Below are 115343 nucleotides of genomic sequence, written 5' to 3' on the forward strand. Positions count from 1 at the left end.
GGGTCGAAGCGGAAGCCGACGCCTCGGATGGTCGTGATGTAGCGCGGCTGCATGGCGTCGTCGCCGAGCTTCTTGCGCAGGACCGAGATGTGCATGTCAAGGGTCTTGGTCGAGCCGTACCAGGCGGTCTCCCAGACCTCGCGCATGAGCTGCTCGCGAGAGATGACCTTGCCCTGGTTGCGGGCGAGCACGCGCAGCAGCTCGTACTCCTTGGCGGTCAGCTGGATCTCCTCGCCGTGGAGGAAGACCCGCCGCGACTCGCTGTCGACGCGGACGTCGACGTCGCCGGTGACCGGCGCCTCGGGGATGCCGCGACGCAGCAGCGCACGCGCCCGGGCCAGGAGCTCGGCGAGCCGGAACGGCTTGGTGACGTAGTCGTCGGCGCCGGCGTCGAGCCCGACGACCGTGTCGACCTCGTCGGCGCGCGCCGTGAGCACGAGCACCGGCACGGTGAAGCCTTCACCGCGCAGGCGCCGGCACACCTCGAGACCGTCCATCGTGGGGAGGCCGAGGTCGAGGACGACAAGGTCGGGGTTGTCACGAGCGGCCTCGAGAGCCTCGCGACCGTCGGCCCGTACGTCGACGTCGTAGCCCTCACGTCGCAGGGCCCGGGCGAGGGGCTCGGAGATCGCCGGGTCGTCCTCGGCGAGCAGCACGCGGGTCATGCGGCGATGGTAGTGGTGGGAGGGGCTTTCCCGCGTGGTGGGCGGGTCTCAGGCGTGGTGGGCGGGTCTCAGGCGTGGTGGTCCCACGGACGCGCACGCCGCGCACCCGTCGAGCGGGCCAGCTCGAAGGGCGTCACGGCCCCGATGCCCCGCAGGTGCCGGGGACGCTGCTCGATCATCGCGAAGCCCGACAGGGCGCCGAGCGCACGGGCCACCTCGTCGTCGACGAACACCCTCCCCGGGGGTGTCACGGCGGTGAGGCGGCTGGCGCGGTTGACCGTCGTGCCGAAGACGTCGCCGAGGCGGCTGATGACCTTGCCGAAGGCCATGCCCACCCGCACGTCGGGCAGCAGCGGGTCCTCGGCCATCGAGTCGACGAGGTCGAGCCCAATCGCGGCAGCTGCGTCGGCCTCCACGTGCACGAAGAGGACCTCGTCACCCACCGTCTTGATGACCCGTCCGCCGTGGGTCGTCACGACGTCGCTCGCGAGCTCCTCGAAGCGCTGCACCAGCGTGCCGAGCTGTCGCTCCGTCATCCGGCGCACGAGGGAGGTGAAGGACACGAGGTCGGCGAACCCCACGACGCGCAGCGGCGCGCTCGGGTCGTGGTCGGTGTCGCGGGCGTCCTCGAGCATGCGGGTGATCGCCGAGGTGAGGTGGCGGCGCCAGACGTAGACCATGAGGGGCTCGAGCTGGTCGACGAGGTCGGCGAGCTGGGTCGCGGCGGCCTCGGCGACGCTGCGCTCGGGCACGGCGCGGGCGTCCTTCTCACCGATCTCGGCCTCCTGGTCCGCGGGAGTGAGGTACTCGGCGACGAGCTGGGTCTGCCACACGGCGAGCCGGTCGGACGTGCGCGCGAACGCCCGGGCCATCGACAGCGCGAGGTCCTCGTCGAGGTCGTTGTCGCGCACGAGGTCCGAGACGCGGATGAGGGCGCCGAGGTCGGCCTCGGTGAACATGACCTCCTCGTCGTCGACGATCTGGAAGCCGAGGGCGTGCCAGAGCTTGCGCGCCGACTGCACCGACACCGAGGCCTCACGGCTGATCTCGCGGCGGCCCATGGTCGCGCGGCGGCCGAGGAGGCGCTCCTCGATCTCTGCCTCGAGGTCGCGGGAGGGCTCAGGCACGTGCAACCTCCTGGATCTTCGCGGGACTCACCGGACGTGGACGACGTCGCCAGCGGCCACGGCACGGGTGCCGGACTCCGTCGTCAGGGACAGTCTGCCGTCTGCGTCGACGTCGGTGGCCAGCCCGGTCAGTTCCGACCCCGGCAGGTGCACCCGGACCTCGCGGCCCACGGTGGCGCAGGCGGCGACGTAGGCCGCGCGCACGGCATACGGATCCGCATCGAGGTTGCCCAAAAGCGTTGCGAGAGAACGCAGGTATGCCGTGAGCACGGCTTCTCGGCTCACTCCCGGTGCGCCGGCGAGACGGAGGGACGTGGCCGTGTCGACGGGGAGGTCGGCCCGCTCCTGGTCGATGTTGACGCCGGCGCCGACGACGACGCCGGCGGGGGTGAGCTCGGCGAGGATGCCGGCGACCTTGCGGTCGCCGTCGGCGGGGACGAGCAGGTCGTTGGGCCACTTGAGGGCGACCTCCACCCCGCTCGTCGAGGTGATGGCATCGCGCAGGGCGAGACCGACGACGAGGGGCACCCACCCGAGCGGGGCGCGCGCGGGGCGCGGCACAAGGACGCTCGCCGCGATGCTCGCCCCCGGTGTCGTCGTCCACGCCCGGTCGAGCCGGCCCCTCCCCTGCCGCTGCTCCTCGGCGGTGACGACCCGCCACGGGCGCGGGTCGCGGGCGAGCTCGGCGTTGGTCGACCCGACGCTGTCGTGGACTTCGACGGGAAGCCATGGCGGTCCCGGTGTGATGAGGGACGCATCCATGGGGCGGGAGGCAGCAGGTGGGGTCACGGGGTCAAGGCTAGAGTCGCACCCATGGCGCAGACCGACACCCAGCCCACCGGCGGAACCGACGTTCCCGCCGCGGACACGGGCATCGACATCCACACCACCGCCGGCAAGCTCGCCGACCTCAAGCGGCGCGTCGGCGAGGTCGCCCACGCCGGCTCCGAGCGGGCCGTCGAGAAGCAGCACGCACGCGGCAAGAAGACCGCCCGCGAGCGCCTCGCGATGCTCCTCGATGAGGGCTCGTTCGTCGAGATGGACAAGTACGCCCGGCACCGCTCGGTCGCCTTCGGCCAGGACGCGAACCGGCCCTACGGCGACGGCGTCGTCACCGGCTACGGCACCGTCGACGGCCGGACCGTCGCGGTGTTCGCGCAGGACTTCACCGTCTTCGGCGGGTCGCTCGGTGAGGTCTTCGGCGAGAAGATCACCAAGGTCATGGACTTCGCGATGAAGGTCGGCTGCCCGGTCGTCGGGCTCAACGACTCCGGTGGCGCCCGCATCCAGGAGGGCGTCGTCTCGCTCGGCCTCTACGGCGAGATCTTCCGGCGCAACGTCCACGCGTCCGGGGTCATCCCGCAGATCTCGCTCATCATGGGCCCGTGCGCCGGTGGCGCGGTCTACTCACCGGCCGTCACGGACTTCACGGTCATGGTCGACCAGACCTCCCACATGTTCATCACCGGTCCCGACGTCATCAAGACCGTCACCGGCGAGGACGTCGGCTTCGAGGAGCTCGGCGGCGCCCGCACCCACAACTCCAAGTCCGGTGTCGCGCACTACATGGGCACCGACGAGGAGGACGCGGTCGAGTACGTCAAGGCGCTGCTGTCCTACCTGCCCTCGAACAACATGGAGGAGCCGCCGGCGTTCGGTGACGAGGAGCTCTCGCTCGAGGTCACCGACGAGGACCGCTTCCTCGACACGATCATCCCGGACAGCCCCAACCAGCCCTACGACATGCACCAGGTCATCGAGGCCGTGGTCGACGACGGCGAGTTCCTCGAGGTGTCACCGCTGTTCGCGCCGAACCTCGTCATCGGGTTCGGCCGGATCGAGGGCCGCTCGGTCGGTGTCGTCGCCAACAACCCGATGCAGTTCGCCGGGACCCTCGACATCGACGCCTCCGAGAAGGCCGCCCGCTTCGTGCGGACCTGCGACGCGTTCAACGTCCCGATCCTCACCTTCGTCGACGTGCCGGGCTTCCTCCCGGGCACCGACCAGGAGTGGGACGGCATCATCCGCCGGGGCGCCAAGCTCATCTACGCCTATGCCGAGGCGACGGTCCCGCTCGTCACGGTCATCACCCGCAAGGCCTACGGCGGCGCCTACGACGTCATGGGGTCCAAGCACCTCGGCGCCGACATCAACCTCGCCTGGCCGACGGCGCAGATCGCGGTCATGGGCGCGCAGGGCGCGGTCAACATCCTCTACCGCAAGCAGCTCGCCGCTGCCGCCGAGCAGGGCGACGACGTCGACGCGGCCCGCCAGAAGTTCATCACCGAGTACGAGGACACCCTCGCCAACCCCTACGTCGCCGCCGAGCGCGGCTACATCGACACCGTCATCACGCCGTCGAACACGCGGATGAACGTCACCAAGGCACTGCGGGCGCTGCGCACCAAGCGCGAGACCCTTCCGCCCAAGAAGCACGGAAACATTCCCCTATGACCTCTGACGCACAGGACACGACAGTCAATCCTCCAGCGGCGCAGTCGATCGAGGTCATCGGCGACGCCACTCCTGAGCAGGTCGCCGCGCTCGTCGCCGTCCTGTCGGCCGCCTCGGGGGGAGCCGGCACGGAGGCCGCGCCACGGCATACGTCGCAGTGGTCGGCACCGGCACGGCTCGTCCGACGCACGCCCACCCCCGGCCCCCACGTCTGGCGCCACTCCCTGCGCCCCTGACCGACCCCGGCACCTACCCCGGCCCTGCCCCGACAACTTTCGACCAATAGGTCACGAACTGTCGGGACACCACCCGACCCTGCCCCGACAACTTTCGACCAATAGGTCACGAACTGTCGGGGCTGTGGATATCTCGCCGGCCGTTTTGCGGAGCCGGGACAGACTCGCGTATGCCGTCCGCCGACTTCGACCCGACGCAGCCCTTCTCAGGTGAGGAGGCGTGCGAGGCCGGTCTGAGGCGTGCCCTGCGCGATGGCAGGTTCCGTCGGATCTTCCACGGCATGTACATCGACGCACGCATCCCGGACACGGTCGTCGTGCGATCCCGGGCGGCGCTGCGCCTGGCACCAGAAGGTGGCGTCCTGAGCCATTGGACGGCGGCCCGACTCTGGGGCGGGGTGGTCCCGGAGCACGCCAACACCCATGTCTCCTTCACGCGGGACGTCCGCTTCCGCGTCGAGGGCATCAAGCACCACCGGTTTCGCCATCGACTTCACATCGTCCGACGTCATGGTCTGCAGGTGACCGGCCCCGAGCAGACCTTCGTCCACCTCGCCCGTCACCTCAACCTCCTCGACCTGGTCGCACTGGGCGACAGCCTCGTGCGCAAGGCGGTGACCACGCCGGCAGGACTTCTCGCCTACGCCCAAGGATGGGAGGGGCAGTGCCGCCGCGAGGCCGTCGCCGCGGCCAGGCTCGTTCGTGACCATGTCGACTCCGTGCCCGAGACCAAGCTGCGTCTCCTCCTGGTGCTCGCGGGACTGCCCGAACCTGAGGTCGACATCAGGATCCACGACGCCGACGGCACCGTCGTCTTCCGAATCGACCTCGGATACCGCGCTGCCAAGCTGGCGTTCGAGTACGACGGACGCTGGCATGACGAAGACGAGCAGCCGGCCATGGACGAGAGCCGGCGCCAGTACTTGAGCATCGAGGAGGGGTGGAGGTTCGAGATCTTCGTCGCCAAGGACGTCTTCGAGACGCCCGAGGCGACCATCGAGCGAGCGGCCGCAGCCCTCGAGGCCGTCGGCGTTCGCATCGATCGGCCGCTGAGCGACGCCTGGCGACCACACTTCCGGTGCCCTACAGCGCAGGCTGCCTGACGGCATACCCTGCCTGTCATGGCAGCACGGGTCCTCTCGGTCAACCTCGGTGAAGCGCGCACCGGCATCCTCAAGAGCCGGCGGACCGGCATCGACAAGCGACCCGTCGACACGATCCACGTCACCGATCCCGGCCCCAAGGGAGTCGGGGGCAGCGGTGTCGAGGGCGATGCCGTCGTCAACACCAAGCACCACGGCGGGACCACACAGGCCGTGTATGCCGTGGCGCGCGAGGAGCTCGACTGGTGGGCGATGGACACGGGCAAGGAGCTCGGTCCCGGCGCCTTCGGCGAGAACGTGACGACCACGGGCTTCGACGTCGACGCAGCCGTCATCGGTGAACAGTGGCGCATCGGTGGCTCGGTCGTCCTCTCGGTGACCGCGCCGCGTGTCCCGTGCGCGACCTTCGCCGCGCATATGCAGGTCCCCGGCTGGGTCAAGGCCTTCACGAGGCGCGGTCGGACCGGCGCCTATCTCGCCGTCCTCCAGCCGGGCACGGTCCGCCCGGACGACACCATCGAGGTGACGTGGCGACCGGGGCACGGCATCACGGTGCCGATGGTCTTCCGCGCCTGGATGGGTGACCGCGACCTGGCGCGCGCCATCGTGGACTCCGGTGCGCTGCTGCCTCAGGAGCACGAGGAGCTGGAAGCCAAGCTGGCGAAGTGGGAAGGCGCCGAGTCGCGCACTTCGTGACGATTGGTCGAAAGATGCACCGCGGTGTTGGCTCCGTCCGGGCATTTCGTGACCAATTGGTCGAAAGATGCACCGCGGCGGTGCCACCGCCCGGGCATTTCGTGACCAATTGGTCGATGGTGGGGCGGGGCGGGCGGGGTGGGTAGCGTGCATCGGGTGACCGACACCGCCACCGACATGACGACCTCCGCCCCCACCACCTCGCCCGCGACGACGCCCCGCACGCCGACCGCCGTCGACGCCATCGCCGAGCGCCACTTCGACGCCGTGATGGAGAGCAGCCCGATCGAGGCGACCTACCTCGGCGTCGACGTGCGCCAGGGCGAGCTCGACGACTTCTCCCCCGCCGGCTACCGCGCCCGCGCCGACCTCGCCCGCGCCACGCTCGCCCGCCTCGAGACCGCAGAACCCGTCGACGACATCGACCGCGTCACCATTGCGGCGATGCGCGAGCGTCTCGAGCTGGACGTCGACATCCACGAGGCCGGGCTCGACCGGTGCGACGTCAACGTCATCGCCTCCCCGATGCAGTCGGTGCGCGACGTCTTCGACCTCATGCCGACCGACACCGAGGAGCAGTGGGCGACCGTCGCACGGCGCCTGGGTGCACTCCCCCGCGCCCTCGAGCAGTGGCGGGGCTCGCTGCTCGAGTCCGTCGACGCGGACCCGACGCGTATCTCGGCCCGTCGCCAGGTCGCGGCGTGCATGGTCCAGTGCGACGACCTCGTCGGCGACGCGGGCTTCTTCGCGACCTTCACCGGTGGGGCCCGGACCCGGGACGGGCAGCCCCTGCCCGAGGCACTCGCCGCCGACCTCGACGCCGCCGGGCGCCGTGCCGCCGACGCCTACGCCGACCTCAAGGCCTTCCTCGGCGAGCGGATCCTGCCGCGCGCCCGGGCCGAGGACGCTGTGGGCCGCGAGCACTACCAGCTGGCGAGCCGCCACTTCCTCGGCGCGAGCGTGGATCTCGAGGAGACCTACGCCTGGGGCCAGGCGGAGACCGACCGCCTCGACGCCGAGATGCGCCGCACCGCCGACCGCATCCTGCCCGGCGCGACGGTCAAGGAGGCGATGGCGCATCTCGGCGAGGACCCGGCCTACCGCCTCCAGGGCACCGACGAGCTCCGGCGGTGGATGCAGACCAAGGCCGACGAGGTCATGGACCTGCTCGACGGCACGCACTTCGACATCCCCGGACCGGTCCGCACCATCGAGTGCCGGATCGCGCCGACGCACACCGGCGGCATCTACTACACCGGCCCGAGCGAGGACTTCAGCCGTCCCGGCCGCATGTGGTGGTCGGTGCCCAGGGGCGTCGAGACGTTCGGGACGTGGGCCGAGCTGAGCACCGTCTACCACGAGGGCGTCCCGGGCCACCACCTCCAGGTCGCGCAGACGACCTACCGCGCGGAGCTGCTCAACCGCTGGCGCCGGATGCTCTGCTGGGTGAGCGGCCACGGCGAGGGCTGGGCCCTCTACGCCGAGCGCCTCATGGTCGAGCTCGGCTTCATGGAGGACCCGGGCAACTACCTCGGCTTCCTCGACGCCCAGTCGCTGCGCGCCGCCCGCGTCGTCCTCGACATCGGCATCCACTGCGGCTTCGAGGCACCGGCGGAGGTCGGTGGCGGCGCGTGGACCTACGACAAGGCGTGGCAGTACCTCAGCGCCCACGCCAACAACGACGAGGCCTCGCTGCGCTTCGAGCTCGACCGCTACCTCGGCTGGCCGGGCCAGGCCCCGAGCTACAAGATCGGCGAGCGGATCTGGATGCAGCTGCGCGACGAAACCGCTGCGGCAGAGGGCAACTCGTTCGACCCCAAGGCCTTCCACCGGCGCGCCCTCGACGTCGGGTCGGTCGGTCTCGACGTGCTCGTCGAGGCCCTGCGTCGCTGAGGCCGCTCTCCCACAGGCAAGGACAGAGGTATGCCGTCCGCTCACGTGAGCGGACGGCATACCTCGTCGTGCGAGCTGCGCTGTCAGACAGGCGCGCTCACCAGATCGCCCAGCACCCACTCACCTGGGGGAGCCCGGCGAAGCGCGCCTCGAAGAACGCGTAGCTCTCGCTCGACGACGGTGCCACACCACCGACGTGCAGCGGCACGACGTTGGTCGACAGACGCACGTTGGCACCCTTGGCGCACCAGTCCTTGGCTAGCTGTCGGCCCACCGCGTAGGGGATGACGTCGTCGAGGCCGGAGTGCGAGATCAGGACCGGCACGGTGGGCTTGATCCGGCCGATACGGCTGTCGGCGACGATCGACGCGAACGGCTCCTCGGCGAGGTAGGTCGTGAGCGGCCGCCCGTCCTTGGTCAGGGTGCTCGACTGCTGGAACGCCGCCGAGGCGAGGTCGAAGACGCAGTGGTTCTCGGTCGCCGCCGCGACGGCTTTGCCCTGGTCGTTGAGGATGTCGAGGATGTCGACCCCGTAGCCGGCCGAGAGCCCGAGCAGCGCGAAGTTGAGGAACTCCGCGTAGAGGCTGCCGTCGAGGTTGGCGGCGACCTTGGTGAGGTCGGCGGGTGGAGCGCCGGCAAGCGCTCCCTTGACCCGGAGCTCCGGTGCATAGGTCGGCGCGAGCTCGGCCGCCGCGGCGGTGGCTCCCCCGCCCTGCGAGTAGCCGTAGAGACCGACGGGGGTCGTGGCGGTGAGCGACGTGCCGGGCCGTCGGATCGCGGCCCTCGCGATGTCGAGCACCGCGCGGGCCTGCGCGACGCGGTTGACGTACGTGTGCGTGCCCGGGGTTCCGAGCCCCTGGTAGTCGGTGAGCGCCACGGCGTAGCCGCGCACGAGGTAGCCCTTGAGCAGGTAGTGCTCGTACTCGGTGAGCGTCTCGGTCATCTGCCGCGACGGGGCGCAGCGGTCACCCATGCCCTGCGTACCGACGGCGTAGCTGATGAGCGGGCGCGCGCCGACGCCGATCCATGGCGCCTTCGGCTCGAAGACGGTGCCGGTCACCGCGATCGGACGGTCGAGCCGGTCCTTCGACGCGTACATCACCCGGGTCGCGGTGAGGCTGAGGTCGGACAGGCCGAGGGGGTCGATGAAGAACGTTGCGGGCTCGGTGCGGATCACCGTGCCCGGCGTGGCCGGTATGGCTGCCGGCGGCTCGTAGAACGCCGGTCGGGCCGGCTCCGGGGTGCTCGTGACCGTCGTGGCACCGGCAGTGCCGGGGACGGAGTCGGGGCCGGCCGAGGCCGGGGCGGCGACAGCGGCCAGGAGGCCTAGGGCGGCGATCGGGACGAGAGCCCGACGGAACATGCGTGACGTCATTGTCAGCCTTTGTTCGAGGTGGCGAGCCACTGCTACGCGGTGGGCCGAACCTACCGAGGAGTAACAGGGGTCGCAAGAGATGTCGGCTCGGAGGCCCCCTCGTCCCGCGCCGTGACTGGACGACAATGTGGCGGTGACCCTTGCCCTCACCCTCGTCGCCATCGCCGTGACGGTCATCGTCGTCGCGCGCCTGTGCGCCCCGCTCGGCCTGCCCTCCCCGATCGCGCTCCTGCTCGTCGGTCTCGTCGCGTCGGTTCTGCCGTTCGTGCCCGACGTCTCTCTCGACCCCGACGTCGTCCTCCTCGGCCTGCTCCCACCCCTGCTGTATGCCGCAGCGCGCGGGACCTCCCTCGTCGACATCCGCGCCAACCGGCGAGCGATCCTCGGGCTGTCCGTCGGGCTCGTCCTCTTCACGACGTTCGGGGTGGCGCTCGTCGCGTGGTGGCTGCTGCCGATCCCGTTCGCCGTGGCGGTCGCCCTCGGTGCCATCGTCGCGCCTCCGGACGCGGTCGCGGCCACCGCAGTCGCACGCGGGATCGGGCTGCCCCGCCGTGTCACGACGATCCTCGAGGGCGAGTCGCTGCTCAACGACGCCACGGCCCTGGTGACCCTGCGCACCGCGATCGCGGCTGCCGGCCTGGCCACCTCGCATCACGGCTTCGCGTCGCACGGCGAGGTCACGGTGGGCTCGGTGGCCCGCGACTTCGGGCTCGCCGTCGTCGGCGGCGTCGGGGTGGGCTGGGTCGTCTTCGTCCTCATCGGGCTGCTCCGCAAGCAGCTCACCGAGGCGGCCTCGGACACGGCCCTGTCCTTCGCCGCGCCGTTCCTGTCCTACCTGCCCGCCGAGCTCCTCGGGGCCAGCGGGGTCCTCGCCGTCGTCACGACCGGGCTCCTCCTCGCCCACAAGGCGCCCGTCCTCCAGTCGGCGGCGTCGCGGCTGAGCGAACGGGTCAACTGGGCGAGCATCACCTTCCTCCTCGAGAACGCGGTCTTCCTCCTCATCGGCCTCCAGCTCTCCCGCCTCGTCAGGGATGTGCAGGCGAGCGAGATCTCGCTCGAGCGGGCCACCACCGTGGGACTCGTCGTCCTCGTCGCGGTCCTCGTCCTGCGGCCCGTGTGGCTGTTCCCGTTCACGTGGCTCGTCGGTCGGCTCGGGTCCGCCGAACGTGCTCCCCTTGACGTGCCGAGCACGACGGTCACGTCGTGGGCGGGGATGCGCGGCGTCGTCACGCTGGCCGCCGCCCTCACCCTGCCCGAGTCGACCGACCACCGGCCCGCGCTGGTGCTCATCGCGCTCATCGTCACCATCGGGACGCTCGCCCTCCAGTCGTCCACGCTCCCGATGCTTGCTCGCGCCCTCGACGTGCGCGGACCCGACCCGCGCGAGGACGCCCTGCAGGAGGCCACGGTCCTGCGGGCGACGACCGGCGCGGGGCTGCGGGCCCTCGATGCCTTGCCGGAGCTGGACCCCGGCGTCGCGCAGGACCTCCGCGGCAGTGCCGAGCTGCGCGTCAACCGGATCTGGGAGCGCCTCGGCACCCTCGGGCCGCGCGACGAGGAGACCCCGAGCGAGGCGCGGCGTCGACTGCGTACCGTCATGCTCGAGGCCGAGCGGGTCGAGCTGCTCCGGATCCGCGACGAGGACGACGTCGACCACGAGATCCTGTCCGGGGTGATGAACCAGCTCGACGCCGAGGAGGCCGCCCTCACCTGGACGACGGCGAAGGCCGCCCGGCTGCGCGACGCCGACCTGCGCGCCCCCGACCAGGTGGCCACGGCCTGCGAGCACCTCGAGTCCGAGCCGGACTGTGCCGTCCCGTCGACCTCCGAGGGGTGCGTGGACTGCCTGGCCGAGGGCATGACCTGGGTCCACCTGCGCATCTGCACGCGTTGCGGCAACGTCGGTTGCTGCGACTCGTCACCGGGCCAGCACGCCAGCAAGCACTTCGGGGCTTCTCGTCACCCCGTCATGCGCTCGCTCGAGCCGGGTGAGGCGTGGCGCTGGTGCTTCGTCGACGGGGCCCTCGGCTGAGTCAGCCGGCGCGGCGGGAGCGGTTGCCGAAGATGTCCATGAGGTCCTCGAAGACGGAGTCGTCCGAGGGTGACGGGCTCGACGACGAGGTCGGCCTCGGTGTCGGCCGCGCCGGGCCGGGCCGCGACGGCGACGAGGTCGACTCCGGCGTGGACGTCGCGGTGCGGGTGGCGGACCGCGACGGCGCCGTCGTGCGTGTGGCGGCTGGGTCATCGCTCGGAGCCGAGCTCGGGCTCGTCCTCGCACTGGGCGAGGCCGGGGGCGTCGTGGCCGGGGCCTGCGTCGGCATCGCACCGGACGACGGGCCGAGCGTCGCCGCGGAACCGTCTGGTGCCGTCACGTCAGCGCCTGCCTGCGGGCCGTCGCCGACCGCCTGGGCGGAGCCGCTCCCTCCGTCGACGAGGGCCTCCTTGACCTCTGCCGCCCCTCCCACGGCGACGAGGGCGACACCGAGCACGATGAGCCTTCGAGTCGTCGCGAGACCGTGCGACCGGTCTCGTCGTGTCATCGAGTGCATGCACACTTCCTGTTCGTCGTTCGGACATGACCTCGCGGTCCGGCCCCGCAAACCCGCGACACCTTACGGTGTGGGCGTGCGATCACAGCCTGCTCCCCCGACCCACCTCGTCCTCGCCTCGGCCTCGCCGGCACGCCTGGCGACCCTCCGCGCGGCGGGTATCGAGCCCGACGTCCACGTCAGTGACGTCGACGAGGACGCGGCTCTCGCCGCCGCCGAGGCAGTCCACGGAACCCTGTCGCCGGCGGACGTCGCGCTGCTCCTCGCGAGGGCCAAGGCCGAGGCCGTCGCCCGTGCTCGTCATGACTCCGATGACGCGGGAACCCTTGTCCTGGGCTGCGATTCGGTCCTCGAGCTCGACGGCGAGGTCCACGGGAAGCCGGCCGATGCGACCGAGGCGACCGACCGATGGCGGCGCATGCGTGGCCGCTCCGGCGTCCTGCACACCGGCCACTGGGTGGTCGACGACCGCGATCCCGACGACGGCGGCACGCGAGGCAGCCTCGGCGCGACCGCCTCGACCACCGTGCACTTCGCCCAGCTCGACGACGAGGAGATCGCCGCGTACGTCGCGACCGGTGAGCCGCTGCACGTCGCCGGGGCCTTCACCCTCGACGGGCTCGGGGCGCCGTACGTTCGGGCGATCGAGGGCGATCCCTCCAACGTCGTCGGGGTCTCGCTCCCGCTGCTGCGCGAGCTCTTGGCCGACCTCGACGTCGCCTGGCACGACCTGCGGGGCGACTGACGCGGGTATGCCGTGGCGCACGTCGTGCGCCACGGCATACCTGCGTCTGTGCTCAGCGAGCAGCAGCGACAGCCGCCTGGGCGTCGACGATGCCGTAGCCGTAGAGCGGGCTGAACTGGCCACGCAGGCCCACGACGGGCGTGCGCGCGGTGGTCAGGATCGCCTCCTCGGTCTGGTCGACCGTGCGGCCCTGGGCAAGGAGCAGCGCGGCCACACCGGCGACGTGCGGAGTCGCCATCGAGGTGCCGGCGAAGGCGTCGTAGCCGGCCACACCGCAGGAGCTCGTGACCTCGGTGGGGACGGTCGACCACACGTCGTCGTCGCAGGCGCCGAAGGCGAAGCCGCCCGGGGCGGAGACGACCTTGAGGTCGGGCTTGACCGGGAGCTCCGAGAACGCCGAGTGCACCTCGTTCTTGTCGGTGGAGCCCACGCAGATCCCGGTGCTCGAGAAGCCGGGGCTCGTGCAGGCGATGGTGGAGGTGTTGCCGGCGGCGATGACCGAGACTGCGCCCTTGGTGCGGGCGTAGTCGATGGCGTCCTCGATCGCGGTGTCTAGGCCGGTGATCGACAGGACCTGCGTGCCGGGCAGCGAGCCGAGCGAGAGGTTGATGACGTCGGCGCCGTGGTCGGCGGACCACCGGATGCCGGCGGCGATGTCGTCGGTCGTACCGGACCCGTCCTCGAGGACCTTGATCGGCATGATGCTGGCGTCCGGGGCGACGCCCGCGACGCCGGTCGCGTTGTTCGTGATCGCGGCCGCGATGCCGGACACGTGGGTGCCGTGGGAGTCCACGTCCTGGCCGACGCCGTCGGTGCCCTTCCAGTTGCCGTCGCTGCAGACCGTCACCTTGGCGCCACAACCGACGAACGTCGCGCCGGGTACGAGCTTGGCCGCGAGGTCGGGGTGCGCCAGGTCGACGCCGGTGTCGACGACGGCGATGGTCGTGCCGGCGCCTCGGGTGGTCGGCCATGCCTGCTCGGCACGCACCTGGGTGAGGCCCCACTGCTTGGCGCGCAGCGGGTCGTTGGTGGCGGCATGGGCAGGGGTTGCCGTGGCGGCGAGTGCGGTGAGTCCGAGGACACCCGCCAGGGCGGTGGTGCGGCGGAGTGCGCGCATCAGGGGAACCTTTCGCTGGGATCAGCCCCGACACGAGGCCTGACCCGCAAGAGGTTACCCAGAGAAACCATCGCTGTGCGCCGCAGCGTGACCCGAACAACGCCGCCTCGTGTGCCTGAGCGCGACCTCTGGGGCGCGCTCAGGCACACGAGGCCATGTTTCAGACGGGGGGTATGCCGCGTCGCTTGGTCGCGAAGGAGCGGTCCCGGTGCGCGGCGTAGCGGAGCCGGTGGACGAGCTCGTCGCGCAGGACCTCGGGCTCGACGACGTGGTCGATGACGAGGTCGGCGGCGAGGCGCTCGAGGTCGACGTCCTCCTCGTACTCGGCCCGCCGCGCCGCGACGAAGGCGTCGCGTGCCTCCGCGCCCTCGGCCGCCTCGACCTCGGCGATCTTGTTGGCGTAGACGGCGTTGACCGCGGCCTCGGGGCCCATGACCGCGATCCGCGCGGTGGGCAGGGCGATGGTCGCGTCCGGGCCGAACCCGGGTCCACCCATGGCGTAGAGCCCGGCGCCGTAGGCCTTGCGGACGACGACGCAGAACTGCGGCACCGTGGCCGAGGAGACGGCCGAGACCATCTTGGCGCCGTGGCGGATGATGCCGCCGCGCTCGACCTCGGAGCCGATCATGAAGCCGGGGACGTCGGCGAGGTAGATGAGCGGGATCGAGTAGGCGTCGCACAGCCAGATGAAGCGGGCGGCCTTGTCGGCGCTGTCGGTGAAGAGCACGCCGCCCTTGACCATCGAGTTGTTGGCGACGATGCCGACGGTCTCGCCGTCCATCCGGCCGAGACCGATGACGAGCTCGGCGGCGAAGAGGGCCTTGATCTCGAAGAAGCTGTCGTCGTCGACGAGCCCGTCGATGACGTCGTGCACGTCGAACGGCTGGCTCTCGCGCTCGGGGACCGACGCCCTGGTGAGGGGCGCGGTCGGCGCCTCCGCGGCATACGAGGGCAGGGGTGAGCGCCAGTTCTGCGGCATGTAGGAGAAGTAGAGCTTGGCGAGCTCGATCGCCTCGGTGTCGTCGTGGGCGAGGATGTCGCCGACTCCCGAGACGGTGCAGTGCATGCGCGCGCCGCCCATCTCCTCGAGCGAAACCTTCTCTCCCACAACCATCTCGGCCATGCGGGGGCTGCCGAGATACATGCTGGCGTTGCCCTCGACCATGATGAGGAGGTCGGTGAAGCTCGGGATGTAGGCACCACCGGCGGCCGAAGGCCCGAAGAGGCAGCAGATCTGCGGGACCTTGCCCGAGAGCGCCACCTGGTTGTGGAAGATCCGGCCCGCGCCGCGTCGACCCGGGAACATCTCGACCTGGTCGGTGATGCGGGCGCCGGCAGAGTCGACGAACCAGAAGACCGGCAGCTCCTCGCGCAGCGCCATCTCGGTGGCGCGCACGATCTTCTCGACCGTCCGCGCGCCCCAGGATCCGGCCTTGACCGTCGGGTCGTTGGCGATGACGATCACGGGCCGGCCGTCGACCGTGCCACGGCCGGTGACGACGCCGTCGGCGGGCAGGCCCGGCGCGAGCGCGTTGGCGTAGCGGCCGTCCTCGACGAAGCTGCCCTCGTCGACGAGCAGGGCGATCCGGTCGCGGACGTAGAGCTTGCCCTGCGCGGCGAGCTTGGCCGCGGCCTTCTCCGGCGCCGACGCCGACGCGGCGTGGGCCGCCTCGAGGCGGGCCCGGACGTCGGCGACGCGAGGGTCGCTGGACGGGGACGAGGAGTCGCTCACCGGCATACCCTCACTCTCTCAGTCGGGTCCGCGATCAGGAGGTCGGCAGACCGAGGTGACGCGCGATGACCATGCGCTGGACCTCGCTGGTGCCCTCGCCGATCTCGAGGATCTTGGCGTCGCGGTAGAAGCGGGCGACGGGGTACTCCTCCATGAAGCCGTTGCCACCGAAGACCTGCGTGGCGATGCGGGTCGCGCTGACCGCGGCCTCGCTCGTGTAGAGCTTGGCGATCGCGGCGGCCTTCTTGACCTCGGCGACCGAACGACGGCCGGCGTCGTGCTCGTCCTTGAGCCAGGCAGCCTTGTAGGTGAGGACCCGGCTCGTCTCGGCCATGACGGCGAGGTCGGCGAGCTGGAACGAGATGCCCTGGTTGACCGCGATCGGCTTGCCGAAGGCGGTGCGCGACGAGGCGTATGCCGTGCTCTCCTCGAGCATGCGCTCGATGAGTCCCAGCGCGAGGGCGGAGATGGCGATGCGGCCGTCGTCGAGGGTTTTGAGGAACTGCTTGAAGCCGCTCCCCTGCTCGCCGAGGAGGTTGGTCGCCGGGACGCGGCAGCCGGCAAAGCTGAGGCCGTGGGTGTCGGAGATGTGCCAGCCGAGCTTGTGGTAGGGCTCCTCGACGGTGAATCCCGGTGTGCCAGAGGGGATCATGATCGCGCTGATCTCGGGGCGGCCCTTGTCGTCGGTGCCGGTGCGGGCGGTGACGGTGACGACCGAGGTGATGTCGGTACCGGAGTTGGTGATGAAGGCTTTGGCGCCGTCGACGACCCACTCGTCGCCGTCGCGGACCGCCTTGGTGCGGGTGGCTCCGGCGTCGGAGCCGGCGTCGGGCTCGGTGAGGCCGAAGCCGGCGAGCGCGCGTCCGGCAACGAGGTCGGGGAGCCAGCGCTGCTTCTGCTCGTCCGTGCCGTAGGTGAGGATCGGGTTGATGCCGAGGCCGACGCCGGCGCTCAGGGTGATGCCGATGGACTGGTCGACGCGACCGAGCTCCTCGATGGCGACACAGAGGCTCGTGAAGGCGCCACCCTCCTCCGGGTCCAGGCTGCCGCCGAACTCCTCGGGGACGACGAGGCCGAACAGGCCGAGGTCACCCATCTTCGGGACTAGGTCGGTCGGGAAGTGCGAGTCGCGGTCCCACTGGGCCACGTGCGGCTCGACCTCGCGCTGGGCGAAGTCGCGCACGACCTTGCGGAAGTCCTCGTGGTCCTGGCTGAGCTCGAACATCGGTGTCCTCTCACGGGCGCGCGCAGGACTGGGTTGCAGCCCCGCGGCATACCGGCTCTTGTTCTTGACGTTGACGTCAACGTAAAGCAATACTGCGGCTCGTGGCAACCCGAGCCGGTGAGGACGAGACCTGGACGATCCGCGAGATCGCCGAGGAGTTCGAGGTGACCCACCGGACCGTCCGCCACTACGAGGAGCTGGGCCTCATCACGCCCGAGCGCCGCGGCACGACCCGGATCTACCACCGCCGCGACCGGACCCGTCTGGGGCTCATCCTGCGTGGCAAGCGGCTCGGCTTCCCGCTCGAGGAGATCCGCACGATCATCGACCTCTACGACGCCCCTCGAGGTCGGCGCAGCCAGCTCGAGTACGTCCTGGCCCAGATCGACGAGCGACGGGCCGACCTCGAGCAGCGACGCCGCGACCTGGACGACGCCTTGACCGAGCTCGGTCGCTTCGAGGACCGTTGTCGCGAGGACCTGTCCACCATCGCGCGCTGAGCGCGACCCAGCCCACAAGGAGACTCCCCATGGACCGCTCGGACGAACCGTCCGCCTTCGCCTGGATCATGTCGGGGACGGTGGCCGTCGTGGTCGCCGGTGGGCTGGGCAAGTTCCTGCTCGACCGGCGGCATGCTCGTGCCGCCGCCGAGGCGCGGGAGGCTCGGGAGTCCGCCGAGGCGGCCGAGCGGGAGGCGGAGCAGGCCGAGTCGGAGGGCCACCCGAGCTGACACGCGGCGAGGCCGGCACCCAAGTGGGGTGCCGGCCTCGCCGGTTGGGGACCGAGCCGGAGCTCCCAGAGGGGAGGGAGCCCCGACCCGGCCGTGGTGACGGGAGTGGGCCGGAGCCCACCCCGCGTCAGTCGTGGATCGTCATCACGGGTCGGTGATGACGACGGTGCAGGTGTACGTGCCGACGAGCAGGTCGTTGGCCGTGAGCGTCTTCGTCACACCCGCGTCACCCGGGAGCACACCGTCGACTGCAGTGCCTGCGGCACCACCACCGGTCTTGGTGCACGAGATCGAGTCCGCGAACGTGTAGTTCGTCTGCGGGTCGACCGCGACCGAGAGGTTGGTCAATGGTGCGTTGAGGAAGTCACCGATGGTGGCCGAGGTCGTGCCCAGGTTCACCGTGACCGTCCGGAACGTCGGAGCGGCGGGAGTGCCGGCGACCGGGGCGGTCTGCACCCATCCGGTCTTCGCACTCTCGACGACCGAGTAGGTGCCGGGGGCGACTCCCGTGAAGGAGTACGTTCCGTCGGCGGCCGACGTCTGAGCCGTCCCGACCTGCGTGCCCGCGCTACCGGTGTTACCCGTGTAGAGCTTGAACTCGAAGCCGGCGATACCGTTGTCACCAGGGGTGTCCTTGACCCCGTCGGCGTCGGCGTCCTTGTACTTCGTGCCCGAGAGGGTCGCGAGCGGGAACGCCGTCGTGTTCGCCTTGGCGCACGTCAGACCGATGCCGGACGTGTCCGTGAAGCCGGCCATCGTCTCGTCGTCCTCGACCGCGATGGTGCCGGAGGGGGCGGTCGGGCTGGCCTGGTACTCGTACGACCAGTCGATGGTGTCGCCCAGCTTGAGCGTGTTGACGAGGGTGTACGTCCGTGTCGTCGGCGCCGCGGCCGGGGCGGTCATGTTGACCGTGGTCGACGGACCGTTGTCATCCGGGTCGTTGATCGCGTACGTCAGTGCCAGTGCAGCACCGGAGGGGACGCCGGTGACCTCGAACGACTTGTCGATGAAGCAGGCGTTGCCGAAGTCGACGGTCGCGCCGGCCACGGTCTGGGTGAGGTCGTACTTCACGGGGTAGGCACCCACGTCACCGGGACTGGTGGTGAACGGGTCGGAGGCCCAGTACTCGCTGGCATTGACGATGCTGCCGTCGGCGAGCTTGATCTTCCCGGTCTCGTAGACGTCATAGGCGCCGGTTTGCACGTCGCTGAACGAGAGCGATCCGTTCTCGTCGGTGTAGCCGGTGAAGAGCGGCGTGGCCGTGGCTGGGTTCGCTCCATCGGCGAAGACCTTGAACTCCCAACCCTCGAGGAAGGGCTCGTCGGCCTGCTTCGTGCCGTTGGCGTTCTTGTCGAAGTACTTCAGGAGGTTCATCGGGCCACAGGTGGCAGCCTCGATCTCCACGAAGTCGTAGAGCGCAGCGGTCGTCGACGTCGAGGCGCGAGAGTTCGCGATCGAGGTGGCGAAGCACGGCGCCGGCCGGTTGAGACCCTCGTAGATGGCAGTCACGTCGAGGAAGCCCTCGATGAACGTGTTCTTCTGCAGCACGGCGTCGACGGACTTGTCGACCTTCTGCGGGGACCACCATGGCGAGACGATCGTCCCACCGCTGTTGGTGATGATGCAGAACTTGTTGGCGTAGTTGATGTTGTTCGGGTCGCACTCCGCCTGGGTCTGATTGAACGTGGGCGTGTTGGGCAGACCGCCGTCCCACGCATACCCCTGCGCGGTCCCGACGTTGCCGCCGCTGTCGTAGGCGACGACGGCGAGAAGGTCACCGTCGACGTGGTTGCCCGTGAAGGGGACGTTGCCGCCTCCACTGGTCTCGCACGCGACGTTCTCGTCCTGGAGCAACCAGATGCCGACGTTGTTCGTGCCGTTGTCGTCGTCCTTCTCCAGTCCGAAGAAGAAGACGGTGTGGTCGTCGGTGGCACTGTTGCTGTCGTGGTCGACGCGAGCCGCGTAGCCGTAGGCATTGACCCAGTCGCCCTTGTCCGTGGCGTTCTGCGCCTTCTTGCACTGCCAACCTGGGTTGATGTCCAGGGTGTCCTTGGAGCCGGTGGCGAAGTAGGAGAGGTCACCGTTGACGTAGGCGCCTGCGGCCGTCGTCCGGAAGTCCCGCGTGAAGTCGGGGTCGAGGATCGACGAGGGCAGGCCGGTCTTGGTTGTCGGCTCGGCGGTCGTCGAGCCGGCCGTGAAGAGGTCGTCCCAGTCATAGGGCGGATCGGCCGAGGTGTCGTCGAGGATGTTGCCCTCGAGCTCGTGGAACCCGACACCGGCAGCCAGCGCGCCTGGGAGCGTGAGGCCCATACCGAGGGCGAGGGCGGCGATGCCCGTGAGCGCGACGCGACGCCGACTCCGGGACGACGAGCGCGAGCGCCCGCCGGTGGACGTGGAAGACATGGTTCCTCATTCCGCCCCCGAAAGGGCATGGTGAATCGGAAATGAGGAGGTCGTGTGCCGGCTCAGGGCGACCTCGAAGACGCAGTGCGTCAGGGCCCTCGTGCCGCCGGCTCAGCGAACTAGGGGTGGCTCAGCCACATCCCTCAGCATGCACCCGCCCGAGTCCCCGCGTCCACGGATTCGCCGGATGGCGGGAACGTGCCACCCGTGACGGTTCTCGACAGGTCTGCGGCGTCGTGGGGGTCGCCCGCAGGACCCTCCGCCCAGACCCAGGAGGTGTCCCGGCGACCTTCTCGAGTACTGGCCGGACCGGCTGACCCGGGCCGCTCCTCCCGCCGTGGCGGAGCGGCGCTCCGAGCCTGGTGGCGGTTGCGTCCGACGCGCTGACGTCGGTCAGGCGTGGTCGGCGAGAAACGTGTCGATCTCGTCGGCCCTCGGCGCCGTGGCCGGCCCACGTCGGGTGACCTTGATGGCTCCCCCGGCATTGGCCCGGCGGGCCGCCTCGACCCAGTCCATGCCGCCCGCCCGGCACGCGACGAGGACGCCGGTGTGGGTGTCCCCGGCACCGTTGGTGTCGACCGGCTTCTGCGGGTACCCGTCGAGGTCGGTGGTCTCGCCGTCGACGTGCACCGCACATCCCTCCGGTCCGTCCCGGACGACGGCGACGGCTCCCACGGGCAGGTGCCCGACGCACGCGGCGACGGCGCGGACGATGTCGGCCTCACCGGTGAGGGCCTCGCTCTCCTCCGCGTTGCCCGTCCAGACCGTCGTCAGTGCCAGCATCCGGGCGCGGATCTCGTCGTCGAGCTCGGCGAAGATCGCACCCGGGTCGAGCACGACCTCGACCCCCTGGGGCAACCCACCGAGCCACTGCAGCAACGGATCCCGCGTCGTGCCGGTGAGGCTGTAGCCGCTGACGCAGACGAGGTCACCGGCGCCCGGCCGCGAGGTCTGGAGCGACTCAACACTGATGAACCGCTCGGCCGCCTGCGTCGTCACGAAGGTGCGCTCGGCGGTCGGCTCGAGCATGACGACGCAAATCCCGGTGTCGAGGTCCGGGACGAGCGGGCTCGACACGGTGACGCCCTCCGCGGCCAGCGCGGCCCTGACGAGGTCACCGTGCGGACCCGTCCCGGTCGCTCCCGCGTGGACGCAGTCCGCGCCCTGACGCGCGGCCGCGAGCAGGATGTTGACCGCTCCCCCGGCATACTCGGCCGGAGGCGGAGCCATGACGTTGCCGCCGCGACGCGGGAGCGACGGGACGTCGATGACGACGTCCACGAGGGCCTGCGCGGTGTGGATCACCCGTGGAGACATGGACCGCAGCGTATGCCGTGTGCTCCCGGCTGCGAGGATGTCGCCGTGAGCACTTCGGCACCGCAGGTCCCCGCGTCACCGCGCTTCGACTCGATCGACGAGGTGCGCGACCGCCTCGGCGAGACCGGCTACCTCGCCTCGGACGCCATCGCGACGACGACGTTCCTCGCCGACCGGCTCGGCAAGCCACTTCTCGTCGAGGGCCCCGCAGGGGTCGGCAAGACCGAGCTCGCCAAGGCCGTGGCGGCCGCGACAGGCGCCCGCCTCATCCGGCTCCAGTGCTACGAGGGCGTCGACGAGTCCCGCGCGCTCTACGAGTGGAACCACGCCAAGCAGCTCCTCCGCATCACCGCCGAGCGCAACGCCTCCGACGGCTGGGATGCCCTGCGCGACAACATCTTCAGCGACGAGTTCCTGCTCCCGCGCCCGCTCCTCGCAGCCATCCGGAGCGAGGAGCCGGTGGTCCTGCTCGTCGACGAGCTCGACAAGGCCGACGTCGAGATCGAGGGTCTCCTGCTCGAGATCCTCGGCGACTTCCAGGTGACGGTCCCCGAGCTCGGCACGATCCACGCCAAGCACCGCCCGTTTGTCGTCCTCACGTCCAACGCGACCCGCGAGCTGTCCGAGGCACTGCGCCGCCGCTGCCTCTTCCTCCACATCGACTACCCGAGCGCCGAGCTCGAGCAGCGCATCGTGACGCTGCGCGCCCCCGGCCTCGACGAAGCCCTCGTGGCCTCCGTGGTCCGGCTCGTGCAGCGGCTGCGCGAGCTGAGGCTGCGCAAGGCTCCATCGGTGGCCGAGACGGTGGACTGGGCGCGCACCCTCATCGCCCTCGGCGCGACGCAGGACGGCGACCTCAGCGCCGAGCTCGTCCGCGACAACCTCGGCGTCCTGCTCAAGCACCAGGACGACATCGAGCGCGCCGCCGTCGCGCTCGACCTCCCCGCCACCTGACCGGCCCGACCATGTCCACGGCACTCGACTCCCGGCTCGTCGGCTTCGCCCGAGCCCTGCGCGGTCACGGCGTCGTCGTGGGGACGAGCGACGTGGTCGACGCCGGTGCGGCGGCCCAGGTCCTGGGTCTCGACGATCGGGAGCGGCTGCGTGAGGGTCTGGCTGCGGCGCTCCTGCGCCGGGCCGGGCAGAGACAGGTCTTCGACGACCTCTACGACGTGTGGTTCCCAGCGGCACTCGGCGACCGCGAGGGCATCTCCACCGAAGCGCCGCCCGCCACTCTGGAGGACCGCCGGCGCCGGGCGGCCGAGCTCCGCGAGGACTTGGCTCGAGCCTTGGCCGCCGGCGACGAGCGCGCCCTCGACGAGCTCGCCGCTCGCGTCGTGGCCGAGCTCGGAGCCCTCGCCAACGCCGCGACCATCGGGTCCTTCTCGGCCCAGCAGGCCCTCGACACCCTCGCGCCGCAGACCGCCATCGCGGGTGCGCTCGCCCGGATGCAGGATGCTGCCGAGGACGCGCCGGGTGGCTCCGGGGACGGAAGCGGCGGGTCCGGCGGCTCGGGCGCCGGCGCCAGTGGTCCGGCCAGTGGCGGCGGCTTCGCCACCCGGTTCACCCGCGACGAGCTCCGCACCGAGGTCACCGCCTTCCGTCGTCGGGTGGAGACCGAGACGCGACGTCGCAACGCCGAGGCACGCGGTGCCGACCGGATCAGCCGGTATGCCGTCCGCGCACCTGCCGAGCAGACGCCCTTCCTCCTCGCCGGCCCGGCCGAGCTCGACGAGCTGCGGGGGGCGATCCAGCCCCTGTCCCGCAAGCTCGCCACGCGGCTGGCGGCCCGCCGACGTCGCGCGTCACGCGGCTCCATCGACGTGCGGCGCACCCTGCGCCGGTCCCTCTCGACTGGCGGCGTCCCGATCCGGCCGGCCATGCACCACGCGAGCCCGCACCGACCGGACCTCGTCATCCTCTGCGACCTGTCGTCGTCGGTCGCCGGCTTCTCGCGCTTCACGATCCTGCTCGTCCAGGCCCTCGCGACGCAGTTCCGCCGCGTCCGCATCCTAGGCTTCGTCAACCGCGTCGACGACCTCACCGACCAGGTGATCGGCGCCCCACCCGGCAGCGACCTCTCCCACGCCTTCGACGACCTCTCGCGGATGACGCGATGGCACCGCAACAGCGACTACGGCGCGGTCTTCGCCGACGTCGTCGAGCACCACCTCGACGCCATCAGCCACCGCTCGGCCGTCCTCGTCCTCGGCGACGCCCGCTCGAACCACACCGACCCTCAGTTCGACATGCTGCGCGAGATCGCCTCCCGCGCCCGCCACGTGTCCTGGCTCAACCCCGAACCCGCCCGCATGTGGGGCAGCGGCGACTCGGTCGCCCTGCGCTACAGCGAGATCGTCGACATGCACGAGTGCCGCAACGTCGCCCAGCTCCGCGAGTTCGTGAGCCGCCTCCTCCCCGTCTGACACCTCCCCTTTCCTGCCTGATCCACGAACGGGAGCCTTCAGCCCGAAACTGTTTCCGGCTGAAGGCTCCCGTTCCGTGATGGGCCGGAAAAGGTGGGGTCAGCCGTTGAACTCGTCGGGGTTGGGGCCGGTGCGGAACCCGCGGTCGAGCGTCGCGATCTCGGCCATGTCCGACTCGCTCAGCGTCAGCTCGGCGGCCTCGAAGTTCTCCGTGATGCGCGACGGCGTCACCGACTTGGGCAGGACGACGAACCCGCGGGCGATGTGCCACGCGATGACGACCTGGGCCGGGGTGGCACCGAGGCGCTGCGCGATGGCGCCGATCACCGGGTCGTCGAGGACCTGCTTGCCCGAGGCCAGCGGGCTCCACGACTCGGTGACGATGCCGTGGGCGGCGTTGAACTCGGCCACCTCGCGCTGCTGGAGGTAGGGGTGGAGTTCGATCTGGTTGATGGCCGGCCACTCGCCGGTCTCGTCGAAGAGCCGCTGGAGGTGCTCCACGTGGAAGTTGCAGACGCCGACCGCGCGCACCCGACCGGAGTCACGCAGGGACAGGAGCGCCTTCCACGCGTCGACATAGCGGTCCTGCTGCGGGAACGGCCAGTGCAGCAGGAAGAGGTCCAGGGTCTCGAGGCCGAGGCGGTCCATCGAGGCGGTGAACGACTCGACGGTCTCCTGTGCGCCGAACTCCGTGGGCCAGACCTTCGTCGTCACGAAGATCTCATCACGCGGCACGTCGGTGGCCGCGAGCGCACGCCCGACACCGGACTCGTTGTTGTAGAGCTTGGCGGTGTCGATGTGGCGGTAGCCGGTCTCGAGGGCCGCCAGCACCGCGGCGTCGACCTCGTCGTCGGGGACCTGCCACACGCCGAACCCGACCTGCGGGATGGTGACCTTCTGCGTACCGGACGTCAGGGTGATGTCGTTGATGGGCATACCTCCACCGTATGCCGGGTGCCCACCGGCCGCGCATGCCGCACCTTGGGGAAGGCGCCGTGGACCTGGGGCTGGGCGAGCACGACGCTGCCGAGGACCAGCGCCATCCCGAGGAGGTGCACCGCCCCGAACGGCTCACCGAGCAGCACGACGCCGAGCAGGGTCCCGGCGACGGGGTTGAGCAGGCCGATGACGGCGACGGCCCCGGTGCTCATCGACTCCAGGCCCTTGAACCACGCGACGTAGGCGACGCCGGACCCGATGAGGCCGAGGTAGGCCAGGGCCAGCCACCCGGAGAGCGGCAGGGCCGGGGGCGCGCCTTCGAGGAGCAGGGCGAACGGCAGGAGCACGAGCCCTCCGGCGACGAGCTGCCACGTCGTCACGACGAGCACTCCCTCGTCGGCCGCCCACCGCTTGGTGAGGACGAAGCCCGTGCTCGCCGAGGTGACGGCGCCGATGGAGGCGAGGAGGCCGATGAGATCGACGTGCCCGCCGCTGTCGCCCTGGAGGACGAGGAGGAGGACGCCGAGGGCACCGACGAGCGAGGCGCCCACGGTCGCGGGCGTGGAGCGCTCGCGCAGGATGGCCCACGCCAGACCCATGGTGATCATCGGTGCGACCGCCGTCAGCGTGGACCCCAGCCCGCTGGGCAGCCGAATGGCGGCCACGAAGAGGAGGGCGACGAACAGTCCCATGGTCAGCGTGCCGAGGACCACCGAGCGCCACCACCACGAGCCCCGTGGCAGGCGCCGGTGCCACGCGAGCATGAGCAGTCCGACGGGCAGGATCCGCATCACGCCGGCGAAGAGCGGCCGGTCGGCCGGGAGGAAGAGGTGCGTCACGGCATACGTCGATCCCCAGACGACCGGGGCGATCGCGGTGACGGCGACGAGCGCAAGGCCACCGAGCTTGGTCGACGAGATAGTTTCCACGGAAGATACAATACCTTCCGAGGAAGGTATATTCCAGCTCATGCCCGACGCACCCCACCCGGACCGTGCCGCGATGATCGTCGACCAGTGGCGCACCGAGCGCCCCGACCTCGACCCGACGCCCTTCCTCGTCATCGGCCGGCTGCACCGCGTCGCGGCTGCACTCACGACGGAGCTCGTCCACGTCTACAACGAGTTCGGGCTCGGCGAGGGCGAGTTCGACGTCCTCGCCACCCTGCGCCGGCAGGGCGGCGACTTCGCCCTCACGCCGTCCGACCTGTCCGAGCAGACGGTCGTCACGAGCGGGGCGGTGACCAAGCGCGTCGACCGGCTCGTGACCCTCGGGCTCGTCGAACGACGCCCCAGCGGGACCGACGGCCGGTCGCGGCTCGTCGCGCTCACGCCCGGAGGACGGAGGCTCATCGACCGGGCGTTCACCGCACACATGGCCAACGAGGCGCGCCTGCTCGAGGTCCTCTCCCCCGCCGAACGGGAGGGCCTCGAACGCGGCCTCCTCGCCCTCGCGCGGTCCCTCGACGTCTGAGCGCAAGGTGTGACCGACCCCGCGAGACCTTCAAGGGCGTCGGCTGAGCGGACCCACTACGCTCCGGGGCATGGCCATCAGCAAAGTCCTCATCGCCAACCGCGGCGAGATCGCCGTCCGTATCGCCCGCGCCTGCAAGGACTCCGGCATCGGCTCCGTCGCCGTCTACGCCGAGCCCGACCGTGACGCGCTGCACGTCAAGGTGGCCGACGAGGCCTACGCGCTGGGCGGCACGACCCCGGGCGACTCCTACCTGCTGCAGGACAAGCTGATCGCCGTCGCCAAGGAGGCCGGCGCGGACGCCGTGCACCCCGGCTACGGCTTCCTCGCCGAGAACGCCGAGTTCGCCCAGGCCGTCATCGACGCCGGGCTCATCTGGATCGGCCCCGGACCCGAGGCGATCGACGCCCTCGGCGACAAGGCCAAGGCGAAGCACATCGCGGTCAAGGCGGACGCTCCGCTGGCCCCCGGCACCAAGGACCCGGTCAAGGACGCCGACGAGGTGGTCGAGCTCGCCAAGGAGTTCGGGCTGCCCATCGCCATCAAGGCGGTCTACGGCGGCGGCGGTCGCGGCCTCAAGGTCGCCCACACCCTCGAGGAGATCCCCGAGCTCTACGAGTCCGCCGTGCGTGAGGCCGTGACGGCCTTCGGTCGCGGCGAGTGCCTCGTCGAGAAGTTCCTCGACAAGCCCCGTCACGTCGAGACCCAGTGCCTGGCCGACCAGCACGGCAACGTCGTCGTCGTCTCGACCCGCGACTGCTCACTGCAGCGCCGCAACCAGAAGCTCGTCGAGGAGGCGCCCGCGCCGTTCCTCACCGACGAGCAGAACGCCGAGCTCGTGCGGGCCTCAAAGGCGATCCTGCGCGAGGCCGGCTACGTCGGAGCCGGCACCTGCGAGTACCTCGTCGCCCAGGACGGCACGATCAGCTTCCTCGAGGTCAACACCCGACTCCAGGTCGAGCACCCCGTGACCGAGGAGGTCACCGGCATCGACCTCGTCCGCGAGCAGTTCCGCATCGCGAACGGCGAGGAGCTCGGCTTCGACGACCCGACGCCCCGGGCCCACTCCTTCGAGTTCCGCATCAACGGCGAGGACGCCGGGCGCAACTTCATGCCGGCTCCCGGCACGGTGACCCGCATGGTCGTCCCCCACGGCCCGGGTGTGCGCTGGGACGCCGGCATCGTCGAGGGCGACACCGTCGCCGGGGCGTTCGACTCGATGATCGCCAAGCTCATCGTCACGGGTCGCACGCGCGAGCAGGCGCTCGAGCGCTCGCGCCGCGCCCTCGCCGAGCTCGAGGTCGACGGCATGCCGACCGTCCTCCCGTTCCACCGCGCCGTCGTCACCGACCCTGCCTTCGCACCTGAGGGTGGGGCGGCGTTCACCGTGCACACCCGGTGGATCGAGACCGAGTTCGACAACCAGATCGCACCCTTCGCCGGCGACGGGGCATCGGCCGACGGCGAGGAGCAGGGCGAGCGCCAGCGGGTGACCGTCGAGGTCGGCGGGCGCCGGCTCGAGGTCGTCCTGCCCGCCGGTCTGTCGCTGGGCGGTGGTGGGGCCGCGGCGAAGAAGAAGGCGCCCAAGCGCTCCGGCGGCAGCAAGGCCGGGTCGGCCGCCTCCGGCGACTCACTCACCGCCCCCATGCAGGGCACGATCGTCAAGATCAACGTCGAGGACGGTGCCGAGGTGGCCGGGGGCGACCTCATCGTCGTGCTCGAGGCGATGAAGATGGAGCAGCCGATCACCGCGCACAGGGCCGGCAAGGTTAGCGGGCTCTCTGCCGAGGTCGGCGCGACCGTGACCAACGGCCAGGTGCTCTGCGAGATCAAGGACGCCTGACGGCATACACGCGCTCAGGCTCACCCTGGAAGCGGGCGCGCACCCCGCGAGGGGCGTTCGGGCGGGTCGGACCTGAGCATCCCTCACGAGGGTGAAGACACGCGAACGCCCCGTATGCCGGTCATTCGGCATCCGGGGCGTCCGCACGTCGCGTCGTGGGCGAGTCCTCAGCGGGTGGGGGTGGAACCCTCTCCGCCGAAGCCCTTGTCGCCGAGCTCCTCGTCGAGGGACGGGTTCGTCCGACCCGAGCCGTCGTTCTGGCCCAGGTCGATCTGGTTGCCACCGTCAGCCGGCTGCGTCCCGCCGGGAGCCGTGGTCGCCCCCGGGTCGCCCTGCTGGGTGGGACCACCCTCGGGCAGCCCGCCGGCCTCGCCCGGGCTCGGCGATCCCTGCGTGGCGGGCTCGGCCTCCGCCGGCGGGAACGAGGTGTCCGGCGCCTGGTCCGAACCGTCACCCGGAATCGTCGACGGCGGGGCCGTCGTGTCGGTGGTGTCGCTCGGAGCCGTCGGGTCCTGCTGCGGCTGTGGGTCACCGGTGCCCGGGGACGGGTTCGGGACCGGCACCTCGCCGGGCTGCTCGGGCTCGGCCGGTTCGGACGGCGGCACCGGAGTCGTCGGGGTCGTGGGCGTCGAGCCGGGGTCCGCCGGCGGGGCGCTCGGGTCCGACGGCAGCGTGCCACCCTCGTTGCTCGGGAGGCCGAGCTGCTTCTCGACCATGTCGCCGCCCTTGTCGACCATGTCCGAGAACTTGCCACCGGTCTTCTGGTCGATGAAGTCCTCGACTTTGTCGATGGCGCTCCGTGCGTGGCCCGGGTTGTCCTGGGCGTAGTCCTTGGCCTTGTCGAGGGCCTCGTCGCCGGTGATCGGCCGCTTCTCGTCACTCATCGTGGATCTCCCTGCGTCGGGGTTCGGATGATGTCCAAACTAGCCACGCAAGGGAGCGCTGTGGGCCTTGGACCTCGCCGGTCCGAGGGTTCAGCCGAGGGGTCAGCCGAGCGTCGAGTGCAGGCGGCGCGCAGCCTCGGCGATCGAGCCCGAGAGCGACGGGTAGACCGTGAAGGTGCTCGCCACCTGGTCGACGTTGAGCCGGTGGTGGACGGCCAGCGTGACGGGGAAGATCAGCTCCGAGGCGCGCGGTGCGACCACCACACCACCGATGAGGGCGCCGGATCCCTTCTGCGCGAACAGCTTGACGAAGCCGTCGTTGATGCCGGACATCTTGGCGCGCGCGTTGCGTGACAGCGGCAGCGTGACGACGTCGCAGTCGACCGTGCCCTCGTCGACAGCCTTCTGGGAGATGCCGACGGTGGCGATCTCGGGGTCGGTGAAGATGTTGGCGGACACGACGCCGAGGTTGAGGGGGGCGACCGCGTCACCCAGGGCGTGCGACATCGCGATCCGGCCCTGCATCGCCGCCACGGACGCAAGGGGCAGAACGCCCGTGCAGTCGCCCGCGGCATACACGCCTCGCACGGAGGTGCGGGAGACCCGGTCGACGACGATGTGACCCGAGGGAGTCAGGTCGACCCCGATCTCTTCGAGTCCCATCCCGGCGGTCTGCGGGACCGAGCCGACGGCGAGCAGGGCGTGCGACCCCTCGACCTCACGGCCGTCCTCGAGACGGACGACGACGCCGTCACCGCGGCGCTCGACCCCCGCCATGCGGGACCGGCCGAGCACCTCCATGCCGCGTCGCTTGAAGACGTCCTCGATGACCGTCGCCGCGTCCGGGTCCTCGCCGGGCAGGACCCGGTCGCGCGAGGAGACGAGGACGACGTCGGACCCGAGCCCGAGGTAGGCCTGGGCGAGCTCGGCGCCGGTCACGCCGGAGCCGACGACGACGAGCCGCTCGGGCAGGGCGTCGAGCTCGTAGATCTGCTGCCAGGTGAGGATGCGCTCGCCGTCGGGCTTGGCCGAGTCCATGACCCGCGGCGTCGCGCCGGTCGCGATGAGGACGACGTCCGCGTCGAGCGTCTCGGTGCCGCCGTCGTTCAGGGTCGCCTCGACCCTCGTCGCCGAGAGGAGCCGACCGGTGCCGGGGACGATGCGGACACCGACCTCGTCGACCCGTTCGGTGATGTCGCGGCTCTGGGCGGCGGCGAGGTCCTTGACGCGCGAGTTGACCTCGGCGAGCTCGGCCTTGGCGTCACTCACCTCGTCACCCTCGCCGTCCTCGAGGTGGACCCCGAGGTCGGCGGCGGTCTCGAACTCGGACATGTAGTCGGCGGTGGAGATGAGCGTCTTGGACGGGACGCAGTCGGTGAGGACGGCGGCTCCCCCGAGCCCGTCGCGGTCGACGATCGTCACCGCCCCGCCGAGATGAGCTGCCACCAGGGCCGCCTCGTAGCCGCCGGGTCCGCCGCCGAGGATGACCACTCGGGTCGTTCGCGCATTCACGAAGCCCATCCAACCACGCTGCGGATACCCTGCTCGCGTGACCGACAACGCCCCCGTCCCGCACCCGCTCGACCTCGCCGATCCGGCGACCGACCCGTTCGCCGTCGCCGAGGCAGCCGCCTCCGTCATCCGCGACCGCACGGGTGTGGACACCCACGACGTCGCCCTCGTCCTCGGCTCCGGCTGGGGGCAGACCGGAGACCTCATCGGCGAGACCCTGGTCGAGATCGAAAACACCGACGTGCCCGGGTTCGGCAAGGCCGCGGTGGCCGGCCACTCGGGCACGATGCGCTCGGTCGCCATCGGCGACACCGGCCGTCGGGCGCTCGTCTTCGGCACGCGCACCCACTTCTACGAGGGGCGCGGCGTGCGCTCGGTCGTCCACGGCGTGAGGACCGCGGCCGCCCTCGGCTGCCGCACCATCGTCCTCACGAACGGCTGCGGGGGCCTGCGAGAGGAGTGGCCTCCCGGGACCCCGGTCATCATCCGGGACCACATCAACCTCACGGCGCACTCCCCCATCGAGGGCGCCAACTTCGTCGACCTCACCGACGTCTACACCCCGCGGCTGCGTGACCTCGCCCGCGAGGTCGACGCCGGCCTCGAGGAAGGTGTCTACGTCCAGTTCCGTGGCCCCCACTACGAGACACCCGCCGAGGTCCAGATGGCCAAGGTCATGGGCGGCGACCTCGTCGGCATGTCGACCTCCCTCGAGGCGATCGCCGCGCGCCAGAGCGGCATGGACGTCCTCGGCATCTCGCTCGTGACCAACCCTGCGGCCGGCATCTCCAAGACGCCGCTCAACCACGAAGAGGTCCTCGAGGCGGGCAGGGCGGCCGCCGAGAGATGCGGCACGCTCCTCGCCGCCGTCGTCGCCAAGATCTGAGAGGGGCCTGCCATGACGTATGCCGGCCGCCACGAGTCCGCGGACCTCTCACCCTCCGACGCGGTTGACGACCACTCCGACCTCTTCGGGGCTGCCCAGGCCTGGCTCGGGGACGACCCCGACGACGAGACCCGGGCCGAGCTCCAGTCGGTGCTCGATGCCGCCGGCAGTGGTGACGACGCGGCCCTCGCCGACCTGTGCGACCGCTTCGCCGGAATGCTCGAGTTCGGCACGGCCGGACTTCGCGGCGCTCTCGGTGCGGGCCCGAACCGGATGAACCGCGCCGTGGTGATCCGCGCGGCAGCCGGCCTCACGGCATATCTGAAGAAGACCGTCCGCGAGCCGTTCGTCGTCGTCGGGTTCGACGCACGGACGAACTCCGACGTCTTCGCGCGCGACACGGCGGCCGTCGTCGTCGGCGCGGGCGGTCGAGCGGTCGTGCTGCCGCGGCCGCTGCCGACCCCGGTCCTGGCGTACGCGATCCGGCACCTCGGCGCGGACGCCGGTGTCATGGTGACTGCCAGTCACAACCCACCGCAGGACAACGGCTACAAGGTCTACCTCGGTGACGGGTCGCAGATCGTCTCGCCGTCCGATGCCGAGATCGCCACCGAGATCGCCCACGTCGACCGCGTCGCCGACGTGCCGCTGCCCGACGACGGCTGGGACACGCTCGACGACGAGGTGCTCGAGAGCTACCTCTCCACGGTGACCGGTGTCGTCACGGCGGACTCGCCGCGCGACCTCGTCGTCGTGCACACGGCGCTGCACGGCGTCGGCTCCGAGACCGTCGCGCGGGCGTTCGAGGCGGCCGGGTACGCCGCACCGCTGCCCGTCCCCAGCCAGGCGCAGCCCGACCCCGCCTTCCCGACCGTGTCCTTCCCCAATCCCGAGGAGCCCGGCGCGATGGACGCCGCGCTCGACCTCGCCGAGCAGACCGGTCCCGACGTCGTCATCGCCAACGACCCCGACGCCGACCGGTGCGCCGTCGCCGTGCCGGGTCCGGGCGGCTGGCGGATGCTCCGCGGTGACGAGGTGGGCGTGCTGCTCGGTGCGCACCTGCTCGACCGTGGCGTGTCCGACGGCGACGTCTTCGCGAACTCGATCGTGTCGTCGCGGATGCTGGCGACGGTGTGTCGCGCCCGCGGTGTGGCGCACGAGGAGACCCTGACCGGGTTCAAGTGGATCTCGCGCGTGCCCGGGCTGCGCTACGGCTACGAGGAGGCGCTCGGCTACTGCGTCGACCCCGGCCGGGTCCGCGACAAGGACGGTGTGTCCGCGGCGCTGGTCGTCGCCGAGATCGTGGCGACCCTCAAGGCGGCCGGTCGCTCCATCCCCGACCGGCTCGACGAGCTCGCAGTCGAGCACGGCGTGCACGCGACCGACTCGTTCTCGGTGCGCGTCGACGACCTCTCGCTGATCGACGGGATCATGGCGCGGCTGCGCGCCGAGCCGCTGAAGTCCGTTGCGGGAGTTGAGGTCTCGCGCGTCGACGACCTGGCCCTCGGCGACGGCGGTCTGCCGCCTACCGAGGGTCTGCGCTGGTTCCTCGCCGACGAGTCGCGGGTCATCGTGCGACCGTCGGGGACCGAGCCCAAGCTCAAGGTCTACCTCGAGGTGATCGAGGCCGTCGAGGCCGACGACCTCGCCGGGGCACGCTCACGTGCGGCCAAGCGGTTGGCTGCGATCCGCACCGACCTCGAGGCTGCCACGACACCCTGACCGAGGCGGCCGACCGGCATACAGTGGAGATCCCGGACCACGAGGTGCTCCCCATGACCGCCGCCGCCGACCGCGTCGCCCAGTTCCGCTCCCTGCACGAGTCGGGCTGCTTCGTCATGCCGAACCCGTGGGACGTCGGGAGCGCACGGGTGCTGGAGCATCTGGGCTTCGCGGCCCTGGCGACGACGAGTGCCGGGTTCGCCTGGACCCGCGGCCGGGCCGACTCCCACGCGCCACTGGAGGACGTGCTCCACCACCTGCGCGAGGTTGCCGGTGCCGTCTCGGTCCCGGTCAACGCCGACTTCGAGGGCGGGTATGCCGTCGACCCGGACGAGGTGGCGGGCAACGTCGCCGACGCGGTGCGGACGGGGATCGCGGGACTGTCGATCGAGGACTCGTCGGGTGACCCGGAGGAGCCCCTGCTCGACGTCGACCTCTCGGTGGCCCGGATCGCCGCCGCCCGTCGAGCGATCGACGAGTCCGGCACCGGTGTCGTCCTCACCGGTCGGTCGGAGGGGTTCGTCGTCGGACGTCCGGACATCGACGAGACCATCCGCCGTCTCCGTGCCTACTCCGAGGCGGGCGCCGACTGCCTCTACGCGCCGCGGCTCGACCGGGTGGAGCACGTGAGCGCGATCGTGGAGGCCGTGGCGCCCAAGCCGGTCAACCTGCTCGTCAACGCACCGTTCGTCACCGTCGGCGAGGCCGCACGTCTCGGCGTGCGTCGGATCAGCGTCGGCGGCACCCTGGCTCGTGCTGCGTGGGGTGGCTGGCTCGAGACGGCGCGCGAGATCCTCGAGGACGGGACGTTCGCCGGCTTCGCGGTGCTGCCCGACGTCAACGGGCTGATGTCCGGGATCGAGGCGCCCACGACAGGAGGTGAGTGAGCGGTGTCCTTCCACGAGTTGTGGGTCGAGAAGCAGATCCGCGAGGCGCAGGAGCGGGGTGAGTTCGAGAACCTCCCCGGGGCGGGCAAGCCGCTGCGCGGGCTCGACGACCCCGACCCCGACTGGTGGATCAAGAAGATGATGGCGCGCGAAGGGCTCGACCCCTCGGATGCGCTCCCGCCGGTGATGCTGCTGCGACGCGAGCGGGCGTCCTTCCCCGAGTCACTGGCCGACGTCCGCACCGAGGAGGGAGTGCGCGAGATCCTGCGCGACTACAACGCGCGGGTGGTCGAGGACCGGCGTCGTCCCGCGCTCGGCACGGCCTCGCCGGTGTGGGCGCCGACCGTCGACGGCGACGAGATGGTCGAGCAGTGGCGGGCGCTGCGTGCCGAGCTCGCCGCGGCCGCGTCACCGCCGGAGCCTCCCGCACCCGTGGTCGGGCCCGGGCGGCGACCGTGGTGGCGCCTCTGGCGACGCTCCACCTGAGAGCTGTCGACATCCGCGGATGTGTCCAGCCGGACGCGTGCCAGGGCCCGCGTCTCCCTGGACGCATCGACGCTGAGTCTGTCCGCGTGGACGTCACATCCTCCTCATCTCGGGTTGGCGGGGCGTTCGCGGACGGTCCCTACCCTCACCAACCATGACTCGACGCGTGCGGATGGCATTGGCCCTGGGTGGGGCGGCAACACTCGCAGTGCTCTCGACGAGCGCAACGGCCCGGCCGCTCGGGGTGCCCGGCCCCGAGCGTGGTGCGACGGCGGCGGCCGCAGAGCTCCGCGTCGTACAGCACAACACCGACCATGTCCCGGCGGCCTGGGACGTCGTCGTCCAGGAGGTCGAGGAGCAACGGCCCGACCTCGTGACGGTGCAGGAGGTGTGCCGTCCCTGGTTCGAGGAGCTGCGTTCGGAGCATCCGGGCTGGACGTTCGCCTACCACCCTCGCAAGCGACACTTCGGCAACAGCCGCAACCCGGGGTGCGGTGGGGACTTCATCGGCGAGCTGGTCATCCACACGGGGGCGGCGAACCGCCCGACTCTCACGCCGGACTACCCGAACAACAACGCCGACGGCGTCGAGAAGTTCGGGATCGCCTGCGTGGAGTTCCGGCGCACCGGCATCCCCACACTTGGCTGCTCGACCCACCTGTCGGCCTTCCCCACGTCCGGCGGGCGCGGCACCCAGCCGGAGCGCGAGCCCCAGGTCCGGGCCATCGTGGACCTCACTGCGCCCTACCGTGAGCGCGGCTGGGCCGTCGTCGTCGGTGGCGACCTCAACATGACCTCCTCCCCGGACAACCCGAACCAGTCGCCCGTCATGGACCTGGTGCTCGGCCCGGCGGTGGGAGGCATCGGCGACTTCTACGACGGTGCCCAGCACGACTGCGCGTGCCGTCTCACCGACCCCACGACCGACAAGGGCAACCGGATCGACTACGTGCTGTGGTCGAGCGGCCGCACGCCCTTCCCCGGCTCAGCGAGCACCGACACGGTCGACACTCCCGCCGGTCACCACCTCCTGCGCTCCGTGGGCACGCTGGCGCGATAGGACCTCGCCGCGCCGCGGATAGACTCCCGGGGTGAGCACCACCACGAACGTCCCCGCCGCCGATGCCACGGCCCGCGCACGCGACCTCATCGGCGTCTCCCGGCTGACGAACCAGGCCCTGACGACGTGGCTGCACGGCCTGCCGGGCGTCGACCAGGTCGGCTGCGACGCACGGGCCGCGGGTCTGGGCACCCGGTCGATCAAGACGACGAGCAAGCAGTGGGCGATTGACCTCGCCATCTCGATGATCGACCTCACGACCCTCGAGGGCGCCGACACCAGGGGACGCGTCCGCGGTCTCGCCGCCAAGGCGCTGCTGCCCGACCCGAGCGACCTGTCGACGCCGCGTCCGGCAGCCGTCTGCGTCTACGGCGACATGGTGACCACGGCCAAGGAGGCGCTCGGTGCATCCGGCGTCAAGGTCGCGGCCGTCGCCACCGCCTTCCCCAGCGGCCGCGCGAGCATGGCGGTCAAGCTCGCCGACACCAAGGACGCCGTCAAGGCGGGAGCCGACGAGATCGACATGGTCATCGACCGTGGCGCGTTCCTCAGCGGCGACTACCTCACCGTCTTCAACCAGATCGCCGAGGTCAAGAAGGTGTGCGGCGACGCACGCCTCAAGGTCATCATGGAGACCGGCGAGCTCGTCACCTACGACAACGTCCGCCGCGCCAGCTGGCTCTCGATGCTCGCCGGCGGCGACTTCATCAAGACGAGCACCGGCAAGGTCCAGCCCGCGGCCACCCTTCCCGTCACCCTGATCATGCTCGAGGCGGTCCGTGACTGGCGCGAGCTCACCGGCGAGATGGTCGGCGTCAAGCCCGCCGGCGGCATCAAGACGAGCAAGGACGCCATCAAGTTCCTCGTCACCGTAAGCGAGATCGCGGGCGACGACTGGCTCGACAACCAGTGGTTCCGCTTCGGCGCGAGCAGCCTGCTCAACGACCTCCTGCTCCAGCGTCAGCGGATGACGACCGGCGCCTACTCCGGCGCCAGCTACATCGCCGACGACTCCCCCTCCACGGCCTACTGAAGGACCCCTGATGTCACGCTTCGAGTACGCACCGGCCCCCGAGTCGCGGGCCGTCGTCGACCTCCAGAGCAGCTACGGCCTGTTCATCAACGGCGAGTTCGTCGACGGCACAGGCACCGCCTTCAAGTCGATCAGCCCGGCCACCGAGGAGGTCCTCGCCGAGGTCTCCGACGCTGGTGAGGCGGACGTCGACGCGGCCGTCAAGGCGGCGCGGACGGCATACACGCGGGTGTGGTCGCGCATGAGCGGCGCGGACCGCGGCAAGTACCTCTACCGCATCGCCCGCATCCTCCAGGAGCGCGCGCGCGAGTTCGCCGTCCTCGAGAGCCTCGACAACGGCAAGCCGATCAAGGAGAGCCGCGACATCGACATCCCGCTCGCGGCGGCGCACTTCTTCTACAACGCCGGCTGGGCCGACAAGCTCGACTACGCCTCGCTGGGCCCGAACCCGCGCCCCCACGGCGTCGTCGGCCAGATCATCCCGTGGAACTTCCCCATGCTCATGCTCGCGTGGAAGATCGCTCCGGCGCTGGCCACCGGCAACACCGTCGTCCTCAAGCCCGCCGAGACGACTCCACTCACCGCGCTCCTCTTCGCCGAGGTCTGTCAGCAGGCCGACCTGCCCGCGGGTGTCGTCAACATCGTCACCGGCGCCGGCCCGACCGGCCAGGCCATCGTCGACCACCCCGGCATCGACAAGCTCGCGTTCACCGGCTCCACCGGCGTCGGCAAGATGATCGCTCGCGCCATCGCCGGCACGCGCAAGAAGGCGACGCTCGAGCTGGGTGGCAAGGCCGCCAACATCGTCTTCGACGACGCCCCCATCGACCAGGCCGTCGAGGGCATCGTCAACGGCATCTTCTTCAACCAGGGCCACGTCTGCTGCGCCGGCTCCCGCCTCCTCGTGCAGGAGTCGATCGCCGAGGAGGTCGAGAGCCGCCTCAAGCGTCGCCTCGGCACCCTGCGCGTCGGCGACCCGCTCGACAAGAACACCGACGTCGGCGCCATCAACAGCCGCGCCCAGCTCGACCGGATCGTCGCGCTCACCGACGCCGGCGAGGGCGAGGGCGCCACCCGTTGGGACAACGGCTGCGAACTGCCCAGCAAGGGATTCTGGTTCAGGCCAACGGTGTTCACCGGCGTCACGCAGACCCACCGCATCGCGCAGGAGGAGATCTTCGGGCCCGTCCTGTCGGTGCTCACCTTCCGCACGCCGCAGGAGGCCGTGGCCAAGGCCAACAACACCCCCTACGGCCTGTCCGCGGGCATCTGGACCGAGAAGGGCTCGCGCATCCTCTGGATGGCCGACCAGCTCAAGGCCGGTGTCGTGTGGGCCAACACGTTCAACCAGTTCGACCCGACGAGCCCGTTCGGTGGATACAAGGAGTCGGGATACGGCCGCGAGGGCGGTCGCCACGGACTCGAGCCCTACGTGAAGACCGGAGCCTGAGCCGTGAGCCGCGTTGACGTCAAGAAGACCTACAAGCTCTACATCGGTGGCAAGTTCCCCCGCAGCGAGAGCGGCCGTTCCTACGAGGTGTATGCCGCCCCCACCGGTCGCGGCAAGACCGCGACCCCGCGCTTCCTCGCCAACGCGGCGCAGGGATCGCGCAAGGACGGCCGCGACGCGGTGACCGCAGCGCGGGCCGCGCAGCCCGGCTGGGCCGGTGCCACGGCCTACAACCGCGGTCAGGTCCTCTACCGCGTCGCCGAGGTCATGGAGTCGCGTCGCCCGCAGCTCGTCCAGGAGGTCCGCGACGCCGAGGGCCTCACCCCCGCAGCGGCGGAAGCCGTTGTCTCGCAGGCGATCGACCGCTGGGTCTGGTATGCCGGGTGGTCCGACAAGTACGTCCAGATCCTCGGCGGGCTCAACCCCGTCGCAGGGCCGTACTTCAACATCTCGGCGTCCGAGCCGACCGGTGTCGTGGCGGTGCTCGCCCCGCAGGAGTCGAGCCTGCTCGGGCTCGTGTCGGTCATCGCGCCGGTCATCGTGTCGGGCAACACCGTCGTCGTCGTGACGAGCGCCGAGCGTCCGCTGCCCGCCATCACGCTCGCCGAGTGCCTGGCGACCTCCGACGTGCCCGGCGGTGTCGTCAACATCGTCACCGGCCGTGCCGCCGAGATCGCTCCCTGGCTCGCGAGCCATCGCGACGTCAACGCGATCGACCTCACCGGTGCCGCCGGCGCCGAGGGTGTGGACTGGGCCGCCCTCGAGGAGGCCAGCGCCGACAACCTCAAGCGCGTCCTGCGCCCCGGTGGCGACGGCGCCGAGGCCGTTGAGCCCGACTGGAGCGCCACCCCTGACCTGTCCCGACTCACCGCCTTCCTCGAGACCAAGACGGTCTGGCACCCCAAGGGCCGGTGACCGCGGCCGAGACCGGTCGGGCGCGCGTCGTCGTCCTCGCCGGACCGAGCGGGGCCGGCAAGTCGCGGCTGGCCGAGCGGCTGCACGCGACGCACGGGTGGCCGATCGTGCGGCTCGACGACTTCTACCGGGACCTCGACGACCCCTCGATGCCCCGGAGCGAGGAGCTCGGGATCATCGACTGGGACCACCCTGACTCGTGGAACCTCGACGCCGCGGTGGCCTCACTGTGCGAGCTCGTCGAGACCGGCTCGACGCGCACGCCCGTCTACGACCTCTCGAAGAGCCGGGCCGTCGACACGACGACCGTGACCGCGGGCACCGACCAGCTCGTCCTCGCCGAGGGGATCTTCGCCGCCGAGGTGGTGGCCTCCCTGCGCGTGGCCGGGGTCCTGCACAGCGCCTGGTGCATCCACCACCGGCCGTTCGTGACGTTCGTGCGGCGGCTCGCCCGTGACCTCAAGGAGCGCCGCAAGAGCCCGATGGTGCTCGTCCGTCGCGGACTGGCCCTCATGCGCGCCGAGCCCGAGGTGATCCGTCGCCAGGTGGAGCTCGGCGCCGAAGCTGCCAGGGCCAAGGACGTCGAGGCACGACTGGCCGCGTCGCACGGCTGACGTCGGGTCGGACGGCTGCCGTCGGGGCAGACGGCTGACGTCGGGTCAGACGGCTCCGACGACCAGCGGGACGCAGATGCCCCCGGCGATGATGAACCCCACCGAGAGCGCCAGCAGGAGTCCTTGGCCCATACGTCGTGTCCGTGGCCACACGACGAGCCCCACGGCGCCGCCGAGCAGGGCGACGAGCAGCGCGTAGTAGACGGCACCGCTCGTCCCCGTCGCGCCGTTGAAGCTCTCGGTCGCGATGACGAGGATCCAGAAGACGACGACCCAGCCGATGAAACCCATCACCCCGGCGCCCAGGGCAGCCCCGTCGCTGATCCACTTCCCGCCGGGTTTGCGACCCGGTGGGTGGGTGGGGACCTCGCCCGACGGCGGCGTCGACATGGAGCAAGCGTCCCACCGTGGACCGCCGCTGGGAAGGTGCCGTGCGCTCGCACGCGCGAGCGCACGGCATACGGAGGGGTTGACGTCCGGGGTTAGCGTGGAGAGGTGACTGCACCTGAGCCCCGCACCGTCGGCCAGCTGCGCGCGGCGGGCCACGAGCCCAAGCGGCTGCGCCAGGAGATCCGCGACAACCTCCTCGCCAAGCTCCGGGCCGGGGAGGATCCCTGGCCGGGCCTGCACGGGTTCACGGACTCGGTGATCCCGCAGCTCGAGCGGGCGCTGCTCGCCGGCCACGACGTCGTCCTCCTCGGCGAGCGCGGGCAGGGCAAGACCCGCCTGCTGCGTGCGCTCGTGGGGCTGCTCGACGAGTGGACGCCGGTGATCGAGGGCTCCGAGCTGGGCGAGCACCCCTTCGAGCCGATCACCCCTGGCTCGATCAGGCGCGCTGCCGAGCTCGGCGACGACCTTCCCGTCGCCTGGGTCGGCCGGGAGGAGCGCTACGCCGAGAAGCTGGCGACCCCGGACACGAGCGTCGCCGACCTCATCGGTGACGTCGACCCGATGAAGGTGGCCGAGGGCCGCAGCCTGGGTGACCCCGAGACGATCCACTTCGGGCTCATCCCACGCAGCCACCGCGGGATCGTGGCGATCAACGAGCTCCCCGACCTCGCCGAGCGGATCCAGGTCGCGATGCTCAACGTCATGGAGGAGCGTGACATCCAGATCCGCGGCTACGTCCTGCGTCTGCCGCTCGACGTCCTGGTCGTCGCCAGCGCGAACCCCGAGGACTACACCAACCGCGGACGGATCATCACTCCCCTCAAGGACCGCTTCGGCGCCGAGATCCGCACCCACTACCCCCGCGAGGTCGAGGAGGAGATCGCGGTCATCGCGCAGGAGGCCGAGCTCGTCGCCGACGTGCCCGACCACCTCCTCGAGGTGCTGGCCCGCTTCACCCGCGCGCTGCGCGAGTCCTCGAGCGTGGACCAGCGCTCCGGCGTGAGCGCCAGGTTCGCCATCGCCGGTGCCGAGACGATCGCGGCTGCGGCGCTGCACCGCGCGACGACCCAGGGCGAGGACACCGCCGTCGCGCGGGTCGTCGACCTCGAGACGGCGGTCGACGTCCTCGGCGGCAAGATCGAGTTCGAGACCGGCGAGGAGGGCCGCGAGTCCGACATCCTCACCCACCTCCTGCGCACCGCGATCGCCGAGACGGTGCGCGCACACCTCGGTGGGGTCGACTTCCGCCTCCTCGTCGACGCCATCGAGGACGGGGCGATGGTCACGACCGGGGCCCGGGTGAGCGCCCGCGACTTCCTCGCCGGCCTCCCGGTCCTGGGCGAGTCCGACCTCTACGACCAGGTCACCGACCGACTGGGAGCGACCGACGACGGGTCCCGCGCCGGGGCGATCGAGCTGGCTCTCGAGGGCCTGTTCCTCTCGCGCAGGATCGGCAAGGAGTCCGGTCGCGGGGAGACCGTCTATGGCTGAGCCACGACCATGAGCCGCTACCGCAGGTACGACGGCGGCGACCCGCTCGCACCACCGGTCGACCTCGCCGAGGCGCTCGACGCCATCGGGCGGGACGTCATGGCCGGCTACTCCCCCGAGCGTGCGATGCGCGAGTTCCTGCGGCGCGGTGGCGAGGACCAGGTCGGGCTCGACGACCTGGCCCGTCGGCTGGCGGAACGGCGCCAGGAGATCCTCGAGAAGCATGACCTCGACGGGACGATGCGCGAGGTCCGCACCCTGCTCGACAAGGCGGTCACGGCCGAGCGCGGCCAGCTCGCCCGCGACATCACCATGGACGACGACGACCGTGCCTTCCGAGAGCTCCTGCTCGACGACCTGCCCGCCTCCACCGCGGCGGCGGTCAGCGAGCTCTCGTCGTACGACTGGCAGAGCAGCGATGCGCGCGCGGCCTACGAGCAGATCAAGGACCTCCTCGGACGCGAGCTCCTCGACCAGCGCTTCGTCGGCATGAAGCAGGCGCTCGAGGGTGCCACCGACGAGGACCGCGCGGCCGTCCAGGAGATGCTCTCCGACCTCAACGACCTGCTCGAGAAGCACGCGCAGTCGGACGGTTCCGCGCAGGACAAGGCAGAGGTCGACAAGGCGTTCGCCGAGTTCATGGAGAAGCACGGCGACTTCTTCCCGGAGAGCCCCAAGGACATCGACGAGCTCATGGACTCGCTGGCCCAGCGGGCCGCCGCGGCCCAGCGGATGCTCAACTCGATGACCCCGGAGCAGCGGGCCGAGCTCATGGAGCTGTCCCAGCAGGCCTTCGGGTCGCCGGGGCTCATGGAGCAGCTCGCGCGCATGGACGCCAACCTCCGGGCGCTGCGTCCCGGCGAGGACTGGTCGGGGTCGGAAGGCTTCGAGGGCGGGGAAGGACTCGGCCTGGGTGACGGCACGGGAGCGCTGCAGGACCTGGCTCAGCTCGACGCCCTCTCCGACCAGCTCTCACAGTCCTACGGCGGGGCACGGCTCGACGACCTCGACCTCGACGCCCTCGCCCGTCAGCTCGGCGACCAGGCCGCCGTGGAGGCCCGCACCCTCCGGGAGCTCGAGCACGCCCTGCGGGACAGCGGCTACCTCAAGCGCGGCTCCGACGGTGAGCTGCGACTCTCGCCCCGGGCGATGCGACAGCTCGGCAAGGCCCTGCTCAAGGACGTCGCCGACCGGATGAGTGGCCGGTCGGGAGCCCGCGAGACCCGGACGAACGGGATGGCCGGCGAGCCGTCGGGCGCCACCAAGGCGTGGGAGTTCGGCGACACCCAGTCGTGGGACGTCCCGCGCACGATCACCAACGCCGTCCTCCGTGACGGCGGGACGTCGGTGCGGCTGCAGATCGACGACGTCGAGGTCGTCGAGACCGAGGCCCGCACCCAGGCCGCCGTCGCGCTGCTCGTCGACACGTCCTTCTCGATGGCGATGGACGGGCGGTGGGTGCCGATGAAGCGCACCGCGCTGGCGCTGCACCAGCTCATCCGCTCACGGTTCCGGGGTGACCACCTCCAGCTCATCGGCTTCGGCCGGCACGCGCAGGTCATGGACATCGAGGAGCTCACGGCGCTCGACGCACGCTGGGCGAAGGGCACCAACCTGCACCACGCGCTGCTGCTGGCCAACCGCTTCTTCCGGCAACACCCCAGCGCGCAGCCGGTCCTCCTCGTGGTCACCGACGGTGAGCCCACCGCCCACCTCGAGCGCGACGGCGAGGTCTGGTTCTCCTATCCTCCCGACCCGGTGACCATCGCCCACTCGGTGCGCGAGCTCGACGGCTCGGCCCGGCTCGGCGCCCAGGTGACGTTCTTCCGCCTCGGTGAGGACCCCGGCCTGGCCCGTTTCATCGAGTCGATGGCGCGGCGGGTGAATGGCCGCATGGTCAGCCCGGAGCTCGACGACCTCGGCGCCGCGGTGGTCGGGTCCTACCTCGGGTCGCGCGGGCCGGGGACGTCCTACCGGGACCACTTCGGCGACTGGAACGGTGGCCGCGGCTTCTGGGTCTGAGCCGTGGCGCAACCGCCCCTCAGTTAGGGTTCTGACCAGTCAGCGTCGTGGGGAGGCACGCACATGAGTGACCAGGGTTGGACCGCACCCGGAGGCGCTTCCGGACGTCCCGACCCGGACCCGTATGCCGGCCGCCCCGACACTCCTCCCCCGCCCCAGGCCTACCCCGGCCACCCGAGCTACCCCCCGCCGCAGCCACGGCTCCTCGACTTCCGGCCGGGGATCATCCCGCTGCGCCCGCTGACGATGAACGACCTCTTCGGCGGGGTCTTCCGTGCCGTGCGCGGCAACGTCGCGGCAACCGTCGGCCTCGCGGCGCTCACGTCGCTCGTCTTCCTCGTCCCGTTCACGGCGCTCGGAGCCTGGGTCTCGAGCCAGGAGGACTCGATCTCGCTCGAGGAGTCGGTCTCGAACGAGGGCGCCGGCCTCGTCGGCACGGTCGGCACGACGATCCCCTCGATCGGGTCGTGGTTCTCGACGATCCTGCTGGCCGGGTTCCTCGCCTACGTCATCGGCCAGGCGGTGCTCGGCCGCAAGGTCACCGCGGGTGAGACGTGGCGCGGCACGATCCCCCGCATCTGGGCGCTCGTCGGCGCCACGCTGCTGACGTCCCTCATCATCCTCGTCACCCTCGGCGCCGTCCTCGCCATCCCCATCGTGGTCCTCGTCGGCGGCGGCACCGCCGGTGACGACGGCACGGTCATGGCCGGGGTGGGCCTCCTCATCCTCGCCATCCTGCTGGCCATCCCGGCGCTGCTGTTCCTCTGGACCCGACTCGCCTTCGTCACCCCCTCGGTCATCCTCGAGAATCTGGGTGTCGGCAAGGCGTTCGCCCGGTCGTGGCGCCTCACCTCCGGCACCGGGTTCTGGCGCCTCCTCGGCATCCGCCTGCTCAGCTCGATCGCCATCAGCATCATCGGATCGCTGATCACCGCACCCCTGGCCATCATCGGCGCCGCGCTCGTCTTCACGGGGATCCCGCTCGACCAGGTCTACGTCTGGCAGGCCGTGATCACCGGCGTCACCGGCGTGGTCGCCGGTGCCATCACGACTCCCATCACCGCCGGAATCGACGCCCTCCTCTACGTCGACCAGCGCATCCGCCGCGAGGGCCTCGACGTCCACCTCGTCCAGACCGCGCAGGGCACGGCGGCACCGCCGTGGCCCCGCGCCGCCGCATGATCCTGGACACCCCACCGCTCGACCCCACCCGGAGCGAGGGGCGTCGCCTCCTCGAGGAGGAGCTCTCCAAGCCCCGGTATGCCGTCGAGCCGAGTCTCTGGGACCGCTTCCGTGAGTGGCTGCTCGGCCTCCTCGACACCACCGGGCCCGGGCTGCCGTCGTGGGTGTTCGCCGTCGTGGTGCTCCTCGCACTCGCCCTGCTCGCCCTCGTCGTCGCCGCGCTCCTGCGACCGGAGGCCCGGGCTCGTCGGTCGGCGACCGGTCGAGGCGTCCTCGACGACCGCGGAGCCGACGCGACGGCATACCGCGCTCGTGCGAACGACGCTGCGCGACAGGGCGACTGGGACACCGTCGTGCTCGACGGCTACCGCGCCGTCGTCGCGGCCTCGGTGGAGCGGACCATCCTCGACGAGCTGCCCGGTCGCACCGCCCACGAGGCCTCCCTCGAGCTGGGCCGCGCCTTCCCGTCCGAGGGCGGTGCGCTGCGATCGGCCGCCGACCGGTTCGACGCCGTGCGCTACGGGCACGACCGCGCCGCCGAGGCGGACGCTCGTGCGGTCCTGGCCCTCGACGAGCGCGTCGCCGGCTCCCGCCCCGAGCTGTCCCCCGTCGGAGCGCCACGGTGAGCGCCGTGGCCCGGTGGCGCCGCACGGGCCTGTGGGTGCTCGCCGTGCTCGTCGGCATCGCCTCGCTCGCAGCCATCGCCATCGCCACCACGCCTCCCGGCGAGGCGATGGACCCCGACGACGTCGGTCCGGCCGGCGGGGCTGCCCTCGTCGCCGTCCTCGAGGCCAACGGCGTCGACGTCGAGACCCACACCTCGATCGACGAGGTGCGCGCCGCGCTGGCCGCCCGGGACGACGACACGTCGGTCGTCGTCGCCAACACGAGCAACCTCGGCACCGCGGCTGCCACGACGCTCCGGCAGGAGTCCCTCGGTGTCGACCGCATCGTCGTGCTGTCGCCATCGACCAGCCAGCTGCGCGCCCTGCGCGCCGACGCCACCGCGCTCCCCATCGGCGCCGGCGTCCGTGTCGAGAGCCGTTGCGACATCGGCACGGTCGACGAGGGCGACTCGATCATCGGGATCGACGCGCGCTACGAGCCCGGCAACGGGTCGACGGGTGCCCGGGTCTGCTTCCCGCTCACCGTGCCTGCCGACGACGGCGAGGGCGGTGACGAGGAGGGCGAGCACGGCGCCGGGCTCCTCGACCTGCCGTCGAGCCCGGCCCACCCGCCGATGACCATCGTCGGGACGACCACCGGCTTCACCAACGGTGTCATCACCGAGGAGCACAACGCCGCCATCGCGCTGCGCCTGCTCGGGGCCTCCACCCGGCTCCTCTGGTATCAGCCCGCCGTCACCGACCTGGTCGACTCGGACGGCGAGGCCGAGGACGGTGCGCTCCTGCCGGCGTGGTTCGCCCCGGCGCTCGCCCTCGTGGCGTTCTCGCTCGTCGTGCTGGCCCTCGTGCGTGGACGCCGGCTGGGCCGGCTCGTCCGTGAGCCGCTGCCCGTCGTCGTGCGTGCCGTCGAGACGACGGAGAGCCGAGGCCGCCTCTACCGCCGGGCCCAGGACCGGACCCGGGCGGCCGCCGTCCTCCGGCTCGCCACCCTCGACCGGTTGCGCACCCGACTCGGGCTGCGTCGTAGCGACTCCGTCGAGACGGTCGCCCGCGCGATCTCGGCCGCCACCGGCCGCCCCGTGAGCGAGGTCCTCGACCTCGTCGCGGGCCCACACCCCACCGACGACGCCGCGCTGGTGCGGCTCGCCCAGGACCTGTCCGACCTCGAGGAGAAGGCACACCGCCCATGACCGAGAACCCCACCCAGGCCACGGCACCCGAGGCCCGCGACGCCCTGCTGCGCGTCCGGGCGGAGGTGGCCAAGGCCGTCGTCGGCCAGGACGCCGCCGTCACCGGACTGCTCGTGGCCCTGCTCTGCCGCGGCCACATCCTGCTCGAGGGGGTGCCGGGAGTCGCCAAGACGCTGCTCGTCCGCTCGCTGTCGCAGGCGCTCGACGTCCAGACCAAGCGGGTACAGTTCACCCCTGACCTCATGCCGGGCGACCTCACCGGTTCACTGGTGTTCGACGCCCGCACCAGCGACTTCACGTTCCGCCAGGGGCCGGTCTTCACCAACATCGTGCTCGCCGACGAGATCAACCGGACCCCACCCAAGACGCAGTCCGCGCTCCTCGAGGCCATGGAGGAGCGACAGGTGAGCGTCGACGGCCAGCCCCACCCCCTACCGTCGCCGTTCATGGTGGCCGCCACGCAGAACCCCGTCGAGTACGAAGGCACCTACCCGCTCCCCGAGGCCCAGCTCGACCGCTTCCTCCTCAAGGTGACGCTGCCACTGCCGCCCCGCTCCGACGAGGTGGCGGTGCTGCGGCGTCACGCCGACGGCTTCGACCCGCGCGACCTCGGCGCCGCCGGACTCCACCCGGTGGCCTCGGCCGCCGACCTCGAGGCCGGCTCGCACGCCGTGCGGCAGGTCGAGGTCAGCGACGACGTCGCGGCCTACGTCGTCGACATCGCCCGCGCGACCCGCTCGTCGCCGTCTCTCTCGCTCGGGGTGAGCCCGCGTGGGGCCACGGCCCTCATGTCGACCGCCCGGGCCTGGGCCTGGCTCAACGGCCGCGGCTACGTCACGCCCGACGACGTCAAGGCCCTCGCGCACGCGACCCTCGGCCACCGGCTGTCCCTGCGACCGGAGGCCGAGCTCGAGGGGGTCGACGTCTCGGCGGTCCTCGACAGCGCGCTCGGCTCCGTCCCCGTACCCCGCTGAGCCCCGGCACCCTCATGGCCCTGACCGCGAGAGCCCTCTGGCTCGTCCTCCTCGGCATCGTCCCGGTGGTGCTCCGGCCCGCCGCGTCGACGGTGTGGCTGTGGCTGCTGCTCTGCGTGGTCGTCGTTGCCGTGGACGTGCTGCTGGCTCCGCGACCACGCTCGCTGCACCTCGAGCGCGAGCTGCCGTCGTCGGTCCGGCTCGGCGAGTCGGTGCGGACCTCCCTGCTCGTCACCAACCCGGGCTCCCGCGCCGTCCGCGGACTGCTGCGCGACGCCTGGCCGCCGTCCGCAGGAGCCGAGCTGACACGGCATACGCTCCGCCTTCCCTCCGGGGAGCGCACCCGGCTCACGACGACCCTCACCCCGACACGCCGCGGAGACCGCCACGCCGACCGCGTGACCCTGCGGCTGCGCGGGCCCCTCGGCGTCGCGGCCCGGCAGACCTCCCTCGAGGTGCCCGGCCGCCTGCGGGTGCTGCACGCCTTCCCGTCACGGCGGCACATCCCCAGCCGGCTGGCGGTCCTCCGTCAGCTCGACGGGCGGGCGGCGATGCGCACTCGCGGCCAGGGCACCGAGTTCGACTCGCTGCGCGACTACGTCGACGGCGACGACGTGCGCTCCATCGACTGGCGTGCCACCGCCCGGCGGCGCGACCTCGTCGTGCGCACGTGGCAGCCCGAGCAGCACCGCCGGATCATCATCGTGCTCGACACCTCGCGCACGAGCGCCGGTCGCATCGACGACTCGCCCCGCCTCGACTCCGGCATGGACGCGGCGCTCTTCCTCACCGCGATCGCCGGGCACGCGCGCGACCGCATCCACGTCATCGCCGGCGACCGAGAGGTGCGGGCGCACGTGTCCGGCCACGACCGGGTCGCCGTGCTGCACGACGCGATCTCGGAGCTGGCCCCCGTCGACGCGCGGCTCATCGAGGCCGACTGGCGGCTGCTGGCGGCCGAGGTGGCCCGGGTCGGCACCCAGCGGGCGCTCGTCGTGCTCATCACCCCGCTCGAGTCTTCCGCGCTCGAGGAGGGTCTCCTCCCCGTGCTCCCCGCTCTCGCTGCCCGCCACCGGGTCGTCGTGGCCTCGGTCGCGGACCCCGCCGTCGACCGGATGCGACGTGGTCGCGGCTCGGCGACGGAGGTGTATGCCGCCGCGGCCGCCGAGCGCACCGTCGGGCTGCGCGACCGGACCGCCGGCGCCTTCCGTTCGCTCGGTGTCGAGGTGCTCGACGAGACGCCGGACCGGCTGCCGCTGGCCCTGGTCGACCACTACCTCGCGCTCAAGCGCCAGGGCCTGCTCTGAGGTCGAGGCGTCAGGCGGCGGTCGGCGCCGTCGTGGGCTGGTCGCTCTCGGCCACGTCGCCGGTGACGCCGGCTCGGGCAGCACGGCGCCCGACGACGAAGACGTAGGCGAAGAACAGCGCCTCGGCCACGACCCCGATGAGGATGCGGGCCCACGTCGGCAGGCTCGAGGGCGTGACGAAGCCCTCGATCCCGCCACTGACGAAGAGCACGACGACGAGCCCGAGCGCGACACCCGCGGCGGTGCGCCCCTCGGCGGCGAGCGAGTCGAGCCGGCTGCGCGGCCCGGGCTCGATCCACGACCAGAACAGGCGCAGCCCCACCGCAGCGGCCACGAAGATGGCGGTCAGCTCGAGGAGCCCGTGCGGGAGGATCAGCCCGAAGAAGAGCGACCCGCGGTCGTGGCTCACCATGAGCGCACCGGCGAGCCCGACGCTGACGACGTTCTGCGCGAGTACCCAGAGCACGGGCAGCCCGAGCACGCCGAGGGCGATGCACTGCGCCGCCACCCAGGCGTTGTTGGTCCACACGAGCGTCGCGAACTCGGCGTGCGGGAACTCGGAGTAGTAGTTCTCGAAGTCCGTGCCGACGTAGGCGTCGATCTCGCCACGCGTCATCTGCTGGGTGAAGACCTCGGGGTGCCGCACGGCCCACGCGCCGACGACGAGGGCGAGCAGCACGCTGCCCACCGTCGTTGCGAGCCACCACCAGCGGGTCCGGTAGAGCGCGGCGGGGAAGGTCTCGGTGAAGAAGCGTGCCCCGTCCCGCCACGTCGTGGCGCGGGACCCCGTCGCCGTATGCCGTGCCCGCGCCAGGAGCGCGGACAGGTAGCTCACGAGCGACGGGTCAGGGCTGGACGAGCGCACGAGCGAGAGGTGCGTCGAGACGCGCTGGTAGAGGTCGAGCAGCTCGTCCGACTCGGCGCCGGTGAGCCGGCGACGACCGACGAGGTCCTCGAGGCGACGCCACTGACCCAGGTGGGTGGCGATGAAGGCGTCGAGATCCACGTCGTCACTCTATGTCGCGGGGTGCGGCGTTAGCCTCGGTCCATGAGCATCGACGGGGGCTACCGCACCTACGCCGGCGACGACGTCGTCACCGGCGAGGGCGTGTCCGTCGAGGTCCCCGTCGCGAGCGTGGTGAGCCGGGTCGCCGCGCGCCTCATCGACCTCCTCATCATGTTGGTCCTGGCGGTCGCGGCCTTCTTCGTCGTCGGCATGCTCGTCGGCTCGATGTCCGACGCGGTCGCGCGGACCGCGTCGATCCTCCTGCTCGTCGGGATCACCGTCATCCTGCCGGTGCTGTTCGAGGTGCTGACCAAGGGACGCAGCCCCGGCAAGTACGCCCTCGGCCTCTGCGTCGTGCGTGACGACGGTGGGCCGATCACCTTGCGGCACAGCGTGATCCGACACCTCGTCGGGTTCGTCGAGTTCTACCTGCTCCAGGGCGCACCCGCGGTGGTCGCGGCCGTGATCCACCCTCGCGCCAAACGGCTCGGGGACATGGCCGCCGGCACCTACGCCATGTCGCTGCGACACAAGCTCCAGGTCACCGCGCCACCGGAGGCACCGCCGGCTCTCGAGCACTGGGTCCGGGGCACCGACCTCGGCCCGATGCCGGCGTCGCTGACCATCGGGGTCCGCCAGTTCCTCACCCGCACAGGCGGACTCACCCCGCAGGCGCGGGCCCACCTGGGGCAGGACCTGTCCGCCCAGGTCCTGCGCCACGTGTCGCCCCCGCCACCAGCGGGCGTTCACCCCGAGTGGGTCCTGCGAGCGGTCCTCGCCGAGCGTCGCCGTCGCGACCTCGACCGGCTGCACGCGGAGGCGGCGCGCACGCACCGTCTCCTCCCGCCCGACCCCTTGGGCTGACCGAACGCGCAGGTGAGCTCAGGTCGCGGCCGACAACGCGGCATACCCCGGCTTCACGACGCGCTCGATGATCACGAGACGCTCGTCGAAGGGGATGAACGCCGACTTCATCGCGTTGATCGTGGCCCAGCGGAGGTCGTCGAGGGTCCACCCCGCGTCGTCGACGAGGAGCTGCATCTCGCGCGACATCGACGTGCCGGACATGAGCCGGTTGTCGGTGTTGATCGTGACCCGGAAGCGCAGGTCCTTGAGGAGCGTGATCGGGTGCTCCGCGATGGACTCGGCCGCGCCGGTCTGGAGGTTGGACGTGGGGCACATCTCGAGCGGGATCCGGCGGTCACGCACGTAGGCCGCGAGCCGCCCGAGCGTGTGGGTGTCGCCCTCGCTCGTGATGTCGTCGACGATGCGGACCCCGTGGCCGAGCCGGTCGGCGCCGCACCACTGGATCGCCTCCCAGATGCTGGGGAGCCCGAAGGCCTCGCCGGCGTGGATGGTGAAGTGGGCGTTCTCGCGACGGAGGTACTCGAACGCGGAGAGGTGTCGGCTCGGCGGGAAGCCGGCCTCGGCACCGGCGATGTCGAACCCGCCGACCCCCTCGTCGCGGTAGCGGATCGCCAGCTCGGCGATCTCGTCGCTCTTGGCCGCGTGGCGCATCGCGGTGAGCAGCGACACCATGCGGATCGGGGTGCCGGCGGCGGCCGCCTCGGCCTCACCCTCACGCAGCCCGGCGAGGACAGCCTCGACGACCTCGGGCAGGCTCAGGCCACCCTCGACGTGGAGCTCGGGGGCGAAGCGCGACTCGGCATAGACGACGCCGTCGGCGGCGAGGTCCAGCGCGCACTCGCGGGCGACCCGGCGGAGCTGGTCCGGCGTCTGCATCACGGCGACCGTGTGGCTGAACGTCTCGAGGTAGCGCACGAGCGACCCCGAGTCCGCGCTGTCCCGGAACCAGCGGCCCAGCTCGTCGGCGTCGGTGGCCGGCAGGGCGTCGTAGCCGGACTCGCCGGCGAGGTCGAGGATCGTCTGCGGCCGCAGGCCCCCGTCGAGGTGGTCATGGAGCAGGGCCTTGGGGGCACGCTGGACGAGGTCTGGGTTGACGGGCACGCGCTCACAGTAGCCGTCCCCGTCATGCCCTTGCCAAAATCGAACGAGCGTGCTTTTATCGACCCATGTCCAAGGGAATGCAGACCCGCGACACGGCGCTGCGCGAGGCACTTGCGCAGTCGAGCCACGTCGGGCTCAAGGGCATCACCATCGGCACCCTGGCCGACTCGCTGTCGATGTCGAAGAGCGGGCTCTTCGCGCACTTCCGCTCCAAGGAGCAGCTCCAGGTCGACGTCCTCGACTACGCCGCGGAGCTCTTCACGATGTGCGTCGTGCAGCCGGCGCTCAAGGAGCCGCGCGGGCTCGAGCGGCTCCGCACCCTCGTCGAGCTGTGGCTGGGCTGGGACGGCTACGCCGACTACGCCATGCCCGGAGGCTGCGTGTTCATCTCCGCCGCCATGGAGTACGACGACGAACCCGACGGTCCGGTGCGCGACCGTCTCGTCGCCCAGCAGGAGCAGTGGTTCGACTCCATGGAGCGGGTGATCCGCGGAGCCGTCCGCGAGGGCCAGCTGCGCGAGGACCTCGACGTCCTCCAGTTCGCCCACGAGCTCAACGGCCTCATGCTCGGCCACCACTTCGCCGCGCGGCTTCTCCGCGACCCGGCCGCCCGCGACCGCGCGTACGCAGCACTCGACCGGCTCATCGCCGACGCTGCTCCCGGCCCGACCGCCGGCTGACGCACCACCACCCCCACCCCGCACCGAATCGGAGATCGAGATGGCATCAGAAAAAAGCACGATCGTTCGGACTATCCGAACCGTCTTCGCACACCTCGAAGACCGGTCGCCCGCCCTGGGTGGCCGGCTCGCCGAGTATCTCTGGTTCCGGCTGCCCGCACCGCCGCGCGGCGCACTCCGCCGGGGCCGGACGCCGTCGGGCGGGGAGGCCTTCGAGGTGAGGTGGGAGCACGGGGTCGTGCGGGGGCGCGTCTACGGCGACCGGGGCAGGCCGACGGCCTACCTCGTCCACGGGTGGGGCGGCTGGTGGCAGCAGCTCGGAGCCTTCGTCCAGCCGCTGGTCGACGAGGGGCTGTGCGTCGTCGCCTTCGACGGTCCCAGCCACGGCGACTCCGGCCCGGACCGCAGGGGGCCACGCACGACCACCTTCGTCGAGATGGCCCAGGCACTCGCAGCCGTCGAGCGGGAGTTCGGGCGGGCGACGGTGGTCGTCGCCCACTCGGCGGGCGCGCTTTCCACGATGGCCGCGATGAGCGACCTCGCGACAGGGGGCGCGGACGCCCGGCCGATGCCGCTCCCCGAGGCGCTCGCCTTCATCGCGGCCCCGACGACGATCGCCGGGATGCTCGACACGTTCAGCCGTGCGCTGGGCATCGGCCCTCGCTCGGTCGAGGTCATGAGGACTCGCGCCGAGCGACGGATCGGCCGGCCCATGGACGACTTCGACCTGCTCACCCAGGCGTCCTCGCACCCACGCCTCCCGCGCCTGCTCCTGGTCCACGACACGGACGACGCCGAGGCGTCGGTCTCCGCGGCCGTCGAGGTCTCGAACGCCTGGCACGACTCACGGCTCGTCCTCACCGAAGGCCTCGGCCACCGTCGTCCGCTGTGGGACCCGGCCGTCGTCAAGCAGGTCGTCGAGCTCGGGGCCACCGCCGCCGATGCGGTGCGGGCCGAGTCCGCCGCGGCACGACGGACCGGGTGACCGCCACGGTCCTCACGAACGCGTCGAGGAGGCCCCGCTCCCGAGGACGCCGAGGACGGCGGAGTCAGTCGTCAGGACGCGAGGCGCGAGGCGCGAGGCGCGAGGCGCGAGGCGCGAGGTCAGGAGATCCGGTCGATGACGAGCGGGAGCAGGTCGGGGCGCGAGCCCTCGGGAGCGATGGTGAAGCCGCCCTCGAGCGCCTCCTTGGCCCGCTCGAACCGGTCGGGCGTGTCGGTGTGGAGCGTCATGAGCCTCTCGCCGCCGCGCACGACGGCTCCGGGCTTGGCGTGCAGCTCGATGCCGGCACCAGCCTGCACGCGGTCCTCCTTGCGCGCGCGGCCGGCGCCGAGACGCCAGGCCGCGACGCCGACGGCATACGCGTCGAGCTGGGTGAGGACGCCGTCGGCGGGCGCGAGGATCTCCTCGGTGTGCCTGGCGACGGGCAGCTCGGCGTCCGGGTCACCGCCCTGCGCGGCGATCATCCGGCGCCACGCGTCCATGGCGCGGCCGTCCTTGAGGGCGGCGGCGACGTCGTCGCCGTCACGCCCGGCGGCCTTGAGCATCTCCTGCGCGAGGGCGACGGTGAGCTCGACGACGTCCTCGGGTCCGCCTCCGGCGAGCACCTCGACCGACTCGCGCACCTCGAGCGCGTTGCCGGCGGTCAGGCCGAGCGGGGTCTGCATGTTGGTGAGCAGCGCGACCGTGTTGACGCCGGCGTCGGTGCCGAGCTCGACCATGGTGCGGGCCAGCTCGGTGGCGTCCTCGCGGTTCTTCATGAACGCGCCGGAGCCGACCTTGACGTCGAGCACGAGGGCGCCGGTGCCCTCGGCGATCTTCTTGCTCATGATCGAGCTCGCGATGAGCGGGATCGCCTCGACGGTTCCGGTGACGTCACGCAAGGCGTAGAGCTTCTTGTCGGCCGGGGCGAGGCCGGCCCCGGCCGCGCAGATGACGGCGCCGACGTCGTCGAGCTGGGCTAGCATCGCCTCGTTGGTGAGGTCGGCCCTCCAGCCGAGGATGGACTCGAGCTTGTCGAGCGTGCCGCCGGTGTGGCCGAGTCCGCGTCCGGACAGCTGCGGGACAGCGACGTCGAAGACGGCGACGAGCGGTGCCAGGGGCAGCGTGATCTTGTCGCCCACGCCTCCGGTCGAGTGCTTGTCGGCGGTGGGCCGCGAGAGTGACGAGAAGTCCATGCGCTCGCCACTGGCGATCATCGCCGCGGTCCACGTGGCGATCTCGCGCCGGTTCATCCCGTTGAGGAGGACCGCCATCGAGAGCGCACTCATCTGCTCGTCGGCGACGACCCCTCGCGTGTAGGCGTCGATGACCCAGTGGATCTGCGAGTCGCTCAGCTCGCGCTTGTCGCGCTTGGTCATGATGACGTCGACGGCGTCGTGGCTCTCGCTCATGGCGTCATCATGTCACCCGGCACGACCGGGTCACGGGGCCACGGGAGCTCAGGGACGCTGCGCGAGGTTGTCCGGACCGAACGCCTGAGGGAGGACCTGCGCCATGGTCTGGACGCCCTCGGGAGTCATGAGCCGGCACAGCGCCCCGCCGTTCTCCCAGAGGAGCTGACGGCAGCGTCCGCACGGCATGAGCGGCTCGCCCCGACCGTCGACGCAGTAGACCGCCACGAGCTTCCCGCCACCCGTCGCGTGGAGCTCGGAGACCATGCCGCACTCGGCGCACAGGGCCACCCCGTAGGCGGCGTTCTCGACGTTGCACCCGGCGACGACGCGGCCGTCGTCGGTGATGCCGGCGACGCCGACCCGGTATTTCGAGTACGGCGCGTAGGACCGCTTCGTCATCTCGATGGCCCTCTCGCGCAGGGCATCCCAGTCGATGTCACTCATGTGCACCCGTCTCGATGTCGATGGTGTCCCCACCGGCCTTCACGGTGTGGGCGACGACGACGGAGGCGAGCAGGCGAGCGCCGCAACCGATCGCGTCCTCGTCGACGACGACGTCACCCTGGTGGAGGTCGTAGGTCCGGCCGCCCGGTGTGCGCGTGCCGAGACGGGCCATGGCGCCCGGCGCGTGCGCGAGGTACCAGGAGTAGTCCTCACCGCCGAGCGACTGCACCGTCGGCGCGATCTGCAGGCCGGTGCCGAGGCAGGCGAACCGCAGGGCGTCGATCGCGTCTGCCTGGTTGACCACCGGCGGGACGCCTTTGACGCGCTCGAGCCGCGCCTCGACACCGTAGGGGGCGACGACGCCCTGGACGATCTCGTCGAGCAGCGGCCCGACGGAGAGCCACGCGTTGGCGTCGAGCATGCGCAGGGTTCCGCTGCACTCCCCCGTGCTCGGGATGACGTTGCTCGCGGTGCCGGCCTGCACGACACCCCAGACCAGGGCAGCACCGGCGCGTGGGTCGAGCCGCCGGGACAGGGCGGCGGGGACGTCGGTGACGACCTTGGCCAGGGCGTAGGTGAGGTCCTCGGTGAGCTGCGGCCGGGACGTGTGGCCGCCACGCCCGGTGAGGTGCACCCGGATGTGGTCGCAGGCCGCGGTGATCGGCCCCTCGCGCAGGCCCACCTGGCCGACGTCGAGGGAGGGGTCGCAGTGCACGGCGAAGACGGCGTCGACGCCCTCCATGACGCCCTCGGCGATGGCGTCGTGGGCGCCGCCGGGGATGACCTCCTCGGCCGCCTGGAAGATCGCCCGGACGGCGGTGCCGCGCTCGAGCAGCGTCTGCTCGTGCTCCTTGAGCGCGAGGAGTGCGCCGAGGAGGGCGGTGACGTGGACGTCGTGGCCGCAGGCGTGCGTCACCCCTTCGGTCACCGAGGCGAACGGCAGGCCGGTCAGCTCCTGGACCGGAAGGGCGTCCATGTCGGCGCGCAGCGCGACCCGGTATGCCGGCTGGTCGGCTCCGAGGTCGGCGACCAGCCCGGTGCCCGAGAGCCGGCGGACCCGCACCCCGGCCTGCTCGAGGCGGGCAGCGACCACGGCGGTCGTGCGGGTCTCCTGGCGCGACAGCTCGGGGTGGGCGTGGAGGTCGCGGCGGATCTCCACCAGCTCGGGGAGCACCGAGGCGACGCTGGCGCCGAGCGCGGAAAGGGTGTCAGTCATGGGAGCACCCATGCTACTGGCGCCCCGACCCCTCCTCAGCGCCTCGCCTTGTGCGCCTCCCAGCGCTCGAGGATCCCGCCCATCTCCTCGGTGACGAACTCGAGGAACTCCTTGGACAGCTGGAGCCGCTGCCCGGCGGTGGAGCTCGGGCCGAGGTGCTCGACGCCGTCGGCGAGGGCGGCGATCATCCCGGCGTAGACCTGGTCGGTGCTGGTCAGCGCCCCGTGGAAGGCGTCGTCGAGGACGACGAAGACGTCGCGCCGACCTCCGCGCTCGCGCTCGCGCCGGAGCAGGCCGACCTGGGTGAGGTAGCGGACGGCGCCGGAGACCGCTGCCGGGCTCACCGAGAGCTCCTCGCTCACCTCGGCGGCGGTCATCCGCCCGTCGTCGTCCACGAGGAGAGCGGCGAAGACGCGGGACGGCATCGGCGGGAAGCCCGCCGTCGACAGCGCGGCACCGAGGCGCTCGACCACGGCGTGCGCCTCCTGACGGCTCACCGACGGTGGGCGGGCGGCGCTGGCTGAGCGGGACGGCATACATGGAGTTTAGATCATTCACGAACTTGTGAAGCGAGGAGTACGCTGGAAGTCGTGGACAACGTCATCGAGATCGCTGCTCTCCGCAAGACCTTCGGAGCCACCGTCGCCCTCGACGGCCTCGACCTGGACGTCGCGCAGGGTGAGGTCCACGGCTTCCTCGGACCCAACGGCTCCGGCAAGTCCACGACCGTCCGGGTCCTGCTCGGACTGCTGCGCGCGGACTCGGGGCGGGCCCGGCTCTTCGGGCAGGACGCCTGGGTCCACGCGACCGAGCTGCACCGCCGGATCGCCTACGTGCCCGGTGACGTGGCCCTCTGGCCGAACCTCACCGGTGGCGAGATCATCGACGTCCTCGCTCGCATGCGCGGTGGTCTCGACGAGGCCAGACGACGGGACCTGCTCGACCGCTTCGACCTCGACCCGAGCAAGAGGTCCCGCACCTACTCCAAGGGCAACCGCCAGAAGGTCGCGGTCGTCGCGGCGTTCGCGTCCCGGGCCGAGCTCTTCCTCCTCGACGAGCCGACATCGGGCCTGGACCCCCTCATGGAGGCCGAGTTCCAGCGGTGCGTCCACGAGGTCAAGGCCACCGGCGCGACCGTCCTGCTCAGCAGCCACATCCTCGCCGAGGCCGAGGCCCTGAGCGACCGGCTGAGCATCATCAAGCGGGGCCGCCTCGTCCAGTCCGGCACCCTCGCCGACCTGCGGCACCTCACCCGCACGACGGTGATCGCCGAGACCGCGGCACCCGCCACCGTCCTCGCCGGGATGCCGGGGGTGCACCGGCCGCAGCTCCACGACGGGCGGGTCACGTTCGACGTCGACTCCGACCACCTCGACGGCGCGATCGCGGCCCTGTCGGGTCTCGGACTGCGCTCCCTCACCGCGCACCCGCCAACGCTGGAGGAGCTCTTCCTGAGGCACTACGGCGAAGAGCTCCCCAGCGACACCTCCGCGGCCACCGACGGTGCGGCATGAGCGGTGGGCTGACCGGCGCCCGTCACCTGGCAAGACTCATCCTGCGCAGGGACCGGGTGCGTCTGCCGCTGTGGACGGTCGGGCTCGGGGGGCTCATCGCGGCGAGCGCCCTCGCCGTGCCCGGTGTCTACGACACCCCCGAGAAGGTCGCGGGCTACGCCGCGAGCGTGGGGTCCAGCCCGGTGAGCCTGCTCATGTCCGGTCGCCAGTCGGGCATCGACACGATCGGCGGGATCACGGCGAACGAGATCTCACAAGTGGCCCAGCTCGGCGTCTGCCTCATGGTGACGTTCCTCGTCGTCCGCCACACCCGCGCGGAGGAGGAGTCCGGCCGCGCCGAGCTGCTCCGCTCGACCGTTGTCGGTCGGCACGCGGCCACGGTGGCGGCGCTCGGCTACGGCGTGCTCGCGGCCGTCATCATCGGCCTCGTGACGACCGGGTCGATGCTGTCGGCCGGGCTCGACGCGAACGGCAGCCTCGTCTACGGAGCAGGGCTGACCCTGCTCGGCGTCTGCTACGCCGCCGTCGCCCTCGTCGCGGCGCAGATCTCCACGTCGGCCCGTGGTGCCCTCGCGATCGCCGGGGGGGCGGTCGCCGTCGGCTACCTCGTGCGTGGCCTCGGCGCCATGCGCGACAACGCCGCGGTCTGGCTCTCACCCTTCGGCTGGGCCCAGGCGATGAACTCGTTCGGCGAGGAGCGCTGGTGGCCGGTGGCCCTGCTCGTCGCCGTGACCGCCGCGCTGCTCGCAGTCGCCGCCCTGCTCACGTCGCGTCGCGACTTCGCGGGTGGGCTCCTCCACCCACGCCCGGGACGCCCCCGCGGGTCGGTCGCGCTCGGCACCCCGCTCGGGCTGGCGACCCGGCTCGCACGGGGGAGCCTCATCGGCTGGGCCGTCGGCCTGACTCTCCTGGCCGTCGTCTACGGCGCGGTGGTGCCGACGGTGCCGGAGCTGCTCGAGACCAACCCCGACATCGCGGACTACATCGGTGCCGGGGGCGACGCCGAGGGGGCGATCATCGACGCCTTCGTGCGCTACATCCTGCTCTTCATGGCCGTCACCGCGACCGGCTACGGCGTGAGCGCCGTGCTGGCCCTGCGCCGCGAGGAGGAGTCCAACCGGGTCGAGCACGTGCTGGCCACGCGGGCCTCACGCACCCGGTGGATGGGCGCCGTCGTCACCGTCGCCGTCGTGGGGTCGGCCGTGCTCACGGTCCTCATGGGTGCCGGACTCGCCGCTGGCTACGCCCTGGCCGGTGGCGACGTCGACGGCGCGATCCGGGTCGTCGCCGACCAGGTGACCTACCTGCCCGCCGTGCTCGTCGTCGTGGGTTTCGCGGCTGCGATGGTCGGCCTGGCCCCGCGGCTCTCACTCCTCGCCTGGGCCCTGGCAGCGGTCTCGGGGGTCCAGGTCCTGCTCGGCCAGACGCTGCGGCTCCCCGACGCCGTGCAGGCCGTCTCCCCGTTCTGGCACCTCCCGGGAGTCCCGGGAGCCTCCCTCGACCTGGTCCCCGCGGCCGTCGAGATCGTCATCGCGGCCGCCCTGGTCACCGTCGGACTCTGGGCGCACCGGAGGCGCGACCTCGACCTCACGTGAGGTCGGAGCGACCCTGCTCCCTGAGCTGTTCGACGACCCGCTTGACGTCCTGGGCGCGCTCGAGGGTCGTCACGAGGACGGCATCGCCGGAGTCGATGACGACGACGCCCTCAAGGCCGACGACGGCCACGGGTCGGCCGCCCCGGGGCGAGACCAGTCCGGTCGAGTCGACCGAGTGGACCAACGCCGCGTCGCCGAGGACCCGAGGGCCCTGCCCTTGCGGCGGTTCCGGGAGGAGCCCGGACAGGCTGGCGAAGTCGCCGATGTCGTCCCACGCGAAGTCGCCGGGAACGACGGCCACGACCCCGATGTCGGCGGCCGGCTCGGCGACGGCGTGGTCGATCGCGATCTTCTCGAGCGTCGGCCAGAGGTCGTCCAGCCGTGACGGGTCGGCGGCGATGGCGCGGAGCCCGTCGGCGAGGTCCGGGTGCCACCGGTGCAGCAGGTCGAGCAGCGTGGCGGCCCGCACGACGAACATGCCTGCGTTCCACCGGAACTCGCCCGTCGAGAGATAGGCGGCGGCACGACGTGCGTCGGGCTTCTCGACGAACTGGCGGACCCGACGGGCGGTCGGCGCTCCGGCGATCGCCCTCCCCATCTGGATGTAGCCGAAGCCGGTGGACGGGTGGGTCGGCTCGATCCCGATCGTCACGACCTGACCGTCACGGGCCACCTCGACCGCCTCGGCGACGCAGGCCCGGAACGCCGCGGCGTCGGGGATGACGTGGTCGGCGGCGAACGACCCGATGACCGCCTCGGGGTCGCGCGCCTCGATGACGGCCGCCGCGAGCCCGATCGCGGCCATCGAGTCGCGCGGGGCCGGCTCGGCCAACAGCTCGCCCGCACCGAGGGAGGGCAGCTGTTCGCGGACCGCGCCGATGTGGGCCGCACCGGTGACGACGACCACGCGCTCCCCCGCCAGCGGCTCCACCCGGTCGAGGGTCTCCTGGAGCAGGCTCCTGCCGGACCCGGTGAGGTCGTGCAGGAACTTCGGGTGACCCGCGCGGGACAACGGCCACAGTCGCGTGCCGGCGCCGCCCGCAGGGATGACGGCCCAGAAGCCGGGGATGTCTGACATGGCGTCAGGCTAACGACTCCACACCACCCATCTAGGATCTGACGAGCCGCGACGCCGACCACGGGTGCCGACGACCGGCGACAGACGGATGGATCACGACGGGAGGGAGCGCGCGATGGACCTGCTGCAGCCGGTGCTGTTCACCGACGCCTGGGGCTCCCACGTGTCGATCGCCAGCCTCCAGGGCCGGTCGATCCCGAGCGACGAGCCCGAGTCCGAGCTCTGGATGGGCGCGCACGAGAGCGGCCCCTGCGGGCTGACCCGCGACGGTGTCGCCACCACCCTCGCCGACGTCATCCGGGCCGACCCCGAGGGCGAGATGGGCGCGGAGTGCTGCACGGCATACGAGGGTCGTCTCCCGTTCCTGCTCAAGGTCCTCGCGCCGGGACGGGCGATCTCGATCCAGGCGCACCCGACTGCCCAGCAGGCGAGTGAGATCCGCGTCCGTGACCGCGAGGTGGGTGACGCCGACGCAACCTACGTCGACGACTGGGCCAAGCCCGAGATGCTCGTCGCGATCTCGCCGTTCCGGGTGTTCGTGGGCATGCGCACGCACGAGGAGGTCGCCTCGCTCGCACGGCGGCTGGGGGTTCCCCGGCTGCTCGCCCTCGTCGACGACGCCGAGCGTCAGCCCGACCCGGTCCACGCGCTCCTCGCCTCGATCCTGTCGATCCCGAAGCCGGAGCACGCCGGGTTCGTGCGCGAGCTCGTGGCCGCCTGCGTGCGGCTCTCGGCGAGCTCGGACGAGGTCGGGCACCAGTGCGCGGCCGTCGTCCGCGTCGCCGAGGACCACGCCGACGACATCGGGCTCGCCGTGCTGCTGCTCATGTACCACCACGTGCTCGAGCCGGGCGACTACATCGACGTCCCTGCCGGCGTCCTGCACTCCTACGTCAGTGGTCTCGGCATCGAGGTGCTCGCCAACTCCGACAACGTCGTGCGAGCGGGGCTGACCGCCAAGGAGATCAACGTCCCCGAGCTGCTGCGGATCGTCGACCCCGACGCCGACGGCAACGTCGGTCACGCGGAGCCCGACCCCGACCTGCCGGCGACCGACCGCTTCCCCAGCACCTCGGACCGGTTCGCGCTGCGCCGCCTGCACACCCCTGCCGGTCTGCTCCTCCCCGGTGACGGCACGCCGCGGATCGTCTTCTGCCTCCACGGTGGGGTCACGCTCGACAGCCCCGAGGCGACGCTCGCGCTGGGACCGGTGCAGGCGGCATACCTCTCCGCCCGGGACCACGACGTGACGGCGACCGGCGACGGCGAGGTCTACCTCGTCACGCTGCCGACGATCTGACGTTCACCTGCTGCTCACCTGACACACCACGGACCGCCGCCGGCGCACCATGCGGGCTCGGGACCGTGGTGCCATGCGAGTCGCGATGGTCACCGAGTCGTTCCTCCCGACGCTCAACGGTGTGACGACGAGCGTGTGCCGCGTGGCCCAGTCGCTGCGGGCACTCGGCCACGAGGCGCTCATCCTTGCCCCGGGGCCGGCCCCGGCGACCTTCGAGGGGTTCGCCGTGCGCGGGCTACCCTCGGTCTCCGTGCGCCAGTTCCCCACCGGCGTGCCCACGCCGGCGCTGCGGCGCGCGCTCGAGGAGTTCGCGCCGGACGTCGTCCACGCCGCCTCGCCGTTCGTCCTCGGCGCGAGAGCCCTCCAGCTCGCCGACCGCTCGGGGGTCCCCGCCGTCGCGATCTACCAGACCGACATGCCGAGCTACCTCCAGCAGCACGGCCCCGGGCGACTCGGCGAGGGCGCCGCGAACGCCGCGTGGCGCTGGATCCGGCGGATGCACGCCCACGCCGACCTCACCCTCGCCCCGTCGAGGCCGACCCTCGACGAGCTGCGGCGCCACGGGGTGCCGCGCACCGACCTCTGGGCGCGTGGGGTCGACACGAGCCTGTTCTCCCCACGGTGGCGCACCGACCCCGGTACCGCCGAGCTGCGTCGTGCCCTCGCCCCCGGTGGCGAGGTGCTCCTCGGCTACGTCGGGCGTCTCGCCGCCGAGAAGGAGCTGTGGCGCCTCGCCGAGCTGGCGCAGATCCCGGGAACTCGCCTCGTCATCGTCGGAGACGGTCCCAGCCGGGCGCAGGTCGGCGCGCACCTCACCGAGGCGGTCGCCTCGATGCCCGGTCGCCCCAACCGCTCCCCCGTCTTCCTCGGCCGCCGCTCCGGCGAGGACCTGGCCCGCGCGTATGCCGTGTTCGACGTCTTCGTGCACACCGGCACCCGGGAGACCTTCGGCCAGACGCTGCAGGAGGCAGCCGCCACCGGGCTGCCGGTCGTCGGCCCGGCCAGGGGTGGGCCGCTCGACCTCGTCGACCACGGCCGGACCGGCCTCCTCTTCGACCCCGACTCGCCCGGGTCGCTGCACGACCACGTCGACGCCCTGGTGGGCGACGCGCCGTGGCGGGCGGCTCTGGGGGCCGCTGCCGAGGAGGCGGTGCGCGGCCGGTCGTGGGAGCACCTCACCGAGCAGCTCGTCGGCCACTACGACGCGGCCCGGGGGTCCCGCGCACTGCGCGTCGCGTAGTGTCCTTCGAGGCCCGCCAGAGCCGGTGGGTCGTTCGAGAGGAGGCCCGCATGCGCAGCGCTGCGCTCGTCGCCGGTGGAGCGGTTGCCGCCGCAGCAGCCCTCGTGTGCGGACCTGCACCTGCCGCCGCGGCCCCGTCTCCCACGCCCTCGCCGTCGGCCTCCGCGGCAGCGTCCCCGTCTCCGTCCGCGTCCGCGTCGCCGTCCGTCCCGCCCCTGCCAGCCGTCCGCCAGGTCCTCGACCCCGCGCTGAGCGTCGGCGGGCCGGGCCTCGCCGCCATGGACACCCTCCTGCTCGACGCGCCCGCGGGAGTCCCGGCTCCGCCTGCGGTGCGCGACGTCGCGTGGCTCGTCGCCGACGCCGACACCGGTGAGGTCCTCGCCGCGCGCAACCCCCACGCACACCTGCTCCCCGCGAGCACCCTCAAGGCGCTCACCGCCGTCCACCTGCTGCCGCGCCTCGACCCGGCCGCCGCGCTCACGGCGACCGCTACGGAGTCGAACGCCGAGGGCACCCGCGTGGGCATGGTGGCCGGCCAGACCTACACCGCCAAGCAGCTCTTCGAGGCCCTCGTCATGTCGTCGGGCAACGACGCGGCCTACGGCCTCGCCGCGCTCAACGGCGGGATCGCCACCACCGTCACCGAGCTCAACGCACTCGCCCGCCGGCTCGGGGCCCACGACACCGTCGTCGTCGACCCCAGTGGCCTCGATGCGCCGGGGCAGCGAAGCAGCGCCTACGACCTCGCCCTCATCGGCCGCGCCGCCATCGCGAACGCCGACTACGTCGCGCTCGCCACCCGGAAGACGTCGACCTTCCCGTCCAAGGCGGTCCGCGCCTCCCGCACCCGCCCCACGTATGCCATCGGCAACCACAACCGGCTCCTCTGGAACTACCCGGGCACCATCGGCGTCAAGAACGGGTTCACCAAGGCGGCGCACCGCACCTTCATCGGGGCCGCCCGCCGCGGCGGCAAGACCTACATCGTCACCGAGATGTACGGCACCGGCAGCAGCTGGCGACCTGCGGCGTCGCTGCTCGACTGGGCCTTCGCCCACGGCGACAAGGTCACGCCCGTCGGTCGGCTCGTCGACCCGGGCGAGGTACCGGAGCCGCTCGGCGCTGCGCCGGTCGCGACGCCCGTGGCTGCGGCGGCCCGGGCTGCGGCGGCCGATGACGACACCGGCACGGTTGTGGCCGCACTCGCTTCGCCGAACGGGGCGGTGACGCCGTCACTGCTCCCCGTTGCAGGGGCCGCGGCGCTCGTGGCCCTGCTCCTCGCGACCCGGCTCGGCCGAGGACGCCGACCCGGAGGCCGCGGCTAGCGCCGTCCGGTCATCCCGCGCAGCACGCGCGATGCGAGGCCGAGACCGGCAGCGGCGGACGCTCCCAAGGCGGCGCCGAGCGCGAGGTTGATCCGGTCGTCGGCGCGCTTCGCCCGCGGTGCCACGACCCGGTCCGTATGCCGGCCCACGCGAAGCGTGGGACCCGCCGTCGCCTCCGCGCGCCGGGCTTCGCCGCGCGACTCCGGCGGAACTCCCAGCCACACGGGGTCGGGCACGGACGGGTCGAGCGAGGCCGACACCGGGAGCGCGGGCCCCTCCTCGAGCTTGGTCAGCTGCCCCTCGTTGAGGTCGGCCAGGGCAGCGGCGTCGAGGGAGTTCGCGCTCCAGGCCGCAGCGAGCAGGACGATTCGTGACATGAAGTTGAGCCAGGCGAGCAACCCGACGACGAGCGCGATCGAGGCGAAGAGCGGGTTCTGCGTCGTGCCGGCGATGAGCGTGGTGCCCAGCAGCTTGAGCAGGGTGAGGCCGATCCCGCCGACGATGGCCCCGCCGACGAGGCCGCGCCACGGCACGTCGACTCCCGACAGGAGCCGGAGCATGACGAGGACGACGAGCCCGTCGAGGGCCGCGCCGATGACGAGGGCGATGCCACGCAGCAGCCACTGCTGGCCACCGAGGCCGATCGCCTCCGCGATGAACGCGGTGAGGGCGCTCGCCACGCCGGTCACAGCGGCCGACACGACGATGGCCAGGCCGAGCAGGACGAGCACGCCGAGGTCGCGGAGCTTGGCCGTCACCGCGTTGCCGGGTGCGCCTTCGGCGCCGAACACCGTGCGGATGCCGTCGCGCAGGGCACCCAGCCAGCCGAGGCCGGCATACAGCAGGCCGGCGAGGCCGACGAGACCGGTGACCGTGAGCGCGGTGTCGCCCGGCGCCTCGAGCGGAATGAGTCCCTTGTCGCCGTCCTTGATGAAGCCCGGCAGCGTCTCGTTGAGGTAGTCCCTGATCTGGTCCATCCACTGCGGGTTGTCCTGGAGGAGGACACCGAAGACGGTGAAGGCCAGGGCCATGACCGGGAAGAGCGAGAAGAAGGCGAAGTAGGCGATGCCTCCGGCGAGCAGGTTGCCGCGGGAGTCGCCGTAGCGCTTCCACGCGTGCCACAGCCGGGTTCGCTGCAGGCCGGCCCACAGGGCCTTGAGACGGTCCACGGTCATCCCTCCAGGGTGTACGAGGACAAGGGGCGCCACACGCCGTCGTCGGTCTGGTGGAACAGCTCGAACGACTCGACCTCGAAGCTGCCCCGGAAGTCGTCGAGGCCGTCGAAGGCCACGTCGAGACGGTCCTCGTCGAGGTGGTGGGCGATCGTCACGTGCGGGTGGTAGTTGAACTCGAGGTGGCGCTCGACCGGTCCGCTGCGCACGGCCGTCTCGAGCAGCTCGCACTGCGAGATCCCCGAGGAGACCTGGACGAACACCACCGGCGACAGCGGTCGGAAGGTACCGGTGCCCGACAGCGTCATCCGGAACGGTGCATGGGCCGAGGCGACGACCGCGAGGTGGGTCTGGAACGACTCGAGCGACGGCGCGTCGATCTCCGTGGGCGGCAGGAGGGTGATGTGCGGCGGGATGAACCGGGCCAACGGGTCTCCGAAGCGCTCCCGCGCGTCCTGCAGCGCCGACCCGAAGGGTTCGGGCACGGTGATGGCCACTCCGTGGGTGGGCATGCGGTCGACCCTATCGGGCGGCGGACGGCAGGAGGCCGACGCGCTCCCGGACTCGCTCCATCGTCGCCCTGGCCACGACACGGGCCCGGTCGGCCCCGGCGGCGAGGATCCGGTCGAGCTCGGCGGGGTCGTCGAGCAGCTCGTTCATCCGGGCCTGGAACGGCTCGACGGCCGAGACGACCACGTCGGCGACCTCCTTCTTGAGGTCGCCGTACCCCCGCCCGGAGAACGCCTGCTCGAGATCGGGAACCGGTGTGCCGGACAGGATCGAGTGGATGACGAGGAGGTTGGAGACGCCGGGCTTGGCCTCGACGTCGTAGCGGATCTCGCCGTCGGTGTCGGTCACGGCGGAGCGGATGTTCTTCGCGATCTTGGCCGGGTCCTGCATGAGGTCGATGAGCCCCTTGGGCGACGAGCCCGTCTTGCTCATCTTGGCGGTCGGCTCCTGCAGGTCCTGGATCTTCGCCGCGCCCTTGACGATGTAGGGCTCGGGCACGACGAGGCCCTCACCGAAACGCGTGTTGAACCGCTCGGCGAGGTCCCGCGTGATCTCGAGGTGCTGGCGCTGGTCCTCGCCCACCGGGACGTAGGCCGCGTCGTACATGAGGATGTCGGCCGCCATGAGCATCGGGTACGTGAAGAGGCCGACGTTGGCGTTCTGGCCCTTGGCGGTCTTGTCCTTGAACTGCGTCATGCGGCTCGCCTCGCCGAAGGCCGTGAGGCAGTTCATGACCCAGCCGAGCTCGGCGTGCTCGGTGATGTGGCTCTGGCAGAACACCGCCGAGCGCTCGGGGTCGACTCCCCCGGCGATGAACTGGGCGGCCGTCTTGCGGGTGCGGTCGCGCAGCACCTCGGGATCGGTCGGGACGGTGAGGGCATGGAGGTCGGCGACGAAGTAGTAGGCGTCGAAGTCGTCCTGCAGCTTGACCCAGTTGACCAGTGCCCCGAGGTAGTTGCCGAGGTGGAGGGAGTCACTGGTGGGCTGCATCCCGGAGAGGATCCGGGGCGCCGCCTGAGGGGTGTCGGGTGCGGACATGCGCGTCATTGTGTCAGGTGACCGCACCTAGACTCGCACCCGTGCCGCGCCTCCCGGAGACCTTCGCCGACCTCTACGGCCACGCCCCGGACGGCGTGTGGTCGGCTCCGGGACGGGTCAACCTCATCGGCGAGCACACCGACTACAACGGCGGTCTCGCGCTCCCGATCGCACTCCCCCACCGCACCCGCTGCGCCGCCGGTGCGCGCGACGACGACCTCCTGCGGATCTCCTCGCTCCAGGAGGACTCCTCGGTCGAGGTGCGCATCGACGAGGTGGCAGCCGGCACGCCCGAGGGCTGGCCGGCATACGTCGCGGGTGTCCTGTGGGCCTTGCGGGAGAACGGGTATGCCGTCCGCGGCCTCGACGTGCTCGTCGACGGCCAGGTGCCCCTCGGGGCGGGGCTCTCGAGCTCCGCGGCGCTCGAGTGCTCCGTCGCCGCGGCGGCCTCGGAGCTCTTCGGGCTGGGTCTGCTCGAGTCGACAGAGGGGCGCTCGGCGCTCGCCGCCGCCTGCCAGCGAGCCGAGAACGACATCGCCGGCGCGCCGACCGGAGGCATGGACCAGGCAGCCGCGATGCACTGCACGCCCGCGCACGCGCTCCGGCTCGACTGCCGTGACGGCTCGTCGTCCCAGGTCCCGTTCGACCTCGAGGCGCACGATGCCGTCCTCCTCGTGACCGACACCCGGGCCAGCCATGCGCTTGCCGATGGGCAGTACGGCGCTCGTCGCGACGCCTGCGAGAAGGCCGCCGACCTGCTCGGCGTCGAGACGCTGCGCGAGGTCGTCGACCGCCCGCTCGACGAGACGCTCGACGCGCTCCCCGACGAGGAGCTGCGACGTCGCACCCGCCACGTCGTCACCGAGATCCAGCGGGTCGACGCGGTCGTCGACGCCCTCGGTGAAGGCGACCTCGACGAGGTGGGGCGGCTCTTCGTCGCCTCGCACGAGTCTTTGCGCGACGACTACGAGGTCTCGTGCACCGAGCTCGACCTCGTCGTCGACACGGCCATGGCCCAAGGGGCGTTCGGGGCGCGGATGACCGGCGGCGGGTTCGGCGGGTCGGCGATCTCGCTCGTCCGCGCCGGGGACGTCGAGCGGGTCTCCACGGCCATCGAGGCGGCCTTCGCCGAAGCCCGCCTCACGGCCCCCGTCTCGTTCGCCGTCACCGCGGCTGGCCCCGCCGCCCGCGACTGATTGCGAGTTCCGGTCGCGCGAGGGCAGCGAGCGAGAACGGAACTCGCAATCAGTCGCGCACCAAGGTGAGGTCGTAGTCGACCGTGAGCGGTGCGTGGTCGCTCCAGCGCTCCGCGTATGCCGCCGCGCGGCCGACCTCCGCACGCGTCGCCAGTCTGGCGAGGGGCGCGCTCGCGAACTGGTAGTCGATCCGCCAGCCCGCGTCGTTGTCGAAGGCCTTGCCGCGCCAGGACCACCACGTGTAGGGGCCAGGACCGGGACCGTGGAGGGCGCGGTGGACGTCGACCCAGACCTCGTCGGCGACCCACCGGTCGAGGTGGGCCTGCTCCTCGGGGAGGAACCCCGACTTGCCGACGTTGCCCTTCCAGTTCTTGAGGTCGTCAGCGCCGTGGCAGATGTTGAGGTCACCGGTGAGGACGGCATACCCGTCGTCCTCCGCGAGGGCCGCGAGGCGTGAGCCGACCGCCTCGAGGAAGCGCATCTTCTCGTCCTGCCTCGGGGTGCCCGCCTCGCCGGTGTGGACGTAGGTCGAGATGACCGTGACCGGCCCGTCGGGACCGCGCACGTCGACCTCGACCCACCGTCCCGCGTCGCTGAACTCGACCGGTCCGATGTCGCTGCTGACACGCAGCGGAGCCTGCCTCGTGAGCACGGCGACACCAGCGTGGCCCTTGGTGCGCCCCGGCGCCGAGCTCACGTGCCAGTCGCCGAGGCCGCCGTCCGCGAGGACCTTGCCGAGCTGCTCGTCGCTGGCCCGGACCTCCTGCAGCGTGATGACGTCGGCGTGCTGCACGCGGAGCCAGTCGAGACCACCACGGCGAGCTGCGGCGCGGATTCCGTTGACGTTGGCCGAGATGAGACGCACCGGCCCACGCTAACCGGCCGACTTCCCGACACGCCACGGCGGCCCCCGGGCGGCCAGCAGGTGGAGTCGCGGTGAACCCGCAGGTCAGGAGGCCAGGCGTCGGACGGTGGTTCGCGTCATGGCGGGGTCGCACATAGGGTGAACGCATGCCAGCCGACAGCGACCTCGACGCCCCCAACGGCCGCATCCTGGTCGTGTGCACCGGCAACGTGTGCCGCTCCCCCTACATCGAGCGAGTCCTCGCGCACGAGCTCGTCGGCACCGGGATCGCTGTTGCGAGTGCCGGCACGGGCGCGCTCGTCGGTGCCCCGATCGACCCTGACTCCGTCAGCCGGCTGCGATCGGCGGGAGTCGACGCAGACGGCTTCGCGGCGCGGCAGGTGACCCGCGAGATCGTCGCTGCTGCCGACCTCGTCATCGGCGCCACCCGTGAGCACCTCTCGGCGGTCGTGCCCCTGCACCCACGGGCCCTGCGCTACTCCTTCGCCCTGCACGACCTCGGCGACCTGCTCTCGGCCGTCACCGAGCAGGACATCGATGCGGCTCCCGGGAGGAACCGGGTGGCCAAGGTGGCTGCCGCGGCCATCACGAAGCGCGGGATCGTCGCTCCTCGCCTGCCCGCAGAGTCCGGGATCGTCGACCCCTTCCGGCGAGAGCCCGCGGTCTTCGACCAGATGGTCGACGAGATCGCCGGCTCGCTGCCCGTCATCGTCGGGGCCCTACGCGGCTGACCGCGGGTCGACCCGCCCGCAGCTGACCGCAGGTCACGCCGGCGGCCCACGGCGGGTCAGCTGCCGACGAGGTCGCGGCGAGGACGCGTCGTGTCGTCGGCTCGGCGCCGCCGCCCACCCTTGGCGGTGCGGCTGGGGACGCCCTCCGGCTGGTACTCGTAGCGGTAGTCGTAGTAGCCACCACGGGTCTGCCGGGGGATGCGGTTGAGCACGACGCCCAGCACCGTGCCGTTGACCGTCTCGAAGGTGTCGAGCGCGTGCTCGAACTGGTCCTTGTTCACGACACCGCTGCCGGCGACGATGATCGCGCCGTCAGCCAGGCGCGTGAGGACCGTCGAGTCTGTGACCGGCAGGACGGGCGCTCCGTCGATGAGGACGTAGTCGAAGCGACGGCGGAGCTCGTCGAGCGTGTTGCGCATCGACGTCGAGCCGAGCAGCTCACTCGGGTTCGGGGGCGTCGCGCCGGCGCCGAGAACGGTCAGCGAGTGGGCGCCGAAGGGCTGCAGCACGTCGTCGAGCTCGTAGCGGCCGATGAGGACGTCGGTCAGACCGACCGAGCCCTCGAGACCGAGGTAGGCGAGCAGCCGCGGACGGCGCAGGTCGCCCTCGACGACGCACACGCTGGCGCCGGACTCTGCCATCGCCAGGGCGAGGTTGGCGGTGGTGCTCGACTTGCCCTCGCCGGCGATCGACGAGGTGACGACGATGACCCGCGGGTGGTTCGCGGCGTCGACGAACTGAAGGTTGGTGCGAAGAGCGCGGAACGCCTCGGCACGACCGGCCAGAGGATCCGCCTGGATGATGAGCGGGTGCTTCTCGGCGTCCGCGTCGTAGGGGATGCCGCCGAGGACGACGGCCTCGGTCATCGCCTCGACGTCCTCCTTGGTCCGGAGCTTGGTGTCGAGGAGCTGCTTGAGGACCGCCGCACCGAAGCCGAGCAGGAGTCCGACCACGAGGCCCAGCGCGAGGTTGCGCGACGGTCGTGGGCTGATGGGCGCCGTCGGCACGGTGGGCTCACGCAGGACGGTCACCTTGACGGGGCTGTCCGCGTCAGGGCTGACCCGCTCGAGGTCGGCGACCACGGTGGGGAAGACCTCGGCGATGGCCTGCGCGATGTCGCGGGCCTGGGTGGGGTTCGCGTCCGTCACCGTGACGTCCAGGAGGACCGTGTCCGGAGGCGTCGTCGCCGAGATCTTGCCGCCGAGAGCACCGACCGCGTCGTCGAGACCGGCCTTGGCAGCCACCGGGTCGAGCAGCTTCGGGGCCTTGAGCAGCTGGCTGTAGGACTTGACGCGTTGCTGCGTGAAGGTGCCGCCCTGCGCGAGCTGGCTGCTGTTCGCAGAGTCGGCCGTGGAGACGAAGAACTGCGTGCTCGCGGTGTACTGAGGCGTCGCCAAGAGGGTCAGGGCGGCCGCCGCCGCCACAACGGCGAGCGTGACACCAGCGAAGATGCGCCAGCGACGCCTCAGGATCTGGACGTAGGCCATGAGGTCCAAAGCAGGCGTTCCTTAGGTCGGTGCGACCGGGGCGTTCCGGCCGCGTCAACCCTACCGGCCCTCGATGGACTAGTCTTGACGAGTGCTGAGGGGAGCCCGATCGACCTATCGTTCCGTCGGCGCGCCTACACCTCCCCCACCCACGCGAAAGCGACCCTGATCTCGTGCTGTCCGTCCTCAAACGCCGAGAGGTCGCCGTCCAAGCGGGGTGGGCCCTCGTGGATGCGCTCATCGTCTTCGGTGCGGCGCTTGCCGCGGCGTGGCTGAGGTTCGACCTCGAGGCGGAGTCGGCGCTGGACCCCACGATCCTCACCTTCGGCGCAGTCGCGGCCGTCGCGCAGCTCATCGTCAGCCTGGTGCTCGACGTGCTCTGGCTGGACCACCGCCGTGGCTCCTTCGAGGAGACGGCGCAGGTCGCCCGAGGAGTCCTCATCGTCGGTGTGCTGCTCGTGGCACTCCGCGTGCTCACCGACTGGTTCCCCGTACCGCGCAGCCTGCCGCTCGTGGTTCCTGTCTTCGCACTGGTGGGCATGTTCGCACTGCGCTTCATCGTCCGCTCCTACCGTTGGGGGCGGCCGAGCCTGGGCGAGCGGGACATCCCGGTCGTCGTGTACGGCGCCGGCGAGGGTGGCCGCCAGCTCCTGCGTGCGCTGACGCGTGACACGTCGACCAGCGGGCGCTTCGTCCCCATGGCCGTGCTCGACGACGACCCGCGCAAGCGCCGGATGCCGGTGGAGGGCCTGCGGGTCAGCGGCGACATCACCAAGCTCACCGACGTCGTCGAGAGCACGGGCGCCCGCACCCTGGTCGTCGCCATGCCGTCAATCCCAGCGGACCGGCTCCGTGAGATCCGCGACCTCGCCCGCCAGCACCAGATGCAGCTCCTCGTCCTCCCTCCCGTGGGTCGTCTCCTCGGGCCCGCCAGCGGCTCGGACCTGCGCCAGCTCAACCTCGAGGACCTGCTGGGGCGCCAGCGGATCACGATGGACGCGACGACGATCTCCGCGTCCATCACCGGCAAGCGAGTCCTCGTCACGGGCGCCGGTGGGTCGATCGGCTCCGAGCTCGCCCGCCAGATCGCGAAGTTCGGCCCGGCCAAGCTCGTCCTGCTCGACCGCGACGAGTCCGCGCTGCACGGCACCCAGATGAGCCTCACCGGCCGAGCGCTGCTCGATGACGGCACCCTCGCCCTGTGCGACATCCGCGACCCCGAGGCCCTCCGACGCGTCTTCGAGCGCGAGCGCCCCGAGGTCGTCTTCCACGCGGCGGCCCTCAAGCACCTCACCCTGCTCGAGCAGTTCCCGCTCGAGGCGTGGCAGACCAACGTGCTGGGCACCGCCAACGTCCTCGCCGCCGCCGATGCGGCCGACGTCGAGACGTTCGTCAACATCTCCACGGACAAGGCTGCCAACCCCACGTGCGTCCTCGGCTACAGCAAGCGGCTCGCCGAGCGGCTGACCGCCGACTACGCCGAGCACCACCGCGGCACCTACGTCAGCGTCCGGTTCGGCAACGTCCTGGGGTCACGCGGCTCGGTCATCACCGCGTTCACGGCCCAGATAGAGCAAGGTGGGCCCGTGACGATCACGCACCCGGACGTCGAACGGTTCTTCATGCTCATCCCCGAAGCGAGCCAGCTCGTCCTTCAGGCTGCGGCAATCGGCGCCAACGGTGACGTCATGGTGCTCGACATGGGCCAGCCCGTGAAGATCCTCGACGTCGCGCACACCTTGATCGACCTGGCCGGGAAGCCCGACGTCGACATCGTCTTCACCGGGCTGCGACCCGGCGAGAAGATGTCCGAGGAGCTCTTCACCCCGGGCGAGCAGGTCACCTCGGCCGGGCACTCCCTCATCAACAAGGTCGAGGTGCCGGCGATGAGCGTCGAGCAGGTCGCCGACGCCGACGTCGCCGACCCCGAGCTCGCCCGTCGATGGATGCTGACGCACTCGGTCCAGGAGGTGCTGCAGCCATGAACCAGCGCATCCACCTCTCACGTGCCCACGTCACCGACGTCGAGGAGAAGTACGTCCTCGAGGCCCTGCGCTCCGGCTGGGTGGCACCGCTCGGCCCGATGGTCGACCGGTTCGAGCACGAGCTCGCCCAGCGCTGTGGCGTCGTCGGCGCGCTGGCGCTGTCGTCCGGCACTGCGGCACTCCACCTGGCGCTGCTCGAGCTGGGCGCCGGTCCCGACACGGTCGTCGTCCTGCCCTCGATGACCTTCGCTGCGTCGGCCAACGCCGTCGCCTACACCGGCGCCGAGCCGGTCTTCGTCGACTCGGGCGCCGACGCCAACGTCGACATCGACCTGCTCGTCGACACCGTCGAGACGCTGCTGGCCCAGGGCCTCACGGTGGCCGCCGTCATGACGGTCGACCTGTTCGGCCGGTGCTGCGACTACACCGCTCTCGGGGACCGTCTGGAGCAGCTCGGGGTCCCGCTCGTCGAGGATGCGGCAGAGGCACTGGGTGCCCGCCACGGCGACCGGCCCGCGGGCTCGTTCGGTCGGGCGGCGGCACTGTCGTTCAACGGCAACAAGATCATGACCACCTCCGGCGGCGGGATGCTGCTCAGCGACGACGTGGAGCTGCTCGACCGCGCCCGCTACCTCTCGACCCAGGCCCGGCAGCCCGCGGCGTGGTATGAGCACACCGAGGTCGGCTACAACTACCGGATGTCCAACATCCTCGCGGCACTGGGCATCGGCCAGCTCGAGCGTCTCGACGCGATGATCGCCCGCCGGCGCGAGATCCGACGCCGCTACACCGCCGGGTTCGCCGACCTCGAGGGCCTCGGCTTCCTGGGTCGCGGGCCCGATGGCGACGACTCTGCCGAGGTCGACGACAACCACTGGCTCACCTGCATCACGCTCGACCCGAGCCGTCTCCACGTGGACCCCACCGCGCTCATGGCCGGTCTCGACGCAGCGGGTATCGAGGCCCGACACCTCTGGAAGCCGATGCACCTCCAACCCGTCCACGCCGACCGACGCGCCGCGCTCACCGGGGTCAGCGAGCGCCTTTTCTCGACCGGGGTGACCCTTCCCTCCGGTTCGGAGCTCGACGACGAGCAGATCGACAGAGTGATCGCGGAGACCCGACGGATCCTGCTCGCGTCATGACCCGGATCGACCGCAAACGTGTCTTCGACCTCGTCGTGACCGCGCCCGTCCTCGTGCTCTCGCTGCCCGTGCAGGTGGTGGTCGCCGCCGCGGTGCGCCGCAAGCTGGGGTCGCCTGTCCTCTTCCGGCAGGAACGGCCCGGTCTCGACGGCCGCATCTTCGTCATGCGCAAGTTCCGCACCATGCTCGAGCCTGACCCCGCCAATGGCCTGGTGTCCGACGCCGACCGGCTCACCCCGTTCGGCGCGTTCCTCCGGTCGACCAGTCTCGACGAGCTGCCCACGCTCTGGAACATCGTGCGCGGCGACATGTCGCTGGTCGGCCCCCGACCGCTGCTCGTGCGCTACCTCGACCGCTACTCCCCCGAACAGGCCCGCCGGCACGAGGTGCGTCCCGGGCTGACCGGACTGGCCCAGGTGTCCGGACGCAATGCCGTGAGCTGGGAGCAGAGGCTGGCCCTGGACGTCGAGTACGTCGACACGCACACGATGCGCGGTGACCTGGCGATCATCGGCCGCACCGTGGCCGCCGTCCTGCGCCGCGACGGCATCGCCGCAGAGGGAGACGTCACGATGCCCGAGTTCAAGGGCACCGAGGAGATCAAGGACGGACACGCATGAGCGCGACACGACTGGTCATCGTCGGTGCCGGCGGCTTCGCCCGTGAGACGGCCGAGATCGCGGCACGGGTGAACCCCGGCCTCGCCCTCGCCTTCGTCGACGACGCGCCGACCGAGGACGCTCTGCGTCTCATGGCCGGACACGGCGCCGCCCATCTCGGAGAGGTGCGCGCGTGGAGTCCCGAGGCCGGCGACACCTGCGTCATCGCCATCGGCGACCCGACGGCCCGGGCAGAGATCGCCCACGTGCTCGGCGAGCGCGGAGTCGCGTTCGCGGTGCTCGTCCACCCTGACTCGACGGTCGCCGCGTCGGCGGTCCTCGAACCCGGCGTGATCGTCGCGCCGGGCGCGCGGGTCAGTGCCGACGTGGTCCTGGGTGCCCACGTCCACATCGACCAGAACGCGACCATCGGCCACGACACCCGGGTCGGCGGGCACGCCCGGCTCAACCCGGCGGCGTGCATCTCGGGCGGTGTGACGATCGGTGAGGGTGCCTACGTCGGTGCAGGCGCGGTGGTCCTCCAAGGGCTCACGGTTGGGCGCGGCAGCACCGTCGGCGCGGGCGCGGTCGTCGTGCGCGACGTCCCCGCGGACGTCGTCGTCAAGGGGGTGCCGGCCCGATGAGGATCGGATTCATCACCCAGTGGTTCCCTCCGGAGCCGGGCACCCACGTCGCTGCCGGGATCGCGACCGGTCTGGCTGAGCGGGGTCACGAGGTGGACGTCGTCACCGGCTTCCCCAACTACCCCACGGGCCGTCTCATGGACGGGTGGAAGCAGCAGGCCTACCTCCGCGAGGACTACGCGCCGGGCGTCACCGTGCACCGCAGCCCGCTCTACGCCAGCCATGACAAGAGCGCCGTGCACCGCATGGGCAACTACCTGAGCTTCGCCGCCTCCGCGACCATGACGGCCAGCCTGCGGGTTCCCCGGCCGGACGTCTGGCTCGTCTACTCCTCCCCCGCGACCGCGGCGATCCCGGCACTCCTGGCACGTCGTGGTCGCCGGGCACCAATCTGCCTGCACCTGCAGGACCTGTGGCCCGACAGCGTCACCGGGAGCGACTTCGTGCACGGTCCCGCGCTCAAGGTCATGGAGCGCGCTCTCCACGTCTTCACGAACGCGTCCTACCGCCTCGCCAGCCGCATCGGCGTCATCTCCCCGAGCATGGAGGACATCCTCGTCGAGCGAGGAGTCCCTGCCGACAAGATCCGCTGGGTGCCCAACTGGAGCACCGACACCGAGGTCGAGGACACGAGCGAGCGGCGTGCGCTGGGCCTCCCCGACGGACCTCTCTTCCTGTATGCCGGCAACCTCGGCAAGCTGCAAGGTCTGCTTCCGCTCGTCAGGGCCTTCGGCGACGTACCCGAGGCGCAGCTGGTCCTCATGGGTGACGGCGTCGAGAAGGACGAGCTGAGCGATGCGGCCGACAGCGCCCCTGCGGGCAATGTCCACGTGCGCGACAGCGTCCCCTCGGATGTCGTCCCGAAGCATCTCGGCGCCGCCGACGTGCTCGTCGTGTCGTTGCAGGACTCCCCGCTTCTGCGCGCCACGATGCCGAGCAAGGTGCAGTCGTCGATGGCCGCAGGCAAGCCGATCCTGGTCCACGGAGCCGGCGACGTCGCCGATGTCGTCACCACCGCAGGAGCCGGCGTTGCCGTGCCGCCCGGTGACCACGGCGAGGTGGCACGCGGCATACGGTCGCTCGCAACCTCTCCGGAGACCTGGGAGCGCACCGGTGCCGCCGCCCGGCGCCACTACGAGAACATCTTCGCTCCTGACGTGGGCATCTCACGACTGGAGAGCATGGTCCTCGAGGCCGCGACGAAAGGACAGCAATGAGCTTGATGGCCGGGGCCTTCGTGACGATCACGGGAGGGACCGGGTCCTTCGGCTCGACCATGGTTCACTCCCTCCTCGAGCGGGGGGTCGACAGGATCAACATCCTCAGCCGTGACGAGGCGAAGCAGGACGAGATGCGCCAGCGGCTCGGCGACTCACGGGTGAAGTTCTTCGTCGGCGACGTGCGGGACTACTCCAGCGTGGAGAGCTCGGTCGTCGGAGCGGACTTCGTGTTCCACGCAGCGGCTCTCAAGCAGGTCCCGTCGTGCGAGTTCTTCCCCGACCAGGCGGTCAAGACCAACGTCACGGGCAGTCGCAACGTCATCGAGGCCTCGCACCGCGCCGGCGTGAAGTCCGTGGTGTGCCTCAGCACCGACAAGGCCGTCTACCCCGTCAACGCCATGGGCATGTCCAAGGCGCTCATGGAGAAAACCGCTCAAGCCTTCGCGCGCAACCACCCTGCCTCCCCTACCACCGTCTCGATCACGCGCTACGGCAACGTCATGTACTCACGGGGGTCGGTCATCCCTCTCTTCGTGCGCCAGCTGCGCGAGGGCAAGCCACTCACGGTCACCGAGCCGACGATGACGCGCTACCTCATGTCTCTGCAGGAGTCGGTGGACCTCGTCGAGCACGCGTTCCTCAATGCCGAGAGCGGTGACCTGTTCGTCAAGAAGGCACCCGCCTCCACCGTCGAGACCTTGGCGCGGGCCGTCTCCATCGTGCTCGGGCACGGCGACCCCGAGGTCCGACGCATCGGCATGCGGCACGGCGAGAAGATGTTCGAGACCTTGCTGACCCGAGAGGAGCTGCTCAAGTCGGAGGACCAGGGCGACTACTTCCGGGTCCCGCTGGACGCGCGCTCTCTCGAGTACGAGCTCTTCGTCGAGGAGGGCGAGACGAGCGTTTCCGAGGTCACCGACTACGACTCCAACAACGCCGAGCGGATGTCCGTCGAGCAGACCTGCGATCTGCTCCGGACCCTTCCGGAGATCCGGGAGCTCATCGGCGGGTCGCCGGCGTGAAGGTCGTCGTCACCGGCTCTGGCGGTTTCCTCGGCTGGCACACCCGGCTGCGCCTTCGGGCCCTCACCGACCACGAGGTCCTGCCCGTCGACCGCGACTCGTGGGCCGGCCTGACCGAGGCGGTCTCCGACGCTGACGCCGTGATGCACATCGCCGGCGTCAACCGGGCCGACGACGAGACCGTGCGACAGGGCAACGAGGACCTCGCCCGTGGCCTCGCCGAGGCAGTCGCTGCCACCTCCCATCCCACACGTGTCGTCTACGCCAACTCGATACACGACGGCAACGGCACGGCATACGGGCTCGGCAAGGGCCGGGCCCGCGAGATCCTCGCGGAGGCCGCGGAGGCGACCGGGGGCTCCCTGGTCGACGTGCGGCTGCCCAACCTCTTCGGCGAGCACGGCCGGCCGGCATACAACTCGTTCGTCGCGAACTTCGTCCATGCCGTCCGTGACGGTTCGGCGCCCACAGTGAACGACAGCGAGGTCGGACTCCTGCACGCCCAGGGGGCCGCCGCCGCGCTCATCGACGGCCTCACGGGAGACGCCCGTCGCATCGACCCGCCGAGCACCCCGGCCACCGTGCAGGGCGTCCTCGATCTGCTCCGTGAGTTCAAGGCCTCCTACGACACCGGCGAGATCCCCGACCTGTCGACGGCGTTCCGGGTGGACCTGTTCAACACCTACCGCGCGGCGCTCTTTCCCGAGCACTACCCGATCGCGCTCAAACCGCACACCGATCCGCGCGGCACCTTCGTCGAGACTATCCGGGTCCGCGGCGGCGAGGGCCAGGCCTCGTTCTCGACCACGGTCCCCGGCGTCACGCGCGGCGAGCACTTCCACCTCCGCAAGGTCGAGAGGTTCGCCGTCATCGCCGGCGAGGCGCGGATCTCGCTGCGCAAGATGTTCACCGACGAGGTGGTCGACTTCGCCGTCTCCGGTGCGCAGCCGTGCGCCATCGACATGCCCGTCGGCTGGGTTCACAACATCACCAACACCGGCAGTGACACGCTGGTCACCCAGTTCTGGTCGCACGAGCTGCACCGACCGGAGGACCCCGACACCTACCCCGAGCCCGTCCGTCCGCAGGGAGCATCCGCATGAAGGTCATGACGATCGTCGGGACCCGACCCGAGCTCATCCGCCTCTCGCGGGTCATCCACCGGCTCGACGAGACCGTCGACCACGTGCTCGTGCACACCGGCCAGAACTACGACTACGCCCTCAACGAGGTCTTCTTCAGCGACCTCGGCATCCGCAAACCGGACCACATGCTCGGGGTCGACACGTCGAGCCTGGGCGCGGTGCTGGGCGGCACGCTCATCGCGGCCGAGAACGTCATGCTCGAGGAGCGCCCCGACGCCGTCCTCGTCCTCGGGGACACGAACTCCTGCATCGCCGCGGTCATGGCCAAGCGCCTGCGCATCCCGACCTACCACATGGAGGCGGGCAACCGCTGCTTCGACGAGAACGTCCCCGAGGAGACCAACCGTCGCCTCGTCGACCACGTCGCCGACTTCAACCTCGTCTACACCGAGCACGGCCGGCGCAACCTGCTCGCCGAGGGCCTCCACCCACGCCGCATCATCAAGACCGGGTCGCCGATGCGCGAGGTCCTCGATGCCTACCGCGACGAGATCCTCGCCTCGGACGTGCTCGACCGGTTCGAGCTCACCGAGGGTGGCTACTTCCTCGTGAGCGCGCACCGCGAGGAGAACGTCGACTCCCCCGAGCGCCTCCGCGAGCTCATCGACTGCCTCACCGCCGTGCACGCCGCGTTCGGGCTGCCCGTGTTCGTGTCGACCCACCCGCGCACGCGCAAGCGGCTCGAGGCACTGCCGGACTGGACCGAGCCCGAGGGGATCACCTTCAGCGACCCGCTCGGCTTCCACGACTACAACAAGCTCCAGCTCTCGGCTGCCTGCTGCCTCTCGGACTCCGGGACCATCGCCGAGGAGTCCACGCTGCTCGGCTTCCCGGCCGTGACGCTGCGGGACTCGATCGAGCGGCCTGAGGCGTTGGACACCGGTGGCATCATCATGACCGGACTCCATGCGGGCGACGTCGTCGCAGGGGTGCGGGCTGCCATGGCCGCGCCTCGAGGGCGCGACGGCGTGGGCCACCTCACGCCCGAGGACTACCTCATCGACAACACGAGCGAGCGCACGGTCAACTTCATCCTCTCGACCGCCCACAGACACCACACGTGGGCAGGGATACGGCGATGAGCCTCGACCGGACCGGACGCCTCTACCAGACCCTTCGCCGGGCGCGCGGTCGCACCGTTGCCCTCTCCAAGGGGCTGGGCGACGTCCACCCGACCGCGTCGGTCCACCGAAGTGCTCGGGTGAGCAAGGACCTGCACGCCGACGAGTACGCGTACGTCGGGCCCGAGTGCTACCTGGCTCCGATGGTGCACCTCGGCGCCTACACCCTCCTCGCCCCACGCGTCGCCGTCGTGGGTGGGGACCACCGCACCGACGTGCCATGCACTCCGATGCAGTTCACCCAGCGCCCCGAACAGCTCCCCACGGTCATCGGCCGCGACGTGTGGATCGGGTACGGCGCCATCATCAGCCGCGGAGTCACCATCGGCGAAGGCGCCGTGGTGGGAGCCGGATCGGTCGTCACGAAGGACGTCCCGGCATACGAGGTCTGGGCTGGCGTGCCGGCACGCCGGATCCGCGACAGGTTCACTGAAACGGAAAGAGCCGCACACGAGAAGGCCCTCTCGCGCGGAGTCATCCGCCCCACGTTCGCTCCTCCTCAGGGACAGGAGCAGGGCTGATGCATGTCTGCATCTTCACGACGGCCCACCCGTGGGACGACGTCCGGGTCAAGAGCAAGTTCGTCGACTCGTTCCTGGATGCCGGCGACCGCGTCACCTGGATCGGACCTGATCGCGCCTTCTTCGAGTCCGCGGCGTCACGGGACCCACGCGTCGAGCACAGGCTGCTCGCGTCCCCTCCCGGCTGGAAGGGCCGGGTCCTCGCCATGCGCTCGTTGCGTTCGGCGCTTGCCGAGCTGGAGGACGTGGACTGGGTCTACACACCGGACCCCGACGCCGCTGCCCTCGCGCTCACCGTTCCGGGGACGCGAGTGCTCTTCGACATCCACGAGGAGTACCACAAGGGCCATCTCGCACAGTCTGTTCCGAGAGCGGTCAGAGGTGCGAGCGAGCGTGCGATCCGTGCAGCGATAGCCGGGGTCGCCCGGCGCTGCGACCTCGTGACGTCAGTGAACCAAGCGATCCTCGACGCCTACGCGGTGGGCAACGACAAGGGTTTCGTCACCTTCAACACCCCGCCGAGCTGGTTCACCCGTGTCGACGTGACGTCCGACGTCGGGGATGGCGCCGTGACGTTCTTCCACGGCAAGGCCTTGGCGGGCAACGGGACCGGCGTCGTCGTCGACGGTCTCGCAGAGGTCCGCCGCCGCGGGGTGGACGCTCGAGTGGTCATGTTCCCGTCGAACGGTGCCGTCGACGCCCCGCCCTACGACCCGTCGTTCGCTGCACGAAGCCGCGAGCCCGACGTCGATGGCGCCCTCGTTCTCGTGCCCGGGCTGGCCCACCGCGCGATGCCCGCGGTCATGGGCGCCGTCGACGCCGGACTCATCGCCTACGACCGAGTCCTCGGCGCGGGGAGCCTGCCCAACAGGTTCTTCGAGTACCTCGCGCTGGGGATCCCGGTCATCGTCCCCGAGTACGCGCCGCTCATGCGCGACATCGTCCTCGAGGAGGGTGTGGGCAGGACCGCCGACTTCGAGGACCCGGACAGTGTCGCCGACGCGATGCAGCTCATGGCGGCGGATCCCGCTGCCAGGTCCGCCATGGGGGAACGCGCCCGAAGCGCCTTCACGGCGCGGTATGCCTGGGCGCCCATCTTCGGCCGGCTGCGGCAGCGAATGGTGCGCGCGTGAGCTCGGCGGGCACGCACCTCGCGACGACTCGCTCACTGCGGCGGCGTGCCGGCGCGGCCGCCGTCATGGTGGTCTACGCGTGGCTGCTGCACGACGCCTACCAGAACCTCATCGCCCCGGTGTTCTCCTACCTCGGGCAGACCTATCGTGAACCCGATCCCAAGGCGACGGTCATCTCGATCGTGCTCACCGTGGTTCTCGCCGTCGCCCTGCCGGCCACCCTCACCAGCGTCCCGGACTTCATCCTCTGGACGTTCTACCTCATCGCCGTGGCGCCCTCGATCCTCATCGCACAGTACGCCGACATCCTGACTCCGAGCCGCGCGCTGTGGATGTCGTGGTGGATCACCGGGATCTTCCTCCTCATGATCTGGCTGTCCGGTCGAGCGATGCCGGTCTTCACGCTGCGGGTTGACGTTCCCCCCATGCTGCTCAGCCTCGTCGCCGCGGGCTTCACCATCCTGTTCACCGGGTTGCTCGTCGTCCAGGCCGGCGCCTCCTTCGAGGTCGTCGCCCTCGATGCCGTGCAGGACGTCCGTGAGAGCTACAAGGCCGCGTTGGTGAGCATCCCCTTCCTCGGGTATGCCGTCCAGCTCCAGACTGCCGCGCTCAACCCGATCTTCATGGCTCTCGGCGTCGTGCGCCGCCGCTACGTCGTCCTCGCCGCCGGAGTCCTCGGACAGGTGCTCATCTACTCGGTCACGGGCTACAAGCTGACCGTCCTCTCGCCGGTCTTCGTCATCGCCCTGGCGTGGTACCTCGACCGGACCCGGGGTCGTCTGACCAGCGTCGCCCTGACCTCGGCCATCGCCGGCTCCATGGTCGTGTCGCTGCTTCTCGACCACCTGGCCGGCGGCCGCTTCTTCGTGACGATCTTCATCAACCGGCTCATGGCCGGTCCCGGAGTCCTCACCTCCGCCTTCTTCCAGGTCTTCGAGGGCCGGCCGAAGTACCAGTGGGCACACAGCTTCCTCGGCCCCTTCCTCGAGTCCCCCTACGAGCTCACCCCGGGCTATCTGGTGGGTCGCCTCTTCCAGGGCGTCGACTCCCAGGCGAACGTCAACCTGTTCGGGGACGGCTACGCGAACCTGGGCCTGCTCGGAGTGGGAATCGAGGCCGCGTTCCTCCTGGTCGTCCTCACGTTCCTCAACGCGTCCGCACGAGGGATCCCTCTGTCGATCACGGCTCCGGCCTGCCTGGTCGCGGCCCTCGGACTGGCCAACAACAGTGCTTTCACCAGCGTGCTCACCGGTGGCTTCGGCGGGCTGATCCTCGCGTTCATGCTGTGGCCACGCTCCGAGCCGGAGGAGGTGCGTGCGTCAACGACCGCTGCGGTCAAGAAGCACCACCCCCGACGCCGGCTCGAGCCTCGCCACGCTCAGCACCCGACCCGCTGAGTCGGTCATGGGTTCGTGGAGGACCACCTCGGCGGACGACGTCGAGGACGGGTTCACGATGACGAGCCCGCCCGAGTAGCGCCGTTGGTGGGTGCCGCCTCGGGTCGTGCGCGGACCGGTGGGGTGCCCGATGGGAACGTCGTACTCGGGAAGGTCGACGAAGCCCGGGGCGAGACGGTGCACGTAGGTGAAGCTGTGGCGCCCCTTGACCAACAGGTAGTTGGACAACGCCCAGCTCACGACGCTCTCGCGCGCAGCACCTGTCACGACTGCTCCACCACCGTTGGCGTACGCCACCGCGACGTAGGCCTTGCCCATCGAGCTCAGCGCCTCGGCCTGCCTCACCTGCGTGAGCCAGGCGTCATCGGTGACTCGTTCCTGCCGCTGCCCCATGAACCCGATCTCGTCGAGGACACCGTCGAAGTACGGCGCATAGTTCTGGACCGGCAGGCCGGCGATGAGCGCCGAGGTGTTCGCCATGAGGGTGCGGTCGGGGTACGCCGTGCGGAGCTCGCGGCTGAGCCTGGCGAGGAACGCGCGCAGATCGGCGACGAGCTTCGGGTTGGAGGTGTTCGTGGCCGGGTAGCCCAGGGAGCGCCACGCGAGCGACCTCTTCCCGCCGGCATCCACCCACTGGTAGGTGCCACAGACCCCCTGGAAGTTCGTGAACAGCACGTTGTCGAGCGAGATCCCGTCATAGCCCTTAGCGAGCTGGGCCTTGGCGTGCTCGATGAGGTACGTCTGCACCTCGGGGTTGGACCAGTCGAGGGGCACTCGGTTCCACTGCCGGCCCGTCCCGTAGCCGTACCAGGCCGGTGTGGTGGTGGCTCGTCCGTTCTCGCAGCGGTAGGCGACCCAGTCCGGGCGGTTCTGCTGGAACCACCGCAGCGAGTGCCCCGGCTCGTCGGTGCCGGCAACGTCGTTCCACGTTGCCGCGAGGTAGTGGCCCAGATGAGCCTCGTCCAGTGTCCTCGATGGCACGGGGTGGGGTTGCGGTGCGGACCAGACGTAGCCCACCTTGCGGCCGGTCCGCGGCTGCTCGACACTCGGGTCGAGCACGGTCGACCCGAGTGTGAGCCCGAGGTGGATCCCGTCCCAGGTGTCGACGAACCTCCCCGTGCCGGCGCGAGACACCTCCGAGGGCGAGGCGCGCGGCGCCTCCGAGGGCGAGGCGCGTGGGGGCTTGGGCGCCGGGTCGTCGAGTCGGACCATGACGAGGACCGCAGTGACCACCACCAGGAGCCCGCACACCATGAGACCCACCCAGCTGCGGTCACGTCCACGGGAAGCGGCAGGTCCGGGCATCACGTCGACTCGCTCGTGACATCCCGTGCACGCGGGCCCGAGCGCACCGCCCAGAACGACAGCAGCCAGGAGAGGACGTAGGTCAGGCACATGGTCCCGCCGAGCACACCCACCGTGGCGACATCCTCCAGACCCAGTCGGTGGCTGACGAGCACGGCACCGCCGCACGCGACGAGTCGAAGAACGTCCCACATCGCCTGCAAGGCGGGGTAACCCATGACGATGACCGTCTGGGACAACGGCGACGCCACCATCTGCACGCCCATGGCTGCCGCCAGGGCGACTCCGTAGGTGCCGCTTCGCTCCCACTGTTCCCCGAGCACCAGGGGGAAGGCGATGGGGGACGCCAATCCGACGACCAGCACCATCGCGAGCGCCGCCAGCCCGAGGCGCATCGAGGTGCGCAGGAACAGTCGTTCGAGGTCGCGTCCGCCTTCTCTTCTGGCAGCGGAGAACTCGCCGAGGTAGACCTGCGCGAGCGCCAGGCCGAGCAGTGCCACAGGGAGCGTCAGCACCCGTTGCGTCATCCCGAGCCAGCCCGACACGGTCTGGCCGAAGATCGCCGCTACGAGGAGCAACGGGGCCGTGAGACCAAGGACATTGACGACACCGGCAGGCGCCATGAGAAGCGGATAGGTGCGATGGCTCCCCAGCGTCGCCGCTCGCTCGGCCCTGGTCGGCGCCGAGACCGCTCGAAGCTGTCCACGCAGGCTGTGCCGCAGGGAGAGCACTCCGACGAGCTGGCCGCCAGCGAGCCCGGCGGCAAGGCCGTGAGGGCCGGCATCGAGTAGCCCCGCCGTCACCTGGAGCGATACGACCGCCACCGCCATGAGGACGTTCCGGCGACCGATCGCCCCGTAGGCGCGGTGCCGCACCGCGTACTGGTTCAGCACAGCGAATGCACCCATGAGACCCGCGACGACGGGAACCCAGGGCAGCAGGGACCACCACCCGTCATCGGTCCACGCCCCTGCGCCCGTGACCACGAGGCCGGCGATGACGGTCCCCACGAGACCGAACCACGCACTGGCACGCAGGCCCAGCGACACCAGGGCTCGCGCTTGCCCCTCGTCCGGCAGGGGGATCGCCAGCTCGAGACGCAGGGACGCCAGCGCCGCCGCAGGCAGGACCGCCGCGTTGACCACCGCGAACGGCCCGAACTCCTCGGGTGAGAACAGTCGGCTGATGACCGGCATACCGGCCAGTCCCACCAGCTGGGCCGCCCCGCTGGCTCCGGCGATGGCGAGGAACCCCTTGCGGGCGGACGACAGTGGGCGCATACGCGGAACCGGTCAGTCCCGTCCGAAGAGGTCGCGGGTGTAGACCTTGTCCGCCACGTCGTCGAGCGCGTCGCTCACCCGGTTGGCCACGATGACGTCGGCACGCGCCTTGAACTCCTCGAGGTCCCGCACGACCTCCGAGTTGTAGAACCGCTCCTCCTCGAGCGCCGGCTCGTAGAGCACGACCTCGATCCCCTTGGCCTTGATCCGCTTCATGATCCCCTGGATGCTCGACACCCTGAAGTTGTCGGACCCGGCCTTCATGATGAGGCGGTACATCCCGACGACGCGCGGCTTGCGGCGCAGGATGTCGGTCGCGATGAAGTCCTTGCGGGTGGTGTTCGAGTCGACGATCGCGCGGATGAGGTTCTGCGGCACCTGGTCGTAGTTCGCGAGCAGCTGGCGCGTGTCCTTGGGCAGGCAGTAGCCGCCGTAGCCGAAGGACGGGTTGTTGTAGTGCGAGCCGATCCGCGGGTCGAGCCCGACCCCGTCGATGATCGCGCGGGTGTCGAGACCGTGGGACACGGCATACGTGTCGAGCTCGTTGAAGTAGGCGACCCGCATCGCGAGGAACGTGTTGGCGAAGAGCTTGATGGCCTCGGCCTCGGTCGGCTCGGTGTGCAGGACGGGCACGTCCTCGTCGAGCGCGCCCTCGACGAGGAGCTCGCCGAACCGGTGTGCCGCCTCGCTCGAGCCACCGATGACGACCCTGCTCGGGTGCAGGTTGTCGTGGAGCGCGCGCCCCTCGCGCAGGAACTCGGGCGAGAAGACGACGTCCAGACCGGTGTATGCCGTCCGCATCCGTTCGGTGAACCCCACCGGCACCGTGGACTTGACGACGACGGTCGCCTCCGGCGCCAGCTCGACCACCGACGCGATGACGGACTCCACGGACGACGTGTCGAAGAAGTCGCGGTCCGGGTCGTAGTCGGTCGGGGTGGCGACGATGACGTAGTCGGACCCGGGCAGCGCCTCCTCGGCCGAGGTCGTGGCCGTCAGCGACAGCTCGCGGTGCGCGAGGTACTCCTCGAGCTCGGGGTCGACGAGCGGCGACTCGCGCCGGTTGACCTCCTCGACTCGAGCAGCGTTGAGGTCGACGGCCACCACGTCGTGGTGCTGGGAGAGCACGACAGCGTTGGAGAGGCCGACGTAGCCCAGGCCCACCACGGAGATCTTCACGGCCGCCAACCTACCGGGCCACGACGTCACCGACACGGCCCGGTGGCCCCGCCGCATCGCCCTTCCCGACCCCCCTTTGGGCAACAATGGGCGCCATGCTGATCCCTGAGATGTCCAAGCGCCTGCTTGCGGAGTTCGTCGGCACGTTCTGGCTGGTCTTCGGTGGCTGCGGCTCGGCGATCTTCGCCGCCGGCTTCCTGTCGACGCCCACGCTCGGCTCCGGCGCCCCGGTGCACCTCGGGATCGGTTTCGTCGGCGTCGCCCTCGCCTTCGGCCTCTCGGTCGTGACGATGGCGTATGCCGTGGGGCACGTCTCCGGCGCGCACTTCAACCCGGCCGTGACGATCGGCGTGACCATCGCCAAGCGCTTCGCGTGGAAGGACGTGCCCGGCTACGTCGTCGCGCAGGTGCTCGGCGGTCTCGCCGCCGGTGGTGCCCTGTGGGCCATCGCCCGAGGCCGCGACCTCTTCGACGCCACCGGCAACATGGCGGCCAACGGTTTCGCCGAGCACTCCCCCGGCGGCTACTCGATGTTCGCCGTCCTCTGCGCCGAGGTCCTGCTGACGATGTTCTTCGTCTACGTCATCCTCGGTGTGACCCGTGAGAGCGCCCCGACCGGCTTCGCCCCGCTCGCGATCGGCTTCTGCCTCACGCTCATCCACCTCATCTCCATCCCGATCTCCAACACCTCGGTCAACCCGGCCCGGTCGACGGCGGTCGCCTTCTTCAACGGCAACGGCGCCCCCGCGCAGCTCTGGCTGTTCTGGGTCGCGCCGATCATCGGCGCCGCCATCGCCGGAGCGACCTTCCACCTCATCACCGGTGTCGACCGCCGCGACCGCGACATCACCGGCCAGGTCCGGGCCGAGGACGTCGTCGTGGCCGACGGCGTCGACCCGGACGCCCCCCGCACCACGGTCTGAGATCGACTTATTGCCCGTTCGCGCGCAGTCAGCGGTCCGGTTCCGGTCCGCGGTGCCGCGCGAACGGGCAATAAGTCGCTGGTGAGCGGACGGCATACAGGCTTGAATCCGTCGTTCGGTAGATTCGCCGCATGGCGAAGATCATCTACACCCTCACCGACGAGGCCCCCCTCCTCGCGACCTACTCCTTCCTCCCGGTGATCGAGGCCTTCGCCTCCACCGCTGGCGTCGACGTCGAGACGCGCGACATCTCGGTCGCAGCGCGCATCCTGGCCGCCTTCGCGGACCAGCTCCCCGACGACCAGAAGACCGCGGACGCGCTCGCCGAGCTCGGTGAGCTGGCGACGACGCCCGAGGCCAACATCATCAAGCTGCCCAACATCAGCGCCTCCGTCCCGCAGCTCAAGGCCGCGATCAAGGAGCTGCAGGCCCAGGGCTTCGACCTCCCGGCATACAGCGACGAGCCCTCCACGGACGCCGAGCGCGACGCCAACGCCCGCTACGACAAGGTCAAGGGCAGCGCCGTCAACCCGGTGCTGCGCGAGGGCAACTCCGACCGCCGCGCCCCCGCCGCGGTCAAGAACTACGCCAAGGCGCACCCGCACTCGATGGGCGCCTGGAGCAGCGACAGCAGGACCAACGTCGCGACGATGGGTCACGACGACTTCGCGAGCAACGAGAAGTCGGTCGTCCTCGACCGTACCGACACCCTCACCATCCAGCTCGTCACCGGGTTTGGCACGACCGTCCTCAAGGACGGCCTCAGGGTCCTCGAGGGCGAGGTCGTCGACGCGACCGTCATGCGCGCCGCCGCCCTCGACGCGTTCCTCCGCGAGCAGATCGCCCAGGCCAAGGCCGACGGCGTCCTCTTCAGCGTCCACCTCAAGGCGACGATGATGAAGGTCTCGGACCCGATCATCTTCGGCCACGTCGTGCGCGCGTTCCTGCCCGAGGTCTTCGAGAAGCACGGTGCCGCCCTCGACGCCGCCGGGCTGTCCCCCAACAACGGGCTCGGCGCGATCCTCGACGGGCTGTCCGCGCTGCCCGACGGTGACGAGATCAAGGCCGACATCGAGGCCGGGCTCGCCGCCGGTCCCCAGCTCGCGATGGTCAACTCCGACAAGGGCATCACCAACCTGCACGTCCCGAGCGACGTCATCATCGACGCCTCGATGCCCGCGATGATCCGCACGTCCGGTCACATGTGGGGCCCCGACGGCGAGGAGGCCGACACCCTGGCCGTCGTCCCGGACAGCTCCTACGCCGGGATCTACCAGGTCGTCATCGACGACTGCCGCGCCCACGGCGCCTTCGACCCGACGACCATGGGATCGGTCCCCAACGTCGGGCTCATGGCGCAGAAGGCCGAGGAGTACGGCTCGCACGACAAGACGTTCGAGATCGCCGAGGCCGGCCGGGTGCAGGTCGTGAACTCTGCCGGTGACGTCCTCCTCGAGCACGAGGTCGCCGCCGGGGACATCTGGCGCGCCTGCCAGACCAAGGACGCCCCGATCCGCGACTGGGTCAAGCTCGCCGTGACCCGCGCCCGCGCCTCGCAGACCCCGGCGATCTTCTGGCTCGACGAGAACCGCGCGCACGACGCCAACCTCATCGCGAAGGTCAAGGCGTACCTCGCGGACGAGGACACCGACGGCCTCGACCTCCAGATCCTGTCGCCCGTCGAGGCCACGAAGTTCTCCATCGATCGGATCCGTCGCGGCGAGGACACCATCTCGGTGACCGGCAACGTCCTGCGTGACTACAACACCGACCTCTTCCCCATCCTCGAGCTCGGGACGTCGGCCAAGATGCTCTCCGTCGTGCCGCTCATGAACGGCGGCGGCCTCTTCGAGACCGGCGCCGGCGGCTCCGCGCCCAAGCACGTGCAGCAGCTCGTGCAGGAGAACTACCTGCGCTGGGACAGCCTCGGTGAGTTCATGGCGCTCGCCGAGTCGTTCCGCCACCTTGCGGACTCGACCGACAACGCCAAGGCACGCGTCCTCGCCGAGACCCTCGACCGCGCCACGGAGACCCTGCTCCAGGAGAACAAGGGCCCGGCTCGCAAGGTCGGCCAGATCGACAACCGCGGCAGCCACTTCTACCTCGCGCTCTACTGGGCGCAGGAGCTCGCGAAGCAGACCGAGGACGCCGACCTCGCGGCAGCGTTCGCCGGCGTCGCCGAGAGGCTCACGTCGGACGAGCAGAAGATCAACGACGAGCTGCTCGCCGTCCAGGGCTCCCCGGTGGACATCGGCGGCTACTACCGCCCGGACGAGGCCAAGGTCAGCGCCGTGATGCGCCCCTCCGCCACGTTCAACGACGCACTGGCTGCCCTGCTCTGACAGGCAGGACCCGGGTGGCACGGCCACCGCGCACCGCCGTCCTCCGTCACTCGACGAGGGCGGCGGTGCCGTGGGCCGCCCCGGGCGCCGCAGCCACCGCAGCACTGGGTGTCCTCGTGTGGACGCTCCCGCGCGGGCTGGACCTCACCGACGAGGGCTACTACCTCACCGAGATCGCGCACCCGGGCGACACCTCGTCCACCGCCCTCCTCTTCGGATGGGCGTGGCACCCCCTGTATGCCGTGACCGGCGGTTCCGTCATTGGGCTGCGGTTCGTGGGGTTCGCCCTCGTCGCGGCCCTGGCGGTGGCCCTGAGCCTGGCCGTCGTGACCCTGGCCCCATCCCGAGAGCGCCCGAGCCGGCTCACCGTGGCCTGCCTGTGCCTGGTGAGCACGGCCCTGGCCTTCCTCCCCTTGTCGTCCCTGCCGGCCACACCGTCCTACAACACCCTCGCCTGGCTTGCGATGGCCGCAGCGGCCCTCGGCTGCGCACTGGCGTGGAGCCGACGGCGCCCCGCGGTCGGCGGAGCCCTCGTGGGCCTGGCCGGTGCCGCCGCGGCCACCTCGAAGCCGACCACGGCGCTGGTCCTCGGTGTCGCCGTCGTCCTCATCACCCCTTGGCGTCGGACAGGGGTGCGAGCGGTCGCCGCGGCGGCCGTCGCACTCCTCATCTGCTTCGTGGCACTGGTCGCCGTCGCCCCTGGCCACCTCGAAGGGCTCGTCGGCATCGTGCAGCGAGGTGTGGACGCCACCGTCGGTCACGCCGACCTCGTGCGACACGACCCGTTCCGCCGGTCCATGCAGGTGTGGGTCGGCCTGGCGCTCGCGGGGCTCGGCGGAGCAGCGGCGGGATGGCTGGGAAGGCGTCATCCCCTCGTCGGAGCACTCTTGGGCGCGGCCTGCGTCGCCGTGGCATCGGTGAGCCTGGTGCGTTGGCAGGACGTCGGCATGACCTCGAGCATCGACCTCCTGCTGCCCACGGCAGCACTCACCGGCTTCGGGCTGCTCGGCGTCGCGGCCGTCGCCCTGACCGTGTGGGGGCGGCGCGCCACTCAGCGAGTGGATCCGGTGCGCGTCCGCCTCGCCCTCCTGCTGGCCGCCCTTCCCGTCGCCTACGCGTTCGGGACCAACAACAACCTCTGGCACTGGGCCGGCCAGACCGTGGTGTTCTGGTTCCTCGCCATCGTCCTGCTCGTCGGCGCCACGAGTGTGCTCGCGGCAGCGGCGGGAGGGCTCGCGGCATACACCGCGCTCGTCGCGGCCGTGGTCACCCCGCTGGACCCCTACCGCGGCGGACCCCTGACCCAGACCGTCCCCGCCCAGGCCTCCCGGGAGGGCGCGGCCGTGAGGCTCCCGCCCGAGCAGGCTCGGGCCACTGCCGAGATGCTCGCCGTCGGCGAGAGTCTCGGGGTGACGCGGGCAACGACGGTCCTCGACCTGACCGGCGCCTCCCCCGGCATCGTGTGGGCCTGGGGCGCCCGCCCGCTGGCCTCGGCATGGGTCATCGGTGGTTATCCGGAGAGCCTCGACGCAGCGAAGGTGAGCATCGAGCCCGTGCGGTGCGACCTCGACGAGGCACTGGTCCTCTGGGCACCCGATCAGCCGCGAGCGATCCCGGACGAGGTGCTGTCGACCTGGGGTGTGGACCTCGAGGACGACTACCGGGCCGTCGCGACGTTCCCGAGGATCACGTCGGCGCCGAGCGCTGCCGACCCGACGGGGACGGCGACCTCGACGGTGACGGTCCTCCAGCCCGTCACCGTGGCACCGACCGGATGCCCGGGGTCCTGAGGACAGGTCAGGAGAGCGGCAGCTTCATGCCCACGTGGCTGGCGACGAACCCGAGCCGCTCGTAGAAGCGATGGGCGTCGGCCCGGCTCGCGTCGGTCGTGAGCTGCACGAGCACGGCGCCCCGCCGCCGGGACTCGTCGATCGCCCACTCCACGAGCCGCTCCCCGAGCCGCTGACCACGGTGGGTCGAGGCGACGCGCACGGACTCGACCTGCGCCCGGGTGGCTCCCCGGCGCGACAGCCCGGCGATCAGGGTCAGCTGGAGCGTGCCCACGACCACCCCGCCGTCCTCGAGCACGACGAGGTGCTGCGCCGGGTCGGCGTCGATGACGTCAAAGGCCTCGAGGTATGCCGTGCGGTCGTCGAGGTCCTCGCGCGCGGCTCCCAAGGGGTCGTCGGCGAGGAGGGCCACGATGGCCGGGACGTCCTCACGCGTCGCTCGGCGGACCTGCACCGAGGCGGCGCCGGTCACGGGTACCCGTCGGGGTTGGTGCTCTGCCACCGCCACGTGTCGACGCACATGTCGTCGATGGTGCGGGTCGCCTTCCACCCGAGCTCGGTCTCGGCCTTGGTGGGGTCGGCGTAGGACTGCGCGATGTCGCCCGGACGCCGGTCGACGATCTCGTGGGGCAGGTCGTGCCCGACCGCCCGCTCGAAGGCGTGCAGCATCTCGAGCACGGAGGTACCGCGCCCGGTGCCGAGGTTCCAGGTGCTCACCGGCTCGTCGGCGCTGGCGAGCTTCTCGAGAGCCGCGATGTGGCCCGCGGCGAGGTCCTCGACGTGGATGTAGTCGCGGACACCGGTGCCGTCGGGCGTGGGGTAGTCGCCGCCGTAGATCGACAGCTTCTCGCGGCGGCCCACGGCGACCTGCGCCAGGAAAGGCATGAGGTTGTTGGGGATGTCGCTCGGGTCCTCGCCGACGAGGCCGCTGGAGTGTGCGCCCACCGGGTTGAAGTAGCGCAGGAGGGCGATCCTCCACGTCGGGTCGGCGGCGCCGACGTCGCGCAGCACCTGCTCAACCATGACCTTGGTCCAGCCGTAGGGGTTGGTCGCCGACGTCGGGGCGTCCTCCTTCATGGGCACCTCGGCGTCAGCGCCGTAGACCGTGGCCGAGCTCGAGAAGACGAGCCTGCGCACCCCGTGACGCCGCATCGCGCGCACGAGCGAGAACGTCGACTCGAGGTTGTTCTCGTAGTACTCGAGGGGCTTCTCGACGCTCTCACCCACCGCCTTGAAACCCGCGAAGTGGATGACGGCGTCGAAGTGCTCGTGGGCGAAGAGGTGCTCGGTCTTGTCGCGGTCGGTGAGGTCGAAGGACCGCACGTCGATCGGCTCGCCGGTGAGGATGTTGAGCCGGGCGATGACCGACGGCTTGGCGTTCGCGAAGGAGTCGACGACGGTGACCGCGTGACCGGCCGCGACGAGCTGGACGACGGTGTGCGAGCCGATGTAGCCGGCGCCTCCGGAGACGAGAACGTGCATGCTCCCACCCTAGGGCTGAGCACTGTGACGGCACCGTGCGGGCGCTGATAGCGTCACGAACGACCACTCTCGTCCCCGTGTGAAGAGGTACCCATCGTGAGCCCGACCCCCGTCAAGGTGGCCGTCACCGGCGCTGCCGGTCAGATCGGCTACAGCCTGCTGTTCCGCATCGCGTCCGGCGCCCTGCTCGGCCCCGACACCCCCGTCGAGCTGCGACTGCTCGAGATCACCCCGGCCCTCAAGAGCCTCGAGGGTGTCGTCATGGAGCTCGACGACTGCGCGTTCCCGACGCTCGCCAAGGTCGAGATCGGCGACGACGCCGAGAAGGTCTTCGACGGCGTCAACCACGCCCTGCTCGTCGGCGCCCGTCCGCGGGGCCCGGGCATGGAGCGCGGTGACCTCCTCGAGGCCAACGGCGGCATCTTCGCCCCACAGGGCAAGGCCCTCAACAAGGTCGCCGCCGACGACGTGCACATCACCGTCACCGGCAACCCGGCCAACACCAACGCCCTCATCGCGATGAGCAACGCCCCCGACATCCCCACCTCGCAGTTCTCGGCGCTGACCCGCCTCGACCACAACCGCGCGATCAGCCAGCTCGCCGCCAAGCTCGGCGTGCCGGTCACCGAGATCAGGAAGATGACGATCTGGGGCAACCACTCCGCCACCCAGTACCCCGACCTCTTCCACGCCGAGGTCGGCGGCCGCAACGCGGCCGAGGCCGTGGGTGACCAGCAGTGGCTCGCCGACACCTTCATCCCGACCGTCGCCAAGCGCGGCGCCGCGATCATCGAGGCCCGTGGCGCCTCCTCGGCGGCCTCCGCCGCGAGCGCGACCATCGACCACGCGCGCACCTGGGTCGAGGGCACCGCCGAGGGCGACTGGGTCTCGATGGCGGTCCGCTCCGACGGCTCCTACGGTGTCGAGGAGGGGCTCATCAGCTCCTTCCCCGTCACGGTCAAGGACGGCCAGTGGAGCATCGTCCAGGGTCTCGAGATCGACGAGTTCTCCCGCGGCAAGATCGACGCCTCGGTCGCCGAGCTCGCCGAGGAGCGCGACGCGGTCAAGGGTCTGGGCCTCATCTGAGCCGACGCACCACCTGAGCGCGAGAGCGCCAGCCGAGCACGCGGCATACCTTCACTGCCAAGGTATGCCGCGTGCTCGCGTTCCGCGCCCGCTGCACCCCTCTCGCCCATCCGGCGACCCGCGTCGGGTAGACAGGGAACATGCCTCCCACCAGCACAGATGCCTTCTCCTTCGACGGGGACTGGAGCGGCCAGCTCGTCGCCACAGCCGTCCACACGGGGCACGACCTGCGCGACGAGACCGCCGGCCTCATGGTGCTCGACGAGGCCACCCGCCGGCGCGAGGAGGACCCCTTCACCGACCTCATCGGTGCCGACTGCCCGGCCCGGGTCGTCGTGCACCGCTCGCGCTTCGAGGTCGACCTCAACCGGGCCCGCGACGCCGCTGTCTACCGCAGTCCCGAGGACTGCTGGGGTCTTGAGGTCTGGCGCGGGTCCCGGCTGCCGGACGACGTGTCCGAACGGTCGCTCGCCATCCACGACGCCTTCTACGCCGAGCTCGGCGAGCGCCTCGACCGGGTCGCCGCGCGAGGGCCGTTCGTCCTCTACGACGTGCACTCCTACAACCACCGCCGCGACGGTGCCGACGCCTCCGAGGCGCCGGGCGAGGAGAACCCCGAGGTCAACATGGGGACGGGCTCGCTCGACCGCGACCGCTGGGGCGACGTCGTCGACACCTTCGTCACCACGCTCGCGGGCACCGGCACGGCCGGCGGCGAGATCGACGTCCGTGAGAACGTCCGGTTCAAGGGCGCCAACGTCGCCGCCTGGGTGCACGAGCGCTACCCGGACCACGGGGTCGCCCTCGCCCTCGAGTTCAAGAAGACCTACATGGACGAGTGGACCGGCGAGCCGGACCGCGACCGGATCGCGACCCTCGCCCGGGCCCTTGGCCAGACCGTCGATCCGGTGCTGCGCACCCTCGCCGAGTACGGCCGGCCGCGATGAGCGACGTCGCGCTGTCGGTCGCCGACCTCGCGATCGACCACGCCCTGGCCCAGACCGCCGCGAGCATGCAGTTCCTGCTCGACGTCACGCCGACCAACGCCGACGAGTTCCGGCAGCAGTTCGCGCAAGGCAGGGTGGGCGAGCCCGAGTTCACCTACCGGCGCCTCGAGGTCTCACCGGAGGTCCTCGCCAAGGCCCTCGACAACATCGACGTGTCCACCGTCGAGGACGCGACCCTCGGGCACCTCCTGCGCGCCAAGCACCGCGAGCTGGCCCTCCAGATCGAGATGCTCAAGGCGCGCGACACCGACGACTTCAGCGCCCTGAGCATCCAGCTCTATGGCGCGGCCTCCCCCGAGCTGCAGGCCCAGGCCGAGAACATCCTCGCGCGGGTGCACCGCACCGAGAGCGCCGGCGACAGCCTCGCCGCGCCCGAGTTCCTCGAGCTCGCGCAGGCCGAGATCGAGCACTACCGCAAGATCGACCCCGAGATCGACATCCACGCCGAGGTGCGTGACGACGTCAACGGCGTCATGGTCAGCGGCAACACGCTGCTCATCGACACCGACGCCGTCGTCCAGGCCGCGCGCGCCAACGCGCTCATCCAGCACGAGGTCGGCACCCACCTGGTCACCCAGGTCAACGGGGCCGCCCAGCCGGTGCGGGTCCTCGGCTCGGGCCTGGCCGGCTACGACGAGACCCAGGAGGGCCTGGCCGTCCTCGCCGAGATCGGGTGCGGCGAGCTCACGCCCTTCCGGTTGCGCCAGCTGGCCGCCCGCGTCATCACCGTGCACCGCATGCACGGCGGCGCCGACTTCGTGGAGTCGTGGCGGGCCCTCGTCGACGACGGCTTCCCCGAGAACAGCGCTTTCACGACGACGATGCGCGCCTACCGCTCCGGCGGTCTGAGCAAGGACGCCATCTACCTGCGCGGTCTCGTCGAGCTGCTCGGCCACCTCCGTGGCGGCGGTGACCTCGACCTGCTGTGGCTCGGCAAGTTCTCGCTCGAGGACCTGCCGCTCATCCGCGACCTCGACGAGCGAGGCGTGCTCAACCCTCCCCGGCTCACCCCTCGTTATCTCGAGGACCCCCACGCGCGACACCGGCTCACCGCCGCGGCCGACCAGGCCGACGACGTCGCGCACCTCATCCAAGGAGCAGCATGAAGATCGGATTCGTCGTCAACGACGTCCTCAGCGAGTCGCCCGTCTACACCACGACGAGGCTCGCCATGGCCGCGACCCAGATGGGTCACGAGGCCTTTTTCATGGGCATCGGTGACTTCGCCTACGAGCCGGACGGGTCGCTGACGGCGCGGGCTCGTGGTGGCAACGGCAAGAGCTACCGGTCGCTCGAGCGCTTCCTCGACGACGTGCAGAAGCCCGACGTGGAGGAGCGCCTTCCGCTCGGCGAGTTCGATGTCGTCATGCTGCGCAACGACCCGGCGGAGGACGCGGAGGACCGTCCCTGGGCCAACACCGCCGCCGTGGCGTTCGGTGAGCTGTTCGCCGGTTCGGGGGTGCTCGTCGTCAACGACCCCACGAACCTCGCCCAGGCGCTGTCGAAGGCCTACTTCCAGCACTTCCCGGAGGCGGTCCGCCCCCAGACGCTGATCTCCCGCGACGAGGACCGGATCGCCGCTTTCATCTCCGACCTCGGCGGTCGCGCGGTGCTCAAGCCCCTCCAGGGATCGGGTGGCAGCGGGGTCTTCCTCGTCAACAGCGAGGAGTCGCCCAACCTCAGCCAGATCATCGAGGCGATCGCCCGCGACGGCTATGTCGTCGCACAGGAGTACCTCCCGGCGGCCTCGGAGGGCGACGTGCGGATGTTCGTCATGAACGGACGGCCGCTCGAGATCGACGGTCGGATCGCCGCCTTCCGCCGCAAGAGCAGTGGCGACGACCTCCGCAGCAACATGTCGGCGGGCGGCAAGGCGACCAAGGTCGCCGTCACCGACGAGATGCTCGAGCTCGTGGAGGCGGTGCGCCCCAAGCTCGTCGCCGACGGCATGTTCCTCGTGGGGCTCGACATCGTGGGCGACAAGCTCATGGAGGTCAACGTCTTCAGCCCCGGCGGGCTCGGCTCCTGCCAGCAGCTCTACGGCCACGACTACGCACCGGCGATCATCGAGGACCTCGAGCGCAAGGTCGCGATCAAGCGCCACTACCCGAACGAGCTCACCAACCTCCGTCTCGCCACCCTCTGAGGTCGCCCCGACCGGCCCTGGCTCTCGGGCTGCTCGGCTGACCCTCCTTCCCGTATGCCGTCCGCCCACCTCCGCGTCGAGGTGGGCGGACGGCATACGGGCTTCTGGGCCTGAAGGTATGGATTGCACAAAACTTTCTGGAGAACCATTGATCTCACGGCGCGGAGTCGGCAGGGTGCACCGTGGGGCCGCGATCGTGTGGCCCACGACCAGGAGGAATACGTGAACTCGACCTTCATGCGCAAGGCCGCAGCAATCGCCGCCACCGCGACGTGCGCCGTTGCCGCAACCGCCATGACGTCCGCTCCCGCCGGGGCAGCCCCGATCGACGAGACCTCGTTCGTCGTCGCCCAGGGCGGCACCGGCACCGACAAGGCCGTCGCCGCCGTCGAGGCCGCGGGCGGCACCGTCGTTCAGGAGTGGCCGCAGATCGGCGTCGTCATCGCCAGCGCGACCGACGACACCTTCGACGACCAGGCGCGACAGATGCCCGGCATCGTCGCCGCGGGCCCGTCCCGCGCCATGCAGGCCTACGAGCCCGCCTCGGCGATCGTTCCCGACGGCACCGTCCAGGGCCTCGGCGCCGGCACGTCCGGTGGCAACGACAACGAGGAGCCGCTGTTCGCCAACCAGTGGCACATGCGCCAGATCGGCGCTGACAAGGCCCACCTCGTCACCGACGGCAACCGCGACATCACCGTCGGCGTGCTCGACTCCGGCATCGAGGCCGACCACCCCGACCTCGCCGCCAACGTGGACGCCTCCCAGTCGGTCGACTGCACCGACCGCGGTGTCCCCAACACGGACCCCAAGGCGTGGCAGCCCACCACGTCCGACCACGGCACCCACGTCGCCGGGACCATCGGCGCGGCCCGCAACAAGCAGGGCGTCATCGGTGTGGCTCCCAACGTCAAGCTCGCCTCGGTCAAGGTCGTCGAGGACCTCGGCTACATCTACCCGGAGTACGCCATCTGTGGCTTCATCTGGGCGGCCGACAAGGGCATGGAGGTCACCAACAACTCCTACTACATCGACCCCTACGCGCTCTGGTGCAAGGCCAACCTCGACGAGAAGGCCGCGATCCTCGCCGTCGAGCGCGCGCTGAAGTACAGCGAGAAGAAGGACGTCGTCAACGTCGCCGCCGCCGGCAACTCGGCCTGGGACCTCTCCAAGCCGATCACCGACACGGGCAGCCCCAACAACACGCCCGAGCCGACGCCGCGCGACACCGACCAGCGCTGCTACGACATGCCCACCGAGGTCGGCAACACCGTGACCGTCTCCTCGGTCGGCCCGACGGCAGTCAAGTCGTACTACTCCAACTGGGGACGCAACGTCATCGACGTCGCCGCTCCCGGTGGTGACGCACGCGTGAGCGCCGACACCCCGTCGAAGAACGGTCGTGTCCTCTCGACCATCGTCGGTGGCGGCTACGGCTACAAGCAGGGCACCTCGATGGCCTCCCCGCACGCCGCCGGTGTCGTCGCACTCATCCGCGGCACCGACACGGGCATGAGCGCCAAGCAGGCGATGACGACCCTCGAGCGCGAGGCCGACACCCAGGCCTGCCCGGAGTTCTACGACGCCAACCGTGACGGCGTCAACGACGCCACGTGCGAGGGCGGCGCCAACGGCTTCGGCTACTACGGCTCCGGTCTCGTCGACGCCCTGGACGCCGTCACCCCGTGACGCCCGTCCGGAGCAGCTGACCACGGCTGAACCACCCTGATCCACCCGCTGGACCGCGAGGCCCGTGTCCCCTCCCTGAGGGACACGGGCCTCGTGCGCGTTTCCTGCGACCTAGCGGAGACCGGCCTGCTTCTCGGCGATCTCGACCACGTTGGTGAGGAGCATGGCGCGCGTCATCGGACCGACTCCGCCGGGGTTGGGGCTGACCCACCCTGCGACCTCGGCGACATCCGCGGCGACGTCACCGGCGATGACGGACTTCCCGTCCTCGACGACGCGGCTCACGCCGACGTCGAGCACGGCTGCGCCGGGCTTGACCATCGACGCCGTGATGAGGCCGGGCACACCGGCCGCTGCGACGACGATGTCAGCACGGCGCACCTCGGCGGCGAGGTCGACCGTGCCGGTGTGGCACTGGACGACCGTGGCGTTCTCGGAGCGCCGGGTGAGGATGAGCGAGAGCGGGCGGCCGACGGTGATGCCGCGGCCGACGACCACGACGCGGGCGCCGGCGATCGGGACGTCGTAGCGCCGCAGCAGCTCCACGACGCCGACCGGCGTACACGGCAGCGGCGCCTCCTGCCCGAGAACGAGCCATCCGAGGTTGGTCGGGTGCAGGCCGTCGACGTCCTTGGCGGGGTCGACCTCGGCGAGGATGCGGTTCTCGTCGAGCCCGGTGGGCTGCTGGACGAGGAAGCCGGTGCAGGCGGGGTCGGCGTTGAGCTCGCGGACGACAGCCAGTACGTCGTCGAGGGAGGAGGACGCAGGAAGGTCGCGGCGGATGCTCGACAGGCCGATGTCGGCGCAGTCCTTGTGCTTGGCACCGACGTACCAGGTGCTCCCCGGGTCGTCGCCCACGAGGACGGTGCCGAGCCCGGGGGTGATGCCGCGCTCGGCGAGGACGGCCACGCGTCCGCGCAGCTCCTCCTTGATCGTCGCGAGGATCGCCTTGCCGTCGAGAGTCTGAGCCGTCACGACAGCAATCCTTTCAGACGCGCATTCCGCTGCCAGATCGGCCCGCGCAGGCTGGCCCTGCGCCAGCCTCGTGTGCCGGCCGCTCAGCCCCCCGTAGAACCCGTGAACTCGAAGCGGATCGACTCCTCGTCACGCAGCACGATCAGGGGGGAGGCGGTGGGTGCCCAGTCCCCGGGGACGAGGAAGAACTTCTCTCCCGTGCGTTGGAGCAGGTGGAGGCCCGAATACCGGAACCGGTAGTCCGACTCCACGCCGGGCAGCGTCTGGGCTGAGACCCCCGGCGCCTCGATCCGCAGGTCCCGCTGCGAGTAGACCACCACCAGCGGGTAGTCGTTGGCCGATGCCACGACTCGTTCGGCCTTGCCTCGGCCCACGACTTCGGCGAAGTTGGCCACCTCCCAGAAGAGGGCTGCGGTCACGAGCACACCGACGAGGACACCCCGAAGGCTTCCCACCCACCCCGGACGCCGAAGCGTGGCCACTCCCGAGGCGCCGTCGGCGAGGTCCCGCAGCCGCAGACCGTACTCCGTCAGCAGGAACCCGGTGGCGAGCGACAGCGGGAGCGCAAGCTCCCCCCATCGCGGAATGAGCCACATCATGATCAGGCCGAAACCCGAGACGACCCACCACGCCGACCACGCCAACACCTGACCGAATCGGCGCACTGCACCCCGGCGCTGGGGATCCTGAATCAGGTCGAGCAGCAAGCCGTGGACCACGACCCATACCAACAACACACCAGCGCCGACGATGAGCGGGACGAAGAGCGCCGAGAGGCTGCGCAGCACGTAGTCGCGGGTCGACATCGCGAAGATGCTCTCGTCGACGCCCATGGCCCGCGCCTGCTCCGCGGACAGCGCCCACCCGAAGTAGAAGAGCAGTGCCGTGGCGATGGTGAGCGGCGGACCGACAACTCCGAGAGCACGAAGTGCACCACCGATCGGAAGGCTGTCGGAACCTGCGTCGGGCTGGGGGGTCGGGGTGCCGCGGGGTTTCGGCATGTCGGTCACCGATGGGTGTAGGTGCCGAAGTCGAGGGTCTCCCCGTTGTCCAACGTCAGGACGACGGAGTTCGGCCCCGTGAGCTCCTCGGGTGCAGAGACGGTCGCCGACCCCTCGGTGTCCTTGATCAGGTTGGCTGAGGTCGTGCCGAACAGCACCTCGCCGCTGTAGTGCATCCATGGGGCACCGGTCCAGCTCAGCGTGACCGGGGTACCGGCTGGCCCCTCCCTCGGGGTGAGCTCGAGCGAGCGGGGCCGGCACGCGAAACCCTGTGCCGGCGCCCCCAACGTGATCGCCGGCACCGCGCCCGGGTTCGGCGCGCTCCCCATCAGCTTCTTCATGGTCTCGCGGACCCGGACGGCGTGACAGCCCGTTGCCTTGAAGCTGCGCCCTCCACCGAACCACGACTCCGATGCCGATCGCCACGAGGCCGAGTCCGACTGTCGCAGGGCGACACACGCGTACGCCGCCGCCTGCCAGAATGCGGCCTCGGAACCCGTCATCCCCTGGTTGAGTGGTTCCTCGACACCGCGGACGCAATCGGACTGGAGGACCGCGTAGACGCGCAGTGGTGCAACCGGGGTGTCCGGCGAGGCAGGCCCGAACGGCAGCCAGGCCACCGTCCGCGGCCCGGGCGTCGGTGTGGTCGAAGGCGATCGCCGAGGACGCTTGGTTGGACCGGTCGTGGGGCTCCTGGTGGCACTGGTCGTCGGGCTTGGACGTGTCGGCGAGGGCACCGGCGAGCTGGTGCTGGGCGTGGCCGACCCTGAGGCGGTCGGCGACTGCCCGCTGGTCCCTCGGCCGGTGGCGGTGACGGGCGCATCGACGTCGGTCGGGTCACCGCAGCTGGAGATGACGAGCACGAAGGATGCGATGAGGGCCGTGGTTCGCAGGGCGCCGCGCGCGCACCACCCCTGCCTCGTTCTCCGGCAGGCCTCCACTCTCGTCATCATCTCGGCCACGGCGGCCTCCAACTCCTGAGGAGTAGCGCCCCGATGCTGCTGCGCGTTCTCTCAGGATGCACCCATTCCCGGACTCACGTCCCAGGTACCGCGGTTCAGGCTGTCGGGACGACGCCGGCGAGCGCGGCGAGAGCAGCGGGGAAGCACTCGGCCGGCGGGTTCACCAACCCGGCGCCCACCTGTCCCGTGCCGGCAACACGACCGGCCATGCCGGTGTTGATCTGCGGCAGGATCCCTGTCCGCACGACCGACACGACGTCGACGCCGGTCGGCGTTCCCCGGAAGTCGAGGATCGGCACCTGGAACATCGGGTGCTCACCGAGCGTGATCTCGTACATCGTCTGAGTCGCACGCAGCGCGAACGGCACGTCGCCACCGACGAACTTGACGATCGCCGGCGCCGCTGCCATCGCGAACCCTCCGATGCCGGCGGTCTCGGTGATCGCCGAGTCGCCGATGTCCGGGTTGGCGTCGTCCGGCCCGTAGTCGCCGAGGAAGAGGCCCTGAGGAGTGTTCGCCGGACCGGTGAACCACTGGTCGCCGGTGCCCGACACCCGGATCCCGAAGTCGGTCCCGTTGCGTGCCATGGTCGTCACGAGCGACGAACCCGGGATGCCGTGAGCCGCCATCGTCGCGAGCTTGCAGGCCGGCATACCGAGGTTGAGGAAGAAGTGCTCGTTGGCACCCGAGAAGCGCACGGCCTCGGCGATGTCGTTCGACGAGGCGTCGGCCGTGATCATCCCCGGAAGCAGCTCGCGCAGCAGCATGAGCGAGCCGGCGCGGTTGCGGTTGTGGCCCTCGTCGCCCATCTGGAGCATCTGGGCGAGGATCGACTTGATGTCGAACGGCCCGGTGGCACGCACCGACTGCTGCAGGATGGGGCCGAGCACGTTGGTCATCCAGTGCAGCCGGTCGACCACCTCCGGCCCGTACGCGCCGTAGCGCAGGACCTTGCCGAGACCCTCGTTGAGCGAGCACCAGGACCAGGCGTCGTGGACCTCGTCGCGCAGGCCGTACATCCACATCGACGGCGAGACGACACCGGCCATCGGGCCGACAGCGTCACGGTGGTGGCAGGGCTCGAACGTGAACTTCCCTGCAGCGAGAGCCTTCTCGGCCTCCTGCGCCGTGTCCGCGAGCCCCTCGAAGAGCACGGCGCCGATGAACGCACCGCGCAGCGGCCCCGACGCGCGCTCCCAGTCGATCGGCGGTCCCGCGTGCAGGAACGTGCCGCGCTCGAGACCGAGGGCATCCTTGGCCTGCTTGACGTCGCAGAGCTCCGCCGTCGAGGCGACCAGACGCGCGTATGCCGTCGCGTTGGCTTCCGCGCGCCGTGCGTCCGCCATGACCCGGGCGAGGTCGGCCTCGGTCCCCGGCATCGGCGGCTGCCAGTCGGCCTCGACGACAGTGACGGCCTGCCCACGCAGGGCATCGGCGAAGAGGCCGACACCTGCCGTGGCGACGCTGGGCGACTCGACGGAGAGCAGGCCTCGCAGGGGCGCAGCAGTGCCGGCCGAGGTGGGGGTCGAGGTCATCGCGTGCTCCCGAGGAAGGACAGGGCGTGCCGGGTGGCATCGCGGTTGGACAGGAAGACCGAGGCGCCGGCGGCGACGAGAGTCTCGGCGGTACGGGTGAGGCCCTGCGGGTCTGACTCGGTGCCGGTCACGGAGACGACGACGGGCAGCGCCCGGGCAGTTCCTGACCTCTTGGTCGATTGTTGCTCGGCTCCGGCGGTGGCCTTGGCTGAGCGGATCGCGTCGGCCAGCTCACCCGCGGGGTCCTGGTGAGCGCCGTAGCCGAGGACGAGGTCGAGCAGCAGCACGCCGCACGACGGGTCCGCGGCCTCGGCGGCGATGCGCTCCATGCGCAGGCTGGGGTCGATCATCGGGTGCGCCCGGCCCTGGGTCAGGCCGTCGTCGCCGAAGTCGATGACGAGGTGCCCGTCGTGGCGCAGGTCGGACCCGAGCGCGAGGTCGTCGCGCAGGGGGATGTTGGAGCGGATGTCTCCGACCACCTCGGCCGCGAGGAGCATCGCGTCGTCGGCCAGTGTGCCGCCGCAGAAGAGACCACGCAGGCTCCCGCCGACCGAGCCCGGCTCCGGGTCGCCGTCGGCCACCCACGCCGGCCACTCCGGCACCGCACGTCCCTCGGCCTCGAGCACCGACTCCAGCGCGGTGGTGAGGTCGGGACGGCCTGCACCGAGCGTGGCCCAGCGGACCGGGAGACCCAGCCCCGCGGCATACGACTCGAGGTCGGAGAGGACCTCCTCGTCCGGGGGCTTCGAGACGACGACGATCGAGGTGGTGGCCTCGTCGGCGGCGAGGGCCGCGAGCGCCTGGCGCGTGGAGCGACCGCCGACAGCCGTCTTGAGGTCGCGACCGCCGACGCCGAGGCAGTGCGAGATTCCCACCCCGGCGGCGTCGAGGAGGCACATGATCTGCTGCGCGCCGGTGCCCGACGCGGCAACCAAGCCGATCGGCCCGGCGGTCACGACGTTGGCGAAGCCGAGCGCCACTCCCCCGACGACGGCGGTGCCGCAGTCCGGGCCCATGACGAGGACGTCGGCTGATGCGGCGGCGTCCTTGAGCATGACCTCGTCCTCGACGGACACGTTGTCCGAGAACAGCATCACCGAGGCTCCGGCACCGATGGCGTCGAGCGCCTCGGTCGCGGCGTAGCGGCCCGGCACCGAGATGAGCGCGATCTCGGCGGCCCCTGCGCGGATGGCGGCGGCGGTGGTGCGGGGCGGCGGCGCGTCGCCGAAGCCGCCGCTCGGCGTCGCTGACTTCGCGGAGAGCGCGGCCTCGGCAGCCGCGATACCTGCCGCGACGCCCTCCTCGTCGGCCGCGCGCACCGCGACGACGAGGTCGTTGGCTCCGGCGCCCTCGGGCACGTCGAAGCCCATGCCGCTCAGCACCTCGACGTTGAGCTCCGTGGCCATCGCGACCTGGGCGGCCTCGACACCATGGACGTCGGCGACGGTGCGTGAGATCTGGAGCAGGGTCACGGAGTCGTGGTAGGCGCCTCGGCGCAGGTCGACGTGGGTGATGCTCACGACGGGATTCCTTCCGGCAGAGGGCTGTTGGTGACGTTCAGAACGAGGTCGAGACCCTCGAGCAGGGCTTCGCCGGAGGTGTGCCCGATCGCGAGGACTCGCTCCCGGGTGCCGGTGAGGTCTGGCGCCCCGGAGACCGCGGCGGCGACGTGGTCCACGACGCACGAGACGGCATACCCGTCCCTGGCCGCGACGAGGAGGGAGGCCGAGAGGCTGGTGGTGCGCGCGAGCGGAAGCGCGTCCGGGAGCGCGATCCCGAGGGCGCGGGCTGCGAGCAGCGCGCCGCACAGGACGTCGTCCGCGCGCGGGGTGAGCCCCTCGCCCCGGCCGACCTCGTCGAGCAACGGTGCCCAGTTGACGTGGTCCGGTCGCGCGGAACCGGTCGTGACGGGCCGCGGTCGCCAGGACCTGACGACGCGTATGCCGTGGTTCGGCAGCGCGACGACGTAGCCGCCGACGGTCACGACGTCCCCCGCCACGACCCCCCAGTCCCGCGGGCCCGGGGTCGGGAGGCGGATGGCCGTGGGCAGGATCAGGGCGTCGCTGGTGACGACCGGAAGGACCGCCGAGTGCTCGGGCAGTCCGAGGTAGAGCGCCGTGGGAAAGGCCGCGAGGACGACGGCCTCACGGCGGGCACCCGTGACGAGGCCCAGCGTGAGCGGTGAGGCCGCAGCGGGGATTCGGGGATGCACGCTCCGACGCTAGCCAGCGGGGCTACTCTGGTCGGATGGTAAAAGTTGCCAACGATCCTGCTGTTCAGGCTCAGCAGTTGCCATCGGATGGCCCGGGCACGGTCGAGGACGCCACGACGGTGGAGTCCCTGCGACGCGTCGTCGACCACCAGGCCGAGCTGCTGCGGCGCGAGGACGAGGTCAACCGCATCCTCGTCGACACGGTGCTGCGGGGCGGGACCCTGGTCGACCTGTGCGAGGCGCTCGTCGAGCTCTTCACCGGGGTCGCCCTGGTCACCACCACCGATGGTCGGGTCACGACGACGGCGGGCTCCGAGGACGATGTCGCCCAGGTGCTCGAGCTCGACTGCTTCGACCGCACCGGCCGGCTCATCGTCGAGGACGAGCCCGTGGGTGTGCGCGAGCCCGGCGACGCGAAGTCCGAGCGGACCCTGGTCCGGATCGTGGCCGGCACGTCCGACCACGGCCTGCTGGCCGTGTTCACCCCCGGACGGGTCCTCACGACGACCGACGTCCACGGACTCGAGCGCGCCGCGACCGTGGCCGCGCTCGCCATCACCAAGCAGCAGGCCGTCTCGGCGGTCGAGGGCAAGTACCGCGCGGAGTTCCTGCGCGACACCCTCGTCGGCCGGGTTGGCGCGCCCGCCGAGGCCGTGGCCCACGCCGCCTCGCTCGGCTGGGACCTCGACCGGCGCATGGTCGTCGTCGTGGCCGAGACCGACGAGGACGACTCGCACACGTCGCGGGCGAGCGAGGAGGTCCGCTCGCTGCAGGACCGGTTCGTGCGTGCCTGGGTGCAGGCGGTCCGGACCCGCGAGCCCAAGGCCCCCGTGGCCGGGTTCTCCCAAGAAGTCGTCGCCCTGCTCCCCGCACCGTGCGGCGGCGAGGGCGAGCAGGACGTGATGATGCGTTCGGTCGGTGAGGTCATCAAGGTCGTGCGCGGCGACGGCGGTGGCGGGCGCCGCTCGTTCTCGACGGGAGTGTCGCGACCGGTGGAGTCGGTGGCCGACATTCCCCGGGCCTACGCCGAGGCTCTGCGTGCTGTGGCGGTCGGGCGGCAGATGCAGGGCGAGTCGGCCGTCATGCACTTCGACGCGCTGGGGATCTACCGCCTGCTGTCGCTCATCCCCGACTCCGCCGACCTGCGAGCCTTCGTCGACGAGGCACTCGGCGACCTTGCGACCGACGACCAGACCTCCTACGCGGACCTGCGCCAGACGCTCCAGGTGCTGCTCGACACCAACCTCAACGTCGCCGAGACCGCGCGGATCCTCTTCTTCCACTACAACACGCTGCGCTACCGGATCGCGAAGCTCGAGCAGATGCTCGGTCCGTTCACCACGGACCCGCAGCTGCGGCTCACCCTGGCGCTGGCCCTGCGGATCCGGCAGATGCGCGGCGTCTGACTCCCGGCGAGTCGCTCCCACCCGGCTGGGTCTGCGTCGAGATCGGGCAGAACGCTCGAAAACCGGCGCATTCACGACGTTGTGCCCGATCTCGACTACGCGCGCCGCAGCGGCGTCGGCGCAGCGCCTCGTCAGTCGGTCATGCCGAGGCCGCGACGGCCGATCTCGTTGAGCTGCTCGGGCTGGAAGCGGCCCTCCCACTCGCGCTCGTAGTGCTCTTCGGGGAAGTCGCTCGGGCTGGAACCGGTGAGGAACGCCTCGCGGACGGAGCCGGCATACGCCTCGTTGCGGGGGCACCACGGGGCTGCCGGGATGTACATGACGTTGCCCCAGCCGACCTGGTCCTCGACCTCGGCCACGGAGTGGATGAGGTCGCAGTGCCACCACACCGTGTCGCCGGCCTGCACGTCCGGGATGCCGGAGACCGCCTCCATGAGGAGCGGGTGCCACTTCCACGAGATGGGGAAGGTCTGGTTGTGCGCGATCCCGCAGAGCTCGTCGTCGGCGACGTCGTCGAGCAGCGGGCGCAGCATGAGGTAGGCCATCGCCTCGGGGATCGGGACGGTGTGCAGCACGCCCTGGTCGTGGCCCATGTCGGACAGCGCCGTCCAGCCCTGGAAGGTGCGGAAGGCCGAGCACATCGTCGACGCCGGGTAGTTCACGGCGTCGGTGCGGTGCGCGGCGTCCCACGGGTCATAGCTCTCGACGTTGCCTGAGAAGAGGTGGCGAAAGACCTGCTGGTAGCCCTCGGTCATGTAGAGGTCGATGCTGCCGGTGTCGAGGTGCGTTCCCAAGCCCGCCGAGTCGGTGCCCGGCGGGCGGCGACGGATGCGGTCGGGGTAGAGCGAGTCGCGGTCGGGGTCGAACCACTGCCTGCCCTCGGACTCGTAGGTCCACTGGCTGTTGAGGAAGCCCTGCACCGCCGCCATGCGCGGGCTCTGGCGCGCCTCCATCTGCGGCTGCGACCAGTAGATCGGGTAGATCTCGGGGGTGCTCTCGACGCTCGCGAAGAAGTCGTCGGCGGGCCCGGTGTACTTCTCGAAGAACTCGTTGCGCTCGACGTAGTCGACGATGTCGCGGTCCCACTGGAGCGCCTGCTCGTGGGGGAAGGTCCCCCGGACGACGGCGCACCCGCGCTCCTTGACCTTGGCGACGAGCTCGGCCGGAACCGTGCCAGCCTCGATGTCGGCGAAGTCGATGACTGGCCAGACCTGCACGCCCGCCTCGCGCTCGGCCTTGATCGCCTCGACGCGCCGGGCGACGCGGGCCTCGAGCTCGGCGAAGAGCTCCTCGACGGTGCGGCCGCTCGCGGCGATGCGCGCCCGCAGGGCCCGCTTGATCTCCACGGTCGCCCCGGTGACGTCCTCGGGCTTGGTCTCCCAGTGCGGCAACGGCTGGGCCTCGACGTTCGCGGTCATCCTCGACCACTCCTTCGCTCGACAGAGTTTGGTTAGGAGTCCTGACTGAACCCGCTTCGGCAGAGCGTAGCGGCTTCCTCTGCTACTTTGCAAGGAGTCCTAACGAAAGGCTGGCCCGTGCCCGTCGACCTCCCGTCCCTCGACCTGCTCCGTTCCCTGAGCGACCGGCACGTCCTCGCCGCCGTCGCGAGCGCGGGCCAACTCACCCGCTCCGGCGCGGCCACGGCCACCGGCCTGTCCAAGCCGACCGTCTCGCAGAGCGTCAGCCGCCTCCTCGACGCCGGCGTCGTCATCGAGGGTGAGCGCACGTCCGGCGGTCGCGGACGGGCCGGCACCTACCTCACCGTCAACGACGCTGCCGGCTGCGCCCTCGCCGTCCAGGCCGGCCCCGAGGGAGTCGTCGGCGAGGTCGTGGCCCTGGACGGCCGGGTCCTGGCCAGCCGCAGCCGCGCCCTGTCGACGCCGGTCACCCCCGGCTCGCTCGGCCGGGCCCTCACCGCCGTATGCCGTGCCCTCGCCACCGACTCCCCCGGCCCCATCCGCGTGGCCACCGTGTCCGTCGCCGACCCGGTCGACCGGCGCACGGGGCGAGTCGTCGAGCTGCCCGAGAGCCCGTTCCTCGTCGGCGAGCTCGACCCCGTCACCCTCCTCGCACCCGTCCTCCCTGTCCCCCCGGTCGTCGACAACGACGTGAGCTGGGCCCTGCTCGCCGAGCACACCCAGGGCGTCGCGGCCGCCGTTGACGACGTCCTCTACCTCTACCTCGACGAGGGCATGGGTGCGGCGATGTGGACCGGCGGGCGACCCCTGCACGGCGCACGCGGCCTCGCCGGCGAGATCGCCTACTCCCGCACCTCGGTGGCCAGCCGCGGCTCACGGACCCCGCGGAGCGGCACCCTCATGGAGTGCGTCGCGTCGCTGGGCTACCTCCGCGAGGGCAGCAAGGCCGTCGACGTCGAGTCGCTCGTCGAGGATCTCGACCGCGGGACCGGCCAGGCCCGCCGCCTCGCGAGCGCCGTCGGTGAGATCGCCCGGGCCCACGCCTACCTGCTCGACCCGGCACTCGTCGTGCTCAGCGGACGGTGGGGACGGCATACGGAGATCGTCGAGGCGGTGACCACGGCGCTCGCCGACGCGGGAGGGGTCTCCGCCACCGTGGCGCGCGCCGAGGTCACCGACGACGCCCCCCTGACCGGCGCCCGGATCCACGCCCTCGGCGAGTTGCTCGCGACATGGTCCGCGGAGCCTGGCGCCGTGCCACGATGACGCCTGTGACAGCCGTGTGACACGGGCCACCCCGAGTTGCCAACGGTCCGCGGGCTCCCCTGTCAGAGATTGACGAATGTCCCGGAGGACCGCACAACTAGCGTCCTCGTATCCACGACGACGTGACTCCCTGCGCGGCGTCCGCTGACGAAAGTAGGCACAGATGGCTCTTGGTCTTGGTTGGAAGGTCAAGGAGGGCACCCTCGGGCCCGACGAGGTCGTCGCTCCCGACGAGCGTCTCGACTGGGGCCGCACCGTCGGCCTCGGCGCACAGCACGTGGTCGCGATGTTCGGCGCCACGTTCGTCTTCCCCCTGATCATGGGTCTCAACCCGCAGCTGGCGATCATGATGAGCGGCATCGCGACCGTCGCGTTCCTGCTCATCGTCCAGGGTCGGGTGCCGAGCTACCTCGGCACGTCCGCCGCGTTCGTCGGTGGTGTCGCGGCGATCCGCGCCCAGGGCGGCGACTCGGCGGAGGTCACCGGCGCGATCTTCGTGGCCGGCCTCGTGCTCGCCCTCGTCGGCCTCGCGATCCACTTCCTCGGCTCGAGCATCCTGCACAGGGTGCTCCCCCCGGTCGTCACCGGCGCCGTCGTCATGCTCATCGGCTTCAACCTCGCACCGGTCGTGGCCAACATCTACTGGCCCCAGGACCAGTGGGTCGCGCTGCTGACGATGCTCTTCACGATCGTCTGCGCCGTCGCGTTCAAGGGCTTCATCAGCCGTATCGCGATCTTCCTCGCGCTGATCTTCGGCACCCTGCTCTCGTGGATCCTCGACAAGACGGCCGGCCCGATCACCTCCGTGCTCGGCGGCGCGACCGAGGCCACCGAGCACCTGCGCTGGAACACCGCCGGCATCGGTGACGCGGCCTGGCTCGGCTTCCCCAGCAAGACGATCTTCAACGCCGACGGCACCGAGGTCGCCGGCTGGCACACCCCGAGCTTCTCGACCGCCGCGATCCTCCTCGTCATCCCGGCCGTCATCGCCCTCATCGCCGAGAACACCGGTCACGTCAAGGCCGTCGCCGAGATGACCGGGGCCGACCTCGACAAGGACATGGGCCGCGCAATCGGCGCCGACGGTGTCGGAACGATGCTCGCCTCTGCGGTCGGCGGTTCGCCCACCACGACGTACGCCGAGAACATCGGCGTCATGGCCGCGACCCGCGTCTACTCGACCGCCGCCTACTACGTGGCCGCCGCGGTCGCGATCCTCTTCGGCCTCTCGCCCAAGTTCGGCGCCCTCGTCGCGTCCGTGCCCGGTGGCGTGCTCGGCGGCATCACCGTCGTCCTCTACGGGATGATCGGCCTGCTCGGCGCCAAGATCTGGAAGGAGAACGGCGTCGACTTCGCGAACCCGATCAACCTCGTCCCCGTCGCGGCCGGCATCGTCATCGGCGTCGGCGACGTCAAGATGAAGTTCAGCGACGACTTCACCCTGAGCGGCATCGCCCTCGGCACCATCGTCGCGATCGGCGCCTTCCACCTCGCCCGCACGATCGCCCCCGCCGACCTGCGCCACCGCGCCGACGGGGTCGGAGCCGACGGCGGCACCGCGATCGCCACGGGCGACCGCGTCTACGGTGACGAGGACGGCATCGACGACCTCTACCAGAACAAGCACTGACCGAGCCTGAGGAGCTGACCCCCCGACGTGAAGCCTGCCCCGTTCGTCCACCACTCCCCGCGCACGCTCGTCGAGGCCGTCGCGGTCCTCGGTGAGGTGGGGTACGACGGCAAGGTCCTCGCCGGGGGGCAGAGCCTCATCCCGGTCCTCAACATGCGGCTGGCCCAGCCCGCGCACCTGGTCGACATCAACCGGGTCGCGGGGCTGGACACCGTGACGGTGACCGAGACCCACGTCCGGGTCGGGGCCACCGTGCGTCACGCTCGGCTCGAGAAGGACGAGGACGCGTATGCCGTCCTCCCCCTCCTGCGCCAGGCGCTCCGCAACGTGGCCCACCCGGCCATCCGCAACCGTGGCACCACCGTCGGCTCCATCGCGCACGCCGATGCGGCCGGTGAGATGCCCTCGATCGCGGTCCTCACCGACGCCGTCATCGAGGCGGTGGGCCCTCGCGGACGGCGTGAGATCGCCGCCCGCGAGTTCTTCGAGGGCCCCCTCCAGACCGTGCTCGAGGCCGACGAGATCCTCGAGGCCGTCCGGTTCGGGCGGTTCACCCCCGGCACCCGCACGGCGTTCCTCGAGTCCGCCCGTCGCCACGGCGACTACGCCCTCGCCGGGCTCGGCGTGGCCGTCGACCTGGACGGCGACGGACCCGACGCGGTCGTGCGAGGTGCGCGAGCGGCATACGTCTCCGTCACGGACATCCCTGTCGTCATCGACCTCACCGACGCCGTTGCGGGACAGCCGGTCTCGTCGGCGACGTGGGACGGGGTGGAGGACATCGTCAGCGCCGGCATCGCACCGGAGGCCGACATCCACGCGAGCAGTGACTACCGGCGCGCGCTCGCCGTCGAGCTCACCCGGCGGGCCCTGACGGCCGCGATCACGACCACGACGACCGAGGGGGACGCATGACGGACATCGACCAGACCACGCCGACCACGGTGGACGTGACCCTGCGCGTCAACGGCATCGAGCACACCCGCACGGTCGAGCCCCGCCGGCTGCTCTCGGACTTCCTGCGGCACGACCTGCGGCTCACCGGAACCCACGTCGGCTGCGAGCACGGCGTGTGCGGCGCCTGCACCGTCCTCGTCGACGGCGACCCGATGCGGTCCTGCCTCATGTTCGCCGTCTCCGCCCAGGAGCACGAGATCACGACGGTCGAGGGCCTCGGCACGCAGGCTGCCATGGGTCCGGTGCAGCAGGCCTTCGTCGAGTGCCACGGACTCCAGTGCGGCTTCTGCACACCGGGATTCGTCACGACGATCACCGCCTTCATCGAGGAGAACCCCGACCCCACGCTCGACGAGGCCCGCGAGGCGATCTCGGGCAACCTCTGCCGCTGCACCGGCTACCAGAACATCTGCAAGGCCGTCGTGCGCGCCGCCGAGATCAAGCGGGAGCGCGACACCACCGACGGCACCACCGATGCCCCAGAGGCGGGTGATCGCGCGTGACCACACGTCAGTTCGGCGCGCCCGTCCTCCGCAAGGAGGACCCGCGCCTCGTCACCGGCAACGGCCGCTACCTCGACGACCTCGGCCACGACGCCTGGGAGGTGGCCTTCGTCCGCAGCCCGCACGCCCACGCGCGCATCGTCGACATCGACGTCGACGGCGCCCTGGACGTCGACGGGGTCATCGCGGTCTACACCCACGAGGACCTCGACGGGCCGGCCGGCGACCGCCTCCCCCTGCTCATCCCCCACCCGAGCATCGTCGCCGGGCGCACCGGCCACGCCCTGGCCAAGGACGACGTCAACCACGTCGGCGAGGCCATCGTCATGGTCGTCGCCCGCGACCGCTACCTCGCCGAGGATGCGGCGCAGCGGATCGTCGTCACCTACGACTTCCTGACGCCCGTCGTCGGCATCGCCACCTCGCGCGACGCCGCCGACCTCGTCCACGACGACGCCCCGGGCAACGTCGCGGCCCACCTCCTCCAGGAGGTCGGCAACGTCGAGGTCGCCATGGCCACGGCGCCGCACACCCTCACCCTCGACCTCGAGATCGAGCGGAGCGCCTGCATGCCCATGGAGGGCAAGGGCGTCCACGCGCACTGGGACAGCGACGAGCAACGGATGCGCATCCACTCCTCGACCCAGACGACCACCGGTGTGCGCGCCGCGGTCGCGGCGAAGCTCCAGCTCCCCCTGGCCCAGGTCGAGTGCATCGCACCCGACGTCGGCGGCGGCTTCGGCGTCAAGATTATGCACCCGTGGCCGGAGGAGGTGCTCATCCCCTGGGCGGCCCGCAAGCTCGACCACGACGTCAAGTGGACCGAGGACCGGCGCGAGCACTTCACCTCCAGCGCCCACGAGCGCGGCCAGCTCCAGCAGGTCACGGTCGGCTTCGACGACGACGGCCGCCTCCTCGCCCTCGACGTGAAGTTCTGGCACGACAACGGGGCCTACCTCCCCTACGGCGTCATCGTCCCGATCATCACGGCGACCCAGCTGCTCGGCCCCTACAAGCCGCAGAACTACCGCGTCGAGTTCTGGTCGCTCTACACCAACACCGTTCTCGTGACGCCCTATCGGGGCGCCGGCCGGCCGCAGGGCTGCTTCGCGATGGAGCGGACCATGGACGCCATCGCCGCCGAGCTCGGCATCGACCGCACCGAGGTCCGCTCGCGCAACTTCATCCAGCCCGAGGAGATGCCCTACGACCAGGGCCTGCTCTTCCAGGACGGGCGCCCGCTCAAGTACGACTCCGGCGACTTCCCCGCCTCCCTCGCCAAGCTCAAGGCGCTCGTGGGCTGGGACGACTTCACGGCATACCGGCAGGAGGCGGAGGCCCAGGGTCGCAAGGTGGGCCTCGGCATCGGCTGCTACGTCGAGGGCACCGGGGTCGGTCCGTACGAGGGCGGACACGTCCACGTCGAGACGAGCGGGCGGGTCAACGTCGCCACCGGCCTCACCACCCAGGGCCAGGGCCACCAGACGATCCTGGCCCAGATCGTCGCCGACGAGCTCGGCGTCTCGATCGAGGACGTGTTCGTGACCACCGGTGACACGCGCCGTATGCCGTATGCCGTGGGCACGTTCGCCTCGCGCGGCGCCGTCATGAGCGGCAACGCCGTGGCGCTGGCAGCCCGGGCCGTGCGGGCCAAGGCCCTGCGGATCGCGGCCGACGCGCTCGAGGTGAGCGAGGCCGACCTCCAGATCGAGGACGGCACGATCAGCGTCAAGGGCGCGCCGCACGCCTCGATCGCGCTCTCCACGGTCGCCGTGATGTCGAACCCGCTGCGCTACGCGTTCGACGAGTCGGCCAAGGCCGCGACGCAGTTCGCCGGCGCCTTCGACCCCGACAAGCCCCCGGTCGCCGACGACGA

Annotated in this window: 104 protein-coding genes (2 of these 104 only partly in view); 65 read left to right on the forward strand and 39 right to left on the reverse strand. The window is 71.1% G+C overall.

Annotated features, from left to right (window positions below; translation table 11 throughout):
* The 3 genes from LL946_RS02090 to LL946_RS02100 all read right to left on the reverse strand — a co-directional run.
* Positions 1-665, reverse strand: the 5' portion of a protein-coding gene (locus tag LL946_RS02090) for a response regulator transcription factor (RefSeq protein ID WP_404384295.1). Its footprint begins 13 nt before the window's first position; only the first 665 of its 678 coding nucleotides appear in the window; it begins with the start codon at positions 663-665; its stop codon lies off the left edge, out of view.
* 68 nt (positions 666-733) lie between these two features.
* Positions 734-1792: an adenylate/guanylate cyclase domain-containing protein gene (locus LL946_RS02095; RefSeq protein WP_404384297.1), complete on the reverse strand. Its 1059-nt coding sequence runs from the start codon at positions 1790-1792 to the stop codon at positions 734-736.
* A gap of 27 nt (positions 1793-1819) precedes the next feature.
* On the reverse strand, positions 1820-2581 hold the full coding sequence (locus LL946_RS02100; RefSeq protein ID WP_404384299.1) for a biotin--[acetyl-CoA-carboxylase] ligase: 762 nt from the start codon (positions 2579-2581) through the stop codon (positions 1820-1822).
* A gap of 24 nt (positions 2582-2605) precedes the next feature.
* On the opposite strand from LL946_RS02100, the gene LL946_RS02105 reads away from it, so the two are divergent.
* From LL946_RS02105 to LL946_RS02125, 5 genes are all read left to right on the forward strand, one after another.
* Positions 2606-4246: an acyl-CoA carboxylase subunit beta gene (locus LL946_RS02105; protein ID WP_404384301.1), complete on the forward strand. Its 1641-nt coding sequence runs from the start codon at positions 2606-2608 to the stop codon at positions 4244-4246.
* Positions 4243-4482 carry an acyl-CoA carboxylase subunit epsilon gene (locus tag LL946_RS02110; protein WP_404384303.1) on the forward strand — a complete coding sequence of 80 codons (240 nt, stop codon included), beginning with the start codon at positions 4243-4245 and terminating at the stop codon, positions 4480-4482. The genes LL946_RS02105 and LL946_RS02110 overlap by 4 nt, the downstream gene beginning before the upstream one ends.
* A 170-nt stretch (positions 4483-4652) precedes the next feature.
* A complete protein-coding gene (locus LL946_RS02115) occupies positions 4653-5585 on the forward strand; it encodes a hypothetical protein (RefSeq protein ID WP_404384305.1) in 933 nt (310 codons plus the stop codon).
* Positions 5586-5603: 18 nt separating this feature from the next.
* On the forward strand, positions 5604-6281 hold the full coding sequence (locus LL946_RS02120) for an MOSC domain-containing protein (RefSeq protein WP_404384307.1): 678 nt from the start codon (positions 5604-5606) through the stop codon (positions 6279-6281).
* Positions 6282-6458: 177 nt separating this feature from the next.
* The gene (locus tag LL946_RS02125) at positions 6459-8174 is read left to right on the forward strand and encodes a DUF885 domain-containing protein (protein ID WP_404386761.1); all 1716 of its coding nucleotides are present in this window, start codon (positions 6459-6461) and stop codon (positions 8172-8174) included.
* 97 nt (positions 8175-8271) lie between these two features.
* Here the strand turns inward: LL946_RS02125 and LL946_RS02130 are convergent, their stop codons facing one another.
* Positions 8272-9549, reverse strand: coding sequence for a lipase family protein (locus tag LL946_RS02130; RefSeq protein ID WP_404384309.1), 1278 nt, complete (start codon positions 9547-9549; stop codon positions 8272-8274).
* Between the two features lie 133 nt (positions 9550-9682).
* On the opposite strand from LL946_RS02130, the gene LL946_RS02135 reads away from it, so the two are divergent.
* Positions 9683-11581, forward strand: a complete 1899-nt coding sequence (locus LL946_RS02135; protein ID WP_404384311.1) for a Na+/H+ antiporter — start codon at positions 9683-9685, stop codon at positions 11579-11581.
* Between the two features lies 1 nt (position 11582).
* Here LL946_RS02135 and LL946_RS02140 read toward each other — a convergent pair whose 3' ends face one another.
* The gene (locus tag LL946_RS02140) at positions 11583-12098 is read right to left on the reverse strand and encodes a hypothetical protein (RefSeq protein ID WP_404384313.1); all 516 of its coding nucleotides are present in this window, start codon (positions 12096-12098) and stop codon (positions 11583-11585) included.
* A gap of 76 nt (positions 12099-12174) precedes the next feature.
* Between LL946_RS02140 and LL946_RS02145 the strand changes: the two genes are divergently transcribed.
* The gene (locus tag LL946_RS02145) at positions 12175-12843 is read left to right on the forward strand and encodes a Maf family protein (protein WP_404384315.1); all 669 of its coding nucleotides are present in this window, start codon (positions 12175-12177) and stop codon (positions 12841-12843) included.
* Positions 12844-12895: 52 nt separating this feature from the next.
* Here LL946_RS02145 and LL946_RS02150 read toward each other — a convergent pair whose 3' ends face one another.
* From LL946_RS02150 to LL946_RS02160, 3 genes are all read right to left on the reverse strand, one after another.
* Positions 12896-13960, reverse strand: coding sequence for a S8 family serine peptidase (locus tag LL946_RS02150; protein ID WP_404384317.1), 1065 nt, complete (start codon positions 13958-13960; stop codon positions 12896-12898).
* A gap of 160 nt (positions 13961-14120) precedes the next feature.
* Entirely contained in the window at positions 14121-15698 is a 1578-nt protein-coding gene (locus LL946_RS02155; protein ID WP_404384319.1) for an acyl-CoA carboxylase subunit beta, read from the reverse strand.
* Between the two features lie 28 nt (positions 15699-15726).
* Complete coding sequence (locus LL946_RS02160) at positions 15727-16917, reverse strand: acyl-CoA dehydrogenase family protein (protein WP_404386763.1); 1191 nt, start codon at positions 16915-16917, stop codon at positions 15727-15729.
* A 101-nt stretch (positions 16918-17018) separates the two neighbouring features.
* On the opposite strand from LL946_RS02160, the gene LL946_RS02165 reads away from it, so the two are divergent.
* Both LL946_RS02165 and LL946_RS02170 read left to right on the forward strand, forming a co-directional pair.
* Positions 17019-17417: a MerR family DNA-binding transcriptional regulator gene (locus LL946_RS02165; RefSeq protein ID WP_404384321.1), complete on the forward strand. Its 399-nt coding sequence runs from the start codon at positions 17019-17021 to the stop codon at positions 17415-17417.
* Between the two features lie 29 nt (positions 17418-17446).
* Complete coding sequence (locus LL946_RS02170; RefSeq protein ID WP_404384323.1) at positions 17447-17647, forward strand: hypothetical protein; 201 nt, start codon at positions 17447-17449, stop codon at positions 17645-17647.
* Positions 17648-17791: 144 nt separating this feature from the next.
* Here the strand turns inward: LL946_RS02170 and LL946_RS02175 are convergent, their stop codons facing one another.
* The gene (locus LL946_RS02175; RefSeq protein WP_404384325.1) at positions 17792-20050 is read right to left on the reverse strand and encodes an SdrD B-like domain-containing protein; all 2259 of its coding nucleotides are present in this window, start codon (positions 20048-20050) and stop codon (positions 17792-17794) included.
* 393 nt (positions 20051-20443) lie between these two features.
* Positions 20444-21367 carry a PfkB family carbohydrate kinase gene (locus tag LL946_RS02180; RefSeq protein ID WP_404384327.1) on the reverse strand — a complete coding sequence of 308 codons (924 nt, stop codon included), beginning with the start codon at positions 21365-21367 and terminating at the stop codon, positions 20444-20446.
* Positions 21368-21412: 45 nt separating this feature from the next.
* Between LL946_RS02180 and LL946_RS02185 the strand changes: the two genes are divergently transcribed.
* Both LL946_RS02185 and LL946_RS02190 read left to right on the forward strand, forming a co-directional pair.
* Positions 21413-22321 (forward strand): AAA family ATPase, encoded by a 909-nt coding sequence (locus LL946_RS02185; RefSeq protein ID WP_404384329.1) that lies wholly within the window; start codon positions 21413-21415, stop codon positions 22319-22321.
* Positions 22322-22332: 11 nt separating this feature from the next.
* Positions 22333-23793, forward strand: coding sequence for a VWA domain-containing protein (locus LL946_RS02190; RefSeq protein WP_404384331.1), 1461 nt, complete (start codon positions 22333-22335; stop codon positions 23791-23793).
* Positions 23794-23892: 99 nt separating this feature from the next.
* Here the strand turns inward: LL946_RS02190 and LL946_RS02195 are convergent, their stop codons facing one another.
* Together LL946_RS02195 and LL946_RS02200 are read right to left on the reverse strand one after the other, a co-directional pair.
* Positions 23893-24729 carry an aldo/keto reductase gene (locus tag LL946_RS02195; protein WP_404384333.1) on the reverse strand — a complete coding sequence of 279 codons (837 nt, stop codon included), beginning with the start codon at positions 24727-24729 and terminating at the stop codon, positions 23893-23895.
* Positions 24705-25661 carry an EamA family transporter gene (locus LL946_RS02200; protein WP_404384335.1) on the reverse strand — a complete coding sequence of 319 codons (957 nt, stop codon included), beginning with the start codon at positions 25659-25661 and terminating at the stop codon, positions 24705-24707. The genes LL946_RS02195 and LL946_RS02200 overlap by 25 nt, the downstream gene beginning before the upstream one ends.
* Before the next feature lie 40 nt (positions 25662-25701).
* Between LL946_RS02200 and LL946_RS02205 the strand changes: the two genes are divergently transcribed.
* On the forward strand, positions 25702-26205 hold the full coding sequence (locus LL946_RS02205) for a MarR family winged helix-turn-helix transcriptional regulator (protein ID WP_404384337.1): 504 nt from the start codon (positions 25702-25704) through the stop codon (positions 26203-26205).
* 70 nt (positions 26206-26275) lie between these two features.
* Positions 26276-28048 carry an acetyl/propionyl/methylcrotonyl-CoA carboxylase subunit alpha gene (locus LL946_RS02210; RefSeq protein ID WP_404384339.1) on the forward strand — a complete coding sequence of 591 codons (1773 nt, stop codon included), beginning with the start codon at positions 26276-26278 and terminating at the stop codon, positions 28046-28048.
* Between the two features lie 167 nt (positions 28049-28215).
* Here LL946_RS02210 and LL946_RS02215 read toward each other — a convergent pair whose 3' ends face one another.
* On the reverse strand, positions 28216-28932 hold the full coding sequence (locus LL946_RS02215) for an Rv0909 family putative TA system antitoxin (protein WP_404384341.1): 717 nt from the start codon (positions 28930-28932) through the stop codon (positions 28216-28218).
* Between the two features lie 102 nt (positions 28933-29034).
* On the reverse strand, positions 29035-30453 hold the full coding sequence (locus tag LL946_RS02220; protein ID WP_404384343.1) for an NAD(P)H-quinone dehydrogenase: 1419 nt from the start codon (positions 30451-30453) through the stop codon (positions 29035-29037).
* Between the two features lie 28 nt (positions 30454-30481).
* On the opposite strand from LL946_RS02220, the gene LL946_RS02225 reads away from it, so the two are divergent.
* The 9 genes from LL946_RS02225 (at position 30482) to LL946_RS02265 (ending at position 39497) form a co-directional block, all read left to right on the forward strand.
* The gene (locus tag LL946_RS02225) at positions 30482-31330 is read left to right on the forward strand and encodes a purine-nucleoside phosphorylase (protein WP_404384345.1); all 849 of its coding nucleotides are present in this window, start codon (positions 30482-30484) and stop codon (positions 31328-31330) included.
* Between the two features lie 12 nt (positions 31331-31342).
* On the forward strand, positions 31343-33052 hold the full coding sequence (locus tag LL946_RS02230) for a phospho-sugar mutase (protein WP_404384347.1): 1710 nt from the start codon (positions 31343-31345) through the stop codon (positions 33050-33052).
* A 53-nt stretch (positions 33053-33105) separates the two neighbouring features.
* Entirely contained in the window at positions 33106-33939 is an 834-nt protein-coding gene (locus LL946_RS02235) for an isocitrate lyase/phosphoenolpyruvate mutase family protein (RefSeq protein WP_404384349.1), read from the forward strand.
* A gap of 3 nt (positions 33940-33942) precedes the next feature.
* Positions 33943-34425: a DUF1992 domain-containing protein gene (locus tag LL946_RS02240; protein ID WP_404384351.1), complete on the forward strand. Its 483-nt coding sequence runs from the start codon at positions 33943-33945 to the stop codon at positions 34423-34425.
* 154 nt (positions 34426-34579) lie between these two features.
* Entirely contained in the window at positions 34580-35485 is a 906-nt protein-coding gene (locus LL946_RS02245; protein WP_404384353.1) for an endonuclease/exonuclease/phosphatase family protein, read from the forward strand.
* Positions 35486-35516: 31 nt separating this feature from the next.
* The gene (deoC, locus tag LL946_RS02250; protein ID WP_404384355.1) at positions 35517-36518 is read left to right on the forward strand and encodes a deoxyribose-phosphate aldolase; all 1002 of its coding nucleotides are present in this window, start codon (positions 35517-35519) and stop codon (positions 36516-36518) included.
* A gap of 10 nt (positions 36519-36528) precedes the next feature.
* A complete protein-coding gene (locus LL946_RS02255; protein ID WP_404384357.1) occupies positions 36529-37968 on the forward strand; it encodes an aldehyde dehydrogenase family protein in 1440 nt (479 codons plus the stop codon).
* A gap of 3 nt (positions 37969-37971) precedes the next feature.
* Entirely contained in the window at positions 37972-38883 is a 912-nt protein-coding gene (locus LL946_RS02260) for an aldehyde dehydrogenase family protein (RefSeq protein WP_404384359.1), read from the forward strand.
* On the forward strand, positions 38880-39497 hold the full coding sequence (locus LL946_RS02265; protein ID WP_404384361.1) for a uridine kinase: 618 nt from the start codon (positions 38880-38882) through the stop codon (positions 39495-39497). The genes LL946_RS02260 and LL946_RS02265 overlap by 4 nt, the downstream gene beginning before the upstream one ends.
* A gap of 45 nt (positions 39498-39542) precedes the next feature.
* Here the strand turns inward: LL946_RS02265 and LL946_RS02270 are convergent, their stop codons facing one another.
* Positions 39543-39887 carry a hypothetical protein gene (locus tag LL946_RS02270; RefSeq protein WP_404384363.1) on the reverse strand — a complete coding sequence of 115 codons (345 nt, stop codon included), beginning with the start codon at positions 39885-39887 and terminating at the stop codon, positions 39543-39545.
* A 105-nt stretch (positions 39888-39992) separates the two neighbouring features.
* Here LL946_RS02270 and LL946_RS02275 point away from each other — a divergent pair, with 105 nt between their 5' ends.
* From LL946_RS02275 to LL946_RS02305, 7 genes are all read left to right on the forward strand, one after another.
* A complete protein-coding gene (locus LL946_RS02275) occupies positions 39993-41378 on the forward strand; it encodes a magnesium chelatase (RefSeq protein WP_404384365.1) in 1386 nt (461 codons plus the stop codon).
* 9 nt (positions 41379-41387) lie between these two features.
* The gene (locus LL946_RS02280) at positions 41388-43400 is read left to right on the forward strand and encodes a VWA domain-containing protein (RefSeq protein WP_404384367.1); all 2013 of its coding nucleotides are present in this window, start codon (positions 41388-41390) and stop codon (positions 43398-43400) included.
* Between the two features lie 63 nt (positions 43401-43463).
* Positions 43464-44582, forward strand: coding sequence for a glycerophosphoryl diester phosphodiesterase membrane domain-containing protein (locus LL946_RS02285; protein ID WP_404384369.1), 1119 nt, complete (start codon positions 43464-43466; stop codon positions 44580-44582).
* Positions 44579-45208, forward strand: a complete 630-nt coding sequence (locus tag LL946_RS02290) for a DUF4129 domain-containing protein (protein ID WP_404384371.1) — start codon at positions 44579-44581, stop codon at positions 45206-45208. The genes LL946_RS02285 and LL946_RS02290 overlap by 4 nt, the downstream gene beginning before the upstream one ends.
* The gene (locus LL946_RS02295) at positions 45205-46398 is read left to right on the forward strand and encodes a DUF4350 domain-containing protein (RefSeq protein WP_404384373.1); all 1194 of its coding nucleotides are present in this window, start codon (positions 45205-45207) and stop codon (positions 46396-46398) included. Before LL946_RS02290 ends, LL946_RS02295 begins: the two co-directional genes overlap by 4 nt.
* Positions 46395-47372, forward strand: a complete 978-nt coding sequence (locus LL946_RS02300; RefSeq protein WP_404384375.1) for an AAA family ATPase — start codon at positions 46395-46397, stop codon at positions 47370-47372. Before LL946_RS02295 ends, LL946_RS02300 begins: the two co-directional genes overlap by 4 nt.
* A 14-nt stretch (positions 47373-47386) precedes the next feature.
* A complete protein-coding gene (locus LL946_RS02305; RefSeq protein ID WP_404384377.1) occupies positions 47387-48679 on the forward strand; it encodes a DUF58 domain-containing protein in 1293 nt (430 codons plus the stop codon).
* Between the two features lie 10 nt (positions 48680-48689).
* On the opposite strand, the gene LL946_RS02310 is transcribed toward LL946_RS02305, so the two are convergent.
* The gene (locus tag LL946_RS02310) at positions 48690-49685 is read right to left on the reverse strand and encodes a stage II sporulation protein M (RefSeq protein ID WP_404384379.1); all 996 of its coding nucleotides are present in this window, start codon (positions 49683-49685) and stop codon (positions 48690-48692) included.
* A gap of 42 nt (positions 49686-49727) precedes the next feature.
* Between LL946_RS02310 and LL946_RS02315 the strand changes: the two genes are divergently transcribed.
* Positions 49728-50549 carry an RDD family protein gene (locus LL946_RS02315; protein WP_404384381.1) on the forward strand — a complete coding sequence of 274 codons (822 nt, stop codon included), beginning with the start codon at positions 49728-49730 and terminating at the stop codon, positions 50547-50549.
* Between the two features lie 18 nt (positions 50550-50567).
* Here the strand turns inward: LL946_RS02315 and LL946_RS02320 are convergent, their stop codons facing one another.
* Positions 50568-51653: an adenosine deaminase gene (locus tag LL946_RS02320; RefSeq protein WP_404384383.1), complete on the reverse strand. Its 1086-nt coding sequence runs from the start codon at positions 51651-51653 to the stop codon at positions 50568-50570.
* 65 nt (positions 51654-51718) lie between these two features.
* Here LL946_RS02320 and LL946_RS02325 point away from each other — a divergent pair, with 65 nt between their 5' ends.
* Positions 51719-52333: a TetR/AcrR family transcriptional regulator gene (locus LL946_RS02325; RefSeq protein WP_404384385.1), complete on the forward strand. Its 615-nt coding sequence runs from the start codon at positions 51719-51721 to the stop codon at positions 52331-52333.
* Between the two features lie 40 nt (positions 52334-52373).
* Entirely contained in the window at positions 52374-53318 is a 945-nt protein-coding gene (locus tag LL946_RS02330) for an alpha/beta hydrolase (protein WP_404384387.1), read from the forward strand.
* 119 nt (positions 53319-53437) lie between these two features.
* Here the strand turns inward: LL946_RS02330 and LL946_RS02335 are convergent, their stop codons facing one another.
* From LL946_RS02335 to LL946_RS02350, 4 genes are read right to left on the reverse strand one after another with little or no spacing between them, the layout of a single operon-like run.
* Positions 53438-54727: a thymidine phosphorylase gene (locus LL946_RS02335; protein ID WP_404384389.1), complete on the reverse strand. Its 1290-nt coding sequence runs from the start codon at positions 54725-54727 to the stop codon at positions 53438-53440.
* Between the two features lie 48 nt (positions 54728-54775).
* Positions 54776-55174, reverse strand: a complete 399-nt coding sequence (locus LL946_RS02340; protein WP_404384391.1) for a cytidine deaminase — start codon at positions 55172-55174, stop codon at positions 54776-54778.
* Positions 55167-56390 (reverse strand): amidohydrolase, encoded by a 1224-nt coding sequence (locus LL946_RS02345; RefSeq protein WP_404384393.1) that lies wholly within the window; start codon positions 56388-56390, stop codon positions 55167-55169. Before LL946_RS02345 ends, LL946_RS02340 begins: the two co-directional genes overlap by 8 nt.
* Before the next feature lie 35 nt (positions 56391-56425).
* Positions 56426-56926, reverse strand: a complete 501-nt coding sequence (locus tag LL946_RS02350) for a GbsR/MarR family transcriptional regulator (protein ID WP_404384395.1) — start codon at positions 56924-56926, stop codon at positions 56426-56428.
* Positions 56927-56980: 54 nt separating this feature from the next.
* On the opposite strand from LL946_RS02350, the gene LL946_RS02355 reads away from it, so the two are divergent.
* Both LL946_RS02355 and LL946_RS02360 read left to right on the forward strand, forming a co-directional pair.
* A complete protein-coding gene (locus LL946_RS02355) occupies positions 56981-57904 on the forward strand; it encodes an ATP-binding cassette domain-containing protein (RefSeq protein WP_404384397.1) in 924 nt (307 codons plus the stop codon).
* Positions 57901-59499, forward strand: a complete 1599-nt coding sequence (locus LL946_RS02360; RefSeq protein ID WP_404384399.1) for an ABC transporter permease — start codon at positions 57901-57903, stop codon at positions 59497-59499. The genes LL946_RS02355 and LL946_RS02360 overlap by 4 nt, the downstream gene beginning before the upstream one ends.
* On the opposite strand, the gene LL946_RS02365 is transcribed toward LL946_RS02360, so the two are convergent.
* Positions 59492-60577, reverse strand: a complete 1086-nt coding sequence (locus tag LL946_RS02365; protein WP_404384401.1) for a mannose-1-phosphate guanylyltransferase — start codon at positions 60575-60577, stop codon at positions 59492-59494. The two genes, LL946_RS02360 and LL946_RS02365, sit on opposite strands and share 8 nt — an antisense overlap.
* Before the next feature lie 115 nt (positions 60578-60692).
* On the opposite strand from LL946_RS02365, the gene manA reads away from it, so the two are divergent.
* From manA to LL946_RS02380, 3 genes are all read left to right on the forward strand, one after another.
* Entirely contained in the window at positions 60693-61877 is a 1185-nt protein-coding gene (gene manA / locus LL946_RS02370; RefSeq protein ID WP_404384403.1) for a mannose-6-phosphate isomerase, class I, read from the forward strand.
* A gap of 73 nt (positions 61878-61950) precedes the next feature.
* Positions 61951-63117 (forward strand): glycosyltransferase family 4 protein, encoded by a 1167-nt coding sequence (locus LL946_RS02375; RefSeq protein ID WP_404384405.1) that lies wholly within the window; start codon positions 61951-61953, stop codon positions 63115-63117.
* A 50-nt stretch (positions 63118-63167) separates the two neighbouring features.
* Positions 63168-64442 (forward strand): D-alanyl-D-alanine carboxypeptidase family protein, encoded by a 1275-nt coding sequence (locus LL946_RS02380; RefSeq protein ID WP_404384407.1) that lies wholly within the window; start codon positions 63168-63170, stop codon positions 64440-64442.
* On the opposite strand, the gene LL946_RS02385 is transcribed toward LL946_RS02380, so the two are convergent.
* Genes LL946_RS02385 through trpS form a run of 3 tightly spaced genes read right to left on the reverse strand, consistent with a single transcriptional unit; the run spans position 64439 to position 67171 of the window.
* On the reverse strand, positions 64439-65617 hold the full coding sequence (locus tag LL946_RS02385; protein WP_404384409.1) for a YihY/virulence factor BrkB family protein: 1179 nt from the start codon (positions 65615-65617) through the stop codon (positions 64439-64441). The genes LL946_RS02380 and LL946_RS02385 overlap by 4 nt on opposite strands.
* Positions 65614-66126: a 2'-5' RNA ligase family protein gene (locus LL946_RS02390; RefSeq protein ID WP_404384411.1), complete on the reverse strand. Its 513-nt coding sequence runs from the start codon at positions 66124-66126 to the stop codon at positions 65614-65616. Before LL946_RS02390 ends, LL946_RS02385 begins: the two co-directional genes overlap by 4 nt.
* Before the next feature lie 10 nt (positions 66127-66136).
* Positions 66137-67171: a tryptophan--tRNA ligase gene (gene trpS, locus LL946_RS02395; RefSeq protein ID WP_404384413.1), complete on the reverse strand. Its 1035-nt coding sequence runs from the start codon at positions 67169-67171 to the stop codon at positions 66137-66139.
* Between the two features lie 32 nt (positions 67172-67203).
* Between trpS and galK the strand changes: the two genes are divergently transcribed.
* Positions 67204-68358: a galactokinase gene (gene galK / locus LL946_RS02400; protein ID WP_404384415.1), complete on the forward strand. Its 1155-nt coding sequence runs from the start codon at positions 67204-67206 to the stop codon at positions 68356-68358.
* 49 nt (positions 68359-68407) lie between these two features.
* On the opposite strand, the gene LL946_RS02405 is transcribed toward galK, so the two are convergent.
* A complete protein-coding gene (locus tag LL946_RS02405; protein WP_404384417.1) occupies positions 68408-69223 on the reverse strand; it encodes an exodeoxyribonuclease III in 816 nt (271 codons plus the stop codon).
* A gap of 146 nt (positions 69224-69369) precedes the next feature.
* On the opposite strand from LL946_RS02405, the gene LL946_RS02410 reads away from it, so the two are divergent.
* Positions 69370-69954: a low molecular weight phosphatase family protein gene (locus tag LL946_RS02410; protein ID WP_404384419.1), complete on the forward strand. Its 585-nt coding sequence runs from the start codon at positions 69370-69372 to the stop codon at positions 69952-69954.
* 56 nt (positions 69955-70010) lie between these two features.
* On the opposite strand, the gene LL946_RS02415 is transcribed toward LL946_RS02410, so the two are convergent.
* Positions 70011-71441: a polysaccharide biosynthesis tyrosine autokinase gene (locus tag LL946_RS02415; protein ID WP_404386765.1), complete on the reverse strand. Its 1431-nt coding sequence runs from the start codon at positions 71439-71441 to the stop codon at positions 70011-70013.
* A 173-nt stretch (positions 71442-71614) separates the two neighbouring features.
* Between LL946_RS02415 and LL946_RS02420 the strand changes: the two genes are divergently transcribed.
* Genes LL946_RS02420 through LL946_RS02470 form a run of 11 tightly spaced genes read left to right on the forward strand, consistent with a single transcriptional unit; the run spans position 71615 to position 83373 of the window.
* Entirely contained in the window at positions 71615-73426 is a 1812-nt protein-coding gene (locus LL946_RS02420) for a polysaccharide biosynthesis protein (protein ID WP_404384421.1), read from the forward strand.
* Positions 73423-74571, forward strand: a complete 1149-nt coding sequence (locus LL946_RS02425) for a DegT/DnrJ/EryC1/StrS family aminotransferase (RefSeq protein ID WP_404384423.1) — start codon at positions 73423-73425, stop codon at positions 74569-74571. The genes LL946_RS02420 and LL946_RS02425 overlap by 4 nt, the downstream gene beginning before the upstream one ends.
* Complete coding sequence (locus LL946_RS02430) at positions 74568-75191, forward strand: sugar transferase (RefSeq protein ID WP_404384425.1); 624 nt, start codon at positions 74568-74570, stop codon at positions 75189-75191. Before LL946_RS02425 ends, LL946_RS02430 begins: the two co-directional genes overlap by 4 nt.
* Positions 75188-75814, forward strand: a complete 627-nt coding sequence (locus LL946_RS02435; protein WP_404384427.1) for an acetyltransferase — start codon at positions 75188-75190, stop codon at positions 75812-75814. Before LL946_RS02430 ends, LL946_RS02435 begins: the two co-directional genes overlap by 4 nt.
* Positions 75811-77031, forward strand: a complete 1221-nt coding sequence (locus tag LL946_RS02440) for a glycosyltransferase family 4 protein (RefSeq protein WP_404384429.1) — start codon at positions 75811-75813, stop codon at positions 77029-77031. Before LL946_RS02435 ends, LL946_RS02440 begins: the two co-directional genes overlap by 4 nt.
* Positions 77028-78056, forward strand: coding sequence for a polysaccharide biosynthesis protein (locus tag LL946_RS02445; RefSeq protein WP_404384431.1), 1029 nt, complete (start codon positions 77028-77030; stop codon positions 78054-78056). The genes LL946_RS02440 and LL946_RS02445 overlap by 4 nt, the downstream gene beginning before the upstream one ends.
* The gene (locus LL946_RS02450) at positions 78053-79159 is read left to right on the forward strand and encodes an NAD-dependent epimerase/dehydratase family protein (protein ID WP_404384433.1); all 1107 of its coding nucleotides are present in this window, start codon (positions 78053-78055) and stop codon (positions 79157-79159) included. The genes LL946_RS02445 and LL946_RS02450 overlap by 4 nt, the downstream gene beginning before the upstream one ends.
* Positions 79156-80283, forward strand: coding sequence for a non-hydrolyzing UDP-N-acetylglucosamine 2-epimerase (wecB, locus tag LL946_RS02455; RefSeq protein WP_404384435.1), 1128 nt, complete (start codon positions 79156-79158; stop codon positions 80281-80283). The genes LL946_RS02450 and wecB overlap by 4 nt, the downstream gene beginning before the upstream one ends.
* A complete protein-coding gene (locus LL946_RS02460) occupies positions 80280-80843 on the forward strand; it encodes a CatB-related O-acetyltransferase (protein ID WP_404384437.1) in 564 nt (187 codons plus the stop codon). Before wecB ends, LL946_RS02460 begins: the two co-directional genes overlap by 4 nt.
* Positions 80843-81976, forward strand: a complete 1134-nt coding sequence (locus LL946_RS02465; protein ID WP_404384439.1) for a glycosyltransferase — start codon at positions 80843-80845, stop codon at positions 81974-81976. The genes LL946_RS02460 and LL946_RS02465 overlap by 1 nt, the downstream gene beginning before the upstream one ends.
* Positions 81973-83373, forward strand: coding sequence for a hypothetical protein (locus LL946_RS02470; protein ID WP_404384441.1), 1401 nt, complete (start codon positions 81973-81975; stop codon positions 83371-83373). The genes LL946_RS02465 and LL946_RS02470 overlap by 4 nt, the downstream gene beginning before the upstream one ends.
* On the opposite strand, the gene LL946_RS02475 is transcribed toward LL946_RS02470, so the two are convergent.
* From LL946_RS02475 to LL946_RS02485, 3 genes are read right to left on the reverse strand one after another with little or no spacing between them, the layout of a single operon-like run.
* Positions 83296-84678 carry a putative glycoside hydrolase gene (locus tag LL946_RS02475; RefSeq protein WP_404384443.1) on the reverse strand — a complete coding sequence of 461 codons (1383 nt, stop codon included), beginning with the start codon at positions 84676-84678 and terminating at the stop codon, positions 83296-83298. The two genes, LL946_RS02470 and LL946_RS02475, sit on opposite strands and share 78 nt — an antisense overlap.
* Positions 84678-85958 (reverse strand): lipopolysaccharide biosynthesis protein, encoded by a 1281-nt coding sequence (locus tag LL946_RS02480; RefSeq protein WP_404384445.1) that lies wholly within the window; start codon positions 85956-85958, stop codon positions 84678-84680. The genes LL946_RS02475 and LL946_RS02480 overlap by 1 nt, the downstream gene beginning before the upstream one ends.
* Before the next feature lie 12 nt (positions 85959-85970).
* On the reverse strand, positions 85971-87137 hold the full coding sequence (locus LL946_RS02485; RefSeq protein ID WP_404384447.1) for a nucleotide sugar dehydrogenase: 1167 nt from the start codon (positions 87135-87137) through the stop codon (positions 85971-85973).
* Positions 87138-87223: 86 nt separating this feature from the next.
* Here LL946_RS02485 and aqpZ point away from each other — a divergent pair, with 86 nt between their 5' ends.
* The 3 genes from aqpZ (at position 87224) to LL946_RS02500 (ending at position 92192) form a co-directional block, all read left to right on the forward strand.
* Complete coding sequence (gene aqpZ, locus LL946_RS02490) at positions 87224-88060, forward strand: aquaporin Z (protein ID WP_404384449.1); 837 nt, start codon at positions 87224-87226, stop codon at positions 88058-88060.
* A gap of 131 nt (positions 88061-88191) precedes the next feature.
* Positions 88192-90402, forward strand: a complete 2211-nt coding sequence (locus LL946_RS02495) for an NADP-dependent isocitrate dehydrogenase (protein WP_404384451.1) — start codon at positions 88192-88194, stop codon at positions 90400-90402.
* Between the two features lie 65 nt (positions 90403-90467).
* Entirely contained in the window at positions 90468-92192 is a 1725-nt protein-coding gene (locus LL946_RS02500) for a hypothetical protein (protein WP_404384453.1), read from the forward strand.
* 7 nt (positions 92193-92199) lie between these two features.
* Here the strand turns inward: LL946_RS02500 and LL946_RS02505 are convergent, their stop codons facing one another.
* Together LL946_RS02505 and galE are read right to left on the reverse strand one after the other, a co-directional pair.
* Positions 92200-92664: a GNAT family N-acetyltransferase gene (locus tag LL946_RS02505; protein ID WP_404384455.1), complete on the reverse strand. Its 465-nt coding sequence runs from the start codon at positions 92662-92664 to the stop codon at positions 92200-92202.
* On the reverse strand, positions 92661-93674 hold the full coding sequence (galE, locus tag LL946_RS02510) for a UDP-glucose 4-epimerase GalE (RefSeq protein WP_404384457.1): 1014 nt from the start codon (positions 93672-93674) through the stop codon (positions 92661-92663). Before galE ends, LL946_RS02505 begins: the two co-directional genes overlap by 4 nt.
* Positions 93675-93770: 96 nt before the next feature.
* On the opposite strand from galE, the gene LL946_RS02515 reads away from it, so the two are divergent.
* From LL946_RS02515 to LL946_RS02535, 5 genes are all read left to right on the forward strand, one after another.
* Complete coding sequence (locus LL946_RS02515; RefSeq protein WP_404384459.1) at positions 93771-94760, forward strand: malate dehydrogenase; 990 nt, start codon at positions 93771-93773, stop codon at positions 94758-94760.
* A 140-nt stretch (positions 94761-94900) separates the two neighbouring features.
* Complete coding sequence (locus LL946_RS02520; protein ID WP_404384461.1) at positions 94901-95707, forward strand: N-formylglutamate amidohydrolase; 807 nt, start codon at positions 94901-94903, stop codon at positions 95705-95707.
* Positions 95704-96873: a flavohemoglobin expression-modulating QEGLA motif protein gene (locus LL946_RS02525; protein ID WP_404384463.1), complete on the forward strand. Its 1170-nt coding sequence runs from the start codon at positions 95704-95706 to the stop codon at positions 96871-96873. The genes LL946_RS02520 and LL946_RS02525 overlap by 4 nt, the downstream gene beginning before the upstream one ends.
* On the forward strand, positions 96870-97913 hold the full coding sequence (locus LL946_RS02530; protein ID WP_404384465.1) for a glutathione synthetase: 1044 nt from the start codon (positions 96870-96872) through the stop codon (positions 97911-97913). Before LL946_RS02525 ends, LL946_RS02530 begins: the two co-directional genes overlap by 4 nt.
* Before the next feature lie 222 nt (positions 97914-98135).
* Positions 98136-99602 carry a S8 family peptidase gene (locus LL946_RS02535; protein WP_404384467.1) on the forward strand — a complete coding sequence of 489 codons (1467 nt, stop codon included), beginning with the start codon at positions 98136-98138 and terminating at the stop codon, positions 99600-99602.
* A gap of 111 nt (positions 99603-99713) precedes the next feature.
* On the opposite strand, the gene LL946_RS02540 is transcribed toward LL946_RS02535, so the two are convergent.
* The 3 genes from LL946_RS02540 to LL946_RS02550 all read right to left on the reverse strand — a co-directional run bounded on the left by LL946_RS02540 (position 99714) and on the right by LL946_RS02550 (position 102081).
* Complete coding sequence (locus LL946_RS02540; RefSeq protein WP_404384469.1) at positions 99714-100577, reverse strand: bifunctional methylenetetrahydrofolate dehydrogenase/methenyltetrahydrofolate cyclohydrolase; 864 nt, start codon at positions 100575-100577, stop codon at positions 99714-99716.
* Positions 100578-100660: 83 nt separating this feature from the next.
* Complete coding sequence (locus LL946_RS02545; RefSeq protein ID WP_404384471.1) at positions 100661-101578, reverse strand: hypothetical protein; 918 nt, start codon at positions 101576-101578, stop codon at positions 100661-100663.
* A 5-nt stretch (positions 101579-101583) separates the two neighbouring features.
* Positions 101584-102081, reverse strand: a complete 498-nt coding sequence (locus tag LL946_RS02550) for a hypothetical protein (protein WP_404384473.1) — start codon at positions 102079-102081, stop codon at positions 101584-101586.
* Between the two features lie 193 nt (positions 102082-102274).
* Here LL946_RS02550 and LL946_RS02555 point away from each other — a divergent pair, with 193 nt between their 5' ends.
* Positions 102275-102559 carry a hypothetical protein gene (locus tag LL946_RS02555; RefSeq protein WP_404384475.1) on the forward strand — a complete coding sequence of 95 codons (285 nt, stop codon included), beginning with the start codon at positions 102275-102277 and terminating at the stop codon, positions 102557-102559.
* Positions 102560-102635: 76 nt separating this feature from the next.
* Here the strand turns inward: LL946_RS02555 and LL946_RS02560 are convergent, their stop codons facing one another.
* From LL946_RS02560 to LL946_RS02570, 3 genes are read right to left on the reverse strand one after another with little or no spacing between them, the layout of a single operon-like run.
* The gene (locus tag LL946_RS02560) at positions 102636-104075 is read right to left on the reverse strand and encodes a DUF1116 domain-containing protein (protein WP_404384477.1); all 1440 of its coding nucleotides are present in this window, start codon (positions 104073-104075) and stop codon (positions 102636-102638) included.
* Positions 104072-105595 (reverse strand): FdrA family protein, encoded by a 1524-nt coding sequence (locus tag LL946_RS02565; protein WP_404384479.1) that lies wholly within the window; start codon positions 105593-105595, stop codon positions 104072-104074. Before LL946_RS02565 ends, LL946_RS02560 begins: the two co-directional genes overlap by 4 nt.
* Positions 105592-106287 (reverse strand): DUF2877 domain-containing protein, encoded by a 696-nt coding sequence (locus LL946_RS02570; RefSeq protein WP_404384480.1) that lies wholly within the window; start codon positions 106285-106287, stop codon positions 105592-105594. Before LL946_RS02570 ends, LL946_RS02565 begins: the two co-directional genes overlap by 4 nt.
* Positions 106288-106364: 77 nt before the next feature.
* Between LL946_RS02570 and LL946_RS02575 the strand changes: the two genes are divergently transcribed.
* Complete coding sequence (locus LL946_RS02575; RefSeq protein ID WP_404384482.1) at positions 106365-107693, forward strand: PucR family transcriptional regulator; 1329 nt, start codon at positions 106365-106367, stop codon at positions 107691-107693.
* Between the two features lie 131 nt (positions 107694-107824).
* On the opposite strand, the gene LL946_RS02580 is transcribed toward LL946_RS02575, so the two are convergent.
* Positions 107825-109111, reverse strand: coding sequence for a DUF1479 domain-containing protein (locus tag LL946_RS02580; protein ID WP_404384484.1), 1287 nt, complete (start codon positions 109109-109111; stop codon positions 107825-107827).
* A 117-nt stretch (positions 109112-109228) separates the two neighbouring features.
* On the opposite strand from LL946_RS02580, the gene LL946_RS02585 reads away from it, so the two are divergent.
* The 5 genes from LL946_RS02585 to cutA all read left to right on the forward strand — a co-directional run.
* Positions 109229-110377, forward strand: coding sequence for an ROK family protein (locus tag LL946_RS02585; RefSeq protein ID WP_404384486.1), 1149 nt, complete (start codon positions 109229-109231; stop codon positions 110375-110377).
* Positions 110378-110540: 163 nt separating this feature from the next.
* Positions 110541-112007 carry a uracil-xanthine permease family protein gene (locus LL946_RS02590; protein WP_404384488.1) on the forward strand — a complete coding sequence of 489 codons (1467 nt, stop codon included), beginning with the start codon at positions 110541-110543 and terminating at the stop codon, positions 112005-112007.
* Positions 112008-112034: 27 nt separating this feature from the next.
* Positions 112035-112922, forward strand: coding sequence for an FAD binding domain-containing protein (locus LL946_RS02595; protein WP_404384490.1), 888 nt, complete (start codon positions 112035-112037; stop codon positions 112920-112922).
* The gene (locus LL946_RS02600; RefSeq protein ID WP_404384492.1) at positions 112919-113467 is read left to right on the forward strand and encodes a (2Fe-2S)-binding protein; all 549 of its coding nucleotides are present in this window, start codon (positions 112919-112921) and stop codon (positions 113465-113467) included. The genes LL946_RS02595 and LL946_RS02600 overlap by 4 nt, the downstream gene beginning before the upstream one ends.
* Positions 113464-115343, forward strand: partial view of an aerobic carbon-monoxide dehydrogenase large subunit gene (gene cutA / locus LL946_RS02605; RefSeq protein WP_404384494.1) — the 5' portion only. 565 nt of this gene lie beyond the right edge of the window; the window shows 1880 of its 2445 coding nt (coding positions 1-1880); its start codon is at positions 113464-113466; the stop codon falls past the right edge of the window. The genes LL946_RS02600 and cutA overlap by 4 nt, the downstream gene beginning before the upstream one ends.

The organism is Knoellia locipacati, assembly GCF_044791685.1.
GTDB classification, from domain to species: Bacteria; Actinomycetota; Actinomycetes; order Actinomycetales; family Dermatophilaceae; genus Knoellia; species Knoellia locipacati_A.

Bases quoted from the DNA above. Each gene is read 5' to 3' on its own strand.
- LL946_RS02280 (WP_404384367.1), top strand. From the start codon at position 41,388: ATGAGCCGCTACCGCAGGTACGACGGCGGCGACCCGCTCGCACCACCG.
- LL946_RS02525 (WP_404384463.1), top strand. From the start codon at position 95,704: ATGAGCGACGTCGCGCTGTCGGTCGCCGACCTCGCGATCGACCACGCC.
- LL946_RS02245 (WP_404384353.1), top strand. From the start codon at position 34,580: ATGACTCGACGCGTGCGGATGGCATTGGCCCTGGGTGGGGCGGCAACA.
- LL946_RS02580 (WP_404384484.1), bottom strand. From the start codon at position 109,111: ATGACCGCGAACGTCGAGGCCCAGCCGTTGCCGCACTGGGAGACCAAG.
- LL946_RS02125 (WP_404386761.1), top strand. From the start codon at position 6,459: ATGACGACCTCCGCCCCCACCACCTCGCCCGCGACGACGCCCCGCACG.
- LL946_RS02255 (WP_404384357.1), top strand. From the start codon at position 36,529: ATGTCACGCTTCGAGTACGCACCGGCCCCCGAGTCGCGGGCCGTCGTC.
- LL946_RS02160 (WP_404386763.1), bottom strand. From the start codon at position 16,917: ATGTTCGAGCTCAGCCAGGACCACGAGGACTTCCGCAAGGTCGTGCGC.
- LL946_RS02175 (WP_404384325.1), bottom strand. From the start codon at position 20,050: ATGTCTTCCACGTCCACCGGCGGGCGCTCGCGCTCGTCGTCCCGGAGT.
- LL946_RS02560 (WP_404384477.1), bottom strand. From the start codon at position 104,075: ATGACCTCGACCCCCACCTCGGCCGGCACTGCTGCGCCCCTGCGAGGC.
- LL946_RS02130 (WP_404384309.1), bottom strand. From the start codon at position 9,549: ATGACGTCACGCATGTTCCGTCGGGCTCTCGTCCCGATCGCCGCCCTA.
- LL946_RS02325 (WP_404384385.1), top strand. From the start codon at position 51,719: ATGTCCAAGGGAATGCAGACCCGCGACACGGCGCTGCGCGAGGCACTT.
- aqpZ (WP_404384449.1), top strand. From the start codon at position 87,224: ATGGGCGCCATGCTGATCCCTGAGATGTCCAAGCGCCTGCTTGCGGAG.
- LL946_RS02550 (WP_404384473.1), bottom strand. From the start codon at position 102,081: ATGACGGGTTCCGAGGCCGCATTCTGGCAGGCGGCGGCGTACGCGTGT.
- LL946_RS02520 (WP_404384461.1), top strand. From the start codon at position 94,901: ATGCCTCCCACCAGCACAGATGCCTTCTCCTTCGACGGGGACTGGAGC.
- LL946_RS02210 (WP_404384339.1), top strand. From the start codon at position 26,276: ATGGCCATCAGCAAAGTCCTCATCGCCAACCGCGGCGAGATCGCCGTC.
- LL946_RS02530 (WP_404384465.1), top strand. From the start codon at position 96,870: ATGAAGATCGGATTCGTCGTCAACGACGTCCTCAGCGAGTCGCCCGTC.
- LL946_RS02340 (WP_404384391.1), bottom strand. From the start codon at position 55,174: ATGAGTGACATCGACTGGGATGCCCTGCGCGAGAGGGCCATCGAGATG.
- LL946_RS02110 (WP_404384303.1), top strand. From the start codon at position 4,243: ATGACCTCTGACGCACAGGACACGACAGTCAATCCTCCAGCGGCGCAG.
- LL946_RS02105 (WP_404384301.1), top strand. From the start codon at position 2,606: ATGGCGCAGACCGACACCCAGCCCACCGGCGGAACCGACGTTCCCGCC.
- LL946_RS02430 (WP_404384425.1), top strand. From the start codon at position 74,568: ATGACCCGGATCGACCGCAAACGTGTCTTCGACCTCGTCGTGACCGCG.
- LL946_RS02375 (WP_404384405.1), top strand. From the start codon at position 61,951: ATGCGAGTCGCGATGGTCACCGAGTCGTTCCTCCCGACGCTCAACGGT.
- LL946_RS02545 (WP_404384471.1), bottom strand. From the start codon at position 101,578: ATGCCGAAACCCCGCGGCACCCCGACCCCCCAGCCCGACGCAGGTTCC.
- LL946_RS02380 (WP_404384407.1), top strand. From the start codon at position 63,168: ATGCGCAGCGCTGCGCTCGTCGCCGGTGGAGCGGTTGCCGCCGCAGCA.
- LL946_RS02215 (WP_404384341.1), bottom strand. From the start codon at position 28,932: ATGAGTGACGAGAAGCGGCCGATCACCGGCGACGAGGCCCTCGACAAG.
- LL946_RS02385 (WP_404384409.1), bottom strand. From the start codon at position 65,617: ATGACCGTGGACCGTCTCAAGGCCCTGTGGGCCGGCCTGCAGCGAACC.
- LL946_RS02495 (WP_404384451.1), top strand. From the start codon at position 88,192: ATGGCGAAGATCATCTACACCCTCACCGACGAGGCCCCCCTCCTCGCG.
- LL946_RS02115 (WP_404384305.1), top strand. From the start codon at position 4,653: ATGCCGTCCGCCGACTTCGACCCGACGCAGCCCTTCTCAGGTGAGGAG.
- LL946_RS02365 (WP_404384401.1), bottom strand. From the start codon at position 60,577: ATGTCAGACATCCCCGGCTTCTGGGCCGTCATCCCTGCGGGCGGCGCC.
- wecB (WP_404384435.1), top strand. From the start codon at position 79,156: ATGAAGGTCATGACGATCGTCGGGACCCGACCCGAGCTCATCCGCCTC.
- LL946_RS02415 (WP_404386765.1), bottom strand. From the start codon at position 71,441: ATGGCCTACGTCCAGATCCTGAGGCGTCGCTGGCGCATCTTCGCTGGT.
- LL946_RS02425 (WP_404384423.1), top strand. From the start codon at position 73,423: ATGAACCAGCGCATCCACCTCTCACGTGCCCACGTCACCGACGTCGAG.
- LL946_RS02315 (WP_404384381.1), top strand. From the start codon at position 49,728: ATGAGCATCGACGGGGGCTACCGCACCTACGCCGGCGACGACGTCGTC.
- LL946_RS02120 (WP_404384307.1), top strand. From the start codon at position 5,604: ATGGCAGCACGGGTCCTCTCGGTCAACCTCGGTGAAGCGCGCACCGGC.
- LL946_RS02170 (WP_404384323.1), top strand. From the start codon at position 17,447: ATGGACCGCTCGGACGAACCGTCCGCCTTCGCCTGGATCATGTCGGGG.
- LL946_RS02235 (WP_404384349.1), top strand. From the start codon at position 33,106: ATGACCGCCGCCGCCGACCGCGTCGCCCAGTTCCGCTCCCTGCACGAG.
- LL946_RS02590 (WP_404384488.1), top strand. From the start codon at position 110,541: ATGGCTCTTGGTCTTGGTTGGAAGGTCAAGGAGGGCACCCTCGGGCCC.
- LL946_RS02270 (WP_404384363.1), bottom strand. From the start codon at position 39,887: ATGTCGACGCCGCCGTCGGGCGAGGTCCCCACCCACCCACCGGGTCGC.
- LL946_RS02390 (WP_404384411.1), bottom strand. From the start codon at position 66,126: ATGCCCACCCACGGAGTGGCCATCACCGTGCCCGAACCCTTCGGGTCG.
- LL946_RS02150 (WP_404384317.1), bottom strand. From the start codon at position 13,960: ATGCGCGCACTCCGCCGCACCACCGCCCTGGCGGGTGTCCTCGGACTC.
- trpS (WP_404384413.1), bottom strand. From the start codon at position 67,171: ATGACGCGCATGTCCGCACCCGACACCCCTCAGGCGGCGCCCCGGATC.
- LL946_RS02220 (WP_404384343.1), bottom strand. From the start codon at position 30,453: ATGGGCTTCGTGAATGCGCGAACGACCCGAGTGGTCATCCTCGGCGGC.
- manA (WP_404384403.1), top strand. From the start codon at position 60,693: ATGGACCTGCTGCAGCCGGTGCTGTTCACCGACGCCTGGGGCTCCCAC.
- LL946_RS02410 (WP_404384419.1), top strand. From the start codon at position 69,370: ATGCCAGCCGACAGCGACCTCGACGCCCCCAACGGCCGCATCCTGGTC.
- LL946_RS02480 (WP_404384445.1), bottom strand. From the start codon at position 85,958: ATGCGCCCACTGTCGTCCGCCCGCAAGGGGTTCCTCGCCATCGCCGGA.
- LL946_RS02330 (WP_404384387.1), top strand. From the start codon at position 52,374: ATGGCATCAGAAAAAAGCACGATCGTTCGGACTATCCGAACCGTCTTC.
- LL946_RS02435 (WP_404384427.1), top strand. From the start codon at position 75,188: ATGAGCGCGACACGACTGGTCATCGTCGGTGCCGGCGGCTTCGCCCGT.
- LL946_RS02140 (WP_404384313.1), bottom strand. From the start codon at position 12,098: ATGCACTCGATGACACGACGAGACCGGTCGCACGGTCTCGCGACGACT.
- LL946_RS02600 (WP_404384492.1), top strand. From the start codon at position 112,919: ATGACGGACATCGACCAGACCACGCCGACCACGGTGGACGTGACCCTG.
- LL946_RS02305 (WP_404384377.1), top strand. From the start codon at position 47,387: ATGGCCCTGACCGCGAGAGCCCTCTGGCTCGTCCTCCTCGGCATCGTC.
- LL946_RS02180 (WP_404384327.1), bottom strand. From the start codon at position 21,367: ATGTCTCCACGGGTGATCCACACCGCGCAGGCCCTCGTGGACGTCGTC.
- LL946_RS02440 (WP_404384429.1), top strand. From the start codon at position 75,811: ATGAGGATCGGATTCATCACCCAGTGGTTCCCTCCGGAGCCGGGCACC.
- LL946_RS02300 (WP_404384375.1), top strand. From the start codon at position 46,395: ATGACCGAGAACCCCACCCAGGCCACGGCACCCGAGGCCCGCGACGCC.
- LL946_RS02155 (WP_404384319.1), bottom strand. From the start codon at position 15,698: ATGCCGGTGAGCGACTCCTCGTCCCCGTCCAGCGACCCTCGCGTCGCC.
- LL946_RS02195 (WP_404384333.1), bottom strand. From the start codon at position 24,729: ATGCCCATCAACGACATCACCCTGACGTCCGGTACGCAGAAGGTCACC.
- LL946_RS02475 (WP_404384443.1), bottom strand. From the start codon at position 84,678: ATGCCCGGACCTGCCGCTTCCCGTGGACGTGACCGCAGCTGGGTGGGT.
- LL946_RS02335 (WP_404384389.1), bottom strand. From the start codon at position 54,727: ATGAGCGAGAGCCACGACGCCGTCGACGTCATCATGACCAAGCGCGAC.
- LL946_RS02230 (WP_404384347.1), top strand. From the start codon at position 31,343: ATGACGTATGCCGGCCGCCACGAGTCCGCGGACCTCTCACCCTCCGAC.
- LL946_RS02205 (WP_404384337.1), top strand. From the start codon at position 25,702: ATGCCCGACGCACCCCACCCGGACCGTGCCGCGATGATCGTCGACCAG.
- LL946_RS02445 (WP_404384431.1), top strand. From the start codon at position 77,028: ATGAGCTTGATGGCCGGGGCCTTCGTGACGATCACGGGAGGGACCGGG.
- LL946_RS02190 (WP_404384331.1), top strand. From the start codon at position 22,333: ATGTCCACGGCACTCGACTCCCGGCTCGTCGGCTTCGCCCGAGCCCTG.
- LL946_RS02290 (WP_404384371.1), top strand. From the start codon at position 44,579: ATGATCCTGGACACCCCACCGCTCGACCCCACCCGGAGCGAGGGGCGT.
- galE (WP_404384457.1), bottom strand. From the start codon at position 93,674: ATGCACGTTCTCGTCTCCGGAGGCGCCGGCTACATCGGCTCGCACACC.
- LL946_RS02460 (WP_404384437.1), top strand. From the start codon at position 80,280: ATGAGCCTCGACCGGACCGGACGCCTCTACCAGACCCTTCGCCGGGCG.
- LL946_RS02285 (WP_404384369.1), top strand. From the start codon at position 43,464: ATGAGTGACCAGGGTTGGACCGCACCCGGAGGCGCTTCCGGACGTCCC.
- LL946_RS02465 (WP_404384439.1), top strand. From the start codon at position 80,843: ATGCATGTCTGCATCTTCACGACGGCCCACCCGTGGGACGACGTCCGG.
- LL946_RS02350 (WP_404384395.1), bottom strand. From the start codon at position 56,926: ATGCCGTCCCGCTCAGCCAGCGCCGCCCGCCCACCGTCGGTGAGCCGT.
- LL946_RS02360 (WP_404384399.1), top strand. From the start codon at position 57,901: ATGAGCGGTGGGCTGACCGGCGCCCGTCACCTGGCAAGACTCATCCTG.
- LL946_RS02345 (WP_404384393.1), bottom strand. From the start codon at position 56,390: ATGACTGACACCCTTTCCGCGCTCGGCGCCAGCGTCGCCTCGGTGCTC.